Source organism: Streptomyces sp. NPDC104381 (assembly GCF_055583745.1).
Map to the genome: position 1 here is coordinate 907,575 of NZ_JBVJNK010000002.1, position 115,343 is coordinate 1,022,917.

A 115,343-nucleotide genomic window follows, 5' to 3' on the forward strand; every position below is an offset into this window, starting at 1 on the left:
GTCGCGGCTCGCCTCCATGACGAACCCGGCGGAGAGCGACCTCACCCTCCTGCTGCCCGAGGACGTGGCGCCGGACAGCGCTCCGGCGGACGACGGCCCCGGCTCCGAGGAGCTGCTCGCCGAGCTGCACGCCATGATCGGTCTCACGGCGGTCAAGAACGAGGTCGCCGCCCTGGTCAACCTGCTCACCGCGGCGAAGCAGCGCAAGGCCGCCGGGCTGCCCACCCCGAGGATCAGCAATCACCTGATCTTCTCCGGGCCCCCGGGTACGGGCAAGACCACCGTCGCGCGCCTGTACGCGGACCTGCTGCGCTCCCTCGGCGTCCTGCCCAAGGGCCAGCTGGTCGAGGTCGCCCGCGCCGATCTGGTGGGCCGCTACGTGGGTCACACCGCGCAGCTCACCAAGGAGGCGTTCGAACGGGCCCTGGGAGGTGTGCTGTTCGTCGACGAGGCGTACACGCTCACACCGGAGGGCGCGACCTCGGACTTCGGCCGGGAGGCCGTCGACACGCTGCTGAAGCTGATGGAGGACCACCGCGACGAGGTCGTCGTCATCGCCGCCGGCTACACGCGCGAGATGCGCCGCTTCCTGGACTCCAACCCGGGCCTGGCCTCACGGTTCTCGCGGACGGTGGAGTTCGAGAACTACTCCACGGACGACCTGCTGGAGATCCTGTTCAAGCAGGCCACCGACTACGGCTACGACTGCTCCCCCGAGGCGATGACCGCGCTGCGGGACTACATGGACGCCCTGCCGCGCGACCACGCCTTCGGCAACGCGCGTACGGCCCGCCAGATCCTGGAGGGGATGATGACCCGTCAGGCCGGCCGGATCGGCGCGATGTCCGCGCCGGGCCTGGACGACCTGCGCCTGCTGCTGCCGGAGGACCTGCCCCCGGAGGCGGCGGCGATCGGCCGGTGACGTGCCAGGGGCGGGCCCGGGGTCCCGGGCCCGCCCCTGCGGGTGCCTCAGTTCGCGCAGACCTCCGCGCGGGCCGGGTGGCACCGCGAGGGACTGGGACCTCAGCGCTCCGAAAGCGTCGTGAGGACCGTGGCCGTCAGCGCCGCGCGCTCCACCATGCCGGCCACGGAGGTGTTCTCCGAGCGGGCGTGCGCTCCGGAGCCGACCGCGCCGATGCCGTCCAGCACCGGGACGCCCGCCGCCACCACGAAGTTGCCGTCGCTGGCGCCGCCGACCGAGGTCTCGCGCAGACCGAAGCCGAGCGTCGCCGCGCAGGTACGGGCCAGCTCCGCCAACTCGGCGACCTGAGCGGTGCGTTCGAAGACCGGACGGTTCCAGCCGCCCGTCACCTCGACCGACGTACGCCCGTCCACCGGCAGGAGCGCGGCCAGAGCCGCACCGACGCGGTCCTGTTCCGCCGCGCTGGCGACGCGCACGTCGAGTCGGGCCACGGCCTGTCCGGCCGTCACGTTGCTCCGGGTTCCGCCCTCGATCACCCCCACGTTCAGAGAGGTGCCCGCCGCCGGGTCACGCAGACCGGCCAGGTACAGGATCTGGTGGGCCAGTTCCTCGACCGCGCTGGCCCCGGCCTCCGGGTCGAGGCCCGCGTGCGCCTCCTTGCCGGTGACGGTGACGGTGAACAGGCCGACCCCCTTGCGTGCCGTCTTGACGGCCCCGTCGGCGGCGGCCTCGAAGACCAGGGCCGCGCGGCTGCCCCGGGCCTCGGCGACGATCGCCTCGCTGGAGGTGAGGCTCCCGGTCTCCTCGTCGCCGTTGAGCATGAGGGTGCAGGCCGGGCGCGGCAGACCGAGCGCGTCCAGCGCGCGCAGGGCCCACACCGCCTGCACCAGTCCGGCCTTCATGTCGAAGACGCCGGGCCCGGTGATCAGGTCGCCGTCCCGCCGGAACGGCCACTCCTCCAGCGTGCCGGTGGGCCAGACGGTGTCGTAGTGCCCCAGCAGGAGGACCGGACGGTCGCCGGTGCCCGGGTAGCGGCGGACCAGGACGTCCCCCGTCCGCTCGCGCTCCAGCACCTCCTCGGCCCGCGGTGCCCCCAGGGCGTCGTCGAGCCAGCCGCGCACCCACGTCAGACAGGCGGCGAGTGCCTCCCGGTCGTCGCTGGCGCTGCCCTGGGAGGTGTACGCGGCGAGGTCGTCGACCATGTCCTCCCGGTGCGCCTCCAGCCACTCCCGTACCGCCCGGGCCCTGTCCCGGCCGGGGCCGACGGAAGCGCCCTGCGCGGCCGGGAGGGAGCGCGCGAGGTGGTCGAGCGCGGCCAGTCGCTCCTCCGCCATCAGCCCCGGATCACGCTCCAGCTCCCGCAGTCCGGCGATGACGGAGCGCAGCACCGGGGTGCTCACCCCGTGCCGCTCGGCCTGGGCGAAGACCTCCGCGTAGTGCGTGGTCACCTCGACCGGGCGCCGGCGTACCGCCAGGTCGCGCCAGATCCCGCTGCGGTCCTTGGCCTGCGTGCCCAGCCAGGCGGTGAGACGCGCGGTGGCGGCGCGGCGTACGGACGGGTCGGCGGACCGGCGGAAGGCATCCGGTTCGAAGGCGTCGAACGCCTCCAGTTCCACCCCCAGCGCCTCGGCCACGTCGAAGACCTCGCCGGCCACCTCGTGCATGGTGAGCGGGTGACGGTCGATCAGCTCGGCCATCGGCGCGTCGGCCAGGGCCGTCGCCGCCAGCATGGCGCCGAACCCGGCCTTGGCCCACAGGTAGCCCTCGACGTTGTCGCTGGCCACCGCCGGCCCCCAGCTCTGCAGGTCGGCGACGAGCGCGCCGACCCGTGCGGAGACGGCGGCGCCGTGACGCTCGCCGACCACCAGGGCCCCGGCGCCGCCGTCGAGGATCACCCCGGGCTCGATGACGTCGGCGAATATGTTGACGAAGGCCGCGACGGTGCGGTCCGGCCCGATCCGGTCCGCTATCAGCTCCTCGTTGAAGCCGTTCTGGAACGAGACGACCCAGCCGTCCGGCGCGAGGCGCGGGGCGATCCAGTCGAGCGCGGCGTCCGTGGCCTGTGCCTTGACCGCCAGCAGCACCCGGTGGACGGGGCCGTCGTACGCGTCCGGTGTCGCCGCTTCGACCCGTACGCTCTCGCGGTGCTCGCCCCGGGCGACGGTGAGCCCCCGCTCCTGGATCGCCGTCACGTGCGCCGCGTCGGTGTCGACGATCCGGACCCGGTGGCCCGCGCGGGCCAGGCTGAAGGCCAGGGTCCCGCCGATGGCTCCGGCGCCGACCACCGTGTAACTGTCGCTGCTCATGCGGTGTTTCCTTCCGTGGCCGGGTCGGCCGGCGATGCGGGTGCGGTGACGGCGGTGGGGGTGTGCGGGGTGCCGTCGGCGGGTCCGGGGCGCTCCGGTGGCCAGATGCGGGGCAGATGGAGGGCTCCGGTGCTCGATCCCCCGTCGACCCGCAGGATCTCGCCGGTGATCCAGGACGCGTCCGGGCCGGCGATCCAGCGGACCGCGCGGGCGATGTCCCCGGGGGTGCCGGCCCTGCCGAGCGGGTTGGCTCCGATCGCGGCGGCGTACTCCTCGGAGACCGGGTTGCACGCGCTGTCGACCGGGACGAAGCCGGGGCTGACCGCGTTGACCCGGATGCCCTGGGCGCCGAGTTCGAGGGCGGCGGCCCGGGTGGCCATCTCCAGCGCGGCCTTGGAGCTGGCGTAGGGGCCTCCCCCGGGACGGGCGCGGAGCGCGGAGCCCGAGGAGATGTTGACCACCGTGCCGCCTCGGCCCTGCTCGGCGGCCAGCCGGGAGAAGGCCGCGGTGGCCAGTACGGGAGCCCGCAGGTTGACGGCGAAGAGCCGGTCCCAGTCGGCGGCGGTCACCTCGCCCATGTCGAGCGACGGGTAGACGCCGGCCGCGTTGACCAGCACGTCGACCGGGCCGCGCGCCTCCCACGCCCGGCGGACGAGGTCCTCCGCCGCCTCCGGCCGGGTCAGGTCGACGGTGAACGTGCCCACCGGGCCTCCGGATCCGGCGCCGGGACCGGTGGCCCCCAGCTGTGCGGCGACGGCGTCGAGGGCCTCACGGTCTCGGTCGGCGAGGGTGAGGACCGCGCCCTCCGCGGCGAACTCCTCGGCGATCGCCCGGCCGATCCCGCCGGCCGCGCCCGTGATCAGGACATGGCGGCTCATCAGTGGAACTCCTTGCTCTTGGTCTCGGGCATCGTCACGTAGACGAGGAACGAGACCAGCGAAGCCCCGGCGACGTACAGCCACAGCAGGTCGCTGTGACCGCTCTCGTGCATCCAGGTGGTGAGGTAGGGGGCGGTGCCGCCGAAGAGGGCGACGGCCAGCGCGTACGGCAGGGCGATGCCGGTGGCGCGGATCTCGGCGGGGAACTGCTCGGCCATGATGACCGCGCAGTTGGCGGAGTAGCCGAGGATCAGCAGCATCCCGGTCAGCTGCACCAGGAACAGGCTGAGGAAGCTGTCGTTCAGCAGGTGCAGCAACGGCCAGGCCAGCACCACGAATCCGCCGGCGAAGGCGGCCATCGTCGGCTTGCGGCCGAACTTGTCGGAGAGCAGGCCGACGAACGGCAGCAGGACGACGAAGACCACCAGGCAGAGCGTCTGGGACAGCAGGGCCCGGCTCAGGGGGATCCCGGTGGTGAGATTGGCGTACGTCGGGAGGTAGTTGACCCAGATGTAGTACGTCAGCGTCCCCGCGACGGTGATGCCGGCGACGCGTAGCGCGGCGCCGGGGTGCTCGACGAACATCGCCTTGAGCGGGTTGGACCGCGTACGGCCCGCACCCTGGGCCCGGGTGAAGGACTCGGTGTCCTCGACCGAGACCCGCAGCCACAGACCGACCAGGCCGAGCAGCCCGCCGACGACGAAGGCGAGGCGCCAGCCCCACGCGTGCAGGGCCGCGTCGCTGAGGGCGGAGGTGGTGAGGGTGCCCAGCAGCGAGGCGATCAGTACGCCTCCGGCGACCGACACCTGCTGCCACGACCCGGCGAAGGCGCGACGGCCGACGGCGGCGGACTCCACGAGGAACGCCGAGGAGGACCCGAACTCGCCCCCCGCGGAGAACCCCTGGACCAGCCGGGCCAGCAGCAGCACCAGCGGAGAGAACACGCCGATGGAGTCGTAGCCGGGGGTCAGGGCGATGACGAACGCGGCGCCCGCCATCAGCCCGACCGTGAGCGTCATCCCCTTCTTACGGCCGTGCCGGTCGGCGTACACACCGAGCACGGCCGCGCCCACGGGCCGCATCACGAAGCCGACGGCGAAGACGGCGAGGGTGGACAGCAGGGCCACGGCGCCGTTGCCGGAGGGGAAGAACTCATCGGCGATGATCTTGGCGAAGATGGAGTAGAGGGCCCAGTCGACCCATTCCACGGTGTTGCCGATGGTGCCGGCGACGATGGCCTTGCGCTGCTTGCCGCTCAGTTTGTGCGTGCTGTTCGCGGCCGGGGCCGCCGGGGACCGGGTGCTCATGAGGTGTGCTCCGGGATCTCGTGCGGAGGAATCGCGGTACGGACGGCCTGGGCCAGCTCCGCGTGGGTCGCGAACCAGACGCCGGGGTGCCCGGCGATGTGGTCGAGGAGTTCGCGCAGGACGACCAGCCGTGAGCGGTGGCCGATGACGTGCGGGTGGAGGGTGAGCTGGAAGACGCCGCCGGCGCGGTAGGCGGCGTCGAACTCGTCGGTCCAGATCTCCAGCACGTCGCGGGGACGGCTGTGGGGGCGGACCGCGCCGTAGCGGTCCATGGTGAAGTACGGCGCGTCGTCGCGGATCCAGTCGACCGGGATCTCGACCAGCCCGGTGGGCCGGCCCTCGGCCACGATCTCGTACGGTTCGTCGTCGGCCATCAGCGACGAGTCGTAGGAGAACCCCAGGTCGAGGATGGTCTGCAGGGTGGAGTCCGAGAAGTCCCAGGACGGCGTGCGGATGCCGGTCGGCCGCTGTCCCGTGAGGCCGGTCAGGGTGTCCAGGGCGCGCCCCACGAGCTCCTTCTCGTCCTCGGCGCCGAGCAGCATGTTGCGCTCGTGGATCCAGCCGTGGACGGCGAGCTCATGCCCGTCCCGGTTGTAGGCGCGGGCCTCGTCCGGGTGGAGCAGCGCGGAGACGGCCGGCATGAAGAACGTCGCCGGCACCCCGTAACGGGCCAGCAGCTCCAGGACGCGCGGTGCGCCGACCCGCGCCCCGTACTCCCCCTGGGCGAGCAGCCCCGGGCTGGTCAGGGCGTCCCGCAGCGGAATGGTCTCGTGGTCGGGGTCGAAGGACAGGGCGACCGCGACCCGCGCGCCGTCGGGCCAGCGCTCGGGGAGCAGCCGACGGCCGGCCCGGACGGACTCGACGTGCCGCCGCCATTCGCTCTCGGGCCACCGCCAGCTCTCTGTCGCGGTGTCCGGCTCGTTCGTGGACATGGTGCTCTCCCGGGGGGACTCGGGGACGGGGAGGGATCTGACGGGCACACGCCGTGTACACGTGTCAGAGGGCATGCCGCAGCACCGACGCGCGGTATGCGGATCTGCGGTGTGGAGATGTACGACCGGATGCGGACGGGCCCGCCGGCGGGCGCGGACCACGGGGCTCAGCCGGACTGGTCCAGCCGGGTCCAGGCGCCCTTGACGGTGGCCAGGTGGACGGTGACGTCGGAGGCGTTCAGTCCCGGCAGGGCACCGATGACCTCGCCGGTGTAGCGGAACAGATCGGTGCGGCGGGGCAGCACCATGTGGCCGACCAGGTTGAACCGGCCGGTGGCCGCGGCGAGGAACTTGGTGCCCGGATGCCGCGCGAGCTGCCGCCCGGCGGCGTCGAGCCGGTCCGGCTCGATGGACAGCCACACCATGAACTCCGCCTGGTACCCGAGGAGCGCCGGGTCGACGAGGGTCCTGAAGTGCAGGACCCCGCGCTCCACCAGCCGATCCAGGGCCCGCGAGACACTGGACTCGCTGCGCTCCAGCCGGCGCGCCAGCGTACTGACCGGCAGCCGCCCGTCCTCCGCGAGACCGTCGGCCACGGCCTGTTCGAGACCCGACAGCGCTTGTGGCGCCTGGTCCCAGTCGTCACGGTCGCAGGGTGGGGCGAGCGTGACGGGCCGCAGGTCGGCGGCCGCCTCGGGCGGCAGCAGGCCGGTGTCCCACATGGCCGCCGAGGTGAAGTTGCGGATGACGGCGACGCACTCCGTGCCGGTGATCAGGTGCGCCCCGGGCAGGTCGGTGAAGAGCAGCCTCATCAGCTGCTCGTTGTCCTGGGCGACGAAATCGACGATCAGGTCGGCCGTGCCGGTGACGACGGCCAGGAACCGCACCTCCGGGCACTCGGCCAGCACCTCGGCGAGCTCCAGCCCCTTGCCCGGCTTGGCGTGGACACGTACGAGCATGGAGGAGCCGCTCTCGGTGCGGTCCAGCTCCAGCGCCCCGACCACATGCACGAGCCTCCGCTCCCGCAGCGCCTGGTAGCGCCGTTGCGCGGTGGTCTCACTGACCCCCACCCAGCGGGAGACGGAGTTCCACGAGGCACGGCCGTTGAGCTGGAGCGCCGCGATGACGCGGCGGTCCAGCTCGTCGATCATGCCTGCGTGGGCTCGGGATGACATGGCAGGGACGTTAACCACGCCCCGGAGACCCGTCAACGATGGAATCCTGCATGACTGCGCCCGTTGCCACGGATCTCCGGCGCCAGGTGTGTTTCGTCCAGGGAAATACAGCAGATCGGCACCGGTCGGCCGGGGCGGGGCCCCGGTGCAGGATCGCGCCGCGAGGAGGCGCAAGTTTCCGAGGGAGCGCCGGTCGCACTCAGGGGCGTGTCCGCGCTTCCGTCTGCCTGGGCCTGCCCCGCGAGTGCGCTCTGCGGCCGACGGTACCCACCGCGGCGCCGTCGGCCGCTGCAAGGCCCGGTGGTCGCGCGGAGCGCCTGGGTGTGCTGATGTGCGGGATGCGAGGGAGTATCGGAGCATGAGTGGTGATGATCCACTGGCGCCGTCCGGAGAGTGGGACGGGCGGAGGTGCTCAGGGCAGGCCGCAGGCGGTGCCCTCCCGCCGGCCCGGTCCTCGGTCCCGTCGGCCCGGCGGCGGAGGGGACGGCCGTGAACGAGGAGCGTCTCCTCAGGCGGTACCAGGCGCTCATGGGGGCCGTGCCGCAGTCGGTGTGGGTGATGTCGCCCGGCGGTGTCGTCACCGTGTTGTCCGGAGGCGGGATCGCCGAGAAGCTGTGGACTCCCGGCATCGATACCTCGTGGATGGATGCCGTGCATCCCAAGGACCGGGACTGGTTCCAACGGGCGTGGCGCAGGGCCACGCAGCAGCGGTCACCACTCGACACGATCGTCAGGGTGCGGCTCGACGGCGCCGCCGACCGCTTCCGCCACGTCAAAATCATCGCTGCGCCCGTTGTCGACGAGGACGGTGAGGTGGAGTTCGTCGGAACGGCCACCGACGCGGAGGAACACTGGCGCGGCCGTATGCGGGAGAAGTTGCTGGCTCGTATGGCGGCGGTGCCCGCGGCCCGCGATCTTTCGGAGGCCTTTCTGACGACGGCCGCAGCCGTTGTGCCCGAGCTCGCTGACGCGGTGGCCATCTTCCGTCTCGTGGACGGCGTCGAGGCCGGCGTGCGGCCCGCCGACGCACCGGCCGCAACGTCTCCGGAGCGTGTGGGGCTCGCCCCCGGGCTGCCTTCCCTGCCCCCGCTCGACGCCGATTTCGTGCTGGGTCCGGTCGCCCGGCGGGCGATCGAGAGCCAGGAGGCCAGCCTGTTGGCCTTCCCCCCGGGCGGGCCCCCCGGGGACGGGCTCTCGGACGTTTCCGTGCGGTGGCTGCGGGAGGCCGAGGCGACTGGCGTGGCGTTGGTGCCCGTGGTGGTGGACGGCCGGACCGTCGCGCTGGCGACGATCGCGACCTGTCGGGGCAACCCGCCCCCGGACGAGGCCGACCTCTCACTGCTGCGGGACCTCTTCCAGCAGATGAGTGGGCCGCTGCGCAGGACGATGGAGTTGCAGAGCATCCGTGGCAAGGCGCTTGCGCTGCAGCAGTCGTTCCTGGCGGCCCCGCCGTCCATCGACGGTCTCACGATCACCGCGCTCTACCATCCGGCGGACTCGGCGGCGGAGGTCGGCGGGGACTGGTACGACGCCGTCCGGCTCTCCGCCGACGCCCTCGCCCTGTCCATCGGCGATATCGCGGGGCACGACCTCGACGCGGCCATGGCGATGGCACGGGTCAACAGCATCCTGCGGGGACTCGCGTACGACAGCGGCCCGGCCGCCAGCCCTGCGGTCACCCTGAGCCGTCTCGACCGCATCGTGCAGGCGCTCGACAGCCCGGCGATGGTCACGGCGGTACACGCGGTCCTGCGCCGCCGGACCCACGGCGGCTGGCACATCGCCCTGTCCAACGCCGGGCACCCGCCGCCCCTGCTGATCCCGGCGGACGCGCCGTCGCGGTATCTGCACGGCCTCACAGCCGCGGACCCGCCCCTGTGCGTCACCGACAGCCTCACCCGCGCCACCGTCCACGCAGACCTGCTCGAGGGCGACACCCTGGTGTTCTACACCGACGGGCTGGTGGAGACGCCGGACACGGACATCGGCGACAACCTCCGAAGGCTGCGTGAACGCACCGACGCGCTGGCCCGCCGAAGCCCTCCGCTGCGCTCCCTGATCCGCGGCCTTCTCCCACCTGTTCACCACCGCCGGGACGACATCGCCATCATCGCCCTGCAAGCCCGCCCGGACTGATGAGCGCCCTCACCGAGCACCTCATCGTTTGCACCCGGAACAGTGCCTCTATACCGTCGAGAAGGCCCGTCCCCTGACGAAAGAGGCTCTGTATGAACACGCCGAGCGGCCGTCAGGACGGACTGGCCACCACACGTGCCCACTCCGCCCGGGTGTACGACTACATCCTGGGCGGCAAAGACCACTACCCCGTGGACGCGGAAGCGGGCGACGCCATGGCCCGGCACTGGCCCGCCCTGCCCGTGCACATGCTGGAAAACCGCCGGTTCATGCACCGAGCCGCCCGCTTCCTGGCAGAGGAACGGGGCATCCGCCAGTTCCTCGACATCGGAACCGGCCTGCCGACGTCGCCGAACCTGCACGAGATCGCGCAGGAAGTGGCTCCGGAATCCCACGTGGTCTACGTCGACAACGACCCCATCGTCCTCGCTCACGCCCGCGCCCTCCTGCAGAGTTCACCCGAGGGCGCGACCGCCTACGTGGACGCGAACATGCACGACCCCGACGCCATCCTGGACAGCCCCGAGTTCCGGGAACTGATCGACCTGAGCCGGCCCGTCGGCCTCATGGTGATCGGCATCATGCACTTCATCCTGCCGCCCGACGACCGGCGTCTGATCGCCAAGCTGCTGGATCCATTGCCGTCCGGCAGCTACCTGGCCATGACCATCGGCACCGCGGACTTCGCGCCCGAGGAGGTCAACCAAGTCGCCCAGGAATACCGCCAGCAAGGCATGCCCTTCGTCCTGCGCGAACTCGCCACCGCCACCTCGCTCTTCGACGGCCTGGAAGTGCAGGAGCCGGGGGTCACCCAGGTGCACACCTGGCGCCCCGGCCCCGAACAGAACGGCATCAACGGCCGCGACATCGCCATGTACGGGGCAGTCGCCAAAAAGCCCTGAGCAGCCGCGGCGTCGACCGGGTAAGGCCCGCGCAGGCGGTCACCCACCGTGCCAAGAGGCGCAGACAGCGTTTCTGCTGGTCAGCGCGGCATGATCTCCGCACTGCAGCAAGCGCACACCACCCAAACCCGCAGGTCAGACGCCCTTTGCGACAGGCTCCAGAATCGCCACGCACTCCACATGATGCGTCATCGGAAAGATGTCGGCCTGAGCGCATCACGGAAAAGCCCAGGTCAGAGACCGTTTCTCAGCTCGCCGACCTGCGTGTGGGTACCTGGAGCGTCAAACGAGCGTCACAGCCGACAGTCGGTGAACAGGCCGCCAAAGTGCCCGCCCGGGCCGGCTACAGGTGCAGTCCCACATGGTTCACGATGAACCGCTTCTCCTCGGAGTCGAGGGCGAAGTAGATGCGTCCGACCTCGTTGGGCGAGACGGCGTCCCGTACCTTGATGTGCGGCAGTCCGTCCCAGCGCTTCCCGTTGAACGTGAAGTAACGCTTGTCCTTGTCCTTGCTGAGTTTCTCGTCGTTGCGGCGCGTATTTCAGTCCGTGGTTGTCGTAGAACCACTGGGCCAGCCTGGGCATCTTGCCGGAATTGGAGTACAGGTCCATTGCAGCCTGCGCGAGGGCGGTCAGCCGGTCGGTCATCTCCTGGGGGTACGGGTAGCGGGAGTCCTTCCAGGCGTGCGCCGCTCTCGCCGTGAACACGATGTGATCCTCCGATGCCTTGGCGAGAGCTTCGAAAGTGAGCACGGCATCCGATCCCAAGGAAGGGATCTCGCTCCAGGCATCGAATGTGGCCGCCCGCCCGCTCCCGCCCTTCGACAGGCCCAAGTACTCGTTCTTCCAGTAGTCCCGGTCCTGACGCAGGGCCTCAGCGGTGGCGGCACCGTCTCGCGCCTTGTCGCGTTCCTCCCTGCAGCTCTGTGCCATGTTTTCCCAGGACGTGGAGTCCTCTTCGAGCTGCCGGACACGTTTCTGCAGTGCTTCGAGCTCGGCGGTCGTGTCTCCGGCTGCTTGGGCGCGCGACAACTGCTCCGCCGCCCTACGGGCTCCCGCGCGGTACGCAGCCTGCCGCGCACGTTCCCACGCCGTGTCACTGCCAGGGGCGATGACAGAGAGGTGGACAAGCGACAGCATCAACCGCCGTTCCACGAAGGACGCCTGGGACACCTCCTCACGCGAGTACGAGGGGTGTTCCAAGCCGAGGACGGGCCAGACCAGCCGGGCGCCACCGCTGGGTACGGCCAACTGCTCGTGGGCGCGCCGGACGGCTTGTGCAGTCACGTAGTTCAGAGTCACCACCTGGGCCAGGCCGGCCAGTTGTCCCGACGCGTCGGCCGCCGCGCTCCATCCCGCCTGGTCCCTGGGATGTGTCAGGAGAATGGGGAGCCGCGTGCGCAGCGCCAGGACATCAAGGAGTACGTCAGCATGGCTCTCCTCCCGGATCCGCTCGCGCAGGGCCGGCCGTGGGAGCGGACGGTGCAGTCATCCGGCCACGATGACGGCGCTCAGCACCCGCAACCAGGTGCGACGCGCGTACACCGTCCCGACGTACCCGCCCACGAGTGGCCGGTGCGTGCCACAGACGATCACACCCGATCGACCTCGTCCGGAGGCGGCACAGTGGATGACCTACCGACCATGTCGAGGGGACGGTACCTGTGCTTCAGAGGTCTTGCAGGCGGCTGCGGGGCTGCTGGTTCGACGGCGTGGACAGGGCGTCTGCGGCTGCTTCTACATCGACGTCGACCTGGACTCTGCGGAACTGTTCAAGAGTCTCGAGCTCTTGGTCCGTGAAGCCTCCTTCGCTCAGACGAATGGCCTCCGCCAGGAATTGAATGGTCTGCCCGATGCGCACGGCATCCTCCGCAGCTCCGCGGTGGAGCGATCGATAGGACGTTGCAGTGGGGCCCTGCCAGCCGGTCTCGATGCCGTCGACGATCTGGTCCATGCGCTTGAACTGCTTGCCGAGATACTCGTGCATGTCGTCCAGATCGTCCGCCAGCTTTTTCAACTCCGACGATGTGTAAGCGAGTTTGGACTCATCACCCATGTCGGCCCCCCACGTTCGAACCTGTGTCGCAAGCTGACCAACGAGGTCGTGGTGAAGGGGCACCTGAACTACGCCACAGCTAACAGGTCCGTACTCGAAGGCTGGGGAGGCAGTGCCTGACGGTCGGCCCCTCCTCACCCGCCCAGCCGTCGGGTGGCAGCGGCACCATCGACGTCAAGCCGAGCGACCTCTGGTCGGTCTCCGGTCGGGTCGCCGCGCAGCAGGACTTCCTGGTACTGGGTGCCAAGACGCTTCTCGAGGAGCTGGGCAAGTACCCCGACGCAGGCGGTGCCGGCACAGAGGCCGAGAAGTTCGCCCGGGCGTACAAGAAGATCGGCAATCGCTGGCTGGAGGTCTGGGGCCGGTCCGTGCTCAGCGTCGGCGGTGTCGCAGTCGGATTCACCGAGACGGCCAATGCCTACACCAGGGCAGATGTGGCGGCCCACCCCAAGCCGGGGAAGACGGCCGAGCAGCGCCCGCGGCCCGCGGTCATCGACAAGGCCCCGAACTTCGACTCGGTACCCGATATCAAGTGGGGCGACGACGACGGCGGTGACGACATCCTGCGCGGCCTGATGGAGGGCATACCCGAAATCGTCCGGGACCTCCTCCAGTCGCTGTGCAAGAACGTGTTCCGGATCGGACGAGTGGCGGACGTTCACCCCTTCCCGCAACAGCACTACCTCAACTCGCTCTGTCACAGCTGGATGAACGTATCCATCACCGCTACGTTGGGGGCGGACCAGCTCACCCAGGCGGTGGGCGCCATCACCAACCACCAGCAGGCGGACTGGGAAGCCGCAATGCGGACCTTCTGCAGCGCTCTATGGGGAGGGACGGCGTGGGGGCAGCAGCGGCACGGCTACCAGTGGGGGCAGACCGCCAACTCAGGTCCGGGCACGCCGCGGGTTCCCACGGGTAGTGAGCCGGTTCTGGCCGTGCTGAAGGACACTGCGGACAAAATCGCAACTATCCTGCGCGAGTACGCCGAGGCCGCCGTCGACCTCAACCGCGATGTCGCGGACGAGCTCCATCGCGCCATGTGGAAAGCCGCCAAGGAGATCATCGAAGATCTCGCGAAGCCCAAGGACCCCAAGAGCATCCTTGGCACCGTAACCTCCGTGATCGGCAAGGGCGCGGGCCTGGTCCTTTCGTTCGACGTCAAGACCGTACTGAACATCGATACAAGCAAGTTGAACGGGATCGTCGACAAGTACACCGGCATCCTGGGGGGCCTCACCACCCGCATGGAGGCGCTGAGGGAGCCGTTGGACGAGGCATTCCGGAGCGCACCCAAGTTCGACGCCGGCGTCGCCCGTTCACACGGCTTCGGTACCCGAGCCCTGGAGGAATTCAAGGACTCGAAGGTCTGGCTGAAGGTCGATTCGAACGGCAACTACGACCTGAACCTCGCCGCCAACGAATACATGGCGAACGGCCATACTTTGGACAAGCACGTCGGCAAGACGGACGAGCAGTTGGCGCAGCGCCTGCGCGACCAGCAGGCAGGCGGCCCGACAGCGGCCTGGCCCCACGGCAAGCCGATGCCCAGCGGCTCCTCCGCCTTCCCGAACTACCAGCGCGCCGAAGAATTGACCGAGCGCAACCTCAACACGAACAAGGCCGCCATCGAGGCATGGATCAAAGGGCCTCCGCCGGCCTCCGACGGCGACGTCAAGTCGTTCTACGACACGGTGCCGAGCGGCGAGACCAGTGGCCGCAGCGTGAGCAAGCAGCCGGTGGACCCCAACGACCCGCTGTCCGGGTACAAGCAGGGCGGTCTGAATGCCCAGGCGTACGACGTGAGCGGCGTCGACACGCGTATCCGCTACGACAGCAGCCGCAACCCTCCGTTCACTGTCATGACGTCGATGCCCTCCAAGCCGTAGCGAAAGCCGAGAAAGGCCAGCACAACATGTCCGTCGACCAGACGTCCTGGGAAGCCGCGGTACGGCACTTGTACGAGGACGCGTACCCGTACGACGCCACGGGCCCGCGTCGCCATGAGAACTGGGTCCTCGACGTCCTTGCTCTGATGGCACGGGCTCCGGACCCCCGCGGCTGGACCGGTCTCGATGACGCGGCTCAGAACCCGGAGCGCGAGGCGTCCCCCACGTATCCCTTCGTCGCCCACCCGCCGGAGTACATCGCGAGGCGTCTCCAGGAGATCGATCGGGACAGTGCCGAAAACCTGCTCCTCGCCCTTACGGACGACGGCTGCACCCTGTCCAACCTGAGTCGCTTCGCCGAAAGCGAGGCGGAGCTCCGGGCGATGGCGCGCACGATCCTCACGCGCTACGGGGACTCCGCCAGTTTCCACACCAACGTCAACAAGCCCGGTCACGTGATCGGCACGCTCGACTTCACATCGTCGGGCTGGGCGTACAGCCCGCTGAGCGTGTACTCGGAGGACTACGGCCTCATCGTCGTCTCGGACACCGAGGTGGGCATGTTCTGGAACTTCGCCGACTACTGAACCGCCTGCCACCCGTAGGAGCTCGGCTCCTGAAGAGGCAATCTGAGAGGATGCCCCCGTGCTGACCCGTTCCGCCTCCTATCCCGACCGGGAGACCGCCCAGTGGGCCACACAGCAGGTGGTGACCGCCAATGAACAGGCGGTCCACCGCTGGCTCGCTCAGAACACCCGGGTCCGCCTCACCCTCGAGGCAGCCTGGCCGTCCCGTGAGGAGCCCGTGGGCCGGGTCCAGCTGGAGGGCGACCTGCTGGCCGGGCGCGGCCCCGTCGACGTGCGCGCGGCGCGCGTGGTGCTGCGCCGCGAGCCTGCGAGTCCGCTCGGCTTCGTCGTCCACACGACCGTCCCGTTCTACCTGTAGGGGTCGCACGCACATGTCCATGAAGCCCCTCGAGCACGACCGGCGGTACGGCGAGCTGGACCAGGTGATGCGCGCGTATCTGGGTCAGTCGGCGGACGACACCCCGGAGCGGCGCAGTCGCGCCCTGGACGCGTATCTCCGTCACACGTGGCATACCCGCCCTGCGGCCGTCGCGGAGGCGGAGCGACAACTGCGTGAGTACAGCCGTAATCCTCCGGGCCGCATTCGGCAGGAGCTGGGTGAGTTCTACTCGATCCCGGACACCGGAAAGCCCCAGTCGGACATAGGCGACTGGCTGACAGTGCTGGCTGACCACCTGAAGAGAAGCATCGAGGAGGGCGACGTCCCGGAGCCATCGTCCCCGCAGACGCACTGGGAGTGGCACGCGCGTTTCCCGGAGACCGCGCAACTGCTGGGGGGCTGGTTCTCGCAGGACATCGTCGACGAGTTCCTCGGCCACGACGCCGCGGTCGCCGACTACGCCGACACCACAAACCCGCAGTTGGTCGCCCGCCTCGTGGGTGAACTGCACGAGTTGCTCGCCCTCCCCCTGGACGAGGGGGACTATGCCCTGGCTGCCGCCGAACTCGGCAGGGAGGTGGGCCCGCCGGAACCGTTCTCCCACGGCGCCTGGTTCCAGTCGCTGGCGGCGACGCTGTCCAACGTCTGATCCGGCTGGACGGTCGAGGGACGGGCGCTCCACAGCCGCAAGCAGTCACGAAGGTGGACAGCATCGCAGGGTCGAGCCCTCGCGGGACCCCACCTGAAGGTCCGACCGGCCGGTGACCGCAGTCCTTTGAGGACATCGCCAGGGTCTCAACAGCGCAACCCGAAGGAGACGCAGGCGATCCGCCCGGGCGGCCAGATGGCTCGCGGCAGCCAAGAAACCTCTCCTCCATAATGGCGCGACGACCCGTACTGCGCTGGGTTCGAGGCTCACCTGACACACCATAAGAATGAGCGTCGAGCCCGTCGTGCACCATTCCCAACGAAGGCCCCCGCAGACTGCTTACCTCTGCGCTCTTGGGTGAAACCGCAGGTCAGAGCAGCGTGTCTGGACGGCCGTGCGCTCCACGTCGTGTCCGGTGGAAAACATGCCGAGCGCATCTCGCCATGCCTGAGAACCCCGGTAAGACTGCAGGTCAGAGCCCCTTTGCAGCAGGCTCCAGAATCGCGACGCACTCAACATGCGACGTCATCGGGAACAGGTCGAACGCCCGCAGCGTCCGCACCTTGTAGCCGCCCTCCGCGAAGTACGCCAGGTCCCGCGCCAGCGCCGCCGGGTCGCAGGCCACGTAGGCGATCTTGCGGGCGCCCAGGCCCGCGAGGTGCTTGACCGTCGCCTTGCCGGCGCCGGCGCGCGGGGGGTCCAGGACGATCAGGTCGCACTCCGTGATCCCGGTGCGCGGCAGGACCTGGTCGACCTTGCCGTGTTCGATGCGGACCCGGTCCAGGTCCTTCAGGTTGTGCCGGGCGTCCTCGACCGCGCGCTTGCCGGACTCGATGCCCAGCACCGCGCCCTTCTCGCCGATGCGCTGGCCGATGGCTCCGGCGAACAGGCCCACGCCGCAGTAGAGATCCAGCGCCGTGTCGTTCTTGCGGGGCAGCAGCCCCTGCATGACCGCGCGGACCAGCGTGTCGGCAGCCTGCGGGTGGACCTGCCAGAAGCCGCCCGAGCCGACCCGGTACGTACGGTCGTCGGCGCGCTCGCGGACGAAGGCTCGGCCGTGGACGCGGTGGACGCCGCCGTCCCTCTCGTCCACGCGCATCACGGAGACCGGCTTGTCCAGCTCGACGAGCGGGAGGCGGCCGCCCTCGCGCGGGGTCAGGATGACCTGGCGGTCGTGGGAGCCGGTGGCGGAGATGGCCTCCACCGCGGCCATCTGCGGCCAGTCCTGCTTCTCGATGCCGAGCTCCGAGACACCGGGGGCGGCGATCAGGCACTCGTCGATGATCTCGACGTCGTGCGAGCGGTGCTTGCGCAGCCCGACCCGGCCGTCCTCGTCGACGGCGTACTGGACGCGGGTGCGCCAGGCCGGGACCTGGCCCGGCGGGAGCTTGTCGCCCTCGGCCGGCATGACCGTGCCGTCCCAGCCGGCCTCCTCGGGCGTGAGTCCCGCGAGGCGCTGGAGCTGTTCGGCGATCACTTCGCCCTTGAGGCGGCGCTGGGCGCCGGGCTTGGCGTGCTGCCAGTCGCAGCCGCCACACTTGCCGGGGCCGGCGTACGGGCAGGGGGCCGGGACCCGGTCCTTGGACGCCTCGACGACGGTGACCGCGTCGGCGCGCAGGAAGCGCGAGTCGCTGCCGCCCTCGGTGACCCGGGCGATGACCTTCTCGCCGGGGAGGGTGTGGCGCACGAAGAGCACCTGGCCCTCCGACGTACGGGCGATGCAGTGCCCGCCGTGGGCGACGGGGCCGACCTCGACCTCGTACTCCCGGCCGATCAGAGACTCCCCGGTCTGCGACGACGTGGATTCGTTCTGCATGGGGGGTGGCTCCAGGGATCAGGAAAAGCGGAAACGGCCGGACAACAGCCCACCAGTCTACGTGCGCGCGCGCCGGCCGCTCACCACAGCCGGCCCGCACGGTCAGCCCTTGGGTCCGCTCTCCTTGTGGCCGGGCAGGTGGCTGGACATGTGCCCGGCCTTGTGGGGCCGCCGCTCCACCGGGCCGCGGCGTACCGCTCCAGGCGCGTTCCAGTCCGCACGCCTCCTGGCGCGCACCTTCGCGGCCTCGGAGGACTCCAGCTGGTACGGCACGGAGGTCACCATCACCCCAGGGGTGAAGAGGAGCCGTCCCTTGAGCCGCAGCGCGCTCTGGTTGTGCAGCAGGTGCTCGTACCAGTGCCCGACGACGTACTCCGGGATGTAGACGCTGATCACATCGCGCGGCCGGTCCTTGCGCAGGCCCTTGACGTAGTCGATGACCGGGCGGGTGACCTCGCGGTACGGCGAGTCGAGGATCTTCAGCGGGATGTCGATGCCCCGCCGCTCCCAGTCCGTCCTGAGGGCCTTGGTCTCGTCCGGGTCGACGCTGATGGACAGCGCCTCCAGCTGGTCCGAGCGCACCAGCTTGGCGTACGCGAGGGCGCGCAGCGTGGGCCGGTGGAGCTTGGAGACCAGGACGATCGAGTGGACCCGCGAGGGCCTCATGGTGTCGTCGGACGGGCCGTCGGAGGCGGCGATCTCCTCGGCGACCCGGTCGTAGTGCCTGCGGATCGCGGTCATCGTGCCGAAGAAGATCACCATGCCGAGCAGGGCGACCCAGGCGCCGTGGCTGAACTTGGTGGCCAGGACGACGACCAGGACCAGGCCGGTGAAGAACGCGCCGAAGGCGTTGATCGCCCGGGAGCGGATCATGTGCCGGCGCGCGGCCACGTTCTTCTCCGTACGCAGATGGCGGTTCCAGTGCCGCACCATGCCGGTCTGGCTGAGGGTGAAGGAGACGAAGACGCCGACGATGTAGAGCTGGATGAGCCGCGTCGAGTCGGCTCCGTAGATCCAGACGAGCAGGATCGCCGCCCCGGCGAGCAGCACGATGCCGTTGGAGAAGGCGAGCCGGTCGCCGCGGGTGTGCAGCTGGCGGGGCAGGTAGCGGTCCTGGGCGAGGATCGAGCCGAGCAGCGGGAAGCCGTTGTACGCGGTGTTCGCGGCCAGGAAGAGCACGAGGGCGGTGGCCGCCGCCAGCAGGACGAAGAAGAACGTCCCGTCGCCGAAGACCGCCGCGGCGACCTGGGAGATGACCGGGTCCTGGGTGAAGCTCGCGCCGACCGGGGAACCGTTGTGGATCAGGTCCTTCGCGGGGTTCTCCGCCATCTTCACGTCGGTGGCCATGGCCAGGCCGATGATGCCGCAGAACATGGTGACGGCGAGCAGGCCCATGGCCGCGAGGGTGGTGGCCGCGTTCCTGCTCTTCGGCTTGCGGAAGGCGGGCACGCCGTTGCTGATCGCCTCGACGCCGGTGAGGGCCGCACAGCCGGAGGAGAAGGCGCGCAGGAGCAGGAAGACGAGGGCGAAGCCGGCGAGCCCCTGGTGTTCGGGCTTGATCGTGTAGTCCGAGGTGGGGGCGTGCATGCTGTCGCCGAGGACCAGCCCTCGGAACGCGCCCCACAGGATCATCAGGAAGACGCCGGCCACGAACAGATAGGTCGGGATGGCGAAGAGCTTGCCGGACTCCTTGACGCCGCGCAGGTTCATCAGCGTCAGCAGGACGATGGCTCCGATGGCGCAGAACGTCTTGTGCTCGACGACGAAGGGGATGGCGGAGCCGAGGTTCTCCACACCCGAGGAGATCGACACGGCGACCGTGAGGATGTAGTCGACGAGGAGGGCGCTGGCGACGGTCAGGCCGGCCTTCGGGCCGAGGTTGGTGTTGGCGACCTCGTAGTCGCCGCCCCCGCTCGGGTACGCGCGGACGTTCTGCCGGTACGAGGCGACGACGGTGAACATCAGGACCACGACCGCGACCGCGATCCACGGGCTGAAGTGGTAGGCCGACACGCCCGCGATGGACAGCACGAGGAGGACCTCCCCCGGTGCGTACGCAACGGAGGACAGCGGGTCGGATGCGAAGACGGGGAGGGCGATGCGCTTGGGGAGGAGCGTCTCCCCCAGCCTGTCGCTGCGCAGCGCCCGGCCGATCAGGATCCGTTTGGGCACGTCGGTCAGTTTGGACACGGTGAGGATCGTAAGCGCTCCCGGGACACGCCGCCGAAGCACCACCCCCTCCGCACCCCGAAAACCTTCATAGTTACCCGCCCTCATGGGAAAAGTCCATGGAATCCTTAACGAAATCCTTGCGGTGCGGGAGGGCCGGGGCCCCTCCGGAACACCGTCGCGTCGCCTCGCCGGCGCTCCGGGGGCCGGGGGCTCCGCCGTCCCCCCTTTGCTGTCCGGCCCGTGGGATACGCACACTCGGATGAGGCGGCTCGGGCGTCGCCGCATAAGCTCATCCACGGGCAACGCCGAAGGTGGTTGCCCCATTGTTTGCCCCGCAAGCTGAGAGAGAAGTGTGAGCAGGGTGTTTTCGCAGGTCATCCGGACGACCAGGACGGCGAGGTAGGCGCAAGGTGCACATCGTCATCATGGGCTGCGGGCGCGTCGGTGCCGCCCTCGCGCAGACCCTGGAGCAGCAGGGGCACACGGTCGCCGTGATCGACCAGGACCCCACGGCGTTCCGCCGTCTCGGTTCGGGCTTCGGCGGCAGGCGGGTCAGCGGGGTCGGGTTCGACCAGGACACCCTGCGGGAGGCCGGGATCGAGGAGGCCGGAGCGTTCGCGGCCGTCAGCAGCGGCGACAACTCCAACATCATCGCGGCGCGGGTGGCCCGTGAGATGTTCGGCATCGAGAACGTGGCGGCGCGCATCTACGACCCGCGGCGCGCCGAGGTCTACCAGCGTCTGGGCATCCCCACCGTCGCCACGGTCCGCTGGACGGCGGACCAGATGCTGCGGCGGCTGCTGCCGTCCGGCGCGGAGCCGCTGTGGCGCGACCCGAGCGGCGGTGTGCAGCTCGCCGAGGTGCACACCACGCCGTCCTGGATCGGCCACAAGATCAGCACACTGCAGGAGGAGACGGGCGTCCGCGTCGCCTTCCTCACCCGGTTGGGTGAGGCCATACTGCCCACGTCGCAGACGGTTCTGCAGGAGGGCGACCTGGTCCACGTGATGATGCGTACGGACGAGATCGCGAAGGTCGAGGAGGCCTTTGCCGAAGGTCCCGAGGAGGGCGGTCACTGATGCGCGTCGCGATTGCCGGGGCCGGTGCGGTGGGCCGTTCCATCGCGGCCGAGCTCCTGGAGAACGGGCACGAGGTGCTGTTGATCGACAAGGCGCCGACCGCCATCTCGGTGGAGCGCGTCCCGATGGCCGAGTGGCTCCTCGCGGACGCCTGTGAGATCACGTCGCTCGACGAGGCGGCGCTCCAGCGGTGCAACGTCGTGATCGCCTCGACGGGTGACGACAAGGTCAACCTGGTCGTCTCGCTGCTCGCGAAGACCGAGTACGGCGTGCCGAGGGTCGTGGCCCGGGTGAACAACCCGAAGAACGAGTGGCTGTTCAACGAGTCGTGGGGCGTCGACGTCGCGGTCTCCACGCCGCGTCTGATGTCCGCCCTGGTCGAGGAGGCGGTGAGCGTCGGCGATCTCGTCCGGCTGCTGCGCTTCAGCCACGGCGACGCCAACCTGGTCGAGCTGACGCTGCCGCCGGAGTCGGCGCTCGCGGGCATCCGGGTGAGCGCCGTGGCCTGGCCGGAGGACACCTCGCTCGTCACGATCATCCGTGGCACACGGGTGCTGACGCCGAGCCCCGAGGAGACCCTGGAGGCCGGTGACGAGCTGCTGTTCGTGGCCGCCCAGGCGCGCGAGGAGCAGTTGGAGGACCTGCTGTCGGTGCGCCGGGAGCCGGCCGGCGACTGAGCGGCCGTACGCAGACGGCCGTACGCAGATGAGGGGCCCCGGACCGTGGCACGGTCCGGGGCCCCTCACTCGTGCGGTGCCGGGTGCGGCTCAGAGGTCGTACGGGCGGGCCTCGGCGGCCCGCGCGCTCTGCTCCGCCTTTCGGGCCTTCTCGGCCTCCTCCTCCGCCTCCATCTCGGCGAACACGTCGATGGGCGGCGGCGCCTTGGCGAGGAAGACCCAGGTCAGATACACCGCGAGCAGGAACGGCGGGATCTTGAGCGCGACGAGCACCCAGCCGAGCTGGGTGGTGTCGGCCCACCAGTACAGCGGGAAGAGGATCGCGCACTTGGCGAGCAGGATCAGCCCCCAGGCGTAGCTGGCCTTGGCGTACGCCTTCTTGCGGCCGGGGTTCCTGGTGCGCCAGGAGAGGTTCTCCTTGAAGACCGGGCCGAGGATCAGGCCGATCAGCGGGAGACCCGCGAGGGTCGTGACGAGGTACGCGAGGGCCAGTCCGAGCGTGTAGATCATGCCCGGCAGGTAGAAGTCCTTGGCGTTGCCCGTCATCTTCGCGAAGAGCACACCGAAGGCCACGCCGAAGACGCCGCTGAAGGCGTGCTTGACGGTGTCCTTGCGGATCAGCCGTACGACGACGAGGGCCAGGGAGACGGCCAGCGCGGCGATCGCCGAGGCCGTCAGGTTCTTGTTGATGGTGAAGATCGTGACGAAGAGCAGCCCGGGCAGGACTGTCTCCACCATGCCGCGCACGCCGCCGAAGGCCTCGAAGAGCGCGGCTTCCGTGACCGCCTTCGCGTCGGCGTCCTGCTGGTCGGTGCGGTGGGGCTGGTCCGTATCGGACGTCGGCTTGTCGAGAGACGTCACCGGCTACTCCTTGCCGAGCGGTCGGAGTTCGTATTTGGGGTTGAACAGCACCCGGCGCCCGTGGCTCATGGCTACGCGGCCCGACGCGATGAGCTTGCGGCCCGGCTCGATGCCGACGATGGAACGCCGGCCCAGCCAGACCACGTCGAGCGGCGCGGTGCCGTCGAAGAGCTCCGCCTCCAGGGCGGGCACTCCGGCGCGCGGCCGCAGGGTGACGGTCCGCAAGGTACCAGTGACCTTGACGATCTGGCGGTCCGAGCACTCCGAGATGCGCGTGCAGCCCGATGCCTGCGTGTCCTCCTGCAGCTCCTCGGACTCGAGGTCCTCCTGGGAGCTGGACAGCCGGTCGAGCATGCGGCGGAAGCGGCCGGACGGCGTCCTGCCTGACTTCTCGGATCGGGAAACAGCGCTCATACCCGAAGGGTACCGGTCTCCTGTGGTAAGGGCGGGCCCGGACGGACGCCACCCGGACGAGTGATCCACGGAGACCCGCACGAGTGATCCGTGAAGACCCGCGATCACTCCGGGGCGGGCCGTCCCCGCTCGAAGCGGTACCCCATGCCGGGCTCGGTCACGAAGTGTCTGGGGTGCGAGGGATCCGCCTCCAGCTTGCGACGCAGCTGCGCCATGTAGACCCGCAGGTAGTTGGTCTCGGTGCCGTACGACGGCCCCCAGACCTCCTGCAGCAGCTGTTTCTGGCTGACCAGCCGCCCGGCGTTGCGGACGAGGACCTCCAGGAGGTGCCACTCGGTGGGCGTGAGCCGTACGTCGCGGCCCTCGCGGTGGACCTTCTTCGCCGCCAGGTCGACGGTGAACCCCTCGGTCTCGACGATCACCAGGTCGTCGCCGACATCCTGGCCGACCGGTTCCGCCCGGCGCACGGCGGCGCGCAGCCGGGCCAGGAGTTCGTCCATGCCGAACGGCTTGGTGACGTAGTCGTCGGCTCCGGCGTCCAGGGCCTCGACCTTCTCGTCGGAGGTGTGGCGGGCGGAGAGCACCAGGATCGGCACCCGGGTCCAGCCGCGCAGTCCTCTGATCACCTCGACGCCGTCCATGTCCGGCAGTCCGAGGTCGAGGACGACGACGTCGGGATGGCGGGCCGCCGCGAGCTGCAGGGCGGTCGCCCCGTCGGGTGCCGCGTCCACCTCGTACCTGCGCGCCTTCAGGTTGATCACGAGGGCGCGCACGATCTGCGGCTCGTCGTCGACCACGAGCACCCGGGTCATCGCGGGCCTGCCTTTCCGGAGTACGTGTACGGGGCGGCTGTGCGCCGCGGGGATCTCATGAGGTGACCTGCGCGGGCGGTACGGGGCCGGCCCGTTCCTGTCCCGGGGCGGCGGTGAGCCTGAGGACCATGGTGAGGCCGCCGCCGGGGGTGTCCTCGGCGTCCAGCGTGCCGCCCATGGACTCCACGAAGCCGCGGGCGACGGCCAGCCCGAGCCCGACCCCGGCGCCGCGCGGCGCGTCGCCGTACCGCTGGAACGGCTCGAATATGCGTTCCTTGCCCTCGTCGGGGACGCCTCGGCCGCGGTCGGCCACCCGTAGCTCGACGCGTTCGCCCAGGGCGCTGGCGGCGACGGTGACGCGCTCCCGGCCGGGGCTGTACTTGACGGCGTTCTCGACGATGTTGGCGACGGCGCGCTCCAGCAGCCCCGGGTCCACGGCGACCATGGGCAGCGTCTCGGGGATGTCCAGGTCGACGCTTCCCTCCGGTACGCCGCCGAGGGCCATCGGGACGACCTCGTCGAGGTCGATCTCGCGGATCAGCGGGGTGACGGTGCCGGTCTGCAGGCGTGACATGTCGAGCAGATTGCCGACCAGGTGGTCCAGGCGGTCGGCGCCGTCCTCGATGGCCGCGAGGAGCTCCGCCTCGTCGGCGTCGGACCAGGACACGTCGTCGGAGCGCAGGGAGCTCACCGCGGCCTTGATCGCGGCCAGCGGGGTACGCAGGTCGTGGCTGACGGCGGCGAGCAGCGCGGTCCTGATCCGGTTGCCCTCGGCCAGTCGCCGGGCCGCCTCCGCCTCCCCCACCAGGCGCTGCCGGTCGAGCACCACGGCGGCCTGGGCGGCGAAGGCGCCGAGGACCCGGCGGTCCTCGGCGGGCAGCACACGGCCGGAGAGCGCCAGCGCCATGTGGTCGCCGACGGGCATGTCCACGTCCGCGTCGTCGGGCCGGGCCACCGGTGCCGGGCCGACGGATCCGGCGCAGGTCCAGGGCTCGACGTCGCTCTGCCGCTCCAGGAGGGCGACGGATTCCATGCCGAAGGTCTCGCGGACCCGTCCCAGCAGGGCGTCCAGAGCCGTCTCGCCGCGCAGGACGCTGCCGGCGAGCGTGGAGAGGATCTCCGACTCGGCGCGCAGCCGGGCCGCCTGGTGGGTGCGCCGGGCCGCCAGGTCGACCACGGAGGCGACCGCCACCGCGACCGCGAAGAAGATCACGATGGCGACGAAGTTCTCGGGGTCCTGGACGGTCAGGGTGTGCGTGGGCGGCGTGAACCAGTAGTTCAGGAAGAAGGATCCCGCGGCGGCCGAGGCGAGCGCCGGGGCCAGCCCGCCGAGGAGGGCGGCGGTGACGGTCAGGAAGAGGAAGAGCAGGACGTCGTTGGCGAGCCCCGGCCCGTTCTCCATGCCGTGCAGGAGCAGGGTCAGGAGCGCCGGTCCGCCGACGCCCGCCAGCCATCCCGAGACGATCCGGGTGCGGCTGAGCCGGGCCCCGCGCGCGATGGGCAGCCCTCGTCCCTTGGCGACCTCCTCGTGCGTGACGATGTGCACGTCCAGGTCGGGGCCGGACTCGCGGGCGACGGTGGCGCCGACCCCGGGGCCGTAGATGTACTGCCAGGTCTTGCGGCGGCTGGAGCCGAGGACGATCTGGGTGGCGTTGACGCCCCGGGCGAACGCCAGGAGCGCGGAGGGTATGTCGTCGCCGATGACGTGGTGGAAGGTGCCCCCGAGGTCCTCCACCAGGGTGCGCTGGACCGCGAGCTCCTTGGGTGAGGCGGAGGTCAGGCCGTCGCTGCGGGCGATGTACACCGCGAGGATCTCGCTGCCGGAGCCCTTGGCGGCCATCCGGGACGCCCGGCGGATGAGCGTACGGCCCTCGGGTCCGCCGGTCAGTCCGACGACGATGCGTTCGCGGGCCTGCCAGGGGGCGCTGATGTCGTGTTCGCCGCGGTACTGCTGGAGGTACTCGTCGACCCGGTCGGCGACCCACAGCAGGGCCAGTTCGCGCAGGGCGGTCAGGTTGCCGGGGCGGAAGTAGTTGGACAGGGCCGCGTCGACCTTGTCGGACTGGTAGATGTTGCCGTGGGCCATGCGCCGGCGCAGCGCCTGGGGCGACATGTCGACAAGCTCGATCTGGTCGGCGCGCCGGGCGACCTCGTCGGGGATGGTCTCCTGCTGGCGTACGCCGGTGATCGACTCCACGACGTCGCCGAGGGACTCCAGGTGCTGGATGTTGACCGTGGACACCACGTCGATGCCGGCCTTGAGGAGTTCCTCGACGTCCTGCCAGCGCTTGGCGTTGCGGGAGCCGGGCACGTTGGTGTGGGCGAGCTCGTCGACGAGTGCGACGGCCGGCGCCCTCTCCAGGACGGCGTCGACGTCCATCTCGGCGAAGACGCGCGAGCGGTACTCGATGTCGCGCCGGCGTATCTGCTCCAGACCGTGCAGGAACGCCTCGGTGCGCGGCCGGTCGTGGTGCTCGACGAACGCGACGACGCAGTCCGTGCCCCGCTCCACCCGGCGGTGGGCCTCGGACAGCATCGCGTAGGTCTTGCCGACGCCGGGTGCCGCACCCAGGTAGATCCGTAGCTTGCCGCGTGCCATGGCCCCATTGTCTTCTTCCGGGAGGCCGTCGCCGATGCGGCGGCCCTGGTCGAAGCTACCTCGGTGAGGGGCGGGGCACGGCCCCGGGCGGTGTCCGCGGGGTCCGTATTGACGGGATTCTGACGCGGGCGGGCGAGCGCCGACGCGGACGGACAGGAGGCTGACGCGGGCGGGCGGGCGGCTGCGGACGGCCCGTGCGCACCCGCGCCCGCTCACCCGTGTTCGACGATGTGCCCGTCGCTGAGTTCCAGCACCCGGTCGGCGAAGCCGAGCAGCTGGGGATCGTGGGTGGCGACCAGCACGGTGACGCCCTCGCTGCGCACGACGGCGCGCAGCAGCTGCATGACCGCGAGCCCCGTCTCCGCGTCGAGCTGCCCGGTGGGCTCGTCGGCGATCAGGAGGGCGGGCCGGTTGGCGAGGGCGCGGGCGATGGCGACGCGCTGCTGCTGGCCGCCGGAGAGCTCCCCGGGGCGCTGCTGGGCGTGGTCGCCGAGGCCCACCAGGGCGAGCAGCAGCGCCACCCGCTCCTCGCGCTCGTGCGGGTCGGTCCTGCGCAGGCGCATGGGTACGCCGACGTTCTCCGCCGCGGTCAGGATCGGGATCAGGCCGAACGACTGGAAGATGAAGCCGATCCGGTCCCTGCGCAGCTCCAGCAGCCCGTCCTCACCGAGCCCGGAGAGGTCGGTGCCGCCGACGGTGATCAGGCCGCTGTCCGGTGCGTCGAGCCCGCCGACGAGGTTGAGCAGGGTGGTCTTGCCGGAGCCGGAGCGGCCCTTGAGCGCGACGAGCTCGCCGCGCGGAACCTCGAAGGACACCCCGCGCAGGGCGTGCACGGCCGCCGCCCCGGTGCCGTACGAGCGGTGCAGGTCCTCGACCCGGATCATGGGCCCGTCGAGGGGGCTCTCGGCCAGGGCCGTGCCGCTCCGCCCACCGGTGTGCTGTGTCATCGCTCTCCCCCGTGCGTACGCGCCGCGCGTACCGCTCCGTACGTGCGCTGCCGCGCGCACCGCTCCTCGGCCGCGGCCAGTATGTGCATGCCGGGGCCGGTGGGGCAATGCCCTCAGGAACGGAGGATCCGCGCCGGGGCCCGCCCGTCCGGCGGGCCCCGGCGCGGGACGGGTCAGGGTGCCGTGCCCTCCTCCACCAGCTCCCTCAGCGCGGTGTTGAGGGCGAGGACGTTCACCCGGGGCTCTCCCACGAAGCCGAGGATCCGGCCTTCGGTGTGGTCCCGGACCAGTTCGACGACCCGGTGGACCGGCAGTCCGTTGCGCTCGGCGACGCGGCGGGCCTGGAGTGCGGCGTACTCCGGTGAGATGTGGGGGTCGAGGCCCGAGCCGGAGGAGGTGACGGCGTCGGGCGGCACGTCGGCTGGGTCCACCGGGTGGCCGGGCACGGAGTTGTCCGCGACGACGGCCGCCTTGGCGTCGGTGACCTGGCGGATCAGCTCCTCGCTGTCCCCGGACCGGTTGGTCGCCCCGGAGAGGATCAGGTCGTAGCGGGTGTTGACGCTGTTGGTGCCGAGGCCGTTCGAGGGGCGCGGCTGGAACCAGGTGAGGTCCGGCTCCGGGGTCTCCTGGCCCTCGTCGGCCGGCAGGTCGTAGCGCTGGCCGATGAGGCGTGAGCCGACGACCTCGCCGTCGACGGTGACCTCGGAGCCGTTGGCCTTGCCGGGGAGGGCCGCCTGGGCGACGCCGGTGACGGCCAGCGGGTAGAGCACGCCGCACAGGGCGGTGAGGACGAGCAGGGCGCGGAGGCCCGCTCCGAGGAGTCGGGCGGTGGTGCCCGCGGAAGTGTTCATGGGTGTCTGCACGCTCCGGTTTCAGCGCAGTCCGGGGACGAGGGAGAGGGCGAGGTCGATGAGCTTGATCCCGATGAACGGGGCGACGAGTCCGCCGATCCCGTAGACGGTGAGGTTGCGCCGCAGCATCCGGTCGGCTCCGGCCGGCCGGTAGCGCACCCCTCGCAGCGCCAGCGGGACCAGCGCGACGATGATCAGCGCGTTGAAGATCACCGCCGAGAGGATCGCGGTCCGGGGCGAGGACAGGTCCATGATGTTGAGCTTGTCCAGGCCCGGATACACGACGGCGAACATCGCGGGAATGATCGCGAAGTACTTCGCGACGTCGTTGGCGATGGAGAACGTGGTGAGGGCGCCCCGGGTGATCAGCAGCTGTTTCCCGATGGCGACGATCTCGATGAGCTTGGTGGGGTCGGAGTCCAGGTCCACCATGTTCCCGGCCTCCTTGGCGGCCGAGGTGCCGGTGTTCATGGCGACCCCGACGTCCGCCTGGGCGAGGGCCGGGGCGTCGTTGGTGCCGTCCCCGGTCATGGCGACGAGCCTGCCGCCGGCCTGCTCCCGCCTGATGAGGGCCATCTTGTCCTCGGGCGTCGCCTCGGCGAGGAAGTCGTCGACCCCCGCCTCCCGGGCGATCGCCTTCGCGGTCAGCGGGTTGTCCCCGGTGATCATGACCGTACGGATGCCCATGCGCCGCAGCTCCGCGAACCGTTCGCGCATCCCGGGTTTGACGACGTCCTTGAGGTGGATCACCCCGAGGACCCGGGCGCCCGTGCCGTCCTGGACGGCCACCAGCAGGGGGGTGCCGCCCGCCTCGGCGATCAGGCCGGTCAGCACCCCGGCGTCGGCGGGCACGGTGCCGCCCTGCCCGGTGACCCAGGCGAGGACGGAGCCGGCGGCCCCCTTGCGCACCCGGCGGCCGACGAGGTCGACACCGGACATGCGGGTCTGCGCGGTGAACTCCACCCAGGTGGCGCCGGACAGCTCTCCTCCGTCCGGTGCGCGCGGACCGTGGATCTCCTCGGCCAGCGCCACGACCGACCTGCCCTCGGGCGTCTCGTCGGCCAGCGACGAGAGCCGGGCGGCGGCGGCGAGCTCGGCCTCCGTGACGCCCTTGACGGGCAGGAACTCGGCGGCCTGCCGGCTGCCCACGGTGATCGTGCCCGTCTTGTCGAGCAGCAGCGTGGAGACGTCCCCCGCGGCCTCGACGGCCCGGCCCGACATGGCGAGCACGTTGCGCTGCACCAGCCGGTCCATACCGGCGATGCCGATCGCGGAGAGCAGGGCGCCGATCGTCGTCGGGATGAGGCAGACCAGCAGGGCGGCCAGCACGGTCATCGACTGCTGCCGGCCCGCGTAGGCCGCGAACGGCTGGAGGGTCACGACCGCGAGCAGGAAGACGACGGTGAGGGACGCCAGCAGGATGTTGAGCGCGATCTCGTTGGGCGTCTTCTGCCGGGCTGCCCCCTCCACCAGGCCGATCATCCGGTCGATGAACGTCTCGCCCGGCCTCGTGGTGATCCTGACGACGATCCGGTCGGAGAGCACCTTCGTGCCGCCGGTGACGGCGCTGCGGTCGCCGCCCGACTCCCGGATCACCGGGGCGCTCTCCCCGGTGATCGCCGATTCGTCGACGCTCGCCACCCCCTCGACGACGTCTCCGTCGCCCGGGACGAGATCACCGGCCTCGCAGACCACCAGGTCACCGACGCGCAGTTCGGTGCCGGGCACGCGTTCCTCGCCGGAGCCGACGACGCGGCGTGCGACGGTGCCGGTCCGCGCGTTGCGCAGGGTGTCCGCCTGCGCCTTGCCGCGCCCTTCGGCCACCGCCTCGGCGAGATTGGCGAAGACCGTGGTGAGCCACAGCCAGGCGGTGATCGCCCAGCCGAATCCGTCCGTCGGGTCCAGGACCGCCAGGACGGTGGTGAGCACGGACCCGACGAACACCACGAACATCACCGGGGACTTGACCATCGTCCGGGGGTCGAGCTTGCGTATCGCGTCGGGCAGGGACCTGACCAGCTGGGCGGCGTCGAACAGACCGCCGGCGGGCCGCCCGGTGGTGGCGTCCCGGGAGGGGCGGGGTGCGTGGGTGACGGCGGACATCGGGTCCTCTCGCTTCGGAGACCTCAAGGCCCTGGGCAGGGCATTCATGACGCCAGCCCTTCCGCCAGCGGCCCCAGGGCGAGGGCCGGGAAGTAGGTGAGGCCGGTGACGATCATGACGGTGGCGAGCAGCAGCCCGCTGAACAGCGGTTTCTGTGTGCCGAGGGTCCCGGCGGTCGCGGGTACGGGGCTCTGCCGGGCCAGCGATCCCGCCAGCGCGAGGACGAACACCATCGGCAGGAACCGTCCCAGCAGCATCGCGATGCCGAGGGTGGTGTTGAACCACTGGGTGTCCGCGTTCAGGCCGGCGAAGGCGGAGCCGTTGTTGTTGGCGCCCGAGGTGTAGGCGTAGAGGATCTCGGAGAAGCCGTGGGCCCCGGTGTTGGCCATGGAGTCGCCCGGCGTGGGCAGGGCCAGCGCCGCGGCCGTGAAGCCGAGCACCAGGGCCGGGGTGATCAGGATGTAGCAGGCCGCGAGCTTGATCTCCCGGGTGCCGATCTTCTTGCCCAGGTACTCGGGCGTACGGCCCACCATCAGCCCCGCGAGGAACACGGCGACGACCGCCATGATCAGCATGCCGTAGAGGCCGGAGCCGACCCCGCCGGGGGCGATCTCGCCGAGTTGCATGCCGAGCAGGGTGATGCCGCCGCCGAGGCCCGTGTACGAGGAGTGGAAGGAGTTCACCGCACCCGTCGAGGTCAGGGTGGTGGCCACCGCGAAGATCGACGACCCGGCGATGCCGAAGCGGGTCTCCTTGCCCTCCGTCGCCCCGCCCGCGAGGTCGAAGGCGGGCCCGTGGTGGCTGAATTCGGTCCACATCATCAGGGCGGTGAAGCCCAGCCAGATCGTGGCCATCGTCGCGAGGATCGCGTACCCCTGCTTCAGGGAGCCCACCATCCGGCCGAACGTCCTGGTCATCGCGGAGGGGATGAGCAGGATCAGGAAGACCTCGAAGAGGTTGGACAGCCCGTCGGGGTTCTCGAACGGGTGGGCGGAGTTGGCGTTGAAGTAGCCGCCGCCGTTGGTGCCCAGCACCTTGACGGCCTCCTGGGAGGCGACCGCGCCGCCGTTCCACTGCCGGGTGCCGCCGCCGAACTGCCCGACCTCGTGGATGCCGGAGAAGTTCTGGATGACACCGGTGGCGACCAGGACGAGCGCGCCGACGACGGAGAGCGGCAGCAGGACGCGCACGGTGCCGCGCACCAGGTCGGACCAGAAGTTGCCGAGCTCGCCCGTGCGGGACCGGGCGAAGCCCCGTACGAGCGCCACGGCGACGGCCATGCCGACCGCGGCCGAGACGAAGTTCTGCACCGCGAGGCCGCCGGTCTGCACGACGTGGCCCATGGCCTGCTCGCCGTAGTACGACTGCCAGTTGGTGTTGGCGACGAACGAGGCCGCCGTGTTGAACGCCTGGTCGGGATCGATCGAGGCGAAGCCGAGCGAGCCGGGCAGCGAGCCCTGGAGCCGCTGCAGGAGGTAGAGGAACAGGACGCCGACCGCGGAGAACGCGAGGACGCCGCGCAGATAGGCGGGCCACCGCATCTCGGTGGCGGGGTCGGCGCCGATGGCCCGGTAGATCCACTTCTCGATCCGCAGGTGTCGCGTCGAGGAGTAGACCCGGGCCATGTGGTCGCCGAGCGGACGGTGGGCCAGTGCCAGTGCCGCGACGAGCGCGAGCATCTGGAGGGCACCGGCGAGGACGGGGCTCATGTCGGCGCTCAGAACCTCTCCGGGTGGAGGAGGGCGAGGACGAGGTAGCCCAGCAGGGCGACGGCCACGACGAGGCCGGCGATGTTCTCGGCGGTCACAGCTTGGTCACCCCCCGGGCGACGAGGGCCACCAGCGCGAACACCGCGATCGTGGTGAGGACGAAGGCCAGGTCGGCCATCGTGTGCTCCTGGGTGAGGTCGGTTTCGGGGACCTCCTGAGCAAACCCCCGCACCCGGCCCCCGCCGGCCGCGTTGACGGCTTCCCTACGCTCCGGGGGCGCCCTTTGACGCCGCCCGTACGCCCCCGATACGCGCCCCTGACGAGCCCGTGGAAAGGCCGGTGGGCCGCACCCCGTGCGGGGGTGCGGCCCACCGGCCTCGTACGAGCGGGGTCAGCGCACCTCGGTGATCTCCGGGCCGCGCTGGAGCTGTCCCATGCCGCCGGAGAACTTCGAGCTCTCCTGGTCCTCCTGCTGCACGCCCTCGGGCACCATCTGGGCGTCGTTGGGGAGCTTGAGGACGATCGGGTCACGCGGGGCCATCGGGCCCTCACCGCGCACGACGACGGTGTCCCGGAAGATCGTCTCCAGCAGCCCGGCGGCGTCCGGCTGGACCGCGCCCTGGCCGGAGATCACACCGCGCAGGAACCAGCGCGGGCCGTCGACACCGACGAAGCGCACCAGCTGCACGCCGTTCTTCCCGTCCGGAAGCTGTACGGGGACCTGGGCGCGCAGCTCCCATCCGAGCGGGCCCTCGACCTCGTCGATGATCCCGCCCTGCTGGGTGATGCCGGAGGCGATCTCCTCGCGGACCTCGCCCCAGATGCCCTCCCGCTTGGGAGCGGCGAAGGCCTGCAGCTGGACCGCGCTGTCACGCAGCACGACCGTGGCGGCGACGATCGCGTCACCGGCGACCTCCACCCGGAGCTCCATGCCCTCGACCCCGGGGACGAAGATGCCGCCCAGGTCGACCCGGCCCTCGCCGGGCTGGGAGACCTCGGAGATGTCCCACGGTCCGTCGGGGCGGGGCGCCGGCGGAAGGTTCGCGCGGCGCGAACCGCTCTCGGCCCCCGTGTCGTCGAGCTCGTCGGCGACCTGCTCGGCCTCGCGCGCTTCGTCCGCCGTGTCTTCGGCGGAACCACTGTTCTTGCGACGTCCGAACACGTCAATGTCCTTCCCGGTCGGATACGACCGAAGCGTAGCTGTTCCCACCCTGGCTGTTACCGCCCGTGACACCGTCCACTGCGGCGTGACCGCCGGTGGATCCGAAGCCCCCCTCGGCCCGCGCCGAGCCGGGGAGCTCCGTCACCTCGTGGAAGCGCACCTTCTCGACCTGCTGGACGACCAGTTGGGCAATCCGGTCGAACCGTTCGAACTTCACGGTCTCGCGTGGGTCGAGATTGACCACGATGACCTTGATCTCTCCACGGTACCCGGCATCGACCGTCCCTGGGGCGTTCACGAGGGCCAGTCCGCAGCGGGCCGCGAGGCCGGAACGGGGGTGCACGAAGGCGGCGTACCCGTCGGGGAGCGCGATCGACACCCCGGTGGGGAGGACCGCCCGCTCCCCCGGGGCGAGTTCGGCGGCCTCGGTGGTGACCAGATCCGCGCCGGCGTCGCCCGGATGTCCGTAGCCGGGAATCGGCACGTCCGGGTCGACCCTGCGGATGAGTACGTCGACGGGGTGGCGCATCAGGGGTTCACCTCGAAGGCGCGGGCACGCCTGATCTGGTTCGGGTCGGACATCGCGGCCTGGATCTCCTCCGGCCGGCCGTTGTCGATGAAGTGCTCCACCTTGACCTCGATGAAGAGGGCTTCCGCACGGACCGCGACGGGACCCTCGGGGCCGCCGGTCCGGCCGGTCGCACGGCAGTAGATCTTCCGGCCGTGCACGGCGGTGACCTCGGCCTCCAGGAAGAGCACCGTGTCCACCGGCACCGGGAGGACGTAGTCGGTCTCCAGCCGCCCGGTCACCGCGATGACCCGCAGCAGCCAGCTCAGCGCGCCGAGCGTCTCGTCCATCGCCGTGGCCAGGACCCCGCCGTGCGCCAGCCCCGGAGCGCCCTGGTGGGCGGGCTTCACGGTGAATTCGGCGGTGACGCTCACGCCCTCGCCGGCCGTCGCCTGGAGATGCAGTCCGTGCGGTTGTCCGCCACCACAGCCGAAACAGTGTTCGTAGTGGGACCCGAGAAGCTCACCGGGCGCGGGAGCGTCGGGATGGCGGACGGGCTTCACCGCGTCGGCGGGGGGTGTCAGACGTGCAGATGTTCCACTCACAGCCGCAGACCTTACCCGCGCTGCCTGTCACGGGTCGCGCCGTGCCAAGCTTGCTTTCATGCAGCCTTCCGCACCCCCCTTCGAGGAACGTCTCACCGCACCCCGTTCGTGGTGGCTCATCGCCTTCGGGATCGGCATCGCCTGCGCGCTGATGTTCCTGCCGCTCGGCGCGCTGCCGATGCTCGGCGGCCTGGTGGCCGGTTCGGCCGCGGCATGCGTGGGCGTGAGCTCGTACGGCTCCGCGCGCATCCGGGTCGTGGCGGGCGCCCTCGTCGCGGGCGACGCCCGGATCCCCCTGGAGGCGCTCGGTGACGCCGAGGTACTGGACGCGGAGGAGGCGCGCGCCTGGCGCTCGTACAAGGCGGATCCCCGCGCGTTCATGCTGTTGCGCAGCTACATCCCGACGGCGGTGCGGGTGAAGGTCACGGATCCGGCCGATCCGACGCCGTACGTCTATCTGTCGACCCGGGAGCCGCAGGCCCTGGTGGCGGCGCTCGCGCCCGTACCCGCCTGAGGCGTCAGCGGCCGGGGTCGTCCAGGCCCTCGGGGAGCTCCTCGGCGGGCTCCACGGGCTGTTCCAGCGGGGGAAGCTCCGGAAGGCGGTCCCAGGGCACCTGCTGGCGCCGCAGGTCGTTCCTGACCCGCTCGGCGAGCTTCCTGGTGTCGCGCCGGTTCATGAGCGCGCCGACGGCGGCGCCGATCATGAACGGGATGAGATTCGGCAGGTCGCGCACGGTGCGCTTCATGATCTGCTGGCGCAGTTCGCGCTTCATCTGCCCGCCCAGCGCCGCGTTGAGCGTGGTGGGGCGTGAGACGTCGATGCCGCGCTCCTCGGTCCAGGACGTCAGATACGCGGTGCCGCGCTGGGCGATGTTGCCCGGCGGGCGCAGGCCGTAGACCTCGTGGAGCTCGGCGACGAGCTTCATCTCGACGGCGGCCACGCCGGTGATCTCCGCCGTCAGCTCGGCGAGCATGGCGGGTGGTACGGGCATCATCGCCGCCGCCCCGATGCCCGCGCCGACGGTCGCGGTGGCGTTGCAGGCGCCCGCGACGAGCTTGTCGGCGAGCTCTTCGGGACCGATCCCCGGGAACTGCCCGCGCAGGGTGGCGAGATCCCGCACGGGGATGCGGGGAGCGATGTCGATGATGCGGTCGGCGACCATCCCTATCGCCGCCGTGGCGCTCTCCCGGCTTCTGCGTACGCCCCGTTTCAGAGTGTGCAGGCGGCCGGAGCCCTTCGCGGAACCGTCCGGGCCGTCCTGCCCGGCGCCGGCTCGCGGATCCGCCGCCCTTCCCGCTTCGAGCGAGGCCGGACGGCCCCGCTCGTCGTCAGGTGTGCCGGGAGAGGCAGGCAGGGCGGCCTGGTGCTCGGCAGTGGGGCTCTCGCCCTCCGCCGGGCCTGTGCCGCCCTGATGTGCCTCCGACGACTTCGTGCGCCGCAAGCGCCGCTTCCGGAACGGTGTGTCGCCTGCCACGGCCGTCGGCCTCAGTCGCAGTCGCGGCAGATCGGCTGGCCGTTCTTCTCCCGCGCCAGCTGGCTCCGGTGGTGCACGAGGAAGCAGCTCATGCAGGTGAACTCATCGGCCTGCTTGGGCAGAACCCGTACGGCCAGCTCTTCGTTGGACAGGTCTGCGCCGGGCAGCTCCAGTCCCTCTGCCGCGTCGAACTCGTCCACGTCGACGGCGGATGCCGTCTTGTCGCTCCGACGAGCCTTGAGCTCTTCGAGGCTGTCCTGGTCCACGTCGTCGTCGGTCTTGCGTGGGGTGTCGTAATCCGTTGCCATGTCGCTCTCCCCCTCATGGGTGTCTGCGGTGTCTCAGCGCACGTAACGCGTGAGAGGCCGGACTTGTGCCCGACCTGAGGCGGAGATTTTGCCTCACATCAAGGTCTGTTACTCAATCGACACCCAACCGGATCTCTCGCGAGCGATCAGCTTGGGTGGCGATGGGGACCGTACACGGTCCGATTGCTGCAGTTCACGGGCGCCACCCCGTGTACTTCCCGTGATATCGCCCCCCGGAAACCCGGACGTTTCCAGGCTTTCGGGCAGAGTTGTGATCACGGAGAGTAGAGGGACCGGAAATCGCTCCTGTGATCGATCACACAGGGACAGAACGGAAACAGGGTTCGAAAATTCCGCCCAAAGCGAACAGAGCGATCCAATGCGGCTTCACACCGTGAAGCTTCTCAGACCGGAAGGGTGACGCGCATCACGAGACCACCGCCCTCGCGGGGCTCCGCGATGATACGGCCTCCGTGCGCCCGCGCGACGGACCGCGCGATCGACAGGCCGAGCCCGACGCCCTTGTCGCTGCCCGTGCGCTCGGTGCGCAGCCGCCGGAACGGCTCGAAGAGGTTGTCGATCTCGTAGGCGGGCACCACGGGCCCGGTGTTGGAGACGGTCAGGAGCGCCTGCCCGTGCTGGAGCTCGGTGGTGACCTCCACCCAGCCGCCCTCCGCCACGTTGTAGCGCACGCCGTTCTGCACGAGGTTCAGCGCGATCCGCTCCAGGAGCACTCCGTTGCCCTGGACGACGGCCTGGGCCCGCTCCCCGCGGATCTCGACACCCTTCGCCGCCGCCTCGCCCCGGGTCTGGTCGATGGCGCGGTCGGCGACCTCGCCCAGGTCCACGGGCTTGCGCTCGATGATCTGGTTGTCGCTGCGGGCGAGCAGCAGCAGCCCTTCGACCAGCTGCTCGCTGCGCTCGTTGGTGGCCAGGAGCGTCTTGCCCAGCTGGTGGAGCTCCGGCGAGGCCTCCGGGTCGGAGAGATGCACCTCCAGGAGCGTGCGGTTGATCGCGAGGGGCGTACGCAGCTCGTGCGAGGCGTTCCCCACGAACCGCTGCTGGGCGGTGAAGGCCCGCTCCAGGCGGTCCAGCATCTCGTCGAAGGTGTCGGCGAGCTCCTTCAGCTCGTCGTCGGGGCCGTCCAGCTCGATGCGGCGGGACAGGTCGGTGCCCGCCACCCGGCGGGCGGTGCGGGTGATCCGGCCCAGCGGGGACAGGACGCGGCCGGCCATGGCGTAGCCGAAGGCGAAGGCGATGATGCTGAGGCCGACGAGGGCCAGCAGCGCGCGGTTCAGCAGGGAGTCGAGGGCGTGCTGGCGCTGGGCCGCGGTGCAGTTCTTGATCGCCTCGTTGAGCTGGGTGTTGTTCAGCGCCGAGCCCAGCTGCGGACACATGTCGCTGGAGATCTGCACGTTCGTGCCCTTGACCTGGAACTCCAGTCCGCCGGCGTCGTGCAGCGCCTGCGCCGCGAGCATGTAGATGATCGACAGCAGCAGGATGCCCGCGATCAGGAACATGCCGCCGTACAGCAGGGTGAGCCGTATGCGGATGGTCGGCCGCAGCCAGGGGTACGGGGACTCCTGCGCCTTGGGTTCCCAGGTGGGCTTGGGGGGTGCCTTCAGGGGTGAGGGGGACGCCGCCATCACGCCCTCAGATCCGGTATCCGGAGCCGGGGACGGTGACGATGACGGGTGGCTCGCCGAGCTTGCGGCGCAGGGTCATGACGGTCACCCGCACCACGTTGGTGAACGGGTCGGTGTTCTCGTCCCACGCCTTCTCCAGCAGCTGCTCGGCCGAGACGACGGCGCCCTCGCTGCGCATCAGGACCTCCAGGACCGCGAACTCCTTCGGGGCGAGCTGGATCTCCTGCTCGTCCCGGAACACCTCGCGACGGTTGGGGTCCAGCTTGATGCCGGCCCGCTCCAGCACGGGCGGCAGCGCGACCGTGGTGCGCCGCCCCAGGGCGCGCACCCGCGCCGTCAGCTCGCTGAAGGCGAAGGGCTTGGGCAGGTAGTCGTCCGCGCCGAGCTCCAGGCCCTCGACCCGGTCGCTGACGTCACCGGAGGCGGTGAGCATGAGGACCCGGGTGGGCATGCCGAGCTCGACGATCTTGCGGCAGACGTCGTCGCCGTGCACCACCGGGAGGTCCCGGTCCAGCACGACGACGTCGTAGTCGTTCACCCCGACGCGTTCCAGGGCGGCCGCCCCGTCGTAGACGACGTCGACGGCCATGGCCTCCCGGCGCAGCCCGGTGGCCACCGCATCGGCGAGCAGCTGCTCGTCCTCGACGACGAGTACGCGCACGGCGCAGTCCTTCCCTAGATCTTCCGGAAAACCCGCGAGCGGCCCTCGTTCCGGCCGCTCGCCGCACGTCAGCGGCACCGACTGTGCGCGTCCATCCTGCCCGTAACGCGCATAAACCGGCGGTAAGACGACGCCGCCCGGTCCACCGCTCCAGGGAATTGATCGGATTTCCGGGCCAGTTGAGGTTTCTCGCCGGGCGGCGGCGGGGAGGACGCTCTCACACCCGCGATCACGCCCTGCATGTGGCGTACCACAGCCCGTCCTGCATCCAGAGGGACTGCGTGATCACCCGCACTCCGGCCCACGGACCGGAGGACCACCGGGCACACCCCCGTGCCACCGACCCACGACGAGGGGGCGCTTCATGGACGCTTTCACCGCAGGTCTGCTGCAACGAATCAAGACCACCGAGTCCGACCTCACGAGGGCTCGCGAGACGGGCGACGACTTCCTCGCGGATGTCGAGCAGGGAGAGCTGGACGACCTGCACCGCCTCGCCGCCGAGCACGGCGTGGAAATCGGCGCCACAAGCGTCTGAGCCGCCACGGGAGGGCCCCGGGAGCCGTCATGGCCCCTGGGGCCCTCTTCGCGTTCCGGCGGCCCTCCCGGGCGGCTCGACGGCCTCAGGAGGTCATACGTCAGTCGTGCCAGGCGCCCAGCTCCTCCAGGAGCGCCTGGAGGGGTTCGAAGACGCCGGGGGTCGCGGCGACCGTGAGGTCGCCGTCGGCGGGCCGGCCGGGGCGCCCCCCGGTGAGGGCTCCCGCCTCCCGGGCGATCAAATCGCCGGCCGCGACGTCCCACGGGTGCAGTCCGCGCTCGTAGTAGCCGTCGAGCCGGCCCGCCGCCACGTCGCAGAGCTCGATGGCGGCCGATCCGCCGCGCCTGATGTCCCGCAGCCTCGGGATCAGCCGCTGGGCCACGGCGGCCTGGTGCGTGCGGACCTCGGTGACGTAGTTGAAGCCGGTCGCCACGAGGGCCTGGTCGAGGGGGGCCGTGGGGCGGCAGCGCAGCGCCTCCCCGTTCCCGTACGCCCCGCGGCCGAGCACCGCGTGGAACGTCTCGCGCCGCATCGGGGCCTCGACCACGCCGACGACCCGTTCGCCGTCGCGCTCGGCGGCGATGGAGACGGACCAGGTCGGCAGGCCGTAGAGGTAGTTCACCGTGCCGTCGAGCGGGTCGATGACCCACCGGATACCGCTGCTGCCCTCGGCGCTGGCGCCCTCCTCGCCGAGGAAGCCGTCGGCGGGGCGATGCTCGGAGAGGTAGCCGGTGATCAGCTTCTCCGCCCGGATGTCCATCTCCGTGACGACGTCGATCGGGCTGGACTTCGTCGCGGCCACCCCGAGGTCGGCGGGGCGGCCGTCGCGCAGGAGCGCGCCGGCCCTGCGGGCGGCCTCCAGGGCGAGGTCGAGCAGTTCGGACAGGAGGGGGTCGGTCACAACGCTCCAGGGGTGGTTCGCGGGGCCGGGACGCCTGTCGGGGCCCACGGCGGGAAGCGGACGGGAGGTGGCTAGAACGGGCTGTCGGCGCCCGCGGCGGCCGGCTTGGGTGCCCTGGCCGGACAGCAGCCGACCGGACAGAGGTCGTGGGAGGGGCCGAGCGCCCCCAGGGCGCACGGCGTGACCGGGCGGCGCTGTTCCACGGCGGCGCGCTCCAGCACGAGATCGCGCACGGCGGCGGCGAACCGGGGGTCCGCGCCGACCGTCGCGGACCGGCGCACCGGAAGCCCGAGCTCGGCGGCCTTCGCGGTGGCCTCCGTGTCGAGGTCGTACAGGACCTCCATGTGGTCCGAGACGAAGCCGATGGGGGCCATGACGACCGCGGGGACACCGTCGCCGTGGAGCGTCTCCAGGTGGTCGCAGATGTCGGGCTCCAGCCACGGGATGTGCGGGGCGCCGCTGCGGGACTGGTAGACGAGCTGCCACGGGTGGTCGACGCCGGTCTCCTCGCGCACCGCCTCGGTGATCAGCCGGGCGACGTCCAGGTGCTCGGCCACGTAGGAGCCGCCGTCGCCGTGCGTCTCCACCGGTCCGGAGGTGTCCGCCGCCGAGGTGGGGATGGAGTGCGTGGTGAAGGCGAGGTGCGCCCCCGCCCTGAGCTCCTCGGGGAGGTCGGCCAGCGACGCCAGCACGCCGTCCACCATGGGCCGTACGAAGCCGGGGTGATTGAAGTAGTGCCGCAGCTTGTCCACCCGGGGCACGGGGAGCCCCTCCGCCTCCAGCGCGGACAGCGACTCGGCGAGGTTCTCGCGGTACTGACGGCAGCCCGAGTACGAGGCGTAGGCGCTGGTGGCCAGCACGGCGATCCGCCGGTGGCCGTCCGTGATCATCTCGCGGAGGGTGTCGGTGAGGTACGGGGCCCAGTTGCGGTTGCCCCAGTACACCGGGAGTTCGAGGCCGTGGTCCGCGAAGTCCTTGCGGAGCGCGTCGAGCAGCGCCCTGTTCTGGGCGTTGATCGGGCTCACGCCGCCGAACAGGAAATAGTGCTTGCCGACTTCCTTGAGCCGCGCCTCGGGGATGCCCCGGCCGCGCGTCACGTTCGCCAGGAACGGGACGACGTCGTCAGGGCCTTCGGGACCGCCGAAGGAGAGCAGCAGCAGGGCGTCGTAGGGAGCGGGACCACGCAGATCGGACATGCACCCGATCCTGCCACCCGCCTCCGACAGTGCGGCAACCGCCACCGGCGGGCCCGCGGCGCCCGTAAGCTGTATCGGCCATCCATACACCTGTCACGCGTCCCGGAGCCCTCCTTGCCCAGCCCCTACCGCGCCATCTTCACCGCTCCCGGGAGCCTGGGGTTCTCGGCGGCGGGATTCCTCGGCCGGATGCCGCTGGCCATGATGGGCATCGGCGTGGTGACGATGGTCTCCCAGATGACCGGCCGCTACGGGCTCGCCGGAGCGCTCTCCGCGACGCTCGCCATGGCGGCGGCCGTGATGGGCCCGCAGGTCTCCCGGCTGGTCGACCGGTACGGGCAGCGGCGCGTGCTGCGCCCGGTCACCCTGGTCGCCGCGGCGGCGGTCGCGGGGCTCCTGGTCTGCGCCCAGCAGCGGCTGCCGGACTGGACCCTGTTCGTCTTCGCGGCCGGCGCGGGCTGCGTGCCCAGCATGGGGTCGATGGTGCGGGCCCGGTGGGCGGCGATCTACCGGGGTTCCGCCCGTCAGCTGCACACGGCGTACTCCTGGGAGTCGATCGTCGACGAGGTGTGCTTCATCTTCGGGCCCATCGTCTCCATCGGTCTGTCCACCGCGTGGTTCCCGGAGGCCGGGCCCCTGGTCGCCGGGGTGTTCCTGGTGACCGGTGTCCTCTGGCTGACGTCCCAGCGGGCCACCGAGCCGGCCCCGCACCCGAAGGAGCACCACACGGGCGGCTCCGCCCTGCGCTCCCCCGGCCTCCAGGTGCTGGTGACCGCGTTCGTCGCCACCGGGGCGATCTTCGGAGCGGTCGACGTGGTCACCGTGGCCTTCGCCGAGGAGCGCGGCCACAAGGCGGCGGCCAGTCTCGTGCTCGCGGTCTACGCCCTGGGGTCCTGCCTCGCGGGAGCCGTCTTCGGTCTGGTGCACCTGCGGGGGAAGCCGTCCACCCGGTGGCTGGTGGGGGTGTGCGCCATGGCCGTGAGTATGATCCCCCTCCAACTGGCCGGGAGCCTGCCGTTCCTGGCCGTGGCGCTCTTTGTCGCGGGCCTCGCCATCGCACCGACGATGGTCACCACCATGGCCCTCGTCGAGCAGCACGTACCGCGCACACAGCTGACCGAGGGCATGACCTGGACCAGCACCGGGCTCGCGGTCGGAGTGGCGCTCGGCTCCTCCGCCGCCGGCTGGGTGGTCGACGCCTCCGGGGCGGGGGCGGGGTACGCGGTGCCCGTCGTGGCGGGAGCGCTCGCGGCCGCGGTGGCGTTCCTGGGGTATCGCCGGCTCGCGGAGCCGGTGCCCACGGAAGTTGACACGGGAGGGCGCGGGGAAGATGACGGACACCTACGCACGGACGACGAACACGTGGCGTAACTGGGCGGGCAACGTCACCGCCCGGCCCGCCCGAGTGGAGTCCCCCGCCTCCGTCGACGAGCTCGCGGAGGTGCTCCGCCGGGCCTCCGAGGACGGTCTGAGGGTCAAGCCGGTCGGCACCGGGCACTCGTTCACCGCGACCGCGGCCACCGACGGGGTCCTCATACGCCCGGACCTGCTCACCGGGATCCGAGGCATCGACCGCGAGGCGATGACCGTGACGGTCGAGGCCGGCACCCCGCTGAAGCGCCTGAACGCCGCGCTCGCCCGCGAGGGGCTCTCGCTGACCAACATGGGCGACATCATGGAGCAGACGGTCGCCGGGGCCACCTCCACGGGCACCCACGGCACCGGCCGCGACTCGGCGTCGATCTCCGCGCAGATCCGGGCGCTGGAACTGGTCACGGCGGACGGCACGGTCCTGAGCTGCTCGGCCGACGAGCACCCCGACGTCTTCGCGGCGGCCCGGATCGGGCTGGGGGCGCTCGGCGTGGTCACCGCGGTCACGTTCGCGATCGAGCCCGTCTTCCTGCTGACGGCCCGCGAGGAGCCGATGCCCTTCGACCGGGTCACGGCCGATTTCGATCAGCTGGTCACCGAGAACGAGCACTTCGAGTTCTACTGGTTCCCGCACACGGGCAACTGCAACACCAAGCGCAACAACCGCAGCGCGGGCCCGCCCGCCCCTCCCGGGCGGGTGAGCGGCTGGATCGAGGACGAGCTCCTCTCCAACGGGATCTTCCAGGTCGCCTGTTCGGTGGGGCGCGCGGTCCCCGCGGCCATTCCCTCCCTCGCCCGGATCTCCAGCCGCGCCCTGTCGGCCCGTACGTACACCGACATCCCGTACAAGGTGTTCACCAGCCCGAGGCGGGTGCGCTTCGTCGAGATGGAGTACGCCGTGCCGCGCGAGGCCGCGGTCGACGCCCTGCGTGAGGTCAAGGCCATGGTGGAGCGTTCGCCGCTGCGGATCAGCTTCCCGGTCGAGGTCCGCACGGCGCCCGCGGACGACATAGCGCTCTCCACGGCCTCGGGCCGGGAGAGCGCGTACATCGCGGTGCATCTGTACCGGGGCACGCCCTACCAGGCGTACTTCACGGCCGTCGAGCGGATCATGACGGGCTACGACGGCCGACCGCACTGGGGCAAGATCCACACCCGTGACGCCGGCTACCTGTCGGGGAGCTACCCCCGGTTCGGCGAGTTCACCGCCGTACGCGACCGGCTCGACCCGGACCGGCTGTTCGCCAACGACTACCTGCGCCGCGTGCTCGGCGACTGAGCCTGGACGGTCAGCGGTCCGTGTCCGTGCCGGCCGCTCCGCCCTGCGGGTCCGGGGCCTCGTCGGCTCCGGTCGGATCAGGGGCGGCCGGGGTGGTGGCGCCGTCGCCCGGCGAGGCCGGGGTGGTGGCTCCGGGAGTCGTGGCCCCGTCGGACGCCGACGGCGTGGGGGTGGGGTCGGTGGCGGTGCCGCCGCTGCCCGAGGGGTCGGGCCGGGTGCTCCCGCCGTTCTCCGTGCCGGTTCCGGGGGACGTCGTGCTCCCGCTGCCGGGAGCGTTCCCGTCGTCGCCCCGGTCACCCCGGTCGCCGTCGTCCTGCCGGTCCGTCCCGTCCGAGGGCGAGGGCGAGGTCGTCCCGCCGTGGCGTTCCCCGCCCACCACGGAGCCGATGGTCGTCCTTCCCTCGCCCCCCAGGTCGTGGCCGGAGGCCACCTCGTACACGGTGATGCCGGCCATCGACAGGACGAAGACCCCGGTGGCCGCGAGGGCCGACCGCTTCCAGCCCCGGACGCGGGTGCCGTGCGTACGGGCGTCGGAGTAGGAGCCGTCCGCGACCGCCCCGTCCGGGCCGGGCCCGCCCGGCCCGACCTGCCGCAGCACCGTCGTACGGTCCGCGTCGGGGCCCACCGCGCGCAGGGCACGCGTCGCCTCCGGGTCATCCGTACGGAGGACCTGGGTCGCCCCCTCGTCCACGGTGCGCAGGGCCCGGGTCGCGTCGTCCTCCGGGCGCGCCGGACCGGTGGCCGGCTCCCGGGTGCGCACCGTCACCTGACGGCCCGCCGGGTTCTTCACCTGGACGGTGACCTCCCGGATCTGCTCCCCGGTACGACGGAAGAAGTGCTGGAAGACCGAGCCGCCGCAGGTGGCCACCACGCTCATCACACCCGCGCCGGCGATGGTTCCGTAGACACCGAGCTGCGAGGCCATCACCGCCGCCGCGACGGCCGCCACGGCGCTGCCGGCGACCTGCGGGAGGCTCAGATCTATGCGCCTTTCCTTGCGTTCCGCATCACTCTGCGGCTTCTGAACCATGATCAGCCCCTGCTCGACAACTACCCCACCTTGCACCAGGAAAGGACATATGAGCGAATCGGATAGTTCCGATTCTGGAGATTTTGTGAAGCAGCACACCCATTGAGGGCATACTGCGGACAACGGGGTAACCCAACTCCCGTACCCGGTGAGAACTTCGGCGGCGCGCCGGTCCACCCAGGTGGCCCGAATGGAGTACTGTGACGAGCCCTGGGGCCGGACTCCCACACGGGTATCCGGAACCTACGGGAGGGGGCCGAAGGGCGGCCCCCGAACCGGCGGCGCCGCGGCATCGCACGGGCGCCTGCTACATGGAGCGACCACCCGGTCGCTCCGCGTCGCAAACAGGTAACCGTGCCATCGTGGCGTTCCAGGGCCAAGGCCCGACACGCCGGGTAACTTGGCAAGGTTGTGGCAGGCTGAACCCGGGCAGGTCACACTCGACTAGCGGAAGCAGCGACGCAGGTGACGTCGGCAGGCACCACCCGGGAGGTTCCCATGCCCGAACTGCGTGTCGTGGCCGTCTCGAACGACGGCACACGACTGGTGCTCAAGGCTGCGGACAGCACGGAGTACACGCTTCCGATCGATGAGCGGCTGCGTGCCGCCGTGCGCAACGACCGCGCCCGGCTCGGCCAGATCGAGATCGAGGTGGAGAGCCATCTCCGCCCGCGCGACATCCAGGCACGCATAAGGGCCGGCGCCTCCGCGGAGGAGGTCGCCCAGTTCGCCGGCATCCCGGTGGACCGGGTACGCCGCTTCGAGGGCCCCGTGCTCGCGGAGCGCGCGTTCATGGCCGAGCGCGCCCGGAAGACACCTGTGCGCCGTCCCGGCGAGAACACCGGACCCCAACTCGGCGAGGCGGTGCAGGAGCGGCTGCTGCTGCGCGGAGCCGACCGGGAGACCGTCCAGTGGGACTCCTGGCGCCGGGACGACGGCACCTGGGAGGTCCTCCTGGTCTACCGCGTCGCGGGCGAGCCGCACTCCGCGAGCTGGACGTACGACCCGCCCAGGCGGCTCGTCCAGGCCGTGGACGAGGAGGCGCGCTCGCTGATCGGCGAGACCGACGACGTCGCTGCGCCGGAGCCGAGCTTCCCGTTCGTGCCCCGGATCGCGCGACTGCCGCGCGACCGGCCGCTGGACCGCTCGCTGGACCGTCAGATCGAGCGTCCCGCTCCCCCCGCGCCCGAGCCGGAGGAGCGTGTCGCCGGGGTGTCCGCGAGCGAGCGTGATTCCCTGACGAGCCTCCTGGAGGCGGTGCCGAGCTTCCGTGGCGACATGGTGGTCCCGGAGCGGCCCTCGCAGCCCGAGCCGCCCGCGCTCGAACCCGCGGCCCAGGAGGAGACGGAGGCCGACGAGCCCCCGGCCGCGGCGGCGTCCGCGGGGGCGGGTTCCGCCTACGCCGACGTACTGATGCCCCGCGCGGTGGCCGGCCATCGCGACCGGCTGACCGGGACGACGGACCGCCAGGCCGAGGCGGACGGGGTGCGCCCGGGCCGCCGGGCGGCGGTGCCGAGCTGGGACGAGATCGTCTTCGGCACACGCCGGAAGAAGCAGGACTGAGGCCCGGGCAGGATGTCCGCGGCATGAGGAGGGCCCGTACGCAGCCGCGTACGGGCCCTCGCTCCGTCCGGAGGCCGTGTGCGTCAGAGGGGGTCGGGGCCCGTGGCGACGGGGCGGGACTCGTCCGAGGACCACTCCGACCAGGACCCGGCGTACAGGGCGGCGGGGTACCCGGCGAGCTCCAGCGCCAGCACCTCGTGAGCCCCCGAGACACCGGACCCGCAGTAGACGCCGACCGGGCCGCCGCCGTCGGCGCCCAGCGCGGAGAACCGGGAGGCGAGCGCCTCGGCGGGCAGGAAGCGCCCGTCCTCGCCGACGTTCTCCGTGGTGGGGGCGGAGACGGCCCCGGGGATGTGGCCGCCGACGCGGTCGATGGGCTCCACCTCTCCCCGGTAGCGCTCACCGGCCCGGGCATCGAGCAGCAGACCGGAGCGGGCCAGCTTCGCGGCCCCGTCCGCGTCGAGGAGGCCGAGCGCACCCGGCCGGGGCCGGAAATCGCCCTCGGCGGGCTCCGGGACGTCGGTGGTCAGCGGGCCGGTCCAGGCGGCGAGACCGCCGTCCAGTACGCGGACGTCGGGGTGCCCGGTCCATCGCAGCAGCCACCACGCGCGGGCGGCGGCCCAGCCCTGACCGCCGTCGTGGACCACCACGGGGGTGTCCTGGCCGACCCCGGCCCGCCGCATGACGGCACCGAAGGCCTCCGGGTCCGGCAGAGGGTGGCGGCCGCCGCTGCCCGCCGGGCCCGCGAGCTCGGAGTCGAGGTCGACGTAGACCGCGCCGGGGAGGTGCCCCGCCTCGTAGTCGGCGCGGCCGTTCGGCCCGCCGAGCTGCCAGCGGATGTCCAGGAGCACCGGCGGACGAGGCCCCGCCGACTCGCTCAGGTATTCGGATGCGGTGATGATGGGCTTCATGCGTGCCATCTTCGCGCAGGGGCGGCCGCCCACGGCGGCGTAGTACCGAATTGGATGTACCACACCAAAACGGTCTCCGGCCCGATCGGAAGCCGGAAAACGCGGCGCGGCCGGGGTGCCTCGGAGGCTCAGTGGTGCGAGCATCTGCACGGAGCGTACGCACCCGTATGCGTACCGCTGGGCACCGTGCGGACTCCGTCCCCCCGTACGGCCACCCCGATGGTGCGAGGAGAGAGAAGAAGATGACCGAGGCTGCCACCCGGCGCACGCCTGGAGCGCCGTGCTGGGTGAGTCTGATCGTGCACGGCCTGACCGCGACCCAGGAGTTCTACAGCAGGCTGTTCGGCTGGGAGTTCCTGCCCGGGCCCGAGCAACTGGGGCCGTACGTCCGCGCGCTGCTGCACGGCAAGGAGGTCGCCGGCATCGGCCAGCTGCCGCCCGGCCGGCACCTCCCGATCGCCTGGACGACCTATCTCGCGACGGAGGACGCCGACGCCACGGCCGAGGCGATCCGCTCCTGCGGCGGGACGGTGGCCGTCGGCCCCCTCGACGCGGGGAACGCGGGACGCCTGCTGCTCGCGTCCGACCCGGGCGGCGCGGTCTTCGGGGTCTGGCAGGCGGCCGAGCACCTCGGCACCGCCCTCGCGGGCACCCCCGGCACCCCCGTGTGGAACGAGCTGGTGACCCGGGAGACCGCGTCGGTCGCCAAGTTCTACCAGGCGGTGTTCGGGTTCGGGACCGAGGCGGTCGTCTCGGCCGACTTCGACTATCAGACGCTGCACATCCAGGGCCGCCCGGTCGCCGCCCTGCACGGGGTGGGAAGCGCCCTGCCGCGCGACCGGGGGCCGCACTGGATGACGTACTTCCAGGTCGCCGACACCGACGAGGCGGCGGCACGCGTCGTGGAGCTCGGCGGGCATGTGTTCCAGCCGCCGCAGGACACCTCCAGCGGCAGGCTGGCGCTGGTCGCGGACCCGGAGGGCGCGATCTTCACGATCGTGCGGCCGGCCGGCGCCTGACCCTCCGGCTCTTGTCGTGTCCGTTGCAGCTCTGTGAACGATTTCCGGGCGCCCCGGTCCCGTCGGCACACCGTCGGCGGATGGCGCCGGGGCGGGATGTTCACTACAGAAGATGGCTACAACTGTTCGCACGAAAGGGAGTTGCCGCGCCGCCGGACGCGTCGGCGACCGGCGTGAATCCGCTGCTCCGGCACGTGTGACCGCAGGTTCCCCGCACTGCTGACGCGCCCTGATTTCGCCCCCGGCTCCGGCGCAGAAGATCCGGAACTGCGCCTTTCGCTTTGCATCACGTAATGCCGAGGCCCTTCGGTCAGCACCGGGAGCGGCCCTGCGTCGATCGGCCCAAAAGGGGCGGACCGGCCGCCCGTACGCCGACCGCGGGCCATGTCCGTCGTGTACGTTCTGGCTGCCCGCCGAGAAAAGGTCGTCCTGTTCCGGCGGGCGCCCCGCCCTTCATCTGGAGGGCGGAAAGGATGACCGGAGTGGGGGGAGGCGTGAAAGGCATGCCCGCAGGACTTTTCGCGCGACCGAAGAACCCGCCCCGGCGATGTACCGGGACGGCCTGAGCGCCGGCAGAACTCGGCACGGTCGCGACAACTCCCTTCAGGGGAGCGACCGTTCATCCACACACCGCGCGAACGCGACCGCTTCCTTCCGGAAGAAGCGCCCTCACGGGCCCCGGTCCCCTTTGTTCATGAATTCCCCAGGGTTTGTTACGCGACAACAGGTGGTCGATCATCGTTGCTGCCTTTGACATCAGTCATGTCCGCATGCCTCTCACCGGCAATGCGCTCCACAATGACGAATTCTAGGTTCGAAGGATGATGGAGAAAATTACGGGGCCCGAGGAATTGTCTCTGTCGGACATGCTGCGCGCGTCCACGAGGACCCAGCCCGACCGGACCGCGGTCACCTGCGGAACGGAACGGCTGACCTTCCGCCAACTGGGCGAGCGCAGCGAGGACGTGGCGGAACGCCTCCGTCAATTCGGTGTGTCGGCCGACGCGTTGGTGGGCGTCTTCATGGAGCCGTCCGTCGATCTCGTGGCGAGCGTCTGGGGCGTCCTGCACGCGGGCGCCGCGTATCTGCCGCTCTCGCCGGAGTATCCGGACGAGCGCGTGCGCTACATGATCGCCGACTCGGGAACCGGGGTCATCCTGGCCGACGAGTCCCTGGCGGCCCGGCTGGCCACGATGACGCCACCCGGAACGGAGATCATCACCTCCGGTGGCACGCGGGCCGTCCGCGGGGCCGGGCAGGTCGCGCCGGACACCGCCGCGACCGCTCCCCCGGCCCGCCCGTCCGCCCGGGGGGACGATCTGGCGTACGTCATCTACACCTCGGGGAGCACGGGCAACCCCAAGGGCATCGGCATCGAGCACCACAGCATCGTCAGCCAGCTGCGGTGGCTGGCCGACGAGCAGGGGCTGGACCGGAGCAGGACCGTGCTGCAGAAGACGCCGCTGAGCTTCGACGCGGCGCAGTGGGAGATCCTCGCGCCGGCCTGCGGCAGCAGCGTGGTGATGAGCGGGCCGGGGGTCTACGCCGATCCGGGCGGGCTCATCGACCTGATCCTGGCGAACGAGGTGACCACCCTCCAGGGGGTGCCGACCCTGCTCCAGGCCCTCGTCGACACCGGCCGACTGCCCCACTGCACCTCGCTCACCCATGTCTTCAGCGGGGGCGAGGCGCTCACCAAGAGCCTGGCGGTCGAGCTGCTCGACGCGTTACCGGACTGCGCGCTGGTCAACCTGTACGGCCCGAGCGAATGCACCATCAACGCCTCGGCCCACACCGTCGACCGGAGCACCGTCCAGCACGGCCCGGACCACATCTCCATTGGCCGGCCCGCACGGGACGTGACCTTCCACATCCTCGACGCCGACCGGCGGCCCGTCGCACACGGCGAGTCGGGGGAGCTGTACATCGCGGGCCCCCAGCTCGCCCGCGGGTATCTGAACCGCCCCGCGCTGACGGCCGAACGGTTCCTCACCAACCCGTTCTCCACCGACCCGCTGCACTCCCGTCTCTACCGCACCGGTGACCTGGCCCGGTGGAACCCGGACGGCACCGTCCAGTTCCTCGGCCGCACCGACAGCCAGGTCAAGCTGCGCGGCTTCCGGGTGGAGCTGGACGAGATCAAGGTGGCCATCGAGAAGCACGACTGGGTGAAGCGGGCCGCCGTCCTGGTCCGGGACGATCCCAGGCTCGGCGCCAATCTCATCTCGTTCATCGAGCTCGATCCCGAGCGGGCCGCCCTCATGGACCAGGGCAACCACGGAGCCCACCACCAGTCGAAGCGGAGCAAGCTCCAGCTGAAGGCCCAGCTGGCCGATCTGGGCGTACGTCAGGAGGACGCCCCGCAGGTCGTCGATCTGCCCGGGCGGACTCCCACGGTCCAGCAGCGGCGCACGGCGTTCGCCCGTAAGACCTACCGCTTCTTCGAAGGCGGCGAGGTCACCCGGGACGACGTCCTGGAGCTGCTCGCCCGCCGGCCGGAGAGCCCCGTCGCACCCCGGACCCCGGACACCCTGACCCGGTCCGAACTCGGCTCCCTGCTCCGCAACTTCGGCCAGTTCACCAGCAACGAACGGCTGCTGCCCAAGTACGCCTACGCCTCCCCCGGCGCGCTGTACGCCACCCAGCTCTACCTGGAGCTGTCCGGCGTGGCCGGCCTCGCCCCCGGCCACTACTACTACAACCCGGTCAGCCATCAGCTCTCGCTGATCAGCACCGCCCCCGCCGGGCCGCCGAGGCTGCGGGTCCACCTCATCGGCCGCCGGTCGGCCATCGAGCCGGTCTACCGCAACAACATCCAGGAGGTCCTCCAGTTCGAGGCCGGCCACATGATCGGCCTGTTCGACCGGCTGCTGCCCGAGCACGGCCTGCGGATCAACGCCCGTCGGGGGGTGCCGGAGATCAAGGCGCTGCTGCGGTGCCCCGACGAGGACCACTACCTCGCCACGTACGAGGTGGAGCCGTCCTCCGCCCCGGCCGTGCCCACCCCCGTGGACGTGTACGTGCAGGCCCACCCGGACAGGGTCTCCGGCCTGGACGCCGGCCAGTACCGGTACGACGGCGCCGGTCTGGTGCGCGTCTCGGACGAGCTGGTCCTGAAGCAGCACGTCATCGCCATCAACCAGGAGGTCTACGAGCGCGCGAGCTTCGGCGTCACCCTGGTCGGCAGCGCCGCCGCGCCCTGGCAGCGCTACGTCGACCTCGGCCGGGAGCTGCAGCGGCTCCAGATGAACGACCTCGGCGTGGGCCTGATGTCCTCCGGCTACAGCTCGGAGACCGGCAACGACCTGCCCTCGGCCCGGCGCATCTCGGCCGTCGCCTCCCTCGGGCCGGACCGGGCCTCCTACTTCGCGCTCGGCGGCCGTGTCAGCGCCGAGCAGCGGCTCAGTGAGGGGATGAAGGAGGACTCCGTCCACACGCGTGGTCCGGCGGAGATCGTCAGGGACAACCTCTCGGCGTCCCTGCCGCCGTACATGGTGCCCAACCGGGTCACCGTGCTGGACTCCTTCCCGCTCACCGCCAACGGCAAGATCGACCACCAGGCGCTGCGCGCCCTCGACGAGGACGCCATGCGCGACACGGAGGCGCCGGTCGTCCCGCCGCGTACGCCCACCGAGGAGGCCGTCGCCGCGCTGTGGCAGGAGGTGCTGCGGCAGGAGAGGGTCTCGATCCGGGACAACTTCTTCGCCGCGGGCGGCCATTCGCTGACCGCCGTCAATCTGGTGGGCCGGATCAACCGGGAGCTGGGGAGTGCCCTGCCGCTCCAGGTCCTGTTCGACTCCCCGACCATCGCGGAGCTGGCCCGGCGCATCGACCGGGAACCGGCGACCGCGCTGTCCAGGGCGGTGCGGCTGCGCGGCGGGGACGGCCCCCGGCCGGTCTTCTGCTGGCCGGGGCTGGGCGGTTACCCGATGAGCCTGCGGCTGCTGGCCGGCCGGCTGGACCTGGGCCGGCCGTTCCTCGGTGTCCAGTCCTACGGCATCAACGCCGGCGAGACCCCGTACCCGACGTTCGACGAGATGGTCGCGCGGGACATCGAGCTCATCGGACGGATCCAGCCCACCGGCCCGTACGTGCTGTGGGGTTACTCCTTCGGGGCCCGGATCGCCTTCGAGGTGGCGTACCAGCTGGAGCGCCAGGGCCGGGAGGTCGAGGAGGTCGTCCTCATCGCTCCGGGCAAGCCACCGGTGGAGGCCGCCGGAGAGGTCACCGCGGACGCGGCGGCCGGCTTCGGGGACACCACCTTCGTCTCGATCCTGTACTCGGTGTTCGCCGGGAACCTCGAACGGCGTGCGGTCCAGGAGTGCCTGGCCGCCACGCACGACGAGGACTCGTTCGTCGCGTTCGTCTGCGACCGGTTCGAGCACCTGGAGCCCGACCTGGTGCGCCGGATCGTCGGCGTGGTGAGGCGGACGTTCCTCTTCGAGTACGCGCCCCACGAGCTGGCCGAGCGCACCGTCACCGCGCCGGTCACGGTCTTCAGGGCCCGGGGCGACCAGGGCTCCTTCATCGACTCCGGCCACGCGCTCTCGGCCGCGCCTCCCAGGATCATCCAGCTGGAGGCCGATCACTACAGCCTGCTCCGCACCGGCGGAGTGGACGAACTCGTCACCGCCGTCCAGTCCGCACGGCGCACCAGAAAGGCCATCGGAGTGCCCCACGTCAACATCAAACACTTCCCGGGCGACCTCGAAGCACACCAGGTCTCGGCCCTGGTCGAGGCCATCACCAGCGCGGTCCAGACCGCCTTCTCGGTCGACGGGGGCACGGTCTCGATCGCCCTCGAACCGGTGGCCCAGGACGTCTGGAACGAGCGGGTGTACGTGCCGGAGATAGCCGGCGGCACCGGCAACCTGATCAAGGTCCCGAACTACTGAGCCGGCCGCCCGCAGCCGACGGGCCGGCATGAACCGGCCATGACCTACGGAGGACCGCATGCGCAGGACGATCGCCAGGGCGAAGGAGGACCTCGCCGTGATCGTGGCGCGAGACCCGTCGACGCGCACCCGCGCGGAGGCACTGCTGCACCCCGCGCTGCCCGCGCTGTGGGCCCACCGGGTGGCCCATGTCCTGCACACCCGGGGCCACCGTCACACGGCGAGGTTCCTGGCCTACGTGGCCCGCGCCGTGACGGGCGGCATCGAGATCCATCCGGCCGCGGTCCTCGGCCGGCGCGTGTTCATCGACCACGGGGCGGCGGTGGTGATCGGGGAGACCGCGCGGGTCGGCGACGACGTGACGATCTTCCACCAGGTCACGCTCGGCGCGGTCGGCTGGTGGCGGGACGGCCGGCGCGAGCCCGGTGCGCGCCGGCACCCGGTCCTCGGTGACCGGGTGGTGATCGGCACCAACGCGATCGTGCTCGGCCCGGTGACCGTCGGCGACGACGCCCTGGTCGGGGCGGGTTCGCTCGTACTGACCGATGTGCCGCCCGGCGCCCGTGTCATGGCGCCGGCGGCCGAGATCGTCCGGCGGCCCCCGGCCGAGGACCGCGAGGACGCCGCTCAGCTGCTGCGCGCCCTGGCCACCTCCGGGTGCTGGTGACGACCCGCCCCTCCCCCGTCCGCCCTGTCCCCAGCCGACCGCGTGTCGGCATGCCATCGGAGGCATACGTGATTCATGTCGGTGTCCTGGAGAGCAACCTCTCCGGTTCCGGCTTCGAGGGCCTGCAGATCATCAAGGAACTCGACTGCCGTGTCACCTTCTTCACCCGCGACCTGGACCGCTACCTGGAAGTACCGGGCGGCCCGGCCTACTTCGACGACTACGTGGACGAGATCGTCCACTGCGAGACCAACATCCTCGAGAAGCTCCTGCCGCACGTGCACGCGGCCGGAGCGGACCACCCCTTCGACGCCTTCCTGACCCTGGCCGAGTACGACGTGGTCGTGGCCGCCGAGGTGGCCGTCCTGCTGGGGCTTCCCACGGTCAGCGTCGACGGCGTCGCGGTGGCCCGCAACAAGGCGCTGATGCGCCGGCGGTGCGCCGAGCTCGGGGTGCCGATGCCCGCGTTCCGTACGGTACGGACCCCCGAGGAGGCGGAGTCGGCGGCGGCCGCGATCGGGCTGCCCTGCGTCGTGAAGCCGGCCGACGAGACCAGCAGCGCCGATGTCCGGCTGGTGGAGACCGCGGCGCAGGCCGCGGAACACGTCCGGCTGATCCGGTCCAGGGTGGAGAACACCCGTGGCCAGAGCCGCTACCACGAGCTGATGGTCGAGGAGTACGTGAGCGGTCCCGAGGTCAGCGTGGAGGTGCTGGCCGAGGGCGACCGCTACGAGGTGTTCGGGGTGACCGACAAGTCGGTCGGCGGCCTGGGCTACTTCGTCGAGCTGGGCCACACCTTCCCGTCCAGCCTGCCCGCCCCGGTCGTGAGCGCCTGCGGCGAGGTGGCCGTGGACGCGCTGCGCGCGGTCGGGTTCGACCTGGGCATGGCCCATGTCGAGATCAAGGTGACCGCGTCCGGGCCCAAGCTCATCGAGATCAACCCGCGGCCCGCCGGCGGAAAGATCACCTACCTCGTCGACCGCGCGCTCGGCATCCGCTCGCTGGAGCTGGTGGCCCGTCAGTACCTCGGCCAGCCGCTGCCGGCCCGGGTCCTGCCGGAGCAGCCGGTCGGCGGGACCGCCATCCGGTATCTGACGGCCCAGCCCGGCCGGGTGGTCTCCATCGGCGGCCAGGAGCGGGCCGCCGCGCTGCCCGGTGTGGAGGAGGTCGTGCTCAAGCCGAAGCCGGGCGACGAGATACGGGAGCTCCGCCGCAACGGGGACCGGGCCGGTCATGTGCTCGTGGTGGCCGATACGGCCCAGCTCGCGGCGCGGACCGCCGAGGCAGCCGCCAAGGAGATCAGCATCAGGACCGAGCCGGTCGTCCGGCGCCCGGTCGCGGACTCGCTCGTCGAGCTGATCGGCGGTACGCCGCTGCTGCGGCTGCCGGTGGAGCGCATCGTGGACGGTGCGCCGGACGACGCCGTCGTCCTGGCGAAGCTGGAGCTGTTCAACCCGTGGTCCAGCAGCAAGGACCGGGCCGCGCTCGCGATGCTGCGCGGCGCCGAGGAGCAGGGCCTGCTCGGCCCGCCGGGCGGCACCGTCATCGAGGCGACGTCGGGCAACACGGGGATCTCGCTGGCGGCGCTGGCGGCGGCCCGTGGCTACCGCTGCGTCATCGTGCTGCCGGACAACGCGACCCAGGAGCGGGTGGCCATCCTGAAGTCGCTCGGCGCCGAGGTGGTGGCGACCCCGCACACCGGCGGGTACCAGGCGGCGGTCGACCGGGCCGAGGAGATCCACCTGGAGACCCCCGGGTCGTGGTTCTGCCGCCAGCACGACAACCCCGACAACGCGCGGGCGCACTACGGATCGACGGGGCCCGAGATCTGGTCCGACGCCGAGGGTCTCGTCGACGTGTTCGTCTGCGGGGTCGGTACGGGCGGCACGCTGAGCGGTGCGGGCCGGTACCTCCGCGAGAAGAACCCCTCGCTCCGCATCGTGGCGGTGGAGCCCGCGGGGTCGCCGCTCCTGTCGGGCGGGGAGCCCGGCACGCACTGCATCCCGGGGTTCAACGGCGGCTTCATCGCGCCGACCACGGACCAGGCGCTCATCGACGAGGTCATCGCGGTCTCCGACACCGACGCGCTGGAGACCACGCGCCGCCTCGCGCTGCACGCGGGCCTCCTGGTCGGTGTCTCGGCCGGCGCGGTCGCGTACGCCTCCGGTGTCGTGGCCGGCCGCCCGGAGTACCGGGGCAAGCGCGTGGTCACCCTGCTGCCCGACACCGGGGAGCGGTACCTGAGCCTGCTGGGCCGCGCGGCCGAGCCGGTGGCGGTGGCGGCCGGGGCCGGCGGTGCCCGGTGACCGGCCCCGCCTCCGTCCCCGCCGTCGACCGGCCCCGCCTGCTGATGGTCATGCCGTACCGCCAGTTCGTCAGCAAGGCGCAGGAGGAGGGGTTCTGGGTCGGCGCGATCTGGGACTCCCGGCTGGAGTCGCCGGAATACCTCGACGACGTACGCGAACGGGCGGACCTGTTCGTCCTGACCGACTTCGGGGACGAGGAACTGCTGCGCGGCACCCTCCGCGAGGTGGCGCGGGAGCACGGCGTCACGGTGATCTACCACATCGGCCGCGAGGAGACCATGGTCAGCGCCTACGAGGTGGCCGAGGAGCTGGGCGCCGAGGTCAACCCGGCCTCGGCGATCCGCCTCCTGTCGGACAAGCACGCGATGCGGGAGCTGCTCGCGGAGCGCGGCCTCTCGCCGGTGTCCTTCGCCGCCGTGGCGACCCGCGACGAGGTGCCGGACGCCGTCGGGCGGGTCGGGTGGCCGGCCGTGGTCAAACCGGCCGCGCTCGCCGGAAGCCGGGGCGTCTTCCTGTGGCAGGAGCCGGCGGACCGGCTGCCCTGGACCGAACTGGTCGAACAGTACGCCTACGACGGCCCGTTCCTGGTCGAGGAGTATCTGCGCGGTCCCGAGTACAGCGTGGAGACGCTGAGCGTGGACGGCCGTCACCAGGTCGTCGGGATCACCGAGAAGCTGCTGGGGCCGCCGCCGCTGTTCGTCGAGGTGGGTCATGTGCATCCGGCGCCGCTCCCCCAGGACCGTGAGGAAGCCGTGGAGGCGCTGACAGCGGAGTTCCTCACGGCCTGCGGCTACCGGTTCGGCCCCGCGCACACGGAGGTGATCTGGACGACGGAGGGGCCGCGCATCGTCGAGTCGCAGGCCCGGCTCGGCGGCGACCGGATACCGAGGCTCGTCCAGCTGGCCACCGGACTGGACATGGAGCAGGCGGTCTTCGCCGCCCTGGCCGGGACACCGGCGGAACCGTCCACGCCGACGGCGACGGCGATCGTGCGCTTCTTCACCTTCCCGCCCGGCCACGTCGACGAGGTCCGCGGTGTCGAAGCGGCCGCCCGCCTCGGCCACGTCGACGAACTGACCGTCCGGCTGCGCCCGGGAGACACCGTGCCGGCGGTCCGCGACTCCAAGAGCCGGCAGGGCCACGTCATCGTCTCCGGCGCCTCCCCCGAGGAGGCGCGGGCCCGCTGCGCCGAGGTACTGGCCTCCATCGAGGTCGTCGTCGACGGGGTCCCCGCGCGGGCCGACGGCCGGAGCGAGGTGCTCCGGGCACCCGCATGAACCGCGTCGCGCACGAGGCCTCACCCCCCATGAAGAAAGGCAGTCCCATGCAGTACTCCGATCCCTCGACCAGGAGGTCACCATGACCGTCCGCGACACGGACGCCCAGGTGGTGTTCGTCGGTTACAACGCGGCCTACCTGCGTGCGATCGACGGGAGGGTCCCCGGCGGGTCCGTCGTGGTGATCGAGGAACCCGACATCATCCGCAAACGGGACCTGCGGGACGCGCCGGCGGCCTTCGACTGCCTGGACCGGATCGTCCCGGCGAGCTACCAGCAGTCGGCACAGGCCCTGGACCTGGCGGCCGAGCTGTCGGCGGAGCGGCCGGTGGCCGCCGTCGTCCCGGGGCTGGAGTACGCGGTGCCCGCGGCGGCCGCGCTGGCCGAGAAGCTGGGACTGCCGGGCGCGACGGAGACGGCCGCACAGGCCTTGCGCGACAAGGTCAGGCTGCGCGAGGTCGCCGGAGCGGGCGGCGTACGCAATCCGCGCTGGCGGGAGGTGCACGGGCCCGAGGACATCCTCGACTTCGCCGGCGGAGGCCCGGTGGTGGTCAAGCCCGCCAACCGGCAGGCGAGCGTCGGGGTGCAGCTGCTGGACTCCGTGGACGCCACCACGGCGGCACGGGCCTGGGAGCGGACCTCGTCGGCCTCCGAGTACGAACAGGTGCCCGACCGGCCGCTGGACTGGCGGTTCCTGGCCGAGGAGCGCCTGGAAGGCGCCGAGTACAGCATCGAGGCGCTGGTCCGGGAGGGCGAGATCGTCTTCGAGAACATCACCGCCAAGACCGTGATCCCCGGGCCGTACCCGGTCGAACTCGGCCATCTGCTGCCCGCCCCGCTCGACGAGGACACGCGGGCCGCGTTCGGGACGGCCCTGCGGGCCCTGGTCTCCGCGCTCGGCTTCCGGACCGGCATCCTGCACGCCGAGTGGATCCTGACGGAGTCCGGACCGACGCTCGTCGAGTGCGCGGGCCGCTGCCCCGGCGACTACCTGATCGACCTGGTCGACCTCGCCTACGACACCACCATCCGGCTGACCCTCATCGACCTGCTGGCCGGACGGCCGGTCACGCTGCCCGCGACGGCGCGGCGGACCTCCGCGATCCGGTTCCTGGCGGCCGGGCCGGGCACCGTGACCGAGGTCTCCGGCGAGGAAACGGCGAAGGCGCTTCCCGGCGTCCGGGCCGTGGAGGTGGACGTCGAGGCCGGCCAGGAGGTACGCCCCTGGGCCTCCTCCTGGGACCGCGCCGGGCACGCCATCGCGACCGGACCGGACGCGGACACCACGCTGCGGCGCGTCCTGGACGCGGAAGCAGCCATCCGCATAGCAACCGATTGAGGACGAACATGTCTGAACGCTGGCAGCGCGTCCGCGGGTGGCGCGGATCCATGCCCGGAGGGCCGGTCGGCATACGGCTGGCCGTGATCGCGATGATCGACGCGGTGGGCACCGGTGCCTTCCTCGCCGTCTCCGTCCCCTTCATCACCAGATCGGTCCACCTGTCGGAGCGCAACCTCGGCTTCGGCCTGGGCCTTTCCGCGGCCATCGCGCTGGCCACGGCCATTCCGATCGGGATCCTGGCGGACCGGATCGGCCCGAAGAAGGTCCTGGTCGGCGTGAGCCTCTGGCGGTGCGCCTGCTTCGTGGTCTATCCGCTCGTCCAGAACCTGTGGCAGTTCCTCACCGTGGTGTGCCTGCTCGGCCTGGTCGACAAGGCGGCCGCCCCAATGGAACAGGCCCTGGTCGGGCAGGCGGTGCCCACCTCGGAGCGGGTCAGGGTGGTCGCGATCCTGCGCTCGATGCGCAATGTCGGCTTCACCCTCGGAGCGCTGCTCGGCGGTATCGGGCTGCTGATCGACACCCGGGCCGGCTACACGGTGATCCTGCTGCTCAACGCCGCCTCGTTCGCCGTGCTGGCGTCCCTGGCCTCCCGGCTACCGCTGATCAACGCCCCGGCGACGCAGCTCCGCCGGCGCTTCTCGGTCAGTGTGCTGCGGGACGGCTCGTTCCTCTCGTTCGCCGGGATCAACGCCATCCTCACCATGCACATGACCCTGCTCAGCATCGGCATCCCACTGTGGATCGTGGGGCACACCGATGTCTCGGCCGCGGTGATCTCGCCGCTGGTGGCCGTCAACACCGTACTCGCGGTCCTGTTGCAGGTACGGGCGAGCCGGGGGACCGACGACATCCCCGGCGCGGCGCGCGCCCTGGTGCGCGCCGGTGTCTCGCTCGCCGCCTGCTGCCTGCTGCTCGTGGCGGCTCCGGGGCTGCCGGTCGTCCTGGCCGTCGGTGTGCTGCTCCTGGCCATGGTCGCGCTGACCGGCGGCGAGCTGTGGCAGTCCGCCGGCGGCTGGGGCGGCTCCTATCTGCTCGCCGTCCCGGGCCAGGAGGGCGTCTACCTCTCGGTCTTCTGGCTCGGCGTGGCCGTGCAGCAGATCGCGGCACCGATCGTCGTCAGCCTGATCGTCACGGTCGGTGCCGCCGGATGGGTCGCCCTGGCCGCGGTGTTCGCCGCCGCCGGGTTCGCGGCGCCGGCCATCGGCCGGTGGGCCCAGAAGCAGGCGGCCGAGCGGCCGCAGCCGGTCGTGACTCCGGCCGAATCAACCTGACCACCCCTGCCCGCCGCTCCGGCGACCGGGCCGTCAAGTTCCAGCACCATCGTTTCGACCACTGAGGAGAGAAGTGTCTGTTCCGCTGTATGTCCCGTCGGGTGAGGGCGAGTTCGTCGATATCCGGGACACGAAGAGGACGTACCTCAAGCTCACCACCCCCGACTCCGACGGCGAGTTCGGCTTCTTCGAGCACCACATGGCCCCCGAGGCCAACGGGGCGAGTCCGCACGTGCACAAGAAGTCCACGGAGATGTTCTACGTGGTGAAGGGCGAGATCCAGTTCACCATCGGTGACCGCAAGGTCGTCGGGGAACCGGGGGCGTTCGCCTACGTGCCCAAGGGCGAGCCGCACGGCTTCACGAACGTGGGCAAGGAGCAGGCGACCCTGCTGATCATGTTCTATCCGATCTACGACCGCGAGGACTACTTCCGCGGCCTGGGCCGGCTCACCGCCAACGGGCGCAACCCCAGCCTGGAGGAGCTGCAGGAGCACATGGCCAAGTACGACCAGTTCATGGTCTGATCCCCTGCGCACAGGAGGACGGCCCGGGCCCGGCGGCGGAATCGCTGCCGGGCCCGGGCCGCTGCCGTCGTCAGCTGCCGGACGCGTCGCCCCCGGTGCGGGCGCGCAGGGCCAACGCCTTTACCTCGGCGGCCAGTTCGGGGACGGGGCCGGCCGTGTCGAGCCCGGGGACGACCTCCCGGATGGACAGCGGGCGCAGGGGCGAGGTGATGGGCGCGCCCCACTCCGCCTTCCAGTCCCGGGCCTGCTGCGACGAGCTCGCGTAGACGATCCGGCCCAGGCCGACCCACCCGTGCGCGGCCGCGCACATGGGGCAGTGCTCCCCCGAGGTGTAGACGGTCGCCGTGGCCCGTTCCTCGGGGCCCAGGTTGGTCGCGGCCCACCGCGCGAGTTCGAACTCCGGGTGCTTCGTGGGGTCTCCGGTGGTCGTCTCCCGGTTGCGGTCCTCGGCCAGGATCTTGCCGTCCGCGTCGACGAGCACGGAGCCGAACGGCCAGTCACCGGCGTCCACCGCCTCGGCCGCCAGCTCGACGCAGCGGCGCAGATAGGGCAGGTCGGCGTCGGTGACGGCGGTGGAGCGATCGGCGTCGCTCGCGGGAAGGTCGTGGTCGTCGGGGGCCACTGTCACTCCGTCTCTGTGGGGTATCGGTGCGCACGGTGCGCGGCCACGGTGGCCAGCGCCTGCCATGCCGTCTCGGGCCGGAGGGTCTCGTCCGGGTCACCGCTGTAGGGGTCGAGCAGCACGGTCTCCGCGCCGGTGAGGCGCAACTGCTCGATGTCGTCGAAGATCTGGTCGATGGTGCCCTCGCCGGCGCGGCGGTCCGGATGCCCGACCGGGCTCTCCGTGAGCCGGAGGGTGATGCGCGGAACGAGCTCGGGCACCGGCCGCCCGAGTCCGGCCGCGATCTCCTTGAGCCGCTCCACCGCTTCCAGGAACCAGGGCATCGTGAAACGCAGAGGATGCCACGGCATACCGAGGCGTGCCGCCCGGCGCAGTGCGACGTCGCTGTTGCCACCGATCCAGATCGGGATCTGTCCGCTCCGGTAGTCGTCCTCGTCGTCCCATGCGGTGCGCAGCGTCCGAAGATATTCGTCGGTCAGTGCGCCACGCTTTTCGAAAGGTACGTCGAGTGCGGCGAATTCCTCCCGCGCCCAGCCGACACCCACACCGAGAATCAGCCGCCCGCCGGAGAGCTGCTGGAGGTTGGCCGCCATTCGGGCGGTCAACAGCGGGTGCCGGTAGGGCAGGATGAGGACCGTGGTGCCCAGTTCTATCCTGGTCGTGACACCGGCCAGGAAGGAAAGCGTCGTGAACGGCTCGTAGAACGGGGCGGGATACTGCTTGGCGACGTCCGGTGTGATCGCCACATGGTCGGAGACCATCAACAGGTCAAAGCCGAGACCTTCCACCGTTTTGGCCCAACGGACAAGATTGTCCGGGGTGGTTCCGGGGCCGAAGTTGGGAACATTTACGCCTATCCGCATGGTCCAAGAATAACAACTCACGTACCGCTGCGTGGAGTTAATGCCGAGGGGCCACGCCGTCGAATGAGGGGAACAGCGGGGAATTCCGTACGGCCCGCCGCAGGAGGGGCTTTGCGCGTGTGTACACGGCTATCCGTCCGGGCGACAGGGGCGTCGCGTCACGGGGAGCAGCAGCAGTCCGGCCAGGACCGCCGCCGTCGCCCCGAAGAGGGTGGCCGGGCCACCGGCGGTGAGCAGGGGGCCTCCCCCGAGCGAGCCGATGCCGGTTCCGGCGTCGAAGGCGATGTTCCACGCGACTCCGGCCAGGCCGAGCCGGGCGGAGCTGTCGTCGGCCGCCTGCATGACCAGCACCAGCGTGGCGCTCTGTACGGCGCCGAAGCCCGACCCGAACAGCACGGCGCCGGCCAGCAGCAGCGGGGTCCCGTGCGATGCCGAGCCCGCCGCCGTGCCGAGCGCGGTGAGGAGGACGGCGGGTAGCAGCACCGGCCGTCCGCCGTACCGGTCGATGAGCCGTCCGGCACCGAGCCGGGCGAGCACGGAGGACGCCTGGGCGGCGAACAGCGCCTCGGGCGCGGCAGGTGCGGTCAGCGGCAGGAAGGTGAAGAAGACGCCGTACGCCGTGGTGGAGGCCAGCTCCAGCAGGAGGGGGCCGGTCATGGGGCGCAGGGACCTCCAGGTCCCGCCGCGGAGCCGTTCGGCCGGGGGCGAGGACGGGCGCGCGGACGCCGCTTCCCGGGGGAAGCCGAACGATCCGGCCACGACCAGACCGGCCGCACCCGCCGCGAGGGCGAAGACGAGCCCGTACGCCTCCTGCCGGGCCAGCGCGATTCCCAGGGGGGCGCCGAGGACGCCGGCGACACCGACCACGGCGCCGTACCAGCCGATGGCCCGCCCGCGCCGGGCGGAGGGGAAGAGGTCCGTGGTGAAGGTGACGCCCGCGACCACGAAGACACCGAAGCCCAGCCCGCGCACCGCCGCGAGACCGTGCAGGGCGGTCAGCGTGGTGGCGGCCGGCAGAGCCGTGCAGGGCAGCCCCAGCAGCGCACCGCTCAGCGCGAGGGAGCGACGCCGGCCGAGCCGGGCGAACAGCCGTGGTGTGAAGGGCTGGACGGCGAGGGTGGCCCCCATGAGGGTGGCGGTGAGCGCCCCGGCGCCCGCCGGTCCGGCACCCGAGCGTACGGCGTAGGCGGGCAGCGCGGAGAGCAGCAGATTGAAGCTCGCGAAGCCCCCGAAGGCCGCGATCAGGGCGCCGCCGACCGCTGCCCGCCTGCGCCGTGCGGACCGGGACGCGCGGCGGTCCGCCGGGGCGGTCGGCTCTGCCGGGGTGATCACCGCGACCGCACCGCGCCCACGGGCACGGTGCGCAGCGGGGGCGAGCGGTGGGGTGTGTTCTCGGGCACGTGGACGAAGGTACCCGCGCCGGACGCGGAAACGGCGTCCGTACACGTGGAGTTCACAGTAGGGCGTCAGGCCGGCCGTCCGGCGCCTCCAGGCGGCCGTGCGGACCGGCGGCGCCGGGCGTCAGGCGGATGACACGGGCAGGACGTCCGGGGACAGTGCGCCGGTGCGCGCGGAGGCTGCGGTCGTCCGGCGCCGGTGGTGACGGCGGCAGAGCACCTCGTAGCCGATCTCGCCCATCGGCCGGTTCACATCACCGACCACGACCTGTGCGCCCTCGACGACCATCTCGCCGTCTATGGTCCGCGCGTTGTGCGTGGCACGGGCTCCGCACCAGCAGAGGGCCTCGACCTGGAGCTGCTCGATCCGGTCGGCCAGTTCGATCAGTCGCTGCGAACCGGGGAACAGCCTCGTGCGGAAGTCCGTCGTGATCCCGAAGGCGAAGACGTCCATGTCCAAGTCGTCCACGACGCGCGCCAGTTGATCGATCTGGTCCGGGGCCAGGAACTGCGCTTCGTCCACGATCACGTAGTCGACCCTGCCGCCCTTGGTCAGCTGGGCGACCAGGTACGCGTACAGGTCCATCCCCTCGTCCGCCTCGACGGCCTCCGTCACCAGGCCCAGCCGCGAGGACAGCTTGCCTTCCCCGGCCCGGTCGTCCCGGGTGAAGATCACACCCTGCAGACCGCGCGCCGACCTGTTGTGGCCGATCTGGAGAGCCAGGGTGCTCTTTCCGCAGTCCATCGTCCCGGAGAAGAACACGAGCTCGGGCATGAGAGAGTGCGGCCTTTCGGAGGTGGGTGCGGGACGGGAACGGGAGACGTCGGCTACGAGCGTACTTCGAGGAGCGGGACCAGCTGTTCGACGGGGGTCAGCGATCCGTGCATCCCCACCATCGCCGACTCGTGCGGCTCCTTGGCCGAAGCGGTGATCACCACGTCGTCGTGGGCGGCCGCCACCACGTCCCCGATCCTGCCGTACACCCGCTCGTCGATCCGGGGGCCGAACCAGCCCGCCGCGATCGCCTCGTCACGGCTCGCCACCCAGAACTGCTCGCCGAGCACCTCGCGCCAGACGGTCAGGACGTCCGCTTGGGCGCCGGGGACCGCGTACACATGGCGGGCCCGGCCCTCGCCGCCCAGCAGGGCGACCCCCGCGCCCAGCTCCCAGTCCTCGTCGAAGTCGATGCGGGACTGTTCGTCGAAGGGGATGTCGATCATGCCGTGGTCGGCGGTGATGTACAGCGCGGAGCGGGGCGGCAGCTGCTCGGCGAGGCGACGGGCCAGCCCGTCGACGTACATCAGCTGGCCGCGCCAGGCGTCGGAGTCGACGCCGAAGCGGTGCCCCTGGCCGTCGACCTCGCTGTAGTACGTGTAGACGAGGGAGCGGTCACCCGCGGCGAGCCGCTCCGCCGCCAGGTCCATCCGGTCCTCACCGGTGAGCCGGCCGAGGAAGGAACCGCCGCTGAGCGCGACCTTGGTCAGGGGGGTCTGCTCGAAGCCGGGGGCGGAGACCTGGGCCGTGCGGACGCCGGCGGCGTCGGCGAGCGCGAACACCGTCGGGTACGGCTGCCACGCCTTGAGGTCGGTCCACGGCTTCCAGCGGAGCTGGTTCATGAGCGCGCCCGTCCCCGGGTTGCGCACCGTGTAGCCGGGAAGGCCGTGCTCCCCGGGAGGCAGGCCCGTGCCGACGGAGGCGAGCGAGGTCGCCGTGGTCGCGGGGAAGCCCGAGGTGATCGGCCGGCCGGTGCCGCCGCGCGAGGTCGGGAGCAGCGAGTGCAGGAAGGGCGCCTCGTCGGGGTGGGCCTTGATCTGCTCCCAGCCGAGCCCGTCGATCAGGAAGACGCAGTTCCGGTCGGCGGGGGTGAGCTCCGGGATCGCCGCCTCGAAGCCGGGGACCTCCTGGCCCGCGACGAGCGTCGGCAGCAGATCGGCCAGCGAGCCGGTGCCGTACTCGGGCACGGGCGCGGCCTCGGGGGCGAGGAGAACGGGGTCCTGCCAGGCGGGCTGGACCATCAGCGGGTGGTCGTCGCGGTCACGGCCGTGGCCTCGGAGAGCGACTGGGCGAAGGCGAGGGTCTGGCGCACGGTGTCCGGGCCGTCCCCGGCCTCGCTGACGCGGAGGCTCAGATCGTCGGCGGTGGAGCTGCCGGTGTAGCCGTGGTCCGCCTCGCAGTTGGGGTCGCCGCAGGCCGCGGGCTCCAGGTCGATGCGGGAGACCGCGCCCCAGCCGATCGTCAGGACGACCTCGCGGGGCAGGGTGCCCGGCACGTACTTCTCGGGGTTGGCGACGACCCGGCTGACCACGACGGACGAGATCCGGTCGAGCTTGACCGACTCGGTGGACGTCGTGGCGTACGGCGTCGGGGAGCTGGTGTCGGCGGCCTGCTCGTCGGTGTGGCTGACGATGAAGCGGGTGTCCGTCAGGACGAGGACCGTGACATGGCGCCGGACCTCGTTGGAGTCGAAGGTGGTCTCCTGGTGCACCAGGTACGAAGCGACCGGCTCCCCGCCGACGGCGGCCTCCACCGCCTCGGCCACGAGGGCCGGGTAGTAGCCGCTGCGCTCGATCGCCGCGCGCAGCCCCTGGGTCGTCGTACCGGTCTTTGCCATGGGAACCATCCTACGGGGGGCCGGTGACTGCCGGGGACGCCGTGCGCGGGTCCGCGGGCGGTCAGTAGCTGGGGAGCCTGCGGGGTCCGAGATCACTGCGGGCGGGCGGCGGGGCGAGCCGGACGCTCGCTCCGAGCACCGTCAGGCCGTGCGTGGCCACGACCACGGGTTCCAGGGCGACCGAGACGATCTCGGGGTGGTCGTCGACCAGCCGGGACACCCGCAGCAGGAGCTCTTCGAGCGCCCCGGTGTCCGCCGGCGCGGAGCCGCGCCAGCCGAACAGCACCGGAGCCGCCTTGATGGAGCGGATCAGCTCCGCCGCGTCGCGGTCGGTGGCGGGCACGAGACGGTGGGCCGTGTCGCCGAGCAGCTCGGAGGGGGCGCCGGCCAGGCCGAAGGAGAGGACGGCTCCGGCGGCCGCGTCGATGGACGCCCTGACGACGGTGTCGACGCCCCTGGGCGCCATGGCCTGGACGACGGGGCGGAGTTCGGCGGGGGTGCCCAGCAGCTCGGTCAGTTCGTCGTACGCGCGGCGCAGGGCGTTCTCGCCCGCGAGGTCGAGCCGGACCCCGCCGAGGTCGGCGCGGTGGCGGAGGTGGGGCGCGGTGGTCTTGAGGGCCACCGGGTAGCCGAGCCGCCCGGCGGCGGCCACGGCGGCCTCCGGATCGGGGGCCGGGAGCGCCGGGCGTACGGCGATGCCGTAGCCGGCCAGCAGCTCGCAGGCCTCGTCGTGGGTGAGCGGCCGGCCGCGCGGGTCGGGGTCCGGGCCGAGCAGCCTCCCGATCAGCGCGGCGGTCCCGTGCTCGTCGATGGTGTCGTCCAGGAATTCGGGCACCTTGCCGGGGGCGGCGGTCTGGCGCCGCCACTGGGCGTACTTCACCGCCTCGGCGAGCGCCCGGACGGCGCGCTCGGCCGCGGGGTAGGCGGGGATCCGCCCGGTGTCGGCGGCGGGGTGGCCGGGGCCCGGCGTGGCTTCGGCACCGGGGGTGATCCGGGCGGCGGTGTCGCCCGGGGCGCCCGCGCTGCGGTCGGACACGGCCGGAGCCGGGGTGCCGGCCGGGGCGGCCGTGCTCGTCGCGGCGGCGAGTGCCTGCGCCAGGCCGCCCATCTCCACGTGCACCACCGCCACCGGCTTGGCGGGGCCGGTGGCCGCCGCCTCCCGCAGCGCGGCCGCCAGGACCTCGCCGTCGCCGGACTCCGCCTCGCCGTCCTCCCCCACCCAGGGGATCGCGGTCACGATCACGGCGTCGCACGTCCGGTCGGCGAGCGCCTCCGCCAGGGCGTTCCGGAAGTCCTGGGGGCTCGCCACCGTGGTGAGGTCGCGGGGCGGCCGCGGTCGCAGCCCCTCCGCCAGACAGGCGTCGTAGGTGAGGAGACCGAGCGACTCGGAGTTGCCCAGGATCGCCACCCGGGGGCCGTCCGGCAGGGGCTGTCCGGCGAGGAGCACCCCGGCGTCGACCATCTCCGTCACGGTGTCGACGCGGATCACGCCCGCCTGGCGCATCAGCGCGGAGACCGTCGCGTCGGGGATGCGGCTGACGGGTACGGCGTGGCCCGGCGGGTTGGTCCCGCTGTGCCGGGCGCCCTTGACCACGACCACCGGCTTCACGGCGGCCGTCCGGCGGGCGAGCCGGGTGAACTTGCGCGGATTGCCCAGTGATTCGAGGTACAGCAGGGCGACGTCGGTCCCCGGGTCCTCGTACCAGTACTGCAGGAAGTCGTTGCCCGAGACGTCGGCCCGGTTGCCGGCGGAGATGAAGGCCGAGAGCCCCGCGCTCCTGCGGTGGAGGCCCGCCAGGACGGCGATCCCGATGGCCCCGGACTGGGTGAAGAGCCCGATCCGCCCGGCCTTGGGCGACTCGGGGGCGAGGGAGGCGTTGAGGCGGACCTCGGGAGCGGTGTTGATGATGCCGAAGGCGTTCGGCCCGATGATCCGCATTCCGTACGAGCGTGCCTGCCGGACCAGCTCCCGCTGCCGTTCCCGGCCCTCGGCGCCTCGCTCGGCGTAACCGGCGGAGAGGACGACGAGGCCCTGGACGCCGTTCTCACCGCAGTCGGCGACGACCTCGGGCACCCGGCCGGCCGGTACGGCGACGACCGCGAGGTCGACCTGCTCACCGATCTCGCTCAGGGAGCGGTGCGCGGGCACCCCTTCGACCGTGCCCGTACCGGCGTCGAAGGACGTGTTCACCGCGTACGCGCGCCCCGTGAAGCCCGAGCCGAGGAGGTTGCGCAGCACCGACCTGCCGACGCCGCCCGGCGCCCGGCCGACGCCGATGACCGCGACGGACCCGGGGGCCAGCAGCCGCTGGACGGAGCGCGCTTCGGCGCGCTGTTCCCGGGCGCGCTGCACCGCCAGGGACTCGGCCGTGGGCTCCAGGTCCAGGGTGAGGTGGACGGAGCCGTCCTCGAAGCTGCGCTGCTGGGTGAAGCCGGCATCCCGGAACACCTTGATCATCTTGTTGTTGGCGGGCAGCACCTCGGCGGCGAAGCGCCGGATCCCCCGCTCCCTGGCCACCGCCGCGATGTGTTCGAGGAGGGCCGACGCCACACCGCGGCCCTGATGGGCGTCCTGCACGAGGAAGGCGACCTCGGCCTCGTCCGCGGGGGCGGAGGCGGGCCGGCCCTGCCCGTCGATCCGGTCGTAGCGGACGGTGGCGATGAACTCGCCGCCGACCGTCACCGCCAGTCCCACCCGGTCGACGTAGTCGTGATGGGTGAAGCGGTGGACGTCACGGGCGGAGAGACGCGGATACGGGGCGAAGAAGCGGTAGTACTTCGACTCGTCGGACACCTGCTCGTAGAAGCTGACCAGCCGCTCGGCGTCGTCCGTGGTGATGGGCCTGATCCGCGCGGTGCCACCGTCACGGAGCACCACGTCCGCCTCCCAGTGGTCGGGGTACGCGTGATGCGGACTCTGCTCCGGAGTGGGCTCCATGGGCAAAGCCTACGGCTCGGGCTTTTCGTTCGGCCCGAACCCGGGCCGAACCGTACGGGAGGCCGGTGCGTGAGCGGGTACGAGGCCGGTACGGGAGGCCGGCGGCGGTGCCGGGCACAGCGGTACCGCACTGCATGAGAGACTGGTCTAGACAACCATTGATACGTGAAGGGCAGAACCATGGCTGAGCGCCGCGTCAACGTCGGTTGGGCCGAGGGCCTGCACGCCCGCCCCGCTTCCATCTTCGTCCGTGCCGCCACGGCCTCCGGCGTCCCCGTGACGATCGCCAAGGCGGACGGCAACCCCGTCAACGCCGCGTCCATGCTCGCGGTGCTCGGCCTGGGCGCCCAGGGTGGCGAGGAGATCGTGCTCGCGTCCGAGGCGGACAACGCCGAGGCCGCCCTGGACCGTCTGGCGAAGCTGGTCGCCGAGGGGCTCGAGGAGCTTCCGGAGACCGTCTGATTCCGGCCGCTTCGAACCGGAATTCTTCTCTGCGGAATAAGCCGCGGCACCCCCGACCGGGAGCCGCGGCTTTTTCCGTTCTCCGGCGGAACGACCGAAGCCCGCAATTGCAGTTTCAGGGCAGCAGAAAGAATGCCGCTCGATCACGGCCCTCTTTGTATACGGCGTCATTGTTAATGACGGGCTCCCGCGATGTTTACGGGGTGTTGCGAAGTCCTCACCCTGGCCGGGCCCACCGTGCGGCCCGGAGCCGGGGGGCGTCGCAGCCGGTGGGCCGCGGTGGCCCGTTCGGCGTGCTGGACGGCGAGCGCCCTGGCCCGCTCCGGGTCGCGGCGCGCCACGGCGTCGACGAGAGCGCCGTGCTCGGCCCAGGAGTCCGCGGGGCGGGCCGGCTGCTCGACGGCGTACATCCAGGCGATCTTGTGCCGGAGCTGGGTGAGGAGCGCGATCAGAGCGGGGCTTCCCGAGGCCTGTGCCAGCGTCTCGTGGAACCAGCCGCCCAGGGAGCGCAGATCCTCCCCCTCGCCCCGGCGCACGCGTTCCTGGCCCAGCCTGACCAGGCCGCGGAGCACCTTGAGGTGCGCCTCGGTGCGCCGCTGGGCCGCCCGGGCCGCTCCCAGGGGCTCCAGGAGCATGCGGATCTCCAGAAGGTCCGCGGCCTCCTGCTCCGTGGGCTCGGCGACACAGGCACCGGCGTGCCGCCGCGTGACGACGAACCCCTCGGACTCCAGGGTGCGCAGCGCCTCCCGCACGGGGACGCGTGAGACCCCGTAGCGACGCGCGAGCACCTCTTCGGTGAGGCGGCTGCCGCGCTCGAAGACACCGGAGACGATGTCGTCACGGATTGCCGTGCATACCGAATGCGCGGGAATGCGCATGTCCGAACCTCCGCCTTAATCCCCGCGAAACGCGGCCGATCGACGCCTGTTCTGTGACTCTATTGCAACCGGCCGGAATTTCCGATGGCGGGGTGGAATCCATGGATATCTTTTGGCCAGGGATCACTTCCGCGAGGGCTTCGACGGGGGCCTCGCGCCGGGACACGGCGAAGGCCCCGGGCGGATGCCGGGGCCTTCGTCGGAGCCTGTGCCGCGGGGTCGGGTCAGACCTGGACCCCGTGGGCGCGGAGGTAGGCGACCGGGTCCATGTCCGAGCCGTACTCGGGGGTGGTCCGGGCCTCGAAGTGCAGGTGCGGACCGGTGGAGTTGCCGGTCGAGCCGGAGATGCCTATCTGCTCGCCCGAGCCGACGCTCTGGCCGACGGAGACGCCGATCGAGGAGAGGTGGCCGTACTGGGTGTACGTGCCGTCCTTCATCCGGAGCACGATGTTGTTGCCGTACGCGCCGCCCCAGCCGGCCTCGACGACCGTGCCGGCGCCGACCGCGACGACGGAGGTGCCGGACGCGGCCTGGAAGTCCACGCCGGAGTGGCTGCCGGAGGACCAGAGCGCGCCGCCGGACTTGTAGCCGGTGGTCACGTGCGAGCCGGCGACCGGGAGGTGGAAGGCGTTCAGCCGGGCGCGCTCGGCGGCGCGGGCGGCGCGCGCCTTCTCCTCGCGGGCCTCCTTGGCGCGGGCCTCCGCCTTGCGCTTGGCCTCGGCCTTGGCCTTCGCCCTGGCCTTCGCTTCGGCCGCGGCCTTCGCGGCGACGTCGGCCTGGTGCTTCTGGGCCTTCGCCTGGGCCTCGATCTGGGCGGCGAGGGTGGTGTCGAGGGCGACGGTCTGGGTCAGACCGGTGGCGGTGACGGCCTCGGAGTCCGCGGCGACGGCCGGGGAGACGGTGGCACCGAGTACGCCGGTGGTGGCCAGGGCGGCGACACCGGCGACCTTGGCGCTCCTGCGTGTCAGGCGGCTCGGGGCACGGTGCTTCCCGGTGGCACGGATGAACGCCATGGAGGGGCTGGTCCTTTCCTTCCTTCTCGCCTACCGGGTTAGCTGACGGGTTCGGAGCAGGAAGGTCTCCTACGGATCACTGGGCCCTCGTCGAGGTGCAGGGATCCGATTCACCCCAGGGACTTCGTGGGTCCCCGGCTCCCCAGGCTCGCGCCTGACGGGGACTCGGCGATGACTGTCCGGCGCCGCGGATGCGGCATTCGTCCGGCGGACAGCCGAGCCGACGCTAGAGCGGGCCCCTTCGTCCCGCCAAACGGAAAGGGTCTTTTGTCACCCATCCCACAGGACGAATGCCAATCTTCCTCCCGAAACGGGCAAATGACAGAACCCCGGCGGAGTGCGCCCGCCGAGGTCCGTCGTGTCCTGCTCCGTCAGCCGTTGACGACCGACACCTCGCCGATGCCGAGTGCCTCGACGGGCTCCTTGATCTGCGCGGCGTCCCCGACCAGCACGGTGACCAGCCGGTCCACCGGGAAGGCGTTGACCACGGCGGCGGTCGCCTCGACCGTGCCGGTCGCGGCCAGGCGCGCGTACAGCTCGGCCTGGTAGTCGTCCGGCAGGTGCTGCTCCACCTGGTCGGCCAGGGTGCCCGCGACGGAGGCCGCCGTCTCGTACTTCAGCGGGGCGACGCCCACGAGGTTCTGCACGGCGGTCTCACGCTCGGCGTCGGTGAGCCCTTCGGCCGCCAGGGTGCGCAGGACCTTCCAGAGGTCGTCGAGCGCGGGGCCGGTGGACTCCGTGTCGACGGAGCCGCTGATGGCGAGCATCGCCGCGCCGGTCGCCCCGGACGAGGAGCCGGGCGCCGTCGAGCGCAGCACCTGTCCGAAGGCACGGACACCGTAGGTGTAGCCCTTCTCCTCCCGCAGCACGCGGTCCAGCCGGGAGGTGAGGGTGCCGCCGAGGCAGTAGGTGCCGAGGACCTGGGCCGGCCACACGCTGTCGTGCCGGTCCGCGCCGATCCGGCCGATCAGCAGCTGCGTCTGCACGGCGCCGGGGCGGTTCACGATGACCACACGGCCGGTGTCGTCCGCGGTGATCGGGGGCACGGGCCGGGCTTGGCCGGCGTTGCCCGACCAGTCGCCGACGGTCTCGGAGAGCAGCGCGTCCAGGTCCACCCCGGTGAGGTCCCCGACGACGACCGCCGTCGCCGTGGACGGGCGGACATGGGCGTCGTAGAAGGCGCGCACGGCGGCGGCGTCGATCCGCCGGACGGTCTCCTCGGTGCCCCGGCGCGGGCGCGACATCCGTGCGGTGGCGGGGAACAGCTCCTTGGAGAGCTGCTTGGCGGCCCGCATGCCGGGGTTGGCCTGCTCGTGGGGGATCTCGTCGAGGCGGTTGCCCACCAGGCGCTCGATCTCGCTCTCGGCGAAGGCCGGGGCCCGCAGCGCCTCGGCGACCAGGCCGAGGGCCTTGGACAGCCGGGAGGCCGGCACCTCCAGGGAGACGCGGACACCGGGGTGGTCCGCGTGGGCGCCCAGCGTGGCGCCGCAGCGCTCCAGCTCCGCGGCGAACTCCTCCGCGGAGCGCTTGTCCGTGCCCTCGGACAGCGCGCGGGCCATGATCGTGGCGACGCCGTCCAGGCCCTCGGGCTCGGCGTCCAGCGGGGCGTCGAGGAAGATCTCCACGGCGACGACCTGCTGGCCGGGCCGGTGGCAGCGCAGCACGGTCAGCCCGTTGGGCAGGGCGCCGCGCTCGGGCGCGGGGAAGGCCCAGGGCCTGGCCTCGCCGGCGGTCGGCTGCGGGTGGTACTCCATCGCTACTCCAGTCACGGCGGCGTCGGTCACTTGTCGGCCCCCTCGGGCGCGTCGGTGTCCTCGGTCTCGTCGGCCGGCTCGACCGGCTCGTAGACCAGGACCGCACGGTTGTCGGGGCGCAGGTGTGCCCGGGCGGCGGCCTTGACCTCGTCGGCCGTCACGTCGAGCACACGGCCCACCGCGGTCAGGGCGAGCTGCGGGTCACCGAACAGGACGGCGTACTTGCACAGTTCGTCCGCGCGGCCCGCGACCGTGCCGAGACGGTCCAGCCACTCGCGCTCCAACTGCGCCTGGGCGCGCTCCATCTCCTCCGGGGTGGGACCCTCCTCGGCGAAGCGGGCCAGCTCCTCGTCGACGGCCGCCTCGATCTGCGGCACCTCGACACCGCCGGACGTCTTGACGTCCAGCCAGCCCAGCGACGGTGCGCCCGCCAGCCTGAGCAGCCCGAATCCCGCGTCCACCGCCGTACGGTCGCGGCGCACCAGCCGGTTGTGCAGTCGGGACGACTCGCCGCCGCCGAGCACGGTCAGCGCCAGGTCCGCGGCGTCGCACTCGCGCGTGCCGTCGTGCGGCAGCCGGTAGGCGGCCATCAGCGCACGCGCGGGGACCTCCTCGTGGACCACTTCGCGCAGCTGCTCGCCGATGATGCCCGGCAGCGTGCCGTCACGCGGGGGCTGCTTGCCGTCGTGGGACGGGATGGAGCCGAAGTACTTCTCGATCCAGGCGAGCGTCTGCTCCGGGTCGATGTCCCCGACCACGGAGAGCACGGCGTTGTTCGGCGCGTAGTACGTACGGAAGAACGCCTGGGCGTCCTCCAGCGTCGCCGCGTCCAGGTCGGCCATCGAGCCGATCGGCGTGTGGTGGTACGGGTGGCCCTCCGGGTAGGCGAGGGCGGTCAGCTTCTCGAAGGCCGTGCCGTACGGGACGTTGTCGTAGCGCTGGCGGCGCTCGTTCTTCACGACGTCCCGCTGGTTCTCCATGGACTCCTCGTCGAGCGCGGCGAGCAGGGAGCCCATCCGGTCGGCCTCGAGCCACAGGGCCAGCTCCAGCTGGTGCGTCGGCATCGTCTCGAAGTAGTTGGTGCGTTCGAAGCTGGTCGTGCCGTTCAGGGAACCACCGGCCCCCTGTACGAGCTCGAAGTGCCCGTTCCCCTTGACCTGGCCCGAGCCCTGGAACATCAGGTGCTCGAAAAGGTGAGCCAGGCCGGTGCGCCCCTTGACCTCGTGGCGGGAGCCGACGTCGTACCAGAGGCAGACCGCGGCGACGGGGGTCAGGTGGTCCTCGGAGAGCACCACCCGCAGGCCGTTCGCCAGACGGTGCTCGGTCGCCGTCAAGCCGCCGGAACCGGCCTGGGCTGTGGCCGTGTGACCCATGGGCATGTACGTCCCTTCGATCGGTACAGGATTTCCTGCCGGACCTGCCACTCTAGGCAAGCGAACGGGCACCTGGCGAAGTTCCCGTCGGGTGAATGTTGTCGTAGACACCGCCGTGCGCGGGGGCCCCGGGGAGCCTCCGAGGGCCGCTTCGGACGGGTCGAGGTCGGCGTTGTCAGCGCGGCGGTCCACAATGGTCGGCGTCAGAACCTGAGGTTGCCCGACAGAATCTGTGAAGGAGTCGCAGCCGCGATGGCCCGCCGCAGCACGAAAACCCCGCCGCCGGACGACTTCGAGGAGAAGATCCTCGACATCGACGTCGTCGACGAAATGCAGGGCTCCTTCCTCGAGTACGCGTACTCGGTGATCTACTCCAGGGCTCTGCCCGACGCCCGCGACGGCATGAAGCCCGTGCACCGCCGCATCGTGTCCCAGATGAACGAGATGGGCCTGCGCCCCGACCGCGGCTACGTGAAGTGCGCGCGCGTCGTCGGTGAGGTGATGGGCAAACTGCACCCGCACGGCGACGCGTCCATCTATGACGCACTGGTGCGCATGGCACAGCCGTTCTCGATGCGCCTGCCCCTCGTCGACGGGCACGGCAACTTCGGCTCGCTGGGCAACGACGACCCGCCGGCCGCCATGCGGTACACCGAGTGCCGTATGGCCGACGCCACATCGCTGATGACGGAGTCGATCGACGAGGACACCGTCGACTTCCAGTCCAACTACGACGGCCAGGAGCAGGAGCCGGTCGTCCTCCCGGCGGCGTACCCGAACCTCCTGGTCAACGGGGCCTCCGGGATCGCGGTCGGCATGGCGACCAACATGCCCCCGCACAATCTCGGCGAGGTCATCGCCGCAGCCCGGCACCTCATCCGGCACCCGGGCGCCGACCTCGAGACGCTGATGCGTTTCGTCCCGGGCCCCGACCTGCCCACCGGCGGCAGGATCGTCGGCCTCGGCGGCATCAAGGACGCCTACGCCGCCGGGCGCGGCACGTTCAAGATCCGCGCCACGGTCGCCATAGAGAACGTCACGGCCCGCCGCAAGGGTCTCGTCGTCACCGAACTGCCTTTCTCCGTCGGCCCGGAGAAGGTGATCGCCAAGATCAAGGACCTCGTCGGTTCGAAGAAGCTCCAGGGCATCGCGGACGTCAAGGACCTCACCGACCGGGCGCACGGTCTGCGTCTGGTGATCGAGGTCAAGAACGGCTTCGTGCCGGAGGCCGTGCTGGAGCAGCTCTACAGGCTGACGCCGATGGAGGAGTCCTTCGGCATCAACAACGTGGCGCTGGTCGACGGACAGCCGCTCACCCTGGGGCTCAAGGAGCTCCTGGAGGTCTACCTCGACCACCGCTTCGACGTGGTGCGCCGGCGCAGCGAGTTCCGCAGGACCAAGCGCCGCGACCGGCTGCACCTGGTCGAGGGGCTCCTCGTGGCGCTGCTCGACATCGACGAGGTCATCCGCCTCATCCGGGACAGCGACAACTCCGCACAGGCGAAGGAGCGCCTGATGGAGCGCTTCTCGCTCAGCGAGACCCAGACCCAGTACATCCTGGACACCCCGCTGCGCAGGCTCACGCGCTTCGACAGGATCGAGCTGGAGACCGAGCGCGACAAGCTCACCGCGGAGATCGCCGAGCTGACCGCGATCCTGGAGTCGGACGCCGAGCTGCGCAAGCTGGTCTCGTCCGAACTGGCCGCTGTGGCGAAGAAGTTCGGCACCGAGCGCCGCACGGTGCTGCTGGAGTCGTCGGGTTCGCAGGTCGCCTCGGTGCCGCTGGAGGTCGCCGACGACCCGTGCCAGGTGCTCCTCTCCTCGACCGGTCTCCTGGCCCGTACGGCCAACGCGGAGCCGATCACCCAGACCGAGGACGCCAAGCGCACGAAGCACGACGCGATCGTCTCGGCCGTGCCCGCGACGGCACGCGGGGACGTGGGGGCGGTGACGTCCGGCGGACGGCTGCTCCGGCTCTCGGTGATCGACCTGCCGCAGCTGCCGGACACCCATGCGGCTCCGAACCTCTCGGGTGGCGCACAGGTCTCGGAGTTCCTCACGCTGGAGGCGGACGAGCAGCTGATCTGCCTCACCACCCTGGACGAGGAGGCGCAGGGGCTGGCCATCGGCACCCTGCAGGGGGTGGTGAAGCGCGTGGTGCCCGACTACCCGCCCAACAAGGACGAGTTGGAGGTCATCTCGCTGAAGGACGGCGACCGGATCGTCGGCGCCACCCAGCTGCGTACGGGCGAGGAGGACCTGGTCTTCATCACCTCCGACGCGCAGCTGCTGCGCTATCCGGCGGCGTCGGTGCGTCCGCAGGGACGCGCAGCGGGCGGCATGGCGGGCGTCAAGCTGGCGGCGGACGCCACGGTCCTGTCGTTCAGCGCGGTGGATCCCTCGGCGGACGCCGCGGTGTTCACGGTCGCCGGGTCGCACGGCACGCTGGACGACTCCGAGCGGACCTGGAAGCTGACTCCGTTCGACCAGTACCCACGCAAGGGCAGGGCCACCGGCGGGGTGCGCTGCCAGCGCTTCCTCAAGGGGGAGGACGTCCTGGTGTTCGCCTGGGCGGGCGCGACCCCGGCGCGGGCGGCGCAGAAGAACGGCGCACCGGCTCAGCTGCCGGATCCGGATCCGCGCCGTGACGGCTCGGGCACTCCGCTGACCAGCCCGGTCGCGGTGATCGCAGGGCCGCTGTAGGAATCCCGGCCGGACGGCGGGGGGCTCAGGCCTCGTCGTCGTCCGGCCGGCGCACGTATCGCAGGACGCCCCACATGCCGCGCTCCAGCTCCTCGGTGGCCTCCTGGAACGCGTCCCGGCAGTCCTCGAGTCCCTTGTGCAGCGCCTCGGCGTCGATGCCCGAGCCGATCAGCACCAGCTGGGTCGCTCGCGGTTCGTCGCGGGCCCGGCGCCGCGGGACGAACCGCAGGAACCTGCCGACGGCGTGCAGGGCGTACCGGTTGACGGGATCACCCGCGCCGAAGTCGGCGAACCCCTTGATCCGGTAGAGACCCGCGGGCCGGGAGTCGAGGAAGGCCATGAGGCGGCGGGGATCGAGCGGCACGTCCGAGGTGAACGAGACGCTCTCGTACGCCGCGTGCAGATGGCCGTCGTGCGTCCGGTCCTCCTCCGGGAGCAGGTCCTCGAACGTCAGCTGGCGGAACGAGTCGCCCTCGTCCGGCCGCAGCACCGGGTCGAAGAGCAGCTCCGGGTCGATCCTCCCGTACGCGGCGTGGATGACGGCCGCCCCGCCGCCCGCCGAGTCGACCGCCTCCCGTACGGCTCGCAGTCCGGCGTCCGCCACACGGTCGGTCTTGTTGAGGACGACCAGGTCGGCGACGGCGAGGTGGCGGTCGATCTCGGGGTGCCGCTCGCGTGTGGCGGGGAACTCGGCGGCGTCGACGACCTCGACCAGTCCGCCGTACCGGATGTGCGGGTTGTCGCTGGCCAGCAGCATCCGTACGAGTTCCTGGGGCTCGGCGAGACCGCTCGCCTCGATGACGATCACATCGAGCCGGGCGGCCGGGCCGGTCAGCGTCTCCAGGTAGGTGTCGAGCTCGCTCGCGTCGACGGCGCAGCACAGGCAGCCGTTGCCCAGCGAGACCGTGGAACCGACCTGCCCCGCCACGGTCATGGCGTCGATCTCGATGGCCCCGAAGTCGTTGACGATGACGCCGATCCGGTTGCCCGCCCGGTTGCGGAGCAGATGGTTGAGCAGCGTCGTCTTGCCGGATCCGAGGAACCCCGCGAGGACGACGACCGGGATCTGCGGGGCGTGGGGCGGGGTCAACGGGGGCCTTCCTCGGGTCGTTCAGCGTGCCGGTACGGGCTGCGGGGGCGGGGTCCCGGTGTAGCGGGCCGCCGGGCGGATGATCTTCGAGTCCTCCGCCTGCTCCAGGATATTGGCGCTCCAGCCGACCATGCGCGCGGCACAGAAGGTGGGGGTGAACATCTCGCGCGGCAGTCCGCAGAGCTCCATGACGACGCCGGCGTAGAACTCCACGTTGGTGTGCAGCTCGCGCCCCGGCTTGAGCTCGGCGAGGATCGCCTCCACCCGGCGTTCCACCTCGACGGCGAAGTCGACGAGCGGGCCGCCGAAGCTCTGCGCGACGGAGCGCAGCATGCGTGAGCGCGGGTCCTCGGTGCGGTAGACGGGGTGTCCGAATCCCATGATCCGCTCCCCCGCGAGGACGCGTCCGCGGATCCAGCCGTCGATCCTGTCCGGGGTGCCGATGGCGTCCAGGGTGTCCAGCGCCCGGCTGGGGGCGCCGCCGTGCAGCGGACCGGAGAGCGCGCCGACGGCTCCGCCGAGGCAGGCGGCGACGTCGGCCCCGGTGGAGGCGATCACCCGGGCGGTGAAGGTGGAGGCGTTGAAGCCGTGGTCGACGGTGGAGACGAGGTACCGCTCGACCGCCGCCGTCCGTGCGGCGTCCGGCTCCTCGCCGGTGAGCATGTACAGGTAGTTCGCGGCGAACGGGAGGTCGTCCCGCGGCTCGACCGGTTCCAGGCCCTGGCCGAGGCGGTACAGGGAGGTCAGGACGGTGGGGACCGCGGCACACACGGCGAGCGCGTCCTCACGGCGGCGGTCGGCGTCGATGTCGTACACCGGGCGGAATCCGGCCGAGGCGCCGAGCAGCGACAGCGCCGTGCGCAGTCCGGCGAGCGGGCCGGAGACCAGGCCGGCGCGGGCGATGGCGGGCAGCGCCTCCCGTACCTCGGCGGGCAGCCGGCGCAGACCCGTCGTGCGTGCGGCGAAGGCCTCGCTCTCCGTCCGGCCGGGCAGTTCGCCGTGGAACATCAGGTACCAGACGTCCTCGAAGCTGCGGCTCTGCGCCAGCTCGATCGCCGAGTACTGCCGGTAGTGGTAGAAGCCCTCGCGCCCACGCACGTCCCCGAGCGCGGTGTCGGTGACGATCACACCGGCGAGGCCGCGGGGGACGTCGAGGGGGGCGGTTTCCGTACGTGGGACAGGCATGGCTGGTCTCTCCTCCACCGTCGAGCTGAACATTGATTCGACTGTCCATCATTGACTTTGAGACTGTCAATATTGATTGGATCAATATGAAACCCTGCCGGAGTGCTACGTCATCCAGGGATATGGATACGGTGGGCGCCATGACGCATGAGTCGGCGGACGGAACCGGTACGCAGGACGCGGGAGACGAGGAGGCTGCCCCCCGGCTGACGACCCGGGAGGCGGCCGAACGTCTCGGGGTGAAGCCGGAGACCGTGTACGCGTACGTGAGCCGGGGGCAGCTCGCCAGCAGGCGGACCCCCGGCAGGCGCGGCAGCACGTTCGACGCCGCCGAGGTCGACGCGCTGGCCCGCCGCACCGGCCGCAGGGAGCCGTCCCCGCCGGCCTCGGGAGACCTGGTCTTCCGGACCGGCATCACGCTCATCGAGCCGGACCGCTACTTCTTCCGCGGCGTCGACGCGACCGAACTCGCCGGCCGTCACAGCTACGAGGAGGTCGCCGAGTGGATCTGGACCGGGGAGCTCCGGCCGGGCATCCGCTTCACCGCGGCGGACGAATCCCTCGCGGCGGCGCGGCGTACGGCCGCCGCGATGCCACGGCACAGCAGCTCGACGGACCGGCTGCGTGCCGCTGTCGCCGCTGCCGCGTCCTCCGATCCGCTCCGGTTCGACCTCTCCCCGGAGGGCGTGCTCGCCAGCGCGCGCAACCTGATCCCCACCCTGGTGGGCGCGCTCCCCATGGCCGGGGCGCCGGAGGGCGGCGAGCCGGATGGGGCGGGCGGCGGGCGCGGCGAGGTGAACGTCTCCCTCGCCTCCCAGCTGTGGAGGAAGCTCTCCGCGCGGCCCGCCGACGCGGTCTCACTGGCCGTGCTCGACACCGCACTCGCACTGCTGGCCGACCATGATCTCGCGGCCTCGACCCTGGCGGCACGGGTCGCCGCCTCGACCCACGCGCATCCGTACGCCGTGGTCTCCGCCGGGCTGGGTGTGCTGGAGGGCCCCCTGCACGGTGCCGCGAGCGGGCCCGCGCACCGGATGCTGTCCGAGGTCGTGGACCGGGGCGGTGCCGCTCCGGTGGTCGCGGACCACCTGCGGGCCGGCCGGCGGGTGCCGGGGCTCGGCCACCGCCTCTACCAGGGCGAGGATCCCCGGGCGGGCGCGCTGTTCGCGCTGCTCGACGCGGTGCCGGAGGCGGCCCCGGCGATGGGGGCGGCCCGTGACGTGGTCGCCACCACGGCTCGCCACACGCCACTGCACGCCAATGTCGACCTGGCCCTGGCCGTCCTCTCGGTCACGTACGGCATGCCCGCCGAAGCGGGCGAGACGGTGTTCGCCGTGTCCCGCACGGCGGGCTGGATCGCCCATGCCATGGAGGAGTACACGGAGCGCCCGCTGCGCATGCGGCCCAGCGGGCAGTACACAGGGCCGCGCCCGCCCCAGCCGCTACCCATCCCGGTCGGCGCCGCCGGGTCCGCAAATTAGCTACAGCTGGAGGAAATTCTCGCCGTTCTCTACCGGGGCGGCCGGGCGGTGGAGCCGCGGACGACCAGCTCCGGCTCGAAGAGGAGCTCGTCCGACGGCACCGCGTGCCCGCCGATCTGCCCGGAGAGCAGCTCGACCGCCGCCCTGCCCATGGCTTCGATCGGCTGGCGCACCGTGGTCAGCGGCGGCTCGGTGCAGTTCATGAACGCGGAGTCGTCGTAGCCGACGATGGAGACCTCGCCGGGCACCGACAGACCCCGGCGGCGCGCCGCGCGTACCGCGCCGAGGGCCAGCGGGTCGCTCGCACAGATGATGCCGGTGACCCCTTGTTCGAGCAGCCGCGTGGCGGCCGCCTGGCCGCCCTCCAGCGAGAACATGGCCCGCGCCACCCATTCCTCCGGCACGGTGACCCCGGACCGGGCGGCCAGCGTGCGGGCGGCGGCGAGCTTACGCTGCGAGGGCATGTGGTCGGCCGGGCCGAGGACGAACCCGATCCGTTCGTGCCCGAGCGAGACCAGGTGACGCCAGGCCTGCTCCACGGCCACGGAGTCGTCGCAGGAGACGGCGGGAAATCCGAGATGGGCGATGGCGGCGTTGATCAGGACGACGGGGATCTTGCGGTCGGCGAGCACCTTGTAGTGGTCGTGGGGGGCGTCGGCCTGGGCGTACAGCCCGCCGGCGAAGACGACGCCGGAGACCTGCTGCTGCAGGAGCAGCTCGACGTAGTCGGCCTCGGAGACCCCGCCCTTGGTCTGGGTGCAGAGCACCGGGGTCAGCCCCTGCTGGGCGAGCGCGCCCCCGACCACTTCGGCGAACGCCGGGAAGATCGGGTTCTGCAGCTCCGGGAGGACCAGCCCGACCAGGCGGGCGCGCTCCCCGCGCAGCTGCGTCGGACGCTCGTAGCCGAGCACGTCCAGAGCCGAGAGGACGGCTTGCCGGGTGGCGTCCGAGACGCCCGGCTTGCCGTTCAGCACGCGGCTGACCGTAGCCTCGCTGACTCCTACTTTCTGGGCAACCTGAGCAAGTCGTCGCGTCATGAACGCAAGATTAGCGCAAGAAACGCAAGAAGATTGCGTTGATGCGGATACCGGTAGAACGCTCACAGATGAAGAGCGGGAGGACAAGGGCCCTGGCCCTGATCGCCCGATGGTCGGCCCTCGGTCGCCCGGTGCCCGGCCGGCGGAGATTTCGGTGAGCACGGTTCGCCCTTTACCGTTCGTACGATGAGCGCCCCACCGACCACCTCACGGGGACCGCGCCGGTTCGGCTGGCCGCAGCGGGTCTTCTCCCAGGTCCTGCTGATGCAGCTGGCCGTCGTCACCGGCGTCACGGTCCTCGTCACGGGCCTCTTCCTGGCACCGCTCAGCGCCCAGCTCGACGACCAGGCGATGCGCCGTGCCCTGGCGATCGCACAGAGCACGGCGGCCCAGCCGCAGATCTCGGCCGCGCTGCAGAGCACCGAACCGCGCCCGCACGGCGCCGTGCAGACCGCCGCGGAGCGGATCAGACGGGCGACCGGCGCCGAATACGTGGTGATCATGGACAAGCAGGGGGTGCGCTGGTCCCACACGGACTCCTCGCGAATCGGCGACGTCGTCTCCACCGACCCCAGCACGGCGCTCGCCGGCCGGTCCGTGATGGAGATCGACAGCGGCACCCTCGGACGCTCGGCCCGCGGCAAGGTGCCGCTGCTGGACGCATCGGGCCGGGTCGTCGGCGCGGTCTCGGTCGGTATCGCGTACGACAGCGTCCGCGCCCGGCTGCTCGCCACGATCCCCGGGCTGCTCGCCTACGCGGGCGGGGCGCTGGCGGTGGGGGCGCTGGCCGCCTATCTGATCTCCCGCCGTCTCCAGCGGCAGACCCATGACCTGGCGTTCTCCGACATCTCCGCGCTGCTGACCGAGCGTGAGGCGATGCTCCACAGCATCCGTGAGGGCGTCGTGGCACTCGACCGCACCGGGCGCGTCAGGCTGCTGAACGACGAGGCCCAGCGACTGCTCGGGCTCGGCCCCGGCGCCGCGGGCCGGCAGCTCGACGAGGCGCTGGGCGAGGGGCGCACCACCGATGTACTGGCCGGGCGGGTGCTCGGCGACGACCTGGTGACGGTCCGCGGCAGCCGCGTGCTCCTAGCCAACCGGATGCCGACCGAGGACGGCGGAGCCGTGGTCACGCTGCGCGACCGTACGGAGCTGGAGTACCTCGGCCGCGAACTCGACTCCACCCACGGCCTCATCGACGCGCTCCGCGCCCAGGACCACGAGCACGCCAACCGGCTGCACACCCTCCTGGGACTGCTGGAGCTGGAGATGCACGAGGAGGCGGTGGAGTTCGTCACGGAAGTCGTCGGCGTCCACCGGGCGACCGCCGAGCAGGTCACCGAGAAGGTCCAGGACCCGCTGCTGGCGTCGCTCCTGGTCGGCAAGGCGACCGTGGCCGCGGAACGCGGTGTCGCCCTGCGCATGGCCCCGGGAACCCTGCTGCCGGACCGGCTGGTGGATCCACGCGGGCTCGTCACGGTTCTCGGCAACCTGGTCGACAACGCGCTGGACGCGGCCGCGGGGTCGGCCGACGCGCGGATCGAGGTCGGACTGCGGACCGAGGGCCGTACGGTGGTGCTGCGGGTGCGCGACAGCGGTCCCGGCGTGCCTGCGGGCGACCACGAATCCATCTTCACGGAGGGCTGGTCGACCAAGGAACTCCCGGCCCACGGCAAGCGAGGCCTGGGGCTGCCCCTGGTGCGGCGGCTCGCCGAGCGGCAGGGCGGCAGCGTGTCCGTGTCGGACGCCCCCGAGGGCGGCGCGGTGTTCACCGTCGTCCTGCCGGAGGCCCTGGCCGAACCGGAACGGCTCGGCGTACCCACCGCGGGCGGTCCCGACCCCCTCGACCCGCCCACCCCGGGCGGCTCGCGGGCCCCCGTACCGCCCACGACGTCAGGAGACGCCCCGTGATCGAGGTTCTGGTCGTGGACGACGACGTACGGGTCGCACGCATCAACGCGGCCTACGTCGCCAAGGTGCCCGGATTCCGCGTCGCCGCCATGGCCCACTCGGCGGCGGAGGCCCTCACGAGGATCGGCGAGGCGCCGATCGATCTGATCCTCCTCGATCACTATCTGCCGGACCGCAACGGTCTGGCCGTCGTGCGGGAGCTCCGCGCACTCGGCCGGCACACCGACGTGATCATGGTGACGGCGGCCCGCGATGTGGCGACCGTCCAGGCGGCGATGCGCCACGGCGCGCTCCAGTACCTGGTCAAGCCGTTCGCGTACGCCGGGCTCCGCACCAAACTGGAGGCTTACGCGGCTCTGCGCCGCACCTTCGAGAGCGGCGGCGAGGCCGAGCAGACGGAGGTGGACCGGCTGTTCGGGGCCTTGTGGGCGACCGCCGGGTCCGACCTCCCCAAGGGGCATTCGACGACGACCGCGGAACTGGTCCGCCAGGCCCTGCGGTCCGCCGACGGGCCGCTCTCCGCGCAGGAGATCGCGGAGAGCGCCGGGATGAGCCGCCAGACGGCCCAGCGCTACCTGAAGCTGCTGGAGCGCACGGGCCGCGTGCGGCTCTCCCTCAAGTACGGCGAGACGGGACGCCCGGAACACCGGTACATCTGGGCCACCGGCTCCTGAACCCGCCGGTCCGTACCGCTCGTCGACCAGATGTCTACGCCGCTCCCGCCCCGGTGAGCGAACGGACCTCCGTCTCCGCGTGCTTGGCCGGGTCCGGTGGCTCCGGCGAGGTGACCGTGCCGATCCAGCCGGCCAGGAAGCCCGCCGGGATCGATACGAGCCCAGGGTTCTCCAGGGGGAAGAACGCGAGGTCCACGCCGGGGAAGAGCGAGGTGGGCCTGCCCGAGACCACCGGTGAGAGCAGCACGAGCAGCACGGCGGGGATCAGCCCGCCGTAGACGGCCCAGACCGCTCCCCGGGTGGTGAAGTTCCGCCAGAACAGGGAGTAGAGCAGCGCCGGGAGGTTGGCGGAGGCGGCGACCGCGAAGGCCAGTCCCACCAGGAACGCGACGTTCAGATTCTGGGCGAGGAGGCCGAGGGCGATGGCCACCACCCCGATGCCCGCCGCGGCCACCCGGGCCACACCGACCTCGCTCCGATGCTTGGCGCCCGGCCTCCGGAACGAGGCGTAGAGGTCATGGGCTACGGAGGCCGAGGAGGCGAGGGTGATCCCGGCGACGACGGCCAGGATCGTGGCGAAGGCGACGGCGGCCACGACGGCGAAGAGCACCGTGCCTCCCGTGGAGCCCTCACCTCCCCCGAGCACGAGCGCCAGAAGCGGTACGGCCGTGTTCCCCGAGGCGTTGGACGCCCGCACATCCGCGGTTCCGACGAGCGCGGCCGCCCCGAACCCGAGCACGATGGTCATCAGGTAGAAGCTGCCGATGAGCCCGATGGACCAGACGACCGAGCGCCGGGCCGCACGGGCCGTGGGGACGGTGTAGAAGCGCGACAGGATGTGCGGCAGGCCGGCCGTGCCGAGGACGAGCGCCAGGCCGAGGCTGATGAAGTCGAAGCGGGCCGTCCAGCTCCCGCCGTACCTCAGGCCGGGCGAGAGGAAGTCCCCTCCGTGGCCGCTGCGTTCGGCGGCGGAGGTGAGCAGGGCGTTGACGTCGCCGTGGAAGCGGAGCAGGACGAGCACGGTGAGCGCCACCGCGCCGGACATCAGCAGGACCGCCTTGACGATCTGGATCCAGGTCGTGGCGCGCATACCGCCGAGCGACACGTAGATCACCATCAGCGCCCCGACCCCGACCACGGTCCAGGACCGGGCGGTGTCGCTCGTGCCACCGAGCAGCAGCGCGACGAGGCTCCCCGCACCGACCATCTGGGCCACCAGGTACAGCACGGAGACCGTGACGGACGAGGTACCCACCGCCGTGCGCACCGGGCGCTCCGCCATCCGGGCCGCCACCACGTCGGCGAGGGTGAACCGCCCGCAGTTGCGCACGAGTTCGGCTACGAGCAGCAGGACGACGAGCCAGGCGACGAGGAAGCCGACGGAGTAGAGCATGCCGTCGTAGCCGAACAGGGCGATCAGTCCCGAGATGCCGAGGAAGGACGCGGCTGACATGTAGTCACCGGCGATGGCGAACCCGTTCTCCATGGGGGAGAACAGCCGTCCGCCGGCGTAGAACTCCTCCGCCGACCCCTGCCTGTTGCGGCCGACCCAGGTGGTGATGCCGAGCGTCACGGCGATGAACACGCTGAACAGCAGCAGGGCCAGCGTCTGATGATCCCCTCTCACCGGCCGGCCCCTCTGGTCATCTCCTGGGTCTCCCAGCGGAGATCCAGCGCGGCACGGTCCCGGTGCAGACGCGCGTGACGGACGTACGCCCAGGTGAGCAGGAAGGTGGTGAGGAACTGTCCGAGCCCCGCCACCATGGCCACGTTGACCGCGCCGACGACGGGACGCGCCATCAGATCGTGCGCGGTGGTGGCCGCGATGACATAGGCGAGGTACCAGAGCAGGAAGGCGATGGCCGAGGGAACCACGAAGCGTCGGTAGCGACGGCGTACCTCACGGAACGCCGGGCTGTTCTGCACCTCCAGATAGATCTCCGCCGCGCTGTGGCCGCGTTGCTCCACCGGCCGGGACCGCCCGTCGGGCACCACGGCCCCCGAACCGTCCGTACCGCCCCACGCGGTGGCCGGGACCTCGTACCACGGGTCGTCGAGCCGCATCGCTGCGGCGTCCGGCCCTGCTTCCTTCTCCACCGACAACTCCCTTGTCCACGAGCCTTTTCGGCCGCGTAGCCAAGAATGGGCAGACCGGGAAGATCCCGGGCACTTCATTCGCCGTGCTTCACCATTTCAGGTGACGGAAGTGCCGGGTGGGTGTGCGAGACCCCGGCCGTAGGCATAACGCATGGCTCCCGTCCGGTCGCGGGCGCCTGTCTTGGCGAAGAGGTTGTTGATGTGCGTTTTCACGGTGGCCCGGGAGATGTGCAGCGTGCGTGCGATCTCCGTGTTGGACTGTCCGTCCGCGATGAGGACCAGCACCTCGGCCTCCCTGGGGGTGAGCCCGTCGGGCAGCTCCGCCGGGACCGGCGCCCCCGTCCCGAGGGTCCGGGCCGTGACCCGCTCCAGCAGCCGGCTCTGCACCTTCGGTGAGAGCCCGGCCTCCCCGGAGAGCACGGCCTCGATGGCCTGGGCGATCTCCTCGCCCCGGGCGTCCTTGGTGAGGTAGCCCCGCGCACCCGCCTGCAGGGCGGTGAACAGCGAATCGTCGTCGGCGAAGGTGGTGAGGACCACCACCTGGGTGCCGGGATGGTCCCTGCGGATACGGCGCGTGGCTTCGACGCCGTCGCACCGGGGCATCCGCAGGTCCATGAGAACCACGTCGGGAGACATCTCGGCGACGAGGGCGACCGCCTCGTCACCGTCCTTCGCGGCCCCCACCACCTCGATGCCGGGCAGCAGGCCGAGCAGCATGACGATGCCCTCCCGCACCACCGACTGGTCGTCCGCCACCACCACCCGCGCGCTCACGCGGGCACCCGCAGATTCACCACGAATCCCTCCTCGTCCGGCCCTGCCTCCAGCGTCCCGCCGAGCAGCTCGGCACGTTCCCGCATCCCCACCAGACCGTATCCGGAGCCACTGACAGCGAGCTCACCGGCGGGACGGCGACCGCCGGAGTCCCGTACCTCCAGGGCCACCGTGTCCGGCTGATACTCCAGCCGGACGGTGACGACCGCCCCCGGCGCGTGTTTGCGGGTGTTGGTCAGTGCCTCCTGCGCCACCCTCCGCACCGTCTGCGACGCCTCTGCCGTCAGCTGCCTCCGCTCCCCCGCCACGGACACCTCGGCCGGCTCACCGGCCATCAGCTGACGCAGGAAGTCCTCCACCGGGATCATCTCCCCGCGCAGCGCGGAGAGCGCCTGGCGGGTCTCGGCGAGGCCCTCACGCGCCATCGAGCGCGCCGCCACCACCCTCTCCAGCACCTGGTCACGGAATTCCGCGGACGGCTCCCGTTCGATCAGCAGCCGGGCCGCTTCCAGGTGCACCAGCTGGGCGGAGAGGCTGTGGGCGAGCACATCGTGGATCTCACGGGCGATCCTGGATCTCTCCGCCAGCGCGGCACTCCCGGCCTCCGCCTCCCTGGCGGCACGCTCCTGGGCGAGGAGGCGCTGGGAGCTGCCCCGGGCCTCGGCATCGAGCCGCAGCACATATCCGCCCAGGCACAGCCCGCCGGCGGTGATCACGCTCGTGAGCCAGCCGTCGCCCTTGACGACGACGTAGGCGACCAGCGTCACCGTCGTGAGCGGGACGGCGGCGACCAGCGGGAGCCTCTCCAGGGCGACCACGGCGCACACACACCACAGCACGGCGGCGGCGCCCCCCGCGCCCGCCCCCAGAGCCCCGAACGCCACAGCGATGAGCAGCACCAGCAGCCCGAGCGAGGGGCCGAGACGGTGCTCCCTGGTGGTCCGGAAGAACTCCTTGCCCACCAGGACACAGCCGGCGGTCGCCGCCAGACCGAGCGCCACCTGCCAGAGGGCGAACCGCCCGTCCGCGAAGATCTTCCAGAGGTAGCCGGCGAATACGGCGGCCCATACGAACCACCCGATGGCGGCCCGGAGCCGAGTGCGGGGCTCCGGCGTGAGGGCCTCCTTGGAAGGCCAGCTCGTCCACGTACCGCGGTTCACGCCCCGCCCTTCGTCATGACCGCTCCGGCCGCCGACGGCGCGTCTCCGGCCGGAGAAGCCGCCGTGACACCGTACTGCTCACGTATGCCGCCGGCCCTCAGAGCCAGCACACCGCTGCGTGCGAACAGCATCGCCGCGAGCGATATGAGCAGAGCTCCCGTCCCCTGGTGCACACCGAGCAGAAGTGCGGTCCCGGCCAGCGCGACGCGCAGCGCGATCCCACCCGCCCATACGAAGACGGTCGCCCTGGTCCCCCTGCTCCAGAGCGTTTCGTCCGGCGCCTGCCACAGCCGGGCGGTCCAGCCCCATCCCGCACCGGTGACCAGACCGACCAGGAGACCCGCGCCGAGTATCACCGCCGACAGCGCCTCGTGACGGGGGTCGAGGGCTCCGTCACCGCGCAGCGCGACGACGAGGAGGACCGCCGGCAGCACCCACCACCGCTTCAGTTCGCCGACCCGCTGGGCCGAGAACTGACGCACGACGACGAGCGCGACGACCGCGACGATCACCAGAACGTTGAAGAGCTCTGTCATGCCGGCCTCCGAGGGCGTGAGGATTCGATGTCCTCGACGCTACGGAGATGCGGGGGTCACGGGATCGGCTCAGGGGCTGACCGTGGGTGGAAAAAGGTCTCCACCCACGGGTGGAGAACCTCAGACGTCGATACGGGAGCGGTCCAGGGTGGCGGCGGAGCTGGTGATGAACTCCTTACGCGGAGCGACCTCGTTGCCCATCAGCAGGTCGAAGACGTGCTCGGAGGATTCCAGGTCGCCGATGTTGATCCGGCGCAGGGTGCGGTGGCGCGGGTCCATCGTGGTCTCCGCGAGCTGGTCCGCGTCCATCTCACCGAGACCCTTGTACCGCTGGATCGAGTCCTTGAACCGGACGTTCTTCCGCTGCAGCTCCAGCAGCGTCTGCCGCAGCTCGTTGTCGGAGTAGGTGTAGATGTACTTGTCCTGGCCCTTCTTCGGCTGGACGAGCTCGATCCGGTGCAGCGGGGGCACGGCCGCGAACACCCGCCCCGCCTCGACCATCGGCCGCATGTAGCGCTGGAAGAGCGTCAGCAGCAGGGTGCGGATGTGCGAGCCGTCGACGTCGGCGTCCGTCATCATGATGACCTTGCCGTAGCGCGCGGCGTCGATGTCGAAGGTGCGCCCGGAGCCCGCTCCTATGACCTGGATGATGGCCCCGCACTCGGCGTTCTTCAGCATGTCCGAGACGGACGACTTCTGGACGTTGAGGATCTTGCCACGGATCGGCAGCAGGGCCTGGAACTCACTGTTGCGGGCCAGCTTCGCGGTACCGAGGGCCGAGTCGCCCTCCACGATGAAGAGCTCGCTGCGCTCCACGTCGTCGCTCCGGCAGTCCGCGAGCTTCGCGGGCAGCGAGGAGGACTCCAGCGCGGTCTTGCGGCGCTGCGCGTCCTTGTGCTGGCGAGCGGCGATACGGGTGCGGGCGGCGGCCACGGCCTTGTCCAGCACCGCCCTGGCCTGGGCCTTGGCATCGCGCTTGGTGGACGTCAGGAAGGCCTTGAGCTCCTTGGCGACGACATTGGCCACGATCCGGTTGGCCGCCGAGGTGCCCAGGACCTCCTTGGTCTGCCCTTCGAACTGCGGTTCCGCCAGCCGTACGGTGACGACCGCCGTCAGGCCCTCCAGGGCGTCGTCCTTGACGATGTCGTCCTCGGCGACCCGCAGCAGCTTGGAGGAGCGCAGGACCTCGTTCACCGTCCTGGTGAGGGAGCGCTCGAAGCCGCTGACGTGGGTGCCGCCCTTGGGGGTGGCGATGATGTTGACGAAGGACTTGAGGTTCGTGTCGTAGCCGGTGCCCCAGCGCAGGGCGATGTCGACCCCCAGCTCACGGGTGACCTCGGTCGCCGTCATGTGCCCGCGGTCGTCCAGGACCGGCACGGTCTCCTTGAAGGTGCCCGTCCCGCTCAGGCGCTGCACGTCGCAGACGGCCTTGTCCTGCGCCAGGTACTCGCAGAACTCGCTGATCCCGCCGTCGAAGCGGAACGTCTCCTCCGTCTTGCCCTCGCCGTCGATGCCGCGCTCGTCGCGCACGACGATGGTGAGGCCCGGTACGAGGAACGCGGTCTGGCGTGCCCGCTGGTACAGCGTCTCCAGGTTGAGCTTGGCGTCCTTGAGGAAGATCTGGCGGTCCGCCCAGTACCGCACCCGGGTACCCGTACGCGTCTTGGGGACGCGCTTGCCCTTGCGGAGGCCGTTGGCGGGGTCGAAGGGGCTGTCCGGGCCCTGCTCGGTGAACATTCCGGGGACACCGCGGCGGAAGCTGATGGAGTGAGTGGCGCTGTTCCGGTCGACCTCGACGTCCAGCCGGGCGGAGAGCGCGTTCACGACGGAGGCGCCGACGCCGTGGAGACCGCCCGACGCCGCGTAGGACCCGCCGCCGAACTTTCCGCCGGCGTGCAGCTTGGTCATGACGACCTCGATGCCGGAGAGCCCGGTCTTGGGCTCCACGTCGACCGGGATGCCACGGCCGTTGTCGCGGACCTCCACGGAGGAGTCGTCGTGGAGGATGACCTCGATGCTGTCGCAGAACCCGCCGAGAGCTTCGTCGACCGAGTTGTCGATGATCTCCCAGAGGCAGTGCATGAGTCCGCGGCTGTCCGTGGACCCGATGTACATCCCGGGACGCTTACGGACCGCTTCGAGCCCCTCGAGGACGAGAAGATGCCGCGCGGTGTAGTTGGAGCTGTCCCTGTCTGCGCCGCCTGCTCCGGTCAGCAGCGCAGTGGACGGCACGGAATCGGCGGTCACGCGGTTCGCTCCTCGCTGAATTTCATTTGGGGCCCAGTGGGTAACGGGCTCGGCCTCGGTAGCCGCTGAGAGCCTACCGAGGCCTGGTAGAGCGGTTGTAACGCCACCCAGGGGGAATCCTTATGCTAGTCCAGCCTCGCATACGCGTTCGATCATTCGTTAGGGTGACGTGCACATCACGTTCCCTTCGAGGCATGAACCATTTAGGCTCCGGGCACGTCCTCATGAACAACCGGCAAGCCAGCCGGCGGACCGGCCCACACAAGCAACGCGAAACCGTAGCGCTACGCAATACGGCACATTCGCCGCCAACCGGCAACAGACAGCCATCCTCAGAAGAAGTTTCGAAGAAATGCCACGAGCGGGAACGTTTTCGGCCTGGTTGGATGTTGACCCTGGTACGACAGCTCGTCGAGCTAGAGAAGAGGCGACGTGACTACTGTTCTGACCCCCGCGAGCCCGCTGACCGCAGCAGACCGCTGTGACCGTTGCGGCGCCCAGGCCTATCTGCGCGTCGTCCTGATCAGCGGCGGTGAACTGCTCTTCTGTGCCCACCACGGACGCAAGTTCGAGCCGGAACTCAAGAAGATCGCCGCGGAAATACAGGATGAGACGGATCGGCTCACTGCCGTGCAGGCCAGTGCCGCCGACGAGGAACACTGACACCTCGCATCCACGACGAGCCATGGGCACGGTCCAGGACCGGCCGACGGGCGGCCTCCCCTCGGGGAAAGCCGCCCGTTCTCGTACGCCCGGACGCGAGGTCCGCAGTCCGTGGTCAGCTCCGGTCGGCCATCCACCGGATCGCCGCGGACACGCGTGTGTACACCCCGGGGCTGCCGGGGCTCCCGCAGCCACTCCCCCATGAGACGAGCCCGATGAGGCGCCCACGGGCCACCAGCGGGCCTCCGCTGTCCCCCTGGCAGGCATCCCGCCCGCCCGCGGTGTCACCGGCGCAGAGCATCGACGAGGCCTCGTACGCGCCCCGTGTGCCGCCGGGGTACGCGCGGACGCAGTCGCTGTCCGGCATCACCCGCACCGTGGCGGCGTGCAGCCCGGACGCGTAGGCGCCGTAGCCGGTCGTGTCCCCCCAGCCGTACACCGTGGCCTCGGTACCCGGCTCGTACGCCGCGTCGCCGGCCCCGGCCATCGGGATGACGCTGTTCTCCGGCAGCGCCCGGGCCAGGGTGAGGACCGCGAGGTCCCCGGCGTTGGTGTGCGGGTCGTAGCCCGGATTGACCCACGACGACCGCACGGGGATCTCCTGGCCGCCCGGCCCGCTCAGCTCGTCCCGGCCCGCGATGATCCGCAGGTCGGCGACCTCCGTGACGGAGGCGCCCAGGACGTCCTCCCGCAGGCAGTGCGCGGCCGTGAGCACCTTGGTGGGTGCGATCGCCACTCCGCCGCAGAACTGGCCCGCGCGGGTTCCTCCGAACCGGTCACGGCTCGACAGGGCCACGGTCCACGGACTGTCCGCGACGGCCACCGGCCTCCCGCCGACGATGATGCTGTCCGCGGCGGCCGGGGCGGGGGGACCGAGGGGTATCACCGCGGCAGCGGCCGCCAGGGTGAGCGCGGCGGGAAGGACACGGACGAGAACGCGGGGCATGAAGACTCCTGACGCCGAGGTGAACAGTGCCCACTCAGCGTCATCCGCCCCGGTGCCGACCGCATGCGGACATGGGCCGGGGCCCGGAACCTCATCGGTTCCGGGCCCCGGCCCATGTCTGTCCTCGGTCTAGTCGAGGTAGTCGCGCAGAACCTGCGAACGCGACGGGTGGCGCAGCTTCGACATCGTCTTGGACTCGATCTGACGGATGCGCTCACGCGTCACCCCGTAGACCTTGCCGATCTCGTCCAGCGTCTTCGGCTGGCCGTCGGTGAGACCGAAACGCATCGAGACGACGCCCGCCTCGCGCTCGGACAGGGTGTCGAGCACGGAGTGCAGCTGCTCCTGGAGCAGGGTGAAGCTCACCGCGTCCGCCGGGACGACCGCCTCGGAGTCCTCGATCAGGTCTCCGAACTCGCTGTCCCCGTCCTCACCCAGCGGGGTGTGGAGCGAAATCGGCTCGCGCCCGTACTTCTGGACCTCGATGACCTTCTCGGGGGTCATGTCGAGCTCCTTGGCCAGCTCCTCCGGGGTGGGCTCACGGCCCAGGTCCTGGAGCATCTGGCGCTGCACCCGTGCGAGCTTGTTGATGACCTCGACCATGTGCACCGGGATGCGGATGGTGCGGGCCTGGTCGGCCATGGCGCGGGTGATCGCCTGGCGGATCCACCATGTGGCGTACGTGGAGAACTTGTAGCCCTTGGTGTAGTCGAACTTCTCGACCGCGCGGATCAGACCGAGGTTGCCCTCCTGGATGAGGTCCAGGAAGAGCATGCCGCGGCCGGTGTAGCGCTTGGCCAGCGAGACCACGAGGCGGAGGTTGGCCTCCAGCAGGTGGTTCTTGGCCCGGCGGCCGTCCTCGGCGATGATCTCCAGCTCGCGCTTGAGCTTCGGTGCGAGCTTGTCGGAGTTCGCGAGCTTGTCCTCGGCGAAGAGCCCGGCTTCGATGCGCTTGGCGAGCTCGACCTCCTGCTCGGCGTTGAGGAGGGGGACCTTGCCGATCTGCTTCAGGTAGTCCTTGACCGGGTCGGCCGTGGCGCCGGCGACGGCCACCTGCTGCGCAGGCGCGTCGTCCTCGTCGTCGTCGGAGAGGACGAAGCCCTTGTTCTCGCCCTCGCCCTCCTCTTCCTCGCCCTTGCCGGCCTTCACTTCCTCGACCGGCTCGTCGCCGTCGAGCAGCTCGTCGTCCTGCTTGCCGGACTTCTTCGCGGCGGTCTTCTTGACCGCGGTCTTCTTCGCCGCGGTCTTCTTGGCAACCGTCTTCTTGGCTGCCGTCTTCTTCGCAGGAGCGGCAACGGCAGCGTCGTCGGCCGCCACGTCCGCGCTCTCGGCCGCCGGGGCGGCGGATGCCGCGACGGTGCGCGTCACGGCCGTCTTGGCGGCGACGGTCTTGGTGGCGGTGCGCTTGACCGGGCTCTTCGCTGCGACGCTCTTGCGGGCGCGCTTAGGCGACTCCGCGGCACTGACCATCAGCGTCACACCCTCTTCCTCGAGGATCTGGTTGAGGCTGCGCAGAACATTCTTCCACTGGGTTGGCGGAATCTGGTCAGCCTCGAAGGCCCGACGCACGTCATCGCCGGCGATCTGCCCATCAGCCTTTCCCCGCTCGATGAGCGCCATCACAGACTCGGACTCGGCGATCTCCGGCGGGAGCGTACGGGATGTGCTGGCCGACACGAACAACCTCTCGGAACGATGGAAACGGCTTCCGGCCCGGCCCTGGAGAGGGCTGGAACCGACGACCGCCGGCTGGGGATGTCGCCGACGGCGCGGGCTTGGCCTCAGAACTGCACAGCGCACTGTGTGGCTGCTGTATTCCTTCCGCGGCGGTCACCTCTTAAGTCATCGCACTGTTTCGAGGAGTGTTACGCCCAATTCGCGTGGCCCCAGTCACACCCCATCCGCGACAAACAGACCCAGAGGTCACATATCCGTATGAACATGCCGCCGAACCGCGAGGGTCCGGCGGCACACGGTCCGCATACCCCGGTCTCGCTGTGTTCAGTGCTCGCGGGGCGCGGGAACCACCCGCTCGCCGTCGGTGTGCCCGACCAGCAGCTGGCGCATGGCGGCCTCCGCGCCGGCGGAATCACCCGAGGCCAGGGCCTCCACGATCCGCGCATGGTGCCCGAGGGACGCCTCGGCGGGGCGGTCACATCCGGTGACGGACCCACCCGAGACGTGCAGGGCCGCCGACACGATCCCGGAGAGGTGTTCGAGCATGCGGTTGCCCGCCGCCTGGATCAGCAGGGCGTGGAATTCCGCATCCGCCCGGGAGAACGTGATGGCGTCCCCCTGGCCCGTCGCATGCCCCATGATCTCGATCATGTCGCCGAGGCGCTGCTGAATGTCCTCACGGCCATGACCGGCGGCCAGCCGTGCGGCGAGCGGCTCGATGGTCCAGCGGAGGTCGTCCAGCTCGCGCCGCTGGTCGTCACGCTGCGGACCGAAAGCGCGCCATTCGATGATGTCGGGGTCCAGGAGGTTCCAGTCGCTCACCGGGCGCACCCGGGTGCCCACGTTGGGCCGGGCACTGACCAGACCCTTCGCCTCGAGAACGCGCAGGGACTCCCTCACAACGGTGCGGGAGACCTCGAATCGCTGGCCGATCTCCTCCGGAACGAGCGGCCGGTCGGCACCGAGGTCGCCGGAAACAATCATCTGGCCGAGCTGCTGGACCAGTTGGCCGTGAAGTCCACGGCCGCGACTGGCCGTGCCACGCCGGCCCGCCCGCCCCAGATCGGATTCGGCACCACCCCAGGAACGGAGGGCGGCACGCTCGCCGGCCGGGGCCTCCGTGTACGGGTAGCGGTCGATTTCGCCCGGGCCGGCGAGGCCGGAGTCGGCGGAGCGGGCGGCGGTCATCATGGTGTGCGCAAGGGTACTCACGCATCCTTTGTCGGCGCGGCTCACCCGGCCCTTGAGGTCTTTGCTGAAAAGCACACGAAAGGGTGATCGGCACCCGCCTCTCAATTGACGCGTTATCGGTAGAAATCACGCCCTTTCAGGGGAGTTGTCCGTAAGTAACCTTCGCGCCCAGGTGAAGCGATCACCAACGAGCTCTGCCTCGAAGGCTGGTGAACACATACGCGCAGATCAAGGCAGACAACGACAAGGAAAGCGCCAGCCCTACGGGTTGAGCCACAACCCGCACGGCGGCCATGGCCAAGCGGTCCGTCTCGTACGGCCACTGCGCCCAGCCCAGTTCACGCAGCCGGCCCGGCAGTCCCGTGATCGAACGGGCGGACGGTCCCGCGAGGAGTTTCTGCATCAGCGGTACGACGAGGACCGGAACCGCCAGTACGGCCGCGACGCCGGCGACCGTCAGCCGGAACACACCGGCCCCCAGCAGTCCGGCCCAGGCGCAGCCGACCGACAGGCCCGCCCAACTGGCGCCGAGCTGGGGCCCGTTCTCCGGGACCGACACCAAGTCGCCGCCGTACACGAGACGCAGGGCTTCGGCATCCGCCAGTACGGAGAGAAGGGCGAGCAGCAGCGCCACACCCGCGGAGACCACCAGCTTGGCGAACAGGAGCCCGAGGCGACGCGGGACCGTTCCCCGCCCGGCGGCGAGCGCGGGGTACCGGAACTCGTCACCGAAGGAGAGGGCACCGAGCAGCCCGGCGGCGAACGCGGCGGGAGGGAGCGGCAGCAGATCCGGCCAGGCGACCAGCAGATCGGGCAGAGGCACCTTGCCGGAGCGGGCCAGCAGCACGGAGACGGCCGCCGAGACGACCAGAACGGCGACCATGATCAGGGCGGTCGTCCTGACGCCGAAGAGGCGGCGCAGTTCGTACCTCAGGGGCCGGAGCGGACCACGGGCCGGGCGTACGGGAATCGGCGGGGGCAGCTTCGAGACCGCCACCGCCGAAGCGGGCCCCGGCAGGACGGTCCTCACCGGGACCTCACCCCTGCCCCGGGGCGGGGCGGCCGCCGGACCCGCGTCCCCCGTCTCGTCCGCGAGTTGATGGACGGGCAGACCGTGCCGGTACGCCGTGTCCCCGACCTCCGCGCAACTGCTGCCGTACACCGACAGCCGGCTGCCGTCCTCGGCGACCACCTCGACGGAGCGCTGTGCCGCACGGGCCTCTCGGCTCATCACGGCGGCCAGCCTGGCCGCGTGGGGGGTCCGCACGGCGACCCGGGGCCGCAGGCGGGTCCGGGAGAATTCGGCGACGTCCTGATCGGCGACGAGGCGCCCCTCGTCGATGGTGACCACGCGGTCGGCCGCGCGAGCGGCCTCCTTGGGGTCGCCGGTCGTGTGCAGGACCGTGCCGCCCTGGGCCGCGTGCGCGCGGAGCAGACCGTGGAGCCAGCTCCTCTCACGCGGCGAGAGCCCCTCGGTGGGCTCGTCGAGCACGAGCGTATGGGGGTCGCCGAGCAGCGCCGAGGCGAGGCCGAGCCGTCGGTCCATGCCCGCCGAGAGCGTGCCGATGCGCTGATCTCCCAACCCCGCGAGGCCGACGACCTCGAGGAGTTCATCGGCTCGCGAAGCGGGAACTCCCGCCGCGGCACAGAGCATGCGGAGCTGGCCGCGCGCGGTGCGCGCGGGGTGCCCCGGCACGTCTCCGAGCAACACCCCGACTTCCCGGGCGGGATGGCCGATGCGGTGCAGTGGGCGGCCCTTGAAGTAGGTGACGCCCCTGCCGCCTTCGAGTTCGAGCATCAGTCGAAGGGCCGTGGTCTTGCCGGAGCCGGGAGCGCCGAGGAGAGCGGTGACGCTGCCGGGCGGAGCTTCGAAGGTCAGATCGTCCACTACGGGCGGACGGTCGCGGTGGGGGGTGCTGGTGAGTCCGATGGCCTGGAGCATCGCTTCTCTCGCTGAGGGTGAGACCGCTCGGCGGCAGGGTGGAGTACCCCAGCAAGATAACGCGACATTTCAGACTTTTTGCGCAACGGTGCCTTTGTGGGCGTTCCGCGGGTACGCGCCGAGCGAGCCCGCGGTCCGCGCCTCCCTCAGACCTCCGGCCTCAGCATCGGGGGGTTGAGCACGGTCGCCGCTCCGGCCCGGAACAGCTGTGCGGGACGGCCTCCCTGCCGCGTGGTGGTCCCTCCGGACGGCACCAGGAAGCCGGGTGTGCCCGTGACCTTGCGGTGGAAATTCCGGGGGTCCAGGACCACGCCCCACACCGCTTCGTACACCCTGCGCAGCTCGCCGACCGTGAACTCCGGCGGGCAGAACGCCGTGGCCAGCGAGGAGTACTCGATCTTCGAGCGTGCCCGCTCGACCCCGTCGTCGAGGATCCTCGCGTGATCGAAGGCCAGTGGCGCGGACTGCTCGCCGTCGCGGGCGAAGCCGCCGCCCGGACCGAGAAGGTCCTCGACCGATGCCCATCGGGCGCTGTTCGCGTCCCCTCCCGCGCGCGGGGCGGGAAGGTCGGGCGCCAGCGCGAGGTGCGCGACGCTGACGACCCTCATCCGGGGGTCGCGCCCCGGATCGCCGTAAGTGGCCAGCTGTTCGAGGTGGGCGCCGTTACCGACGGCGGGAGCCGCCGGGTCGTGTGCGCAGAGCCCGGTCTCCTCGACGAGTTCCCGCGCCGCCGCCGCACCGAGATCCTCATCGGCCCTGACGAATCCGCCCGGTAGCGCCCACCGTCCCTGGAACGGCGTTTCGCCACGCCGGACCACCAACGCGCAGAGGGCGTGGCGTCGCACCGTGAGGACAACCAGATCGACGGTGACAGCGAAGGGCGGGAAGGTCGACGGGTCGTAGGGCGGCATGCCGAAATCATAGTCGTCTTCCTGACGATAAACACTCCCTTCGCCACACCCGTTCCACGCGCTGCTCCACTTCCTCCTCTGCCGGCGGGGCCGGCCGGCAGGAGCTTCCGCCCGGGTCGGAAGCACATCAGTCGTGGCTCCTGGCGTCCCGGCGCCCCAGCCGTCGGATGTCACGGGCCCCGTCGCGGCTTCTGGCCGCGCCCGTACGGGAGGCAGCGGCGCCCGGACGGGAGGAAGCGTCCGGACCGGAAGCAGTGGCCGGGCGGGAGGCGCTGTCCGATGCCGGCCGGGCCGCCGTCCTTCGCCTACGCCTCGCGGCCGGAGTGCCCGGCGCGCGCGGTCCGCTCCGTCGCTCCGTGGTCCGAGCGCTGTCGTGCGGGTCCCCCTCGCCTCCCCGCTCACGCAGGGTGCGCTCCCCACGGAGGCAGCGGCGCAGCGTTTCCGGATCCAGGCCCTGGTTGCACGCCTGGTGCAGCAGCTGGGCGAACGTGTAGTCGGGATCGGCCCGCAGAGCGAGGCCCAGTGCCACCCTGGCACCCGCCTCGTCGTCGGTGGACCAGGAGACCCAGGCGGCCAGCGTGAGCGGCCGCCGCGGCGTGTTCCACGTACGGCCCGACGCATCGGCGGGCGAGCGCGCTCCACAGCCTCAGCGCCGTCCCGGCCTCGGGGCCCTCCATCCACTCGGCGGCCCGGTCCCTGGTCTCGCGGTCCTGGAGGCCCAGGATCACGGAGGCCGCCTCCTCGGGTGTGATCAGACCGTCGTCCCCGCCGTCGGTCCCCGCCGGGCCGGGCGCGGGGGCTGCACCGAGGCGCTTCATGAGGTCGTGCGCGAGCGCCAGAGTGTCTCGTGACACCGCACCGCGCCCGTCGACGTCGAGGATGCGGGACACCAGGACGGCACCGGCCGAATCCAGGGCCCTTTCCTGCTCCAGCGCCGCCGCGGAGGTGCCCCACGGCAGGAGCCGCTGCTCCATGTCCCGCAGCGATCCCCGCACCTGGACTCCGGCGTACGCGGCGGCGGCCGCCATCACCGTGGTCCCCGGCAGCGCCAGCGGGTTGCCCTCGGGCGGACAGCAGCGTTCGTCCGGGCAGCAGTAGGACCAGTAACGGCCGTCGGAGATGCAGAGCGCCTCGAGCACCGGGACGTCCAGCGCCCCGCAGGCCGTACGCAGGTGCTGCGCGAGCGGCCGCAGCCGCTCCATGGCCTGCGTGGGGCTCTCTCCCTCGGCCGGGTCCTGGCAGAGGAAGACGACGATCGCGTCGGGGCGGGACTCCCGCTTCTCGCTTCCCACGATCAGGCTGCGCGCCAGCTGGTCGGCGACCGGTGCCCATTCCCCGGGCTCGGGTGGGATCCCCAGCCTGAGCCGGCCGCCGAAGCGGCCACGGCCACCGTGCAGGGCCACCATGACCACGCTGTCGTTCGGATGGAATCCCATCAGGTAGGGAAGGGCATCGGCGAGTTCGGCGGGGCCCCGCAGGGTGACCTGCTGCGACTCGGACGGTCCGGTGGTTTCGTCGTGCTTGTTCATGGCATGACGGTCCCGCGGCCGGTCGATTTGCGCGACCCCTGTGGATAACCGGGTTTTCCACAGGCACGGACCACCGTTCGCGGTTTGTCATAGGCATCGGGTTGCATGGGGGCATGACCAACGCAGACCGCGCAGAGCTCAGGGCCTCGGCCGATTCCGTACTCGCCCGTCTGGTCGGGGACGCGACCGGCACCGCCCGGCTGCGCGAGGACCAGTGGCGGGCCATCGAGGCCCTCGTCGCCGACCGGCGCAGGGCCCTGGTCGTGCAGCGGACCGGGTGGGGCAAGTCCGCGGTGTACTTCGTGGCGACATCGCTGCTGCGCGCCCAGGGCAGCGGGCCGACGGTGATCGTCTCCCCGTTGCTCGCCCTCATGCGCAACCAGGTGGCGGCGGCGGCCAGGGCGGGGATCAGCGCCCGCACGATCAACTCCTCCAACACCGAGGAGTGGGACACCGTCCAGGCCGAGGTCGCGGCCGGCGAGGTCGACGTGCTGCTGGTCAGTCCGGAACGCCTCAACAACCCCGACTTCCGCGATCAGGTGCTGCCGCGCCTCGCCGCCGCCACGGGTCTGCTGGTGGTCGACGAAGCCCACTGCATCTCCGACTGGGGCCATGACTTCAGGCCGGATTACCGAAGGCTGCGGACCATGCTCGCCGATCTGCCGGCCGGCGTTCCCGTGCTGGCCACGACGGCCACCGCCAACGCCCGTGTGACCGCGGATGTCGCGGATCAGCTCGGCACGGGGGCGGGGACGGACGCGCTGGTGCTGCGGGGGCCGCTGGACAGGGAGAGCCTCAGCCTCGGGGTGCTCCAACTGCCCAATGCCGCGCACCGTCTGGCCTGGCTGGGCGACCACCTCGGCGAGCTGCCCGGTTCGGGCATCATCTACACGCTCACGGTCGCCGCCGCCGAGGAGATCACGGCCTACCTCCGCCAGTGCGGGCATCCCGTCGTCTCGTACACCGGCCGGACGGAGAACGCCGACCGGCAGCAGGCCGAGGACGATCTCCTGGCCAACCGGGTCAAGGCCCTGGTGGCCACGTCCGCGCTGGGCATGGGGTTCGACAAGCCCGACCTCGGCTTCGTGGTGCACGTGGGGTCGCCGTCCTCGCCCATCGCCTACTACCAGCAGGTCGGGCGCGCGGGGCGTGGTGTCGAGCACGCCGAGGTCCTGCTGCTCCCGGGCAAGGAGGACGAAGCCATCTGGCAGTACTTCGCCTCGGTCGCCTTCCCCCCGGAGGAGCAGGTCCGCCGGACGCTCGACGTGCTGGCCCAGGCCGGCCGGCCCCTGTCGCTGCCCGCCATGGAGCCTCTGGTCGATCTCCGGCGCACCCGCCTGGAGACGATGCTCAAGGTGCTGGACGTGGACGGCGCGGTGAAGCGGGTGAAGGGCGGATGGATCTCCACGGGTGAACCATGGGTCTACGACGCCGAGCGTTACGCCTGGGTCGCGCGGCAGCGGGCCGCCGAGCAGCAGGCCATGCGTGACTACGCGTCCGGGACCGGATGCCGCATGGAGTTCCTCCGGCGCCAGCTGGACGACGAGGAGGCCACCGCGTGCGGACGCTGTGACAACTGCGCGGGCCCACGGTTCGACGACAAGGTCTCCACAGCGGCGCTCGACGGGGCTCGTGGCGAGCTCGGCAGGCCGGGGGTGGAGGTGGAACCGCGCAAGATGTGGCCCACGGGCCTCTCCGCGGTGGGGGTCGACCTCAAGGGCCGTATCCCGGCGGGTGAGCTGGCCCTGCCCGGCCGGGCGCTCGGCAGGCTCTCGGACATCGGCTGGGGCAACAGGCTCCGGCCGCTGCTCGCGGCGCAGGCCCAGGACGCCCCCGTGCCCGACGACGTGTCGAGCGCGGTGGTCACGGTCATCGCCGACTGGGCCAAGGGTCCGGGCGGCTGGGCGTCCGGGGCCCCGGACGCGGCCCCGCGGCCGGTCGGCGTGGTCACGGTCGCCTCGCGGCGCAGGCCGCAGCTGGTCCAGTCGCTCGGCAGCCGCATCGCCGAGGTCGGCCGGATGCCTCTGCTGGGCACGGTCACCTACGCCCCGGGCAGCGAGGACCTGCGGATCTCCCAGACCAACAGCGCGCAGCGGGTGAGAGCGCTGCACGAGGCCCTCGTCGTGGAGCCCGCGCTGGCGGAGGCGCTCTCCGCGGCGGCAGGGCCCGTCCTGCTCGTGGACGATCTCTCCGACACGGGGTGGACCCTCGCCGTCGCCGCGCGGCTGCTCCGACGCGCGGGAGCGGAGGGGGTGTTTCCGCTGGTCCTCGCGGTCCAGGCATGACTGAGGGCTTCGTTCACCGTCGAACGGGCAGGGATAGAGGCAGGGATATCCGTGTCATTCCGTCAGATACCCGTCAGCCGCGCCAATTGCTCGTTGCCGCCTGCCGATACGCCAGGAAGAATTGGAGTCGCTCCCCGCACGGTCTCTTCGCGGGCCCGGAAGGGCTGTGCCGCGGCGCGCCCTCACTCGACCCTGCCCGCACCGTGGGCGCGTAGCGAAGGGAGGACCGTGACCTTCGGATTCGCTCCGTCCGCAGCCACTTCACTGTCGGCGTCCGCGGGCTCCGCCAACCACGTCGGCAGGATGCTCGAACCAGCCGAGTGGGCGGCAGCCGGCATACCGCTGCTGCGCAGTCCGCGTGAGGTCGTCAGCGGCCTCCACGCACGGCACCGTCCGACCCCCGCGACCGCTATCGTCGCCGTCCTCGACCATGAGGAACGGCTCACGGCCAGCGCCTCGTTCGCCCGGCGGTCCGCCCTGGCCACCGACGGCTGGGAGTTCCGCAACGCCCTCCTGGCGCATCTGCGCCGGGTGATCCCGCACGATCTGCGCCGCCGCACTCCGGTGCGTACCGCCGTCCTGCTCTACTGCCGCGAGGGCGACGAGCGTTGGACGGAGGAGGACGGGGCGTGGATGTGGGGTCTGCGGGACGCCTGCACACTGCACGGTCTGCGCTGCGGGGCCTACATCACCCTGACGCGTGGCGGCTGGCAGGTGCTCGGCGAGGGCCGGGGTGGCCGCAGGCCGACGCTGCTGTCCACACCGTCGGCCCTGGCGGACACGGCCACCGACCACGACCCCGTTCCGCTGAGCACCGGGGGCGGGGCGGCCGAAGCGCTGCGCAGGAGCGCCGCCCGGTGAAACGGGCCGTGGGCCCCGGACGCCCTCACGGACGGCCGGGACCCACGGATCGGACGGCCCCACGGACGGGACCTCCGGACGGAGCGCTCAGACTCCCGCGCCGAGAGCCGAGTTGACCGACTGCGGCTCGCCGCACACGATCAGCAGCGCGCCGGCGCGCTCCCGCACACCGGACAGCGCACGGGCCGCCGCCCCGTCGAGGTCACCGTTGACGGCGACCACGACCACGGAGCGGGTCGCGCAGCGGTCGGCGTCGGCCGTGCGGGCGAAGAAGACGTCGTCACCCGCGTCGTGCTGGGCCCAGTACGCGGCCTCCCCGAAGGAGAGTTCGTGAGCGGCCCACGGGTGCTGTTCGCCGGTGGTGAGCACCAGGATGTCGCCGGGTGCACGCCCGGAGTCGAGCAGCAGGTCGACGGCCTCCTCGGCCGCGTCGATCGCGCCGCCGGCCGGAGCCGGGATCAGCTGGAACTGCGCCGCGGAACGTTCTTCCGGCAGCTGCGCCCCGGCGGGAGCCGGAGCGGCCGGCGCCGGAGCGGCAGCCGCGGGAGAGGGCGTGGGGTGCGGGCGCTGCGCCGGGGGCGCGGGCCGCGCGGGGCCGCGGCCCGGGCTTCCGGGACGCGGGGTGGCCGCGGAACGCGGGCCGGGTACGGGACGGGGGGTCGGCGCGGTGCGGCCGGCGGCCGGAGTGACGCGGGGACCCTGGGCGCTCTCGGGAATTAGAGGCTCCTCGGGGATGAGAGGCATGAATGGTGGTCTTTCACAGCCGACGCGGACACGTCGGCGGCGGCTGGTTACGCCTGCGCGATCAGAAGTCGAAGCCGAGCTGGCCCCCGCTTTCCAGTGCCGCCGCCTCGGCGGAGAATCGGACCTTCTTCAGGTGCTGCCACTTGGGCAGCGCGTCGAGGTAGGCCCAGCTGAGGCGATGGTGAGGCGTAGGTCCCCGCTCCTCCAGCGCTGCCCGGTGTACCGGTGACGGATAACCGGCGTTGGCGCCGAAGGCGAAGTCTGCGTACTGCCCCGTGTCCGCGCCCAGTTCGGCCATCATCGTGTCGCGATGGACCTTGGCGATCACCGAGGCCGCGGCGACGGCGATGCAGGACTGGTCGCCCTTGATCACGGTGCGGACGTTCCAGGGCGTTCCGAGGTAGTCGTGCTTGCCGTCGAGTATCACCGCGTCCGGCCGCACGGGCAGCGCCTCGAGCGCCCGGACGGCCGCCAGGCGGAGCGCCGCGGTCATGCCGAGGTCGTCGATCTCCAGGGGCGACGCATGCCCCAGCCCGAAGGCGGTGACCCACTTCTCCAGCATCGGGGCCAGTTCGGCCCGTCGCTTGGGACTGATCAGCTTGGAGTCGGTGAGACCCTCGGGGGGTCGGCGGAGTCCGGTGACGGCCGCGCACACGGTGACGGGGCCGGCCCACGCTCCGCGTCCGACCTCGTCGACACCTGCGACGGTCCTGGCACCGGATGTGGCGCGCAGCGAGCGCTCGACGGTGTGCGTGGGTGGTTCGTACGGCATGGCGCCTGCCAGGTTACGCCGATGGCCACGGCAAGAACACCCCGGGGCACCGTGCGGTGCCCCGGGACGTGTCCGGCCATATCCGGAAGACCACCGTCCGGTGCGTCGGGAGGACCATGGAAGGGGCTGATGCCGAGGTGGCCCCACCGTGCGGGCACCCCCGGAGATCACGACGTCATCGGTTCTGCCACGCCACATGCGCTCCCCGAACACCCCTGCCACAAGCGGGCGTTCGGGGAAAGCGCCGGGATGACGGATCCGGTTCCCGGACGGTTCCGACCGGTGGCGGACGGTGTTCAGTACGGGTCGTAGGAGTTCTCGCCCTCGTGCCCTTCCCGCCCGTCCGACTTCGTTCCGAGGCGGTAGCAATCGACCTCGTGGCTCTGCACGGGGTGCTTCTCCAGGATGTCCCGGGCCCTGACCTCACCCCAGCTGGAGGAGTACCAGGGAGTGTCCTGGACGGCGAGATCCCGCTCCAGGTTCTCCAGCGCGCAGGACCGCAGCGGCTCCGGCAGCTCGTTCAGAGCCGGTACGGCGTCCGCGGAGAGCCCCTTGAGGTAGTCGATGTCGATCGTCCTGTGACTGTCGTACCGCTCGACGTTCTGCTGGGCGATCAGCCCGTCGGGCGAGATCAGGCCGAAGGCGAGTACGCCGGCTGCCGCGCTCACGGCGATGGCGCGCGGCAGCAGCCTGGCGCCGAAGACCCCCGCCGCCAGGATGAGGACGAGCACCACTCCGAGCCAGAGCTCCACGGCGGCCACGGAGATCCGCAGCCGGGTCAGCCCGAAGGCATCGACGTAGAGGTCCATGCGGCGCAGCGCGGAGGCCACGACGACGAGCGTGAGGACGCACAGGGAGCCGAGGACGCTGCGGACCAGGACCCGGTCGCGCGGTCCGCCGCGCGGGGCCCAGCGCAGAGCGAGCGCGATGACGATCAGCGTCAGCACGGTGGCCCAGAGAAGCTGCCAGAAGCCCTGCCGGGCGTACTCGGCGGGCAGCAGGCCGGTCTCCTCCAGCACCTTGTCGTACCCGCCGAGGAGCACGACGAGCTGGAGCGCGATGAAGGCGGCGAAGAGCAGGTTGAGCACGATCAGCGGAAGGGCCCACTCGGCCCTGTTCCTGGCCTTGCCCGGCCGGACGGTGATGCCGTCCCAGCGCACCGGTGCCGCAGCGCTGTGCGCGGCGGCGAGCGCTCCGACGAGACCCAGTACGAAGAGGAAGAGGCGCCAGGGGCTGTCACCGACCGACACATCGGGGGTGAGGCTGCCCAGCAGGTCGGCGAAGGCGGCGTCCGCGGAGGCGAAGAGGGCACCGAACACGACGAGCAGGACGACGGCCACCGCGGTGCTCCGCACCACCGTGCGCACCCGCCCCCGTGAGTCGTCCGCGCGGTCGCGTACCCCGTGCCATCCCCAGCGCACGCCGGCCGCGGCCGAGGGGAAGAGCCCCAGCGATCCGAGCAGCACGCCCGGCCAGCTGCGGCTTCCGTGCAGGGCGAGCGAGCCCAGGGCGAGGGCCGAGACCACGGCGAGGAACACCGGCCACCCCGCCTCGCGAAGCGCCGGAATCGCCAGCAGCGCCAGCCCGCCGACTGCCCAGACCGCGGTCCAGGGCCGCAGCCCGCGCCCGGCCGAGCGTGCGGCGAAGAAGGCTCCCAGGGTGGCGGGCACGGCCACGATCAGCAGGTTCGGGCCCAGGCCGTCGCCCAGCAGCAGGGCGCTGAGCAGGGCGGTGGCGAGGACCGCCCCGAGGGTCGCCGGGCCGATGGCGGGCGGCGCAGGGGGCCGCAGCCGTGTCAGCAGGCCGACCGGCTGGTGCCGTCCGGGGCGCTGCCAGACATCCGCCGGGGGCGGCGCCTTGAGGTAGGCGGGGACCTTCGGCACCTCCGGGCCGGCGTTCTGCGGTGGCACCGGCGGGGTGGAGGCCCGCGCGGGCTTCCCCTCCGCCTTCGCCCGGCCGGACGTCCCGGACCGAGGCTCGCTCCCCGGCCCGGGCACGGCGCCGGAAGCGGCATGCGCCGCTCCGGAGGCGGCGCCGGGCGCGCCGGCCACCGCCTCGGAGGCGGCACCCGAGGCGGTGCCGACCGCGTCGTCGCCGGACTCCGGTGGCGTCTCGGGCCGGCTGGTGGCATCGGACGACTGATCGGACATGGGACCCCTCCCCCCACCGGGGTCCGCTCGCGCGGCCACATCGCGGCGCGAAGGCCCCGGCGTCTCTAGGCGCACGCCCACCAAGATCGACGCGGGCGGCGTGGCCGAAAGAGTAAGTCCGGCGCGGGCAGTTCAACCGTCCGGGGCCACCGCTGTGGCAGGACCGTGACAGTGGAACTGGCACACCGCGGCTACAGGGGCACCGGGAAACGACATGAGGGCGCCGCGACGGGCCCGGAGCCGCCGGACGACCGGCTCCGGCGGACGGTCAGTGGCGTGCCGGGGCGAGGGGCACCCAGTCGGGCAGCTCCTCCGTCCGGGCCAGCCAGTCCGCCGGAGGGGCGCCGACAGGCTCCGAGGCGATGATTCCGCCGACGATGGCGCAGGTGGTGTCCACGTCCCCGCCCGCCTGCGCCGTCGACCAGAAGGCCCCTTCGAAGTCGCCGAGGTTCCTGGCCGCCGACCAGAGGGCGAACGGCACCGTGTCGTGCGCACTGGTACGGCGGCCGTTGCCGAGCACCGCCGCGACCGTCCCCGCGTCCCGGTAGTCGAGCATGTCGCGGGCCCTGCGCAGCCCCGCACCGACGGCACTGCGCGGGACGAGGGCGACGACGCCGTCGATCAGGCCCTCGGGCGTCGGAGGCCCTCCGGGCGCGGCGACGAGGGCGGCGGCCGCCGCGACGGCCATGGCACCCACGACGGCCTCGCGATGCTGATGGGTGGTGTACGAGGAGATCTCGGCCTGATGTGTGGCCTGCTCCGGGTCGTACGCGTACCAGGCGCCCAGCGGCGCGATACGCATCGCCGAGCCGTTGCCCCAGGAGCCCTGTCCCTGGAAGAGGCCGGAGGCCAGCTCACGCCAGTCACCGCCTTCACGGACCAGCCGGAGCAGCCGGTTCACCGCGGGTCCGTATCCGCGGTCGAAGTCGTGGTGCCGGGCGAAGGACCGGGCGAGAGCGTCCTGGTCGACGCGCCCGTGCGCGGCCAGCACGGCGAGTACGGAGCACGCCATCTCGGTGTCGTCGGTCCACTGCCACTCCGAGGGCGGCAGGGCTCGGTCCTTGAGCAGGGGGTAATGGGCCGGTACGAAGAACTGGGAGCCGAGGGCGTCTCCCACGGACAGTCCACGCAGGCTGGCCAGAGAGCGCTCGAAACGGTCGTATGCGGAGTCAGCGGTCATCGCTCTGCCACTCTATCCGGTGATGCCGTACGGCTCAGGGGTGCGCCACTGCTCGAAGGGCCGGTCGAGCGTATAGCGGCCGTCGTCGCCGAGCAGCAGCGTCCGGGATTCGCCGTTGCCGGGGTTGGACAGCGACTCGAACTCCGCCACGGACCAGTGGAACCAGCGCATGCAGAACAGCCTCATGGTCAGGCCGTGGGTGACCAGCAGGACGTTCGGCGGGTGGTCGGGGTCCTCGAAGCTCCGGTGGAGGCTCTCCAGGAACGCGTCGACCCGGTCGTACACGTCCGCCCCGGACTCGCCCTGTGCGAAGCGGTAGAAGAAGTGCCCGTACGCGTCCCGGTAGGCCTTCTGCAGCCTGACGTCGTCACGGTCCTGCCAGTTGCCCCAGTCCTGCTCGCGCAGCCGGGGCTCCTCCCTGACGCGCACGTGCTCCAGATCGAGGCCGAAGGCCCTGAAGGTCTCGTGGGTGCGCCGGTAGGGCGAGACGTAGACGCTGACCCGCTCGTCGCCGAACGTCTCACGCAGCCGTGAACCCGCGGCCCTGGCCTGCCGCAGACCCTTCGCCGTGAGCCTGAGCGCGTGGTCGGGCTCGCGTTCGTAGACCGTGTCGTCGGCATTGCCCTCGGACTCACCGTGCCGGACGAGAACAATGCGCTGCGGGCGTGCCATGCACCCGACCCTAGATGCCGTCCGCCCTGATCGAGCGATTGTGCGGGCTCCATCGGGCGTATGTGACCAAGGAAACGCCGTGAGGCCCGGGATCAGACCGTCCAGGACGGTTCGAGCTGCACGACGTCTCCCGTGAGCGCCGCGACATCGCTCTCGGTCTCCGCCCGCGCCGACAGCCGGGCGACACTCTCCGGCCGGTACTTGCCGCGCTCGGCGCTCGACTGCCACATCGACAGCACCAGGAACTCATGCCCCGGGGCTTCCCCGAAGACCCCGCGCAGCATCCCCGGCGAACCCGCCATGGCGGGGTTCCACACCCGCTGCTGCATGAGCGCGAAGTGCTCGACCCGGTCCTCGTACACCTGGCTGTGCGCGACCCGGACGACGTCCGCGTCGGTGAAGTCCGGCACGAATCCGGTCTTCACGTCGAAGCGGTACTCGAAGAGCTTGACCTGCATGTCCTTGAACGTGCCGGACTGCGCGGCGGCCAGCGGATCGTGCCCGCGGGCCATGAAGGAGTCGTGGAAGACCCGGTTCTCCCAGAACGCGAACACATGGGCGACATCGGGTCTGCCCCGGCTCCATCCACCGCTCTGACTCCGGAATCCGGGCTCGCCGAGCAGCGCCGCCCACTTCCGCTGCTCCCGCTCGAAACCGCGGCGGTCCACCACGGTGCAGCGAATCCACTTGACCAGCACCGCGCCATCGTACGGCGCCCGGCGTGGCGCGGGTCACCCTCCGGAGGGCCGGGAGCCCGTCGGCGGTCGCAACGCACAACTCCGGCCACACGATGGCCCGATCACGACGTCCGTTTCCAACGCGGTTGGATCCACGAACCGTTACGGACATGATCTGAGGACGCAAGCGGTCCGTCGGCCCAGCAGCGAGGAGGCACGTCCGATGAGCACTCCCAACAAGGACATCGAAAAGGTCGAAGTGAGTGTCAAGTGGGACCCCAGCGACGTCGGGGAGCCCGCCAACGACCTCGACATCATCGCGGCCACGTACGGGACGGAGGCACCCTACGGCAGCCCCGTCTATCTCGTGCACTTCGACAGCAGGTCGCCGGACGGGACGATCACGCTGAACCGGGACAGCCGGACCGGGCAGGGTTTCGGGTTCGACGAGGTCATGACGCTCGAACTGGACCGGCTGTCCGAGGCGTACGCGCGTGTCGTGGTCGGTGTGGCCATCCAGCAGCGTGACGGTCACAAGACCTTCGGGCAGATAGAGCACACGGCCGTGCAGATCCGTGAGGGCTACACGAATCTGGCGGAGGACGACTTCTCCGGGGTGGCGTCGGCGACGGCCGCGGTCGTCGCCGAGTTCGTCCGGGACGCCGCGGGCGCCTGGGGCTTCCGCGGGGCCGTGCGCGGGTTCGACGGCGACCCCGGTTCCTTCGCCGCGGAGATGGGGAACCGGCCGGACTGACCCCGTCCGTCGGCACCGCGTCCGGAAGGCGGCCCCACCGGAAGGCGACCCACCGGAAGCCGGAAGACCCGTTGGAAGCCGGAAGGGAGGGGCGCCGGCCTGAGCCGGCGCCCCTCCCTTCCGGAGGTCACGCCTCGTGTTCAGCTACGCCGAACGGCGCGTAGCCGTCAGCTGCATCCGCTGGTCGAGCCGCAGCCCTCGCAGATGTAGCAGGATCCGGCGCGCTGCATCTTCGTACCGCACGAGAAGCACAGCGGTGCGTCCGCGCTGATACCGAGCTGCATCTCGACCAGCTCGGCCGAGGTGTGCGCGGCCTTGGGGGCCGGCTTCTCCGCGGCGTTCTCCTCGGGCGCCTCGACCGCCTTCAGCGGCTGGCTCTGCACGGGGGCCGACTGCGCCAGGCTCTCGGAGTGGAGCTCCTCGTCCCCGAAGTCGGGCTCGTACGAACCGGTGTCGAGGTGACGCTGACGCTCCTCGGCCGAGTGGATGCCGAGCGCGGAACGCGTCTCGAACGGCAGGAAGTCGAGCGCCAGGCGACGGAAGATGTAGTCGACGATCGACTGCGCCATCCGCACGTCCGGGTCGTCCGTCATGCCGGCCGGCTCGAAGCGCATGTTGGTGAACTTGGAGACGTACGTCTCCAGCGGCACGCCGTACTGCAGACCGACCGAGACCGCGATCGAGAAGGCGTCCATCATGCCCGCGAGGGTGGAACCCTGCTTGGACATCTTCAGGAAGACCTCACCGAGACCGTCGTCCGGGTAGGAGTTGGCGGTCATGTACCCCTCGGCGCCGCCCACCGTGAAGGAGGTGGTGATGCCGGGACGGCCCTTGGGCAGCCGCTTGCGGACCGGACGGTACTCGATGACCTTCTCGACCGCGGAACGGATGGTGTCCTCGGCCTTGGCGGTGACCTCGTCCTTCTTCTCCTCCCACTTCTTGGTGGAGAGGGGCTGGCCGACCTTGCAGTTGTCGCGGTAGATCGCGAGCGCCTTGACGCCCATCTTCCACGCCTCGAAGTAGACCTCCTCGACGTCCTCCACGGTGGCCGTCTCCGGCAGGTTCACCGTCTTGGACAGCGCGCCGGAGATCCACGGCTGGATGGCCGCCATCATCCGGACGTGACCCATGGCCGAGATGGAGCGCTCGCCCATGGCGCAGTCGAAGACCTCGTAGTGCTCGGTCTTGAGGCCGGGGGCGTCGATCACATTGCCGTTGTCGGCGATGTGGGCGACGATCGCCTCGACCTGCTCCGGCTGGTAGCCGAGGCGGCGCAGGGCCTGCGGGACCGTGCCGTTGACGATCTGCATCGAGCCGCCGCCGACGAGCTTCTTGAACTTGACCAGCGCGAGATCGGGCTCCAGGCCCGTGGTGTCGCAGGACATCGCGAGACCGATGGTGCCGGTCGGAGCGATGACCGAGGCCTGGGAGTTGCGGAAGCCGTTCTTGGCGCCGAGGCGGATCACGTCCTGCCAGGCCTCCGTGGCGGCGGCCCAGACCGGCGAGTCCAGGTCGTCCACGCGCAGGGCCGTGGCGTTGGCGTCGGAGTGCTGCTTCATGACGCGCTGGTGCGGCTCGGCGTTGCGGGCGTAGCCGTCGTACGGGCCGACGACCGCGGCGAGCTCGGCGGAGCGCCGGTAGGACGTGCCGGTCATCAGCGAGGTGATGGCACCGGCGAGCGCACGGCCGCCGTCGCTGTCGTAGGCGTGGCCGGTCGCCATCAGCAGGGCACCCAGGTTGGCGTAGCCGATGCCGAGCTGGCGGAAGGCGCGGGTGTTCTCGCCGATCTTCTGCGTCGGGAAGTCCGCGAAGCAGATCGAGATGTCCATCGCGGTGATGACCAGCTCGACGACCTTCGCGAAGCGCTCGGCCTGGAAGGACTGGTTGCCCTCGCCGTCGTCCTTGAGGAACTTCATCAGGTTCAGCGAGGCCAGGTTGCACGAGGTGTTGTCCAGGTGCATGTACTCGCTGCAGGGGTTCGAGCCGTTGATCCGGCCGGACTCCGGGCAGGTGTGCCAGGCGTTGATGGTGTCGTCGTACTGGATGCCCGGGTCGGCACAGGCCCAGGCGGCCTCGGCCATCTTGCGGAAGAGGGACTTGGCCTCGACCTCTTCGATGACGTCGCCGGTCATGCGGGCGCGCAGCCCGAACTTGCCGTCGGACTCCACGGCCTTCATGAACTCGTCGTTCACACGGACCGAGTTGTTGGCGTTCTGGTACTGGACGGACGTGATGTCGTCGCCGCCCAGGTCCATGTCGAAGCCCGCGTCGCGCAGGGCGCGGATCTTCTCCTCCTCCTTCACCTTGGTCTCGATGAAGTTCTCGATGTCGGGGTGGTCGACGTCGAGGATGACCATCTTGGCCGCGCGGCGGGTGGCACCGCCGGACTTGATCGTTCCCGCCGAGGCGTCGGCGCCCCGCATGAAGGAGACCGGGCCGGAGGCGTTGCCGCCGGAGGAGAGCAGCTCCTTGGAGGAGCGGATGCGGGAGAGGTTCAGGCCGGCGCCGGAGCCGCCCTTGAAGATCATGCCCTCTTCCTTGTACCAGTCGAGGATCGACTCCATGGAGTCGTCGACGGCCAGGATGAAGCAGGCCGAGACCTGCTGCGGCTGGGGCGTCCCGACGTTGAACCACACCGGCGAGTTGAAGCTGAAGATCTGGTGCAGGAGGGCGTACGCCAGCTCGTGCTCGAAGATCTCCGCGTCGGCGGGGGAAGCGAAGTAGTTGTAGTCCTCGCCGGCCTTCCGGTACGTCTTGACGATCCGGTCGATCAGCTGTCGCAGACCGGTCTCGCGCTGCGGGGTGCCGACGGCGCCCCGGAAGTACTTGCTGGTGACGATGTTGACCGCGTTCACCGACCAGAAGTCGGGGAACTCGACGCCACGCTGCTCGAAGTTGATCGAGCCGTCGCGCCAGTTGGTCATGACGACGTCACGGCGCTCCCACGCGACCTCGTCGTACGGGTGCACGCCGGGGGTCGTGTGGATGCGCTCGATGCGCAGGCCCTGCTTGGTCGCAGTCGACTTGGCTCCCTTGGTGCGGGAACCTCGTGCCGGGCCGCTCGCCGTCTCTGTCATGCCGCCTCCCATATGTGGGCAAAAACGCCCTGAAGTGCCCAGTTCTTCCCAGGGCACAGTGTGTGTCTGATGCTCCGGACGCCGCGCGGGGCGTCTCGGAACAGGTCTGGTGCCGCCCGCCGGCCCCGCCGTCCCTGCCGGCCGGCTCGGTGATCAATCAGCGGCGACTGCGGCGGGGGCGGGGACCTCGAGGGTCTCGCCGCTCCCGCATTGCTCTTCGCGGGGCCGCTGCTCACGGAGCTCCGCGATGGCGGTCTCGAAGTCTTCGAGGGAGTCGAACGCCCGGTACACCGACGCGAAGCGCAGGTACGCGACGAGGTCGAGCTCCTGCAGGGGGCCGAGTATGGCCAGACCCACGTCGTGCGTCGTCAGCTCGGCGCTCCCCGTGGCCCGCACGGCTTCCTCGACCCGCTGGCCGAGCTTCGCCAGGGCGTCCTCGGTGACGGGACGCCCCTGGCACGCCTTGCGGACCCCCGAGATGACCTTGGTGCGGCTGAAGGGTTCGGTCACGCCGCTGCGCTTGACCACCATCAGCGAGCAGGTCTCCACCGTCGTGAAGCGACGGGAGCAGTCGGGGCACTGGCGACGCCGTCGGATCGACGTCCCGTCGTCCGTCGTGCGACTGTCCACGACCCGACTGTCGGGGTGCCTGCAGAAGGGGCAGTGCATGTCTCCGAACCCTCCCTCACAGCACGACTGAATAGCCCTCCGTGCCCTGTTCAGGGCCCCTGAGGACGGTCACCAGCATAGGCGATGAACTCGGCCCTGACGGACCGGGTACCACTACTTATGGGCGGCGACAGCAAGACAACCACTACATCTAGGGTTTTGCTCCGCCTTCGCCCCCGCGCGTGTCGCGCTTCCCCGGGGGCCGGGGGGCAGCCTACGGCCCGGCACGAGGGTACGGGAAAGACCCGGCCGCCGGGCCTCCGGGGCCACCCGGCGCGGCCTTCCCGGGGCGACCCCGGAAGGACCCTCCGGCCCCGTGCGCGGACGCACCCCCGCACGCGGGAGCGGACCGGCGGAACGCTAGCGTGGCCTCCGGCGGCGGCGCCCGGTCCCGGCTCACCGGCCTTCAGCTCATACACCTCTCGGTAAGCACGCGAGGTCCCTTTATTTGTTTTTCACTCGAACGTGTGTTTGGCGCAACCTTTCGAAAGCTACTACCGTTGCCTAACTAGGGAGACCATTCGAGAGGGGCCGACGTGACCACCACCGCAGACAGTGCCACCATCACTGCCCAGGACCACCGCTCCCAGAGCCGACTTGAGCCGGTGCATGCCATGAATGACTCAGTCATGAACGCGGAGGGGCCCGAGCCCGCACGGGCCGCACGCTCCTTGCCCGGACGCCCCCCAGGAATCCGGGCCGACAGCTCCGGGCTCACGGACAGGCAGCGGCGTGTGATCGAGGTGATCCGGGATTCCGTGCAGCGCCGGGGCTATCCCCCGTCGATGCGCGAGATCGGTCAGGCGGTGGGACTGTCCAGCACCTCGTCCGTCGCCCACCAGCTGATGGCTCTGGAGCGCAAGGGATTCCTGCGCCGCGACCCGCACCGGCCGCGTGCCTACGAGGTCCGGGGCTCGGACCAGCCCAGCACCCAGCCGACCGACACCACCGGGAAGCCCGCCGCCTCGTACGTACCGCTGGTCGGCCGGATCGCCGCCGGTGGCCCGATCCTCGCCGAGGAGTCCGTCGAGGACGTCTTCCCGCTCCCCCGCCAGCTCGTCGGTGACGGCGAGCTCTTCGTGCTGAAGGTCGTCGGTGACTCGATGATCGAGGCGGCGATCATGGACGGGGACTGGGTGACGGTCAGGCGCCAGCCGGTCGCGGAGAACGGCGACATCGTGGCCGCCATGCTGGACGGCGAGGCGACGGTCAAGCGGTTCAA

95 protein-coding genes, 2 pseudogenes and 1 riboswitch (2 of these 98 cut by a window edge) are annotated in these 115,343 nt (G+C 71.2%); of the genes and pseudogenes, 33 read left to right on the forward strand and 64 right to left on the reverse strand.

Annotation, left to right across the window (positions count from 1 at the left end; all coding sequences use genetic code 11):
* Positions 1-922, forward strand: partial view of a right-handed parallel beta-helix repeat-containing protein gene (locus ACZ607_RS08800; protein ID WP_469733172.1) — the end only. The gene continues 2,384 nt to the left of window position 1, outside the view; the window shows 922 of its 3,306 coding nt (coding positions 2,385-3,306); the start codon falls outside the window, past its left edge; the stop codon is at positions 920-922.
* A 101-nt stretch (positions 923-1,023) separates the two neighbouring features.
* On the opposite strand, the gene ACZ607_RS08805 is transcribed toward ACZ607_RS08800, so the two are convergent.
* The 5 genes from ACZ607_RS08805 to ACZ607_RS08825 form a co-directional block, all read right to left on the reverse strand.
* Positions 1,024-3,228 carry a 2-dehydropantoate 2-reductase gene (locus ACZ607_RS08805; RefSeq protein ID WP_469733174.1) on the reverse strand — a complete coding sequence of 735 codons (2,205 nt, stop codon included), beginning with the start codon at positions 3,226-3,228 and terminating at the stop codon, positions 1,024-1,026.
* Entirely contained in the window at positions 3,225-4,106 is an 882-nt protein-coding gene (locus ACZ607_RS08810; protein WP_469733176.1) for an SDR family NAD(P)-dependent oxidoreductase, read from the reverse strand. Before ACZ607_RS08810 ends, ACZ607_RS08805 begins: the two co-directional genes overlap by 4 nt.
* A complete protein-coding gene (locus tag ACZ607_RS08815; protein ID WP_469733177.1) occupies positions 4,106-5,413 on the reverse strand; it encodes an MFS transporter in 1,308 nt (435 codons plus the stop codon). Before ACZ607_RS08815 ends, ACZ607_RS08810 begins: the two co-directional genes overlap by 1 nt.
* Entirely contained in the window at positions 5,410-6,345 is a 936-nt protein-coding gene (locus ACZ607_RS08820; RefSeq protein ID WP_469733179.1) for a polysaccharide deacetylase family protein, read from the reverse strand. Before ACZ607_RS08820 ends, ACZ607_RS08815 begins: the two co-directional genes overlap by 4 nt.
* A gap of 167 nt (positions 6,346-6,512) precedes the next feature.
* On the reverse strand, positions 6,513-7,496 hold the full coding sequence (locus tag ACZ607_RS08825; protein WP_469733438.1) for an Lrp/AsnC family transcriptional regulator: 984 nt from the start codon (positions 7,494-7,496) through the stop codon (positions 6,513-6,515).
* Between the two features lie 513 nt (positions 7,497-8,009).
* On the opposite strand from ACZ607_RS08825, the gene ACZ607_RS08830 reads away from it, so the two are divergent.
* Positions 8,010-9,656: a SpoIIE family protein phosphatase gene (locus ACZ607_RS08830; RefSeq protein WP_469733181.1), complete on the forward strand. Its 1,647-nt coding sequence runs from the start codon at positions 8,010-8,012 to the stop codon at positions 9,654-9,656.
* Positions 9,657-9,748: 92 nt separating this feature from the next.
* A complete protein-coding gene (locus tag ACZ607_RS08835; RefSeq protein WP_469733183.1) occupies positions 9,749-10,558 on the forward strand; it encodes an SAM-dependent methyltransferase in 810 nt (269 codons plus the stop codon).
* Positions 10,559-10,851: 293 nt separating this feature from the next.
* On the opposite strand, the gene ACZ607_RS08840 is transcribed toward ACZ607_RS08835, so the two are convergent.
* Entirely contained in the window at positions 10,852-11,844 is a 993-nt protein-coding gene (locus ACZ607_RS08840; protein ID WP_469733185.1) for a tropomyosin, read from the reverse strand.
* 382 nt (positions 11,845-12,226) lie between these two features.
* Positions 12,227-12,613, reverse strand: a complete 387-nt coding sequence (locus ACZ607_RS08845; RefSeq protein WP_469733187.1) for a WXG100 family type VII secretion target — start codon at positions 12,611-12,613, stop codon at positions 12,227-12,229.
* Between the two features lie 368 nt (positions 12,614-12,981).
* Between ACZ607_RS08845 and ACZ607_RS08850 the strand changes: the two genes are divergently transcribed.
* Genes ACZ607_RS08850 through ACZ607_RS08865 form a run of 4 tightly spaced genes read left to right on the forward strand, consistent with a single transcriptional unit; the run spans position 12,982 to position 16,117 of the window.
* Positions 12,982-14,502 carry an RNase A-like domain-containing protein gene (locus tag ACZ607_RS08850; RefSeq protein WP_469733189.1) on the forward strand — a complete coding sequence of 507 codons (1,521 nt, stop codon included), beginning with the start codon at positions 12,982-12,984 and terminating at the stop codon, positions 14,500-14,502.
* Positions 14,503-14,528: 26 nt separating this feature from the next.
* Entirely contained in the window at positions 14,529-15,089 is a 561-nt protein-coding gene (locus ACZ607_RS08855; RefSeq protein ID WP_469733191.1) for a hypothetical protein, read from the forward strand.
* A 58-nt stretch (positions 15,090-15,147) separates the two neighbouring features.
* Entirely contained in the window at positions 15,148-15,447 is a 300-nt protein-coding gene (locus ACZ607_RS08860; RefSeq protein ID WP_037830470.1) for an RNase A-like domain-containing protein, read from the forward strand.
* A 13-nt stretch (positions 15,448-15,460) separates the two neighbouring features.
* Positions 15,461-16,117 (forward strand): contact-dependent growth inhibition system immunity protein, encoded by a 657-nt coding sequence (locus tag ACZ607_RS08865; RefSeq protein WP_469733193.1) that lies wholly within the window; start codon positions 15,461-15,463, stop codon positions 16,115-16,117.
* A gap of 472 nt (positions 16,118-16,589) precedes the next feature.
* On the opposite strand, the gene ACZ607_RS08870 is transcribed toward ACZ607_RS08865, so the two are convergent.
* A complete protein-coding gene (locus ACZ607_RS08870) occupies positions 16,590-17,933 on the reverse strand; it encodes a class I SAM-dependent RNA methyltransferase (RefSeq protein ID WP_469733195.1) in 1,344 nt (447 codons plus the stop codon).
* Between the two features lie 102 nt (positions 17,934-18,035).
* Positions 18,036-20,123 (reverse strand): APC family permease, encoded by a 2,088-nt coding sequence (locus tag ACZ607_RS08875; RefSeq protein ID WP_469733197.1) that lies wholly within the window; start codon positions 20,121-20,123, stop codon positions 18,036-18,038.
* A 392-nt stretch (positions 20,124-20,515) separates the two neighbouring features.
* Between ACZ607_RS08875 and ACZ607_RS08880 the strand changes: the two genes are divergently transcribed.
* Complete coding sequence (locus ACZ607_RS08880; RefSeq protein WP_014153600.1) at positions 20,516-21,184, forward strand: potassium channel family protein; 669 nt, start codon at positions 20,516-20,518, stop codon at positions 21,182-21,184.
* Positions 21,184-21,861, forward strand: coding sequence for a potassium channel family protein (locus tag ACZ607_RS08885; protein WP_099176552.1), 678 nt, complete (start codon positions 21,184-21,186; stop codon positions 21,859-21,861). The genes ACZ607_RS08880 and ACZ607_RS08885 overlap by 1 nt, the downstream gene beginning before the upstream one ends.
* A gap of 90 nt (positions 21,862-21,951) precedes the next feature.
* Here ACZ607_RS08885 and ACZ607_RS08890 read toward each other — a convergent pair whose 3' ends face one another.
* The 13 genes from ACZ607_RS08890 to ACZ607_RS08950 form a co-directional block, all read right to left on the reverse strand.
* Entirely contained in the window at positions 21,952-22,722 is a 771-nt protein-coding gene (locus ACZ607_RS08890) for a DUF3159 domain-containing protein (protein WP_469733200.1), read from the reverse strand.
* Positions 22,723-22,725: 3 nt separating this feature from the next.
* Positions 22,726-23,136: an OB-fold nucleic acid binding domain-containing protein gene (locus tag ACZ607_RS08895; RefSeq protein WP_099176550.1), complete on the reverse strand. Its 411-nt coding sequence runs from the start codon at positions 23,134-23,136 to the stop codon at positions 22,726-22,728.
* A gap of 104 nt (positions 23,137-23,240) precedes the next feature.
* The gene (locus ACZ607_RS08900) at positions 23,241-23,948 is read right to left on the reverse strand and encodes a response regulator (RefSeq protein WP_469733203.1); all 708 of its coding nucleotides are present in this window, start codon (positions 23,946-23,948) and stop codon (positions 23,241-23,243) included.
* A gap of 55 nt (positions 23,949-24,003) precedes the next feature.
* Positions 24,004-26,547 (reverse strand): ATP-binding protein, encoded by a 2,544-nt coding sequence (locus tag ACZ607_RS08905; protein ID WP_469733205.1) that lies wholly within the window; start codon positions 26,545-26,547, stop codon positions 24,004-24,006.
* A 212-nt stretch (positions 26,548-26,759) separates the two neighbouring features.
* Entirely contained in the window at positions 26,760-27,494 is a 735-nt protein-coding gene (locus ACZ607_RS08910) for an ABC transporter ATP-binding protein (RefSeq protein WP_469733207.1), read from the reverse strand.
* 173 nt (positions 27,495-27,667) lie between these two features.
* Positions 27,668-28,345, reverse strand: a complete 678-nt coding sequence (locus tag ACZ607_RS08915) for a potassium-transporting ATPase subunit C (protein ID WP_469733209.1) — start codon at positions 28,343-28,345, stop codon at positions 27,668-27,670.
* A gap of 21 nt (positions 28,346-28,366) precedes the next feature.
* On the reverse strand, positions 28,367-30,448 hold the full coding sequence (kdpB, locus tag ACZ607_RS08920) for a potassium-transporting ATPase subunit KdpB (RefSeq protein ID WP_469733211.1): 2,082 nt from the start codon (positions 30,446-30,448) through the stop codon (positions 28,367-28,369).
* Positions 30,449-30,492: 44 nt separating this feature from the next.
* The gene (gene kdpA / locus ACZ607_RS08925) at positions 30,493-32,157 is read right to left on the reverse strand and encodes a potassium-transporting ATPase subunit KdpA (protein ID WP_469733213.1); all 1,665 of its coding nucleotides are present in this window, start codon (positions 32,155-32,157) and stop codon (positions 30,493-30,495) included.
* Positions 32,158-32,165: 8 nt separating this feature from the next.
* On the reverse strand, positions 32,166-32,255 hold the full coding sequence (gene kdpF / locus ACZ607_RS08930; RefSeq protein WP_103492600.1) for a K(+)-transporting ATPase subunit F: 90 nt from the start codon (positions 32,253-32,255) through the stop codon (positions 32,166-32,168).
* The gene (locus ACZ607_RS08935; RefSeq protein WP_469733215.1) at positions 32,252-32,389 is read right to left on the reverse strand and encodes a hypothetical protein; all 138 of its coding nucleotides are present in this window, start codon (positions 32,387-32,389) and stop codon (positions 32,252-32,254) included. The genes kdpF and ACZ607_RS08935 overlap by 4 nt, the downstream gene beginning before the upstream one ends.
* 159 nt (positions 32,390-32,548) lie before the next feature.
* Entirely contained in the window at positions 32,549-33,319 is a 771-nt protein-coding gene (locus ACZ607_RS08940; RefSeq protein ID WP_469733217.1) for a DUF3710 domain-containing protein, read from the reverse strand.
* 1 nt (position 33,320) lies between these two features.
* Positions 33,321-33,848, reverse strand: a complete 528-nt coding sequence (gene dut / locus ACZ607_RS08945) for a dUTP diphosphatase (RefSeq protein ID WP_099176541.1) — start codon at positions 33,846-33,848, stop codon at positions 33,321-33,323.
* Entirely contained in the window at positions 33,848-34,432 is a 585-nt protein-coding gene (locus ACZ607_RS08950; protein ID WP_469733219.1) for a PaaI family thioesterase, read from the reverse strand. The genes dut and ACZ607_RS08950 overlap by 1 nt, the downstream gene beginning before the upstream one ends.
* A gap of 58 nt (positions 34,433-34,490) precedes the next feature.
* Between ACZ607_RS08950 and ACZ607_RS08955 the strand changes: the two genes are divergently transcribed.
* On the forward strand, positions 34,491-34,946 hold the full coding sequence (locus tag ACZ607_RS08955; RefSeq protein ID WP_469733221.1) for a DUF3093 domain-containing protein: 456 nt from the start codon (positions 34,491-34,493) through the stop codon (positions 34,944-34,946).
* A 4-nt stretch (positions 34,947-34,950) separates the two neighbouring features.
* On the opposite strand, the gene ACZ607_RS08960 is transcribed toward ACZ607_RS08955, so the two are convergent.
* The 4 genes from ACZ607_RS08960 to ACZ607_RS08975 all read right to left on the reverse strand — a co-directional run bounded on the left by ACZ607_RS08960 (position 34,951) and on the right by ACZ607_RS08975 (position 38,522).
* On the reverse strand, positions 34,951-35,907 hold the full coding sequence (locus ACZ607_RS08960) for a hypothetical protein (protein ID WP_469733223.1): 957 nt from the start codon (positions 35,905-35,907) through the stop codon (positions 34,951-34,953).
* Positions 35,908-35,918: 11 nt separating this feature from the next.
* A complete protein-coding gene (locus ACZ607_RS08965; protein ID WP_003965732.1) occupies positions 35,919-36,215 on the reverse strand; it encodes a DUF4193 domain-containing protein in 297 nt (98 codons plus the stop codon).
* A 404-nt stretch (positions 36,216-36,619) separates the two neighbouring features.
* Positions 36,620-37,861, reverse strand: a complete 1,242-nt coding sequence (locus ACZ607_RS08970) for a sensor histidine kinase (RefSeq protein WP_469733440.1) — start codon at positions 37,859-37,861, stop codon at positions 36,620-36,622.
* A gap of 7 nt (positions 37,862-37,868) precedes the next feature.
* Positions 37,869-38,522, reverse strand: coding sequence for a response regulator transcription factor (locus ACZ607_RS08975; RefSeq protein WP_031089418.1), 654 nt, complete (start codon positions 38,520-38,522; stop codon positions 37,869-37,871).
* Positions 38,523-38,886: 364 nt separating this feature from the next.
* Here ACZ607_RS08975 and ACZ607_RS08980 point away from each other — a divergent pair, with 364 nt between their 5' ends.
* Positions 38,887-39,060 (forward strand): hypothetical protein, encoded by a 174-nt coding sequence (locus tag ACZ607_RS08980; protein ID WP_164992724.1) that lies wholly within the window; start codon positions 38,887-38,889, stop codon positions 39,058-39,060.
* A gap of 100 nt (positions 39,061-39,160) precedes the next feature.
* Here ACZ607_RS08980 and ACZ607_RS08985 read toward each other — a convergent pair whose 3' ends face one another.
* Entirely contained in the window at positions 39,161-39,961 is an 801-nt protein-coding gene (locus ACZ607_RS08985; protein WP_469733225.1) for an inositol monophosphatase family protein, read from the reverse strand.
* A 71-nt stretch (positions 39,962-40,032) separates the two neighbouring features.
* Complete coding sequence (locus ACZ607_RS08990) at positions 40,033-41,157, reverse strand: ferrochelatase (protein ID WP_469733227.1); 1,125 nt, start codon at positions 41,155-41,157, stop codon at positions 40,033-40,035.
* Positions 41,158-41,271: 114 nt separating this feature from the next.
* Here ACZ607_RS08990 and ACZ607_RS08995 point away from each other — a divergent pair, with 114 nt between their 5' ends.
* Together ACZ607_RS08995 and ACZ607_RS09000 are read left to right on the forward strand one after the other, a co-directional pair.
* Positions 41,272-42,528, forward strand: coding sequence for an MFS transporter (locus tag ACZ607_RS08995; RefSeq protein ID WP_469733228.1), 1,257 nt, complete (start codon positions 41,272-41,274; stop codon positions 42,526-42,528).
* Positions 42,488-43,807, forward strand: a complete 1,320-nt coding sequence (locus tag ACZ607_RS09000; RefSeq protein WP_469733230.1) for a D-arabinono-1,4-lactone oxidase — start codon at positions 42,488-42,490, stop codon at positions 43,805-43,807. Before ACZ607_RS08995 ends, ACZ607_RS09000 begins: the two co-directional genes overlap by 41 nt.
* A gap of 10 nt (positions 43,808-43,817) precedes the next feature.
* On the opposite strand, the gene ACZ607_RS09005 is transcribed toward ACZ607_RS09000, so the two are convergent.
* Positions 43,818-44,837: a hypothetical protein gene (locus ACZ607_RS09005; RefSeq protein ID WP_469733232.1), complete on the reverse strand. Its 1,020-nt coding sequence runs from the start codon at positions 44,835-44,837 to the stop codon at positions 43,818-43,820.
* Positions 44,838-45,335: 498 nt separating this feature from the next.
* Here ACZ607_RS09005 and sepH point away from each other — a divergent pair, with 498 nt between their 5' ends.
* Complete coding sequence (gene sepH, locus ACZ607_RS09010; protein ID WP_469733233.1) at positions 45,336-46,400, forward strand: septation protein SepH; 1,065 nt, start codon at positions 45,336-45,338, stop codon at positions 46,398-46,400.
* A gap of 83 nt (positions 46,401-46,483) precedes the next feature.
* On the opposite strand, the gene ACZ607_RS09015 is transcribed toward sepH, so the two are convergent.
* Positions 46,484-47,311 carry a sulfurtransferase gene (locus ACZ607_RS09015; protein ID WP_469733235.1) on the reverse strand — a complete coding sequence of 276 codons (828 nt, stop codon included), beginning with the start codon at positions 47,309-47,311 and terminating at the stop codon, positions 46,484-46,486.
* A gap of 242 nt (positions 47,312-47,553) precedes the next feature.
* On the opposite strand from ACZ607_RS09015, the gene ACZ607_RS09020 reads away from it, so the two are divergent.
* The 9 genes and pseudogenes from ACZ607_RS09020 (at position 47,554) to ACZ607_RS09060 (ending at position 60,614) form a co-directional block, all read left to right on the forward strand.
* Positions 47,554-48,330 (forward strand): VOC family protein, encoded by a 777-nt coding sequence (locus ACZ607_RS09020; RefSeq protein ID WP_469733237.1) that lies wholly within the window; start codon positions 47,554-47,556, stop codon positions 48,328-48,330.
* A gap of 821 nt (positions 48,331-49,151) precedes the next feature.
* A complete protein-coding gene (locus ACZ607_RS09025; RefSeq protein ID WP_469733239.1) occupies positions 49,152-53,225 on the forward strand; it encodes an amino acid adenylation domain-containing protein in 4,074 nt (1,357 codons plus the stop codon).
* Between the two features lie 58 nt (positions 53,226-53,283).
* Entirely contained in the window at positions 53,284-53,892 is a 609-nt protein-coding gene (gene epsC, locus ACZ607_RS09030; protein WP_469733241.1) for a serine O-acetyltransferase EpsC, read from the forward strand.
* A 50-nt stretch (positions 53,893-53,942) separates the two neighbouring features.
* A pseudogene (locus ACZ607_RS09035) lies at positions 53,943-54,845 on the forward strand (ATP-grasp domain-containing protein); the annotation flags it as partial.
* Between the two features lie 57 nt (positions 54,846-54,902).
* The gene (locus tag ACZ607_RS09040) at positions 54,903-56,198 is read left to right on the forward strand and encodes a pyridoxal-phosphate dependent enzyme (protein WP_469733442.1); all 1,296 of its coding nucleotides are present in this window, start codon (positions 54,903-54,905) and stop codon (positions 56,196-56,198) included.
* Complete coding sequence (locus ACZ607_RS09045; RefSeq protein ID WP_469733242.1) at positions 56,195-57,475, forward strand: ATP-grasp domain-containing protein; 1,281 nt, start codon at positions 56,195-56,197, stop codon at positions 57,473-57,475. Before ACZ607_RS09040 ends, ACZ607_RS09045 begins: the two co-directional genes overlap by 4 nt.
* A gap of 82 nt (positions 57,476-57,557) precedes the next feature.
* Positions 57,558-58,814, forward strand: a complete 1,257-nt coding sequence (locus tag ACZ607_RS09050) for an ATP-grasp domain-containing protein (RefSeq protein WP_469733243.1) — start codon at positions 57,558-57,560, stop codon at positions 58,812-58,814.
* Between the two features lie 8 nt (positions 58,815-58,822).
* The gene (locus tag ACZ607_RS09055) at positions 58,823-60,088 is read left to right on the forward strand and encodes an MFS transporter (RefSeq protein WP_469733244.1); all 1,266 of its coding nucleotides are present in this window, start codon (positions 58,823-58,825) and stop codon (positions 60,086-60,088) included.
* 73 nt (positions 60,089-60,161) lie between these two features.
* Positions 60,162-60,614 carry a cupin domain-containing protein gene (locus ACZ607_RS09060; protein WP_403998332.1) on the forward strand — a complete coding sequence of 151 codons (453 nt, stop codon included), beginning with the start codon at positions 60,162-60,164 and terminating at the stop codon, positions 60,612-60,614.
* Positions 60,615-60,684: 70 nt separating this feature from the next.
* On the opposite strand, the gene ACZ607_RS09065 is transcribed toward ACZ607_RS09060, so the two are convergent.
* The 7 genes from ACZ607_RS09065 to ACZ607_RS09095 all read right to left on the reverse strand — a co-directional run bounded on the left by ACZ607_RS09065 (position 60,685) and on the right by ACZ607_RS09095 (position 69,046).
* Positions 60,685-61,236 carry a nucleoside deaminase gene (locus ACZ607_RS09065; RefSeq protein WP_469733444.1) on the reverse strand — a complete coding sequence of 184 codons (552 nt, stop codon included), beginning with the start codon at positions 61,234-61,236 and terminating at the stop codon, positions 60,685-60,687.
* 2 nt (positions 61,237-61,238) lie between these two features.
* A complete protein-coding gene (locus ACZ607_RS09070) occupies positions 61,239-62,099 on the reverse strand; it encodes an LLM class flavin-dependent oxidoreductase (RefSeq protein WP_469733245.1) in 861 nt (286 codons plus the stop codon).
* Between the two features lie 129 nt (positions 62,100-62,228).
* Positions 62,229-63,431 carry an MFS transporter gene (locus ACZ607_RS09075; protein WP_469733247.1) on the reverse strand — a complete coding sequence of 401 codons (1,203 nt, stop codon included), beginning with the start codon at positions 63,429-63,431 and terminating at the stop codon, positions 62,229-62,231.
* Positions 63,432-63,620: 189 nt separating this feature from the next.
* Positions 63,621-64,271: a thymidine kinase gene (locus ACZ607_RS09080; RefSeq protein WP_099176513.1), complete on the reverse strand. Its 651-nt coding sequence runs from the start codon at positions 64,269-64,271 to the stop codon at positions 63,621-63,623.
* A gap of 53 nt (positions 64,272-64,324) precedes the next feature.
* Complete coding sequence (locus tag ACZ607_RS09085; RefSeq protein ID WP_469733249.1) at positions 64,325-65,512, reverse strand: alkaline phosphatase family protein; 1,188 nt, start codon at positions 65,510-65,512, stop codon at positions 64,325-64,327.
* Positions 65,512-66,108 carry a DUF5998 family protein gene (locus tag ACZ607_RS09090; RefSeq protein ID WP_469733251.1) on the reverse strand — a complete coding sequence of 199 codons (597 nt, stop codon included), beginning with the start codon at positions 66,106-66,108 and terminating at the stop codon, positions 65,512-65,514. Before ACZ607_RS09090 ends, ACZ607_RS09085 begins: the two co-directional genes overlap by 1 nt.
* Positions 66,109-66,169: 61 nt before the next feature.
* Positions 66,170-69,046 carry a bifunctional acetate--CoA ligase family protein/GNAT family N-acetyltransferase gene (locus tag ACZ607_RS09095; RefSeq protein WP_469733253.1) on the reverse strand — a complete coding sequence of 959 codons (2,877 nt, stop codon included), beginning with the start codon at positions 69,044-69,046 and terminating at the stop codon, positions 66,170-66,172.
* Between the two features lie 180 nt (positions 69,047-69,226).
* On the opposite strand from ACZ607_RS09095, the gene ACZ607_RS09100 reads away from it, so the two are divergent.
* Positions 69,227-69,508 (forward strand): HPr family phosphocarrier protein, encoded by a 282-nt coding sequence (locus tag ACZ607_RS09100; protein ID WP_018520603.1) that lies wholly within the window; start codon positions 69,227-69,229, stop codon positions 69,506-69,508.
* 173 nt (positions 69,509-69,681) lie between these two features.
* On the opposite strand, the gene ACZ607_RS09105 is transcribed toward ACZ607_RS09100, so the two are convergent.
* The 4 genes from ACZ607_RS09105 to ACZ607_RS09120 form a co-directional block, all read right to left on the reverse strand.
* Positions 69,682-70,386, reverse strand: a complete 705-nt coding sequence (locus ACZ607_RS09105; protein ID WP_469733255.1) for a GntR family transcriptional regulator — start codon at positions 70,384-70,386, stop codon at positions 69,682-69,684.
* A 224-nt stretch (positions 70,387-70,610) separates the two neighbouring features.
* Positions 70,611-71,399 carry a M23 family metallopeptidase gene (locus tag ACZ607_RS09110; RefSeq protein WP_469733257.1) on the reverse strand — a complete coding sequence of 263 codons (789 nt, stop codon included), beginning with the start codon at positions 71,397-71,399 and terminating at the stop codon, positions 70,611-70,613.
* A 12-nt stretch (positions 71,400-71,411) separates the two neighbouring features.
* Positions 71,412-71,580, reverse strand: a riboswitch (cyclic di-AMP (ydaO/yuaA leader).
* A 190-nt stretch (positions 71,581-71,770) separates the two neighbouring features.
* The gene (locus ACZ607_RS09115; RefSeq protein WP_469733445.1) at positions 71,771-73,153 is read right to left on the reverse strand and encodes a M16 family metallopeptidase; all 1,383 of its coding nucleotides are present in this window, start codon (positions 73,151-73,153) and stop codon (positions 71,771-71,773) included.
* Between the two features lie 26 nt (positions 73,154-73,179).
* Entirely contained in the window at positions 73,180-74,532 is a 1,353-nt protein-coding gene (locus tag ACZ607_RS09120) for a M16 family metallopeptidase (protein WP_469733260.1), read from the reverse strand.
* A gap of 246 nt (positions 74,533-74,778) precedes the next feature.
* Here ACZ607_RS09120 and ACZ607_RS09125 point away from each other — a divergent pair, with 246 nt between their 5' ends.
* Positions 74,779-77,229, forward strand: coding sequence for a DNA gyrase/topoisomerase IV subunit A (locus ACZ607_RS09125; protein WP_469733263.1), 2,451 nt, complete (start codon positions 74,779-74,781; stop codon positions 77,227-77,229).
* Between the two features lie 25 nt (positions 77,230-77,254).
* Here ACZ607_RS09125 and ACZ607_RS09130 read toward each other — a convergent pair whose 3' ends face one another.
* Positions 77,255-78,319: a CobW family GTP-binding protein gene (locus ACZ607_RS09130; protein ID WP_469733265.1), complete on the reverse strand. Its 1,065-nt coding sequence runs from the start codon at positions 78,317-78,319 to the stop codon at positions 77,255-77,257.
* 21 nt (positions 78,320-78,340) lie between these two features.
* Positions 78,341-79,504, reverse strand: a complete 1,164-nt coding sequence (locus ACZ607_RS09135; protein WP_469733267.1) for a citrate synthase — start codon at positions 79,502-79,504, stop codon at positions 78,341-78,343.
* 140 nt (positions 79,505-79,644) lie between these two features.
* Between ACZ607_RS09135 and ACZ607_RS09140 the strand changes: the two genes are divergently transcribed.
* Positions 79,645-80,985, forward strand: coding sequence for a citrate synthase (locus ACZ607_RS09140; RefSeq protein ID WP_469733268.1), 1,341 nt, complete (start codon positions 79,645-79,647; stop codon positions 80,983-80,985).
* Positions 80,986-81,014: 29 nt separating this feature from the next.
* Here the strand turns inward: ACZ607_RS09140 and ACZ607_RS09145 are convergent, their stop codons facing one another.
* The gene (locus ACZ607_RS09145) at positions 81,015-82,022 is read right to left on the reverse strand and encodes a LacI family DNA-binding transcriptional regulator (protein WP_469733270.1); all 1,008 of its coding nucleotides are present in this window, start codon (positions 82,020-82,022) and stop codon (positions 81,015-81,017) included.
* 186 nt (positions 82,023-82,208) lie between these two features.
* Between ACZ607_RS09145 and ACZ607_RS09150 the strand changes: the two genes are divergently transcribed.
* Complete coding sequence (locus ACZ607_RS09150) at positions 82,209-83,933, forward strand: sensor histidine kinase (RefSeq protein ID WP_469733272.1); 1,725 nt, start codon at positions 82,209-82,211, stop codon at positions 83,931-83,933.
* A complete protein-coding gene (locus tag ACZ607_RS09155; RefSeq protein ID WP_469733274.1) occupies positions 83,930-84,607 on the forward strand; it encodes a DUF7342 family protein in 678 nt (225 codons plus the stop codon). The genes ACZ607_RS09150 and ACZ607_RS09155 overlap by 4 nt, the downstream gene beginning before the upstream one ends.
* Before the next feature lie 34 nt (positions 84,608-84,641).
* Here the strand turns inward: ACZ607_RS09155 and ACZ607_RS09160 are convergent, their stop codons facing one another.
* The 6 genes from ACZ607_RS09160 to ACZ607_RS09185 all read right to left on the reverse strand — a co-directional run bounded on the left by ACZ607_RS09160 (position 84,642) and on the right by ACZ607_RS09185 (position 91,421).
* Positions 84,642-86,234: a solute symporter family protein gene (locus ACZ607_RS09160; RefSeq protein ID WP_469733275.1), complete on the reverse strand. Its 1,593-nt coding sequence runs from the start codon at positions 86,232-86,234 to the stop codon at positions 84,642-84,644.
* Positions 86,231-86,671 carry a DUF485 domain-containing protein gene (locus ACZ607_RS09165; protein WP_469733447.1) on the reverse strand — a complete coding sequence of 147 codons (441 nt, stop codon included), beginning with the start codon at positions 86,669-86,671 and terminating at the stop codon, positions 86,231-86,233. Before ACZ607_RS09165 ends, ACZ607_RS09160 begins: the two co-directional genes overlap by 4 nt.
* A 129-nt stretch (positions 86,672-86,800) precedes the next feature.
* Positions 86,801-87,478, reverse strand: a complete 678-nt coding sequence (locus tag ACZ607_RS09170) for a response regulator transcription factor (RefSeq protein WP_469733277.1) — start codon at positions 87,476-87,478, stop codon at positions 86,801-86,803.
* Positions 87,475-88,638 carry a sensor histidine kinase gene (locus ACZ607_RS09175; RefSeq protein WP_469733278.1) on the reverse strand — a complete coding sequence of 388 codons (1,164 nt, stop codon included), beginning with the start codon at positions 88,636-88,638 and terminating at the stop codon, positions 87,475-87,477. The genes ACZ607_RS09170 and ACZ607_RS09175 overlap by 4 nt, the downstream gene beginning before the upstream one ends.
* Positions 88,635-89,174: a DUF1453 domain-containing protein gene (locus ACZ607_RS09180; protein ID WP_469733280.1), complete on the reverse strand. Its 540-nt coding sequence runs from the start codon at positions 89,172-89,174 to the stop codon at positions 88,635-88,637. Before ACZ607_RS09180 ends, ACZ607_RS09175 begins: the two co-directional genes overlap by 4 nt.
* Positions 89,175-89,294: 120 nt before the next feature.
* The gene (locus ACZ607_RS09185) at positions 89,295-91,421 is read right to left on the reverse strand and encodes a DNA gyrase/topoisomerase IV subunit B (protein WP_469733281.1); all 2,127 of its coding nucleotides are present in this window, start codon (positions 91,419-91,421) and stop codon (positions 89,295-89,297) included.
* Positions 91,422-91,853: 432 nt separating this feature from the next.
* Between ACZ607_RS09185 and ACZ607_RS09190 the strand changes: the two genes are divergently transcribed.
* The gene (locus ACZ607_RS09190; protein ID WP_073748127.1) at positions 91,854-92,084 is read left to right on the forward strand and encodes a DUF7455 domain-containing protein; all 231 of its coding nucleotides are present in this window, start codon (positions 91,854-91,856) and stop codon (positions 92,082-92,084) included.
* A gap of 115 nt (positions 92,085-92,199) precedes the next feature.
* On the opposite strand, the gene ACZ607_RS09195 is transcribed toward ACZ607_RS09190, so the two are convergent.
* From ACZ607_RS09195 to ACZ607_RS09220, 6 genes and pseudogenes are all read right to left on the reverse strand, one after another.
* Positions 92,200-93,030, reverse strand: coding sequence for a S1 family peptidase (locus ACZ607_RS09195; RefSeq protein ID WP_469733283.1), 831 nt, complete (start codon positions 93,028-93,030; stop codon positions 92,200-92,202).
* A 129-nt stretch (positions 93,031-93,159) separates the two neighbouring features.
* Positions 93,160-94,707: an RNA polymerase sigma factor gene (locus tag ACZ607_RS09200; RefSeq protein WP_469733285.1), complete on the reverse strand. Its 1,548-nt coding sequence runs from the start codon at positions 94,705-94,707 to the stop codon at positions 93,160-93,162.
* Between the two features lie 324 nt (positions 94,708-95,031).
* Positions 95,032-95,898, reverse strand: coding sequence for a FadR/GntR family transcriptional regulator (locus tag ACZ607_RS09205; RefSeq protein WP_469733449.1), 867 nt, complete (start codon positions 95,896-95,898; stop codon positions 95,032-95,034).
* A 181-nt stretch (positions 95,899-96,079) separates the two neighbouring features.
* On the reverse strand, positions 96,080-97,840 hold the full coding sequence (locus ACZ607_RS09210) for an ABC transporter ATP-binding protein (protein WP_469733287.1): 1,761 nt from the start codon (positions 97,838-97,840) through the stop codon (positions 96,080-96,082).
* A gap of 146 nt (positions 97,841-97,986) precedes the next feature.
* Entirely contained in the window at positions 97,987-98,751 is a 765-nt protein-coding gene (locus tag ACZ607_RS09215) for an NUDIX hydrolase (protein WP_469733289.1), read from the reverse strand.
* Positions 98,752-98,878: 127 nt separating this feature from the next.
* A pseudogene (locus tag ACZ607_RS09220) lies at positions 98,879-100,280 on the reverse strand (DUF4192 domain-containing protein).
* 113 nt (positions 100,281-100,393) lie between these two features.
* On the opposite strand from ACZ607_RS09220, the gene ACZ607_RS09225 reads away from it, so the two are divergent.
* Together ACZ607_RS09225 and ACZ607_RS09230 are read left to right on the forward strand one after the other, a co-directional pair.
* Positions 100,394-102,565, forward strand: coding sequence for a RecQ family ATP-dependent DNA helicase (locus tag ACZ607_RS09225; protein WP_469733291.1), 2,172 nt, complete (start codon positions 100,394-100,396; stop codon positions 102,563-102,565).
* A gap of 228 nt (positions 102,566-102,793) precedes the next feature.
* A complete protein-coding gene (locus tag ACZ607_RS09230; protein ID WP_469733293.1) occupies positions 102,794-103,426 on the forward strand; it encodes a hypothetical protein in 633 nt (210 codons plus the stop codon).
* Between the two features lie 87 nt (positions 103,427-103,513).
* Here ACZ607_RS09230 and ACZ607_RS09235 read toward each other — a convergent pair whose 3' ends face one another.
* The 6 genes from ACZ607_RS09235 to ACZ607_RS09260 form a co-directional block, all read right to left on the reverse strand.
* Positions 103,514-104,170 carry a hypothetical protein gene (locus ACZ607_RS09235; RefSeq protein WP_469733295.1) on the reverse strand — a complete coding sequence of 219 codons (657 nt, stop codon included), beginning with the start codon at positions 104,168-104,170 and terminating at the stop codon, positions 103,514-103,516.
* A gap of 61 nt (positions 104,171-104,231) precedes the next feature.
* A complete protein-coding gene (locus ACZ607_RS09240) occupies positions 104,232-104,942 on the reverse strand; it encodes a ribonuclease HII (protein ID WP_469733297.1) in 711 nt (236 codons plus the stop codon).
* A gap of 296 nt (positions 104,943-105,238) precedes the next feature.
* Positions 105,239-107,092: a DUF4153 domain-containing protein gene (locus ACZ607_RS09245; RefSeq protein WP_469733299.1), complete on the reverse strand. Its 1,854-nt coding sequence runs from the start codon at positions 107,090-107,092 to the stop codon at positions 105,239-105,241.
* A gap of 268 nt (positions 107,093-107,360) precedes the next feature.
* Positions 107,361-108,272, reverse strand: coding sequence for an ADP-ribosylglycohydrolase family protein (locus tag ACZ607_RS09250; protein WP_469733300.1), 912 nt, complete (start codon positions 108,270-108,272; stop codon positions 107,361-107,363).
* Positions 108,273-108,284: 12 nt separating this feature from the next.
* Positions 108,285-108,944: a histidine phosphatase family protein gene (locus tag ACZ607_RS09255; protein WP_469733302.1), complete on the reverse strand. Its 660-nt coding sequence runs from the start codon at positions 108,942-108,944 to the stop codon at positions 108,285-108,287.
* Positions 108,945-109,036: 92 nt separating this feature from the next.
* Positions 109,037-109,642 (reverse strand): YdbC family protein, encoded by a 606-nt coding sequence (locus ACZ607_RS09260; RefSeq protein ID WP_469733304.1) that lies wholly within the window; start codon positions 109,640-109,642, stop codon positions 109,037-109,039.
* A 202-nt stretch (positions 109,643-109,844) separates the two neighbouring features.
* Between ACZ607_RS09260 and ACZ607_RS09265 the strand changes: the two genes are divergently transcribed.
* Positions 109,845-110,375, forward strand: coding sequence for a TerD family protein (locus tag ACZ607_RS09265; protein ID WP_469733306.1), 531 nt, complete (start codon positions 109,845-109,847; stop codon positions 110,373-110,375).
* A 167-nt stretch (positions 110,376-110,542) separates the two neighbouring features.
* On the opposite strand, the gene ACZ607_RS09270 is transcribed toward ACZ607_RS09265, so the two are convergent.
* Positions 110,543-113,452, reverse strand: coding sequence for a vitamin B12-dependent ribonucleotide reductase (locus ACZ607_RS09270; RefSeq protein WP_469733308.1), 2,910 nt, complete (start codon positions 113,450-113,452; stop codon positions 110,543-110,545).
* A gap of 153 nt (positions 113,453-113,605) precedes the next feature.
* A complete protein-coding gene (gene nrdR / locus ACZ607_RS09275; protein WP_099176480.1) occupies positions 113,606-114,121 on the reverse strand; it encodes a transcriptional regulator NrdR in 516 nt (171 codons plus the stop codon).
* A gap of 536 nt (positions 114,122-114,657) precedes the next feature.
* On the opposite strand from nrdR, the gene lexA reads away from it, so the two are divergent.
* A protein-coding gene (lexA, locus tag ACZ607_RS09280; protein ID WP_099176479.1) for a transcriptional repressor LexA crosses the window boundary here: on the forward strand, positions 114,658-115,343 show its 5' portion. The gene runs 112 nt beyond the window's last position; 686 of the gene's 798 nt are visible here — the first part of the coding sequence; it begins with the start codon at positions 114,658-114,660; the stop codon falls past the right edge of the window.

Excerpts from the sequence above, each read along its gene's own strand:
- ACZ607_RS09140 (WP_469733268.1), top strand. The coding sequence starts at position 79,645 with ATGACGCATGAGTCGGCGGACGGAACCGGTACGCAGGACGCGGGAGAC.
- ACZ607_RS09125 (WP_469733263.1), top strand. The coding sequence starts at position 74,779 with ATGGCCCGCCGCAGCACGAAAACCCCGCCGCCGGACGACTTCGAGGAG.
- dut (WP_099176541.1), bottom strand. The coding sequence starts at position 33,848 with ATGCGCCACCCCGTCGACGTACTCATCCGCAGGGTCGACCCGGACGTG.
- ACZ607_RS09210 (WP_469733287.1), bottom strand. The coding sequence starts at position 97,840 with ATGCTCCAGGCCATCGGACTCACCAGCACCCCCCACCGCGACCGTCCG.
- ACZ607_RS08955 (WP_469733221.1), top strand. The coding sequence starts at position 34,491 with ATGCAGCCTTCCGCACCCCCCTTCGAGGAACGTCTCACCGCACCCCGT.
- ACZ607_RS09105 (WP_469733255.1), bottom strand. The coding sequence starts at position 70,386 with ATGCGCATTCCCGCGCATTCGGTATGCACGGCAATCCGTGACGACATC.
- ACZ607_RS09215 (WP_469733289.1), bottom strand. The coding sequence starts at position 98,751 with ATGCCGCCCTACGACCCGTCGACCTTCCCGCCCTTCGCTGTCACCGTC.
- ACZ607_RS09115 (WP_469733445.1), bottom strand. The coding sequence starts at position 73,153 with ATGGAGTACCACCCGCAGCCGACCGCCGGCGAGGCCAGGCCCTGGGCC.
- ACZ607_RS08820 (WP_469733179.1), bottom strand. The coding sequence starts at position 6,345 with ATGTCCACGAACGAGCCGGACACCGCGACAGAGAGCTGGCGGTGGCCC.
- ACZ607_RS09110 (WP_469733257.1), bottom strand. The coding sequence starts at position 71,399 with ATGGCGTTCATCCGTGCCACCGGGAAGCACCGTGCCCCGAGCCGCCTG.
- ACZ607_RS08865 (WP_469733193.1), top strand. The coding sequence starts at position 15,461 with ATGTCCATGAAGCCCCTCGAGCACGACCGGCGGTACGGCGAGCTGGAC.
- ACZ607_RS09080 (WP_099176513.1), bottom strand. The coding sequence starts at position 64,271 with ATGCCCGAGCTCGTGTTCTTCTCCGGGACGATGGACTGCGGAAAGAGC.
- ACZ607_RS08810 (WP_469733176.1), bottom strand. The coding sequence starts at position 4,106 with ATGAGCCGCCATGTCCTGATCACGGGCGCGGCCGGCGGGATCGGCCGG.
- ACZ607_RS08885 (WP_099176552.1), top strand. The coding sequence starts at position 21,184 with ATGCGCGTCGCGATTGCCGGGGCCGGTGCGGTGGGCCGTTCCATCGCG.
- ACZ607_RS08900 (WP_469733203.1), bottom strand. The coding sequence starts at position 23,948 with ATGACCCGGGTGCTCGTGGTCGACGACGAGCCGCAGATCGTGCGCGCC.
- ACZ607_RS09150 (WP_469733272.1), top strand. The coding sequence starts at position 82,209 with ATGAGCGCCCCACCGACCACCTCACGGGGACCGCGCCGGTTCGGCTGG.
- ACZ607_RS09250 (WP_469733300.1), bottom strand. The coding sequence starts at position 108,272 with ATGACCGCTGACTCCGCATACGACCGTTTCGAGCGCTCTCTGGCCAGC.
- ACZ607_RS09180 (WP_469733280.1), bottom strand. The coding sequence starts at position 89,174 with ATGACAGAGCTCTTCAACGTTCTGGTGATCGTCGCGGTCGTCGCGCTC.
- ACZ607_RS08835 (WP_469733183.1), top strand. The coding sequence starts at position 9,749 with ATGAACACGCCGAGCGGCCGTCAGGACGGACTGGCCACCACACGTGCC.
- epsC (WP_469733241.1), top strand. The coding sequence starts at position 53,284 with ATGCGCAGGACGATCGCCAGGGCGAAGGAGGACCTCGCCGTGATCGTG.
- ACZ607_RS09000 (WP_469733230.1), top strand. The coding sequence starts at position 42,488 with ATGACGGACACCTACGCACGGACGACGAACACGTGGCGTAACTGGGCG.
- ACZ607_RS08805 (WP_469733174.1), bottom strand. The coding sequence starts at position 3,228 with ATGAGCAGCGACAGTTACACGGTGGTCGGCGCCGGAGCCATCGGCGGG.
- ACZ607_RS09025 (WP_469733239.1), top strand. The coding sequence starts at position 49,152 with ATGATGGAGAAAATTACGGGGCCCGAGGAATTGTCTCTGTCGGACATG.
- ACZ607_RS09225 (WP_469733291.1), top strand. The coding sequence starts at position 100,394 with ATGACCAACGCAGACCGCGCAGAGCTCAGGGCCTCGGCCGATTCCGTA.
- ACZ607_RS09205 (WP_469733449.1), bottom strand. The coding sequence starts at position 95,898 with ATGATGACCGCCGCCCGCTCCGCCGACTCCGGCCTCGCCGGCCCGGGC.
- ACZ607_RS09245 (WP_469733299.1), bottom strand. The coding sequence starts at position 107,092 with ATGTCCGATCAGTCGTCCGATGCCACCAGCCGGCCCGAGACGCCACCG.
- ACZ607_RS08870 (WP_469733195.1), bottom strand. The coding sequence starts at position 17,933 with ATGCAGAACGAATCCACGTCGTCGCAGACCGGGGAGTCTCTGATCGGC.
- ACZ607_RS08825 (WP_469733438.1), bottom strand. The coding sequence starts at position 7,496 with ATGATCGACGAGCTGGACCGCCGCGTCATCGCGGCGCTCCAGCTCAAC.
- ACZ607_RS09085 (WP_469733249.1), bottom strand. The coding sequence starts at position 65,512 with ATGGTCCAGCCCGCCTGGCAGGACCCCGTTCTCCTCGCCCCCGAGGCC.
- ACZ607_RS09265 (WP_469733306.1), top strand. The coding sequence starts at position 109,845 with ATGAGCACTCCCAACAAGGACATCGAAAAGGTCGAAGTGAGTGTCAAG.
- ACZ607_RS09095 (WP_469733253.1), bottom strand. The coding sequence starts at position 69,046 with ATGGAGCCCACTCCGGAGCAGAGTCCGCATCACGCGTACCCCGACCAC.
- ACZ607_RS09195 (WP_469733283.1), bottom strand. The coding sequence starts at position 93,030 with ATGCCCCGCGTTCTCGTCCGTGTCCTTCCCGCCGCGCTCACCCTGGCG.
- ACZ607_RS09070 (WP_469733245.1), bottom strand. The coding sequence starts at position 62,099 with ATGCGGATAGGCGTAAATGTTCCCAACTTCGGCCCCGGAACCACCCCG.
- ACZ607_RS08970 (WP_469733440.1), bottom strand. The coding sequence starts at position 37,861 with ATGGCGGCGTCCCCCTCACCCCTGAAGGCACCCCCCAAGCCCACCTGG.
- kdpB (WP_469733211.1), bottom strand. The coding sequence starts at position 30,448 with ATGTCCGCCGTCACCCACGCACCCCGCCCCTCCCGGGACGCCACCACC.
- ACZ607_RS09135 (WP_469733267.1), bottom strand. The coding sequence starts at position 79,504 with ATGCCTGTCCCACGTACGGAAACCGCCCCCCTCGACGTCCCCCGCGGC.
- ACZ607_RS09090 (WP_469733251.1), bottom strand. The coding sequence starts at position 66,108 with ATGGCAAAGACCGGTACGACGACCCAGGGGCTGCGCGCGGCGATCGAG.
- ACZ607_RS09240 (WP_469733297.1), bottom strand. The coding sequence starts at position 104,942 with ATGCCGTACGAACCACCCACGCACACCGTCGAGCGCTCGCTGCGCGCC.
- ACZ607_RS09100 (WP_018520603.1), top strand. The coding sequence starts at position 69,227 with ATGGCTGAGCGCCGCGTCAACGTCGGTTGGGCCGAGGGCCTGCACGCC.
- ACZ607_RS08965 (WP_003965732.1), bottom strand. The coding sequence starts at position 36,215 with ATGGCAACGGATTACGACACCCCACGCAAGACCGACGACGACGTGGAC.
- ACZ607_RS09020 (WP_469733237.1), top strand. The coding sequence starts at position 47,554 with ATGACCGAGGCTGCCACCCGGCGCACGCCTGGAGCGCCGTGCTGGGTG.
- ACZ607_RS09050 (WP_469733243.1), top strand. The coding sequence starts at position 57,558 with ATGACCGTCCGCGACACGGACGCCCAGGTGGTGTTCGTCGGTTACAAC.
- sepH (WP_469733233.1), top strand. The coding sequence starts at position 45,336 with ATGCCCGAACTGCGTGTCGTGGCCGTCTCGAACGACGGCACACGACTG.
- ACZ607_RS08980 (WP_164992724.1), top strand. The coding sequence starts at position 38,887 with ATGGACGCTTTCACCGCAGGTCTGCTGCAACGAATCAAGACCACCGAG.
- ACZ607_RS08855 (WP_469733191.1), top strand. The coding sequence starts at position 14,529 with ATGTCCGTCGACCAGACGTCCTGGGAAGCCGCGGTACGGCACTTGTAC.
- ACZ607_RS09165 (WP_469733447.1), bottom strand. The coding sequence starts at position 86,671 with ATGCGGCTCGACGACCCGTGGTACGAGGTCCCGGCCACCGCGTGGGGC.
- ACZ607_RS09270 (WP_469733308.1), bottom strand. The coding sequence starts at position 113,452 with ATGACAGAGACGGCGAGCGGCCCGGCACGAGGTTCCCGCACCAAGGGA.
- ACZ607_RS09235 (WP_469733295.1), bottom strand. The coding sequence starts at position 104,170 with ATGCCTCTCATCCCCGAGGAGCCTCTAATTCCCGAGAGCGCCCAGGGT.
- ACZ607_RS08845 (WP_469733187.1), bottom strand. The coding sequence starts at position 12,613 with ATGGGTGATGAGTCCAAACTCGCTTACACATCGTCGGAGTTGAAAAAG.
- ACZ607_RS08990 (WP_469733227.1), bottom strand. The coding sequence starts at position 41,157 with ATGTCCGATCTGCGTGGTCCCGCTCCCTACGACGCCCTGCTGCTGCTC.
- ACZ607_RS08815 (WP_469733177.1), bottom strand. The coding sequence starts at position 5,413 with ATGAGCACCCGGTCCCCGGCGGCCCCGGCCGCGAACAGCACGCACAAA.
- ACZ607_RS08910 (WP_469733207.1), bottom strand. The coding sequence starts at position 27,494 with ATGACACAGCACACCGGTGGGCGGAGCGGCACGGCCCTGGCCGAGAGC.
- ACZ607_RS09255 (WP_469733302.1), bottom strand. The coding sequence starts at position 108,944 with ATGGCACGCCCGCAGCGCATTGTTCTCGTCCGGCACGGTGAGTCCGAG.
- ACZ607_RS08895 (WP_099176550.1), bottom strand. The coding sequence starts at position 23,136 with ATGAGCGCTGTTTCCCGATCCGAGAAGTCAGGCAGGACGCCGTCCGGC.
- ACZ607_RS09145 (WP_469733270.1), bottom strand. The coding sequence starts at position 82,022 with ATGACGCGACGACTTGCTCAGGTTGCCCAGAAAGTAGGAGTCAGCGAG.
- ACZ607_RS08915 (WP_469733209.1), bottom strand. The coding sequence starts at position 28,345 with ATGAACACTTCCGCGGGCACCACCGCCCGACTCCTCGGAGCGGGCCTC.
- kdpA (WP_469733213.1), bottom strand. The coding sequence starts at position 32,157 with ATGAGCCCCGTCCTCGCCGGTGCCCTCCAGATGCTCGCGCTCGTCGCG.
- ACZ607_RS09055 (WP_469733244.1), top strand. The coding sequence starts at position 58,823 with ATGTCTGAACGCTGGCAGCGCGTCCGCGGGTGGCGCGGATCCATGCCC.
- ACZ607_RS08905 (WP_469733205.1), bottom strand. The coding sequence starts at position 26,547 with ATGGCACGCGGCAAGCTACGGATCTACCTGGGTGCGGCACCCGGCGTC.
- ACZ607_RS09005 (WP_469733232.1), bottom strand. The coding sequence starts at position 44,837 with ATGGTTCAGAAGCCGCAGAGTGATGCGGAACGCAAGGAAAGGCGCATA.
- nrdR (WP_099176480.1), bottom strand. The coding sequence starts at position 114,121 with ATGCACTGCCCCTTCTGCAGGCACCCCGACAGTCGGGTCGTGGACAGT.
- ACZ607_RS09120 (WP_469733260.1), bottom strand. The coding sequence starts at position 74,532 with ATGCCCATGGGTCACACGGCCACAGCCCAGGCCGGTTCCGGCGGCTTG.
- ACZ607_RS09015 (WP_469733235.1), bottom strand. The coding sequence starts at position 47,311 with ATGAAGCCCATCATCACCGCATCCGAATACCTGAGCGAGTCGGCGGGG.